We start from the raw sequence: 88,212 nt of genomic DNA, 5'->3' as shown, positions 1-88,212 counted from the left end.
GTGGGGTGGTGGGGGTGGGGGGCGGGTGCGTTGGGGCTGGTCGCGCAGTTCCCCGCGCCCCTATGGGGCGCTACAGGCCCCGGGGATCAGAAATCCCCGGGGCCTGTAGCGCCGTACAGAACACTTACGGCTGCGGCAAGCCGTCCAGCTGGGTCTGGATGCGGGTGATGTCCTCGTCCGCCTTGGTGAGGCGGGCCTTGATCTTGTCCACGACGTTGTCCGGGGCCTTCGCCAGGAACGCCTCGTTGCCGAGCTTGGCCTCGGCCTGCTGGCGTTCCTTCTGCGCCGCCGCCAGGTCCTTCGCGAGGCGCTTGCGCTCCGCGACGACGTCGATCGTGCCGGAGAGGTCGAGGGCGACGGTCGCGCCGGCGACCGGGAGGGTCGCGGTGGCGCTGAAGCCGTCCTCCTCCGGCTGGAGGCGGAGGAGTTGCCGGATGGCCGCCTCGTGGGCGCCCAGCGCGGTGCCGTCGAGGGTGAGGCGGGCGGGGACCTTCTGGCCGTCCTGCAGGCCCTGCTCCTTGCGGAAGCGGCGGACCTCGGTGACGACGGCCTGGACGGTGGCGATCTCGGCCTCGGCCGCCTCGTCGCGGAAGCCGCTGTCCTTGGGCCAGTCGGCGACGACGAGGGACTCGCGGCCGGTCAGCGTGGTCCACAGCGTCTCGGTGACGAAGGGGACGACCGGGTGGAGCAGCCGCAGCATGACGTCGATGACCTCGCCGAGGACCCGGCCGGAGACCTTGGCCTGCTCGCCGCCCGCGAAGAAGGTCGTCTTGGACAGCTCCACGTACCAGTCGAAGACCTCGTCCCACGCGAAGTGGTAGAGCGCGTCGCTGAGCTTCGCGAACTGGAAGTCGTCGTAGTACGCGTCGACCTGCGCGACCGTCTTGTTCAGACGGGAGAGGATCCAGCGGTCGGTCGCGGTCAGTCGCTCCGCGGCCGGGAGCTCGCCCTCGATGGTGGCGCCGTTCATCAGCGCGAATCGCGTGGCGTTCCAGATCTTGTTGGCGAATTTACTGGACGCCTGGACCCAGTCCTCGCCGATCGGGACGTCGGTGCCGGGGTTGGCGCCCTTGGCCAGGGTGAAGCGGACGGCGTCGGAGCCGTACTTGTCCATCCAGTCGAGCGGGTCGACGACGTTGCCGAAGGACTTCGACATCTTCTTGCCGCGCTCGTCGCGGACCAGGCCGGTCAGCGCGATGGTCTTGAACGGCGCCTGGCCGTCCATGGCGTACAGGCCGAACATCATCATCCGGGCGACCCAGAAGAAGATGATGTCGTGGCCGGTGAGCAGGACGTCGGTCGAGTAGAACTTCTCCAGGTCCGGGGTCTGTTCGGGCCAGCCGAGGGTGGAGAACGGCCACAGGCCGGAGGAGAACCACGTGTCGAGGACGTCGGTGTCCTGGGTCCAGCCCTCGCCGGTCGGCGCCTCCTCGTCGGGTCCGACGCAGACGACCTCGCCGTCCGGCCCGTACCAGACCGGAATGCGGTGGCCCCACCACAACTGGCGTGAGATGCACCAGTCGTTGAGGTTGTCGACCCAGTCGAAGTAGCGCTTGGACATCTCCTCGGGGTGGATCGAGACCCGGCCGTCGCGGACCGCGTCACCGGCGGCCTTGGCGAGCGTCTCGACCTTGACCCACCACTGGAGGGACAGGCGCGGCTCGACGGTGGTGGAGCAGCGCGAGCAGTGCCCGACGGAGTGGGTGTACGGGCGCTTCTCGGCGACGATCCGGCCCTGTTCGCGCAGCGCGCCGACGACGGCGGAGCGGGCCTCGAAGCGGTCCAGGCCGAGGAAGGGGCCGTGGACGGTGATGACACCGTGCTCGTCCATGATCGTCATGTTGGGCAGGTTGTGGCGCTGCCCGATGGCGAAGTCGTTCGGGTCGTGGGCCGGGGTCACCTTGACTGCGCCGGTGCCGAACTCCGGGTCGACGTGCGTGTCGGCGACGACGGGGATGGAACGGTCCGTCAGCGGCAGTTTGACCTGCTTGCCGACGAGGTGCTTGTAGCGCTCGTCGTCGGGGTGGACGGCGACGGCCGTGTCACCGAGCATCGTCTCGGCGCGGGTGGTGGCGACGACCAGACTGTCCTCGCCCTCGCCGTACCGGATCGAGACGAGCTCGCCCGCGTCGTCCTGGTATTCCACCTCGATGTCGGAGATGGCCGTCAGACAGCGGGGACACCAGTTGATGATGCGCTCGGCGCGGTAGATGAGGCCGTCGTCGTAGAGCTTCTTGAAGATCGTCGCGACGGCCTTGGACAGCCCCTCGTCCATGGTGAACCGCTCGCGGCTCCAGTCGACGCCGTCGCCGAGGCGCCGCATCTGGCCGAGGATCTTGCCGCCGTACTCCTCCTTCCACTGCCACACGCGCTCGACGAACTCCTCGCGCCCCAGGTCGTGCCGCGACTTGCCCTCCTCGGCAAGCTGCTGCTCGACCTTGTTCTGGGTGGCGATTCCGGCGTGGTCCATCCCGGGCAGCCACAGCGACTCGTAGCCCTGCATGCGCTTGCGGCGGGTGAGGGCGTCCATCAGCGTGTGCTGGAAGGCGTGGCCCAGGTGGAGGGAGCCCGTGACGTTCGGCGGCGGGATGACGATGGTGTACGGCGGCTTCTCGCTCTTCGCGTCGGCGGCGAAGTAACCCCGTTCCACCCAGCGCTCGTACAGCTTCCCCTCTACCTCGGCCGGCGCGTACTGGGTCGGCAGTTCGGTGATGGGCGCTGTGGGCTGCTGCTGAGCGTTCTCGGTCACCCGGTCAGTTTAGAGGCGTCACCGCCCTGTCCCGAAACGCGATTCTTTCGTAACGGTGGGACACCCGGCGCAACTCGGACCTCTGGCCTGCGCGAGGATGTCAGGAACACATAAGCATCTGGAGGGGAACCCAGAGATGAGCCACAACCAGCCGGGCCCGTACGGCGGACCGCCGCAGCAGCCCGGACCGTACGGCCAGCCCGCCCAGCCGGGTCCGTACGGGCAGCCGGGTCCGTACGGACAGCCGCCCCAGCCACCGCAGGCGGCTCCCCAGCCCGGCTACGGCTACCCCCAGCAGGCTCCCCCGGCCCAGCCGGGTTACGGCTACCCGCAGCAGGCCCCACCGGCCCAGCCCGGCTACGCCTATCCGCAGCAGGCCCCGCAGGGTGCCCCCAACCCGTACGGCCAGCAGCCGCCGTACGGCCAGACCCCGTACCCGGTTCCGCAGCCGCCGTCGCCGGCCGGGGGCGGGAAGAAGACGGGGATCGTCCTCGGGGCGGTGGCTGTCGTGGCCGCCGTCGCGGTGGGGGCGTGGTTCGTGCTGGGTCCCGGCTCGGACGGTGCCATCGGGGACGACGGCCCGCACAAGCTGACGACGCCGGCGACCGTGCTCGACGGTGCCTACAAGAAGAGCGGCAGCGGGGCCGAGAAGATGGCCAAGGACGAGATCGCGGAAGCCGAGGCATGGGGGGTACAGAACCCCCAGAACGTCAGCGCGAGTTACGTCGCGGGGTCGGGGTTCACCACGAAGAACATCACGTTCTCCGGCGTGTACGGCACGATCGACGACCCGGAGAAGGTCGTCGACGCCATGTTCACCAAGATGAAGGCGGCGTCCGAGAAGGACAGCTCCGCCGACGGCAAACTCATCGGCAGCCCTGAGGAGTTCACGCCCTCGGGTTTCGACAACGGCATCATGAAGTGTCAGCTCGTCGAGAGCACCCAGTCCGGGAAGACGACGCGGATGCCGTTCTGCGTCTGGGGTGACCACAGCACCCTCAGCTACGTCATCTCGTACGACCTCGCCGCCCTGGCCACGGGCGCGGGCAGTTCACTGGAGGCCGCGTCCGAGATCGCGGCCAAGCTGCGCACCGACGTGCGCGTCGCGGCCTGACACGCCCCGGCGTCGGACCTCAACTGCGAAGGGGCCCCGGTCTGTTGACCGGGGCCCCTTCGCAGTTGCCCAATTCCCTTGTCCTGCCCTGCCGTTACGCCGTCTTCTGCTCGCCCGGGCCGCGACCGCGGGCGTCCCTCGGGATCAGGGTCGGGTTCACGTTCTTCAGGACGACATCCACCGTGATGACGACGCGGGCCACGTCCTTGCGGGACGGGACCTCGTACATCACCGCCTGGAGGACCTCCTCCATGATGGCCCGCAGGCCACGAGCGCCGGTCTGGCGCAGGATCGCCTGGTCGGCGATGGCCTCCAGGGCCTCGCGCTCGAAGTCCAGCTCCACACCGTCGAGTTCGAAGAGGCGCTGGTACTGCTTGACGAGGGCGTTGCGCGGCTCCACCAGGATCTGGAGGAGTGCCTCACGGTCGAGGTTGTGGACCGACGTGATGACGGGGAGGCGGCCGATGAACTCGGGGATCATGCCGAACTTCACCAGGTCCTCGGGCATGACGTCCTCGAAGCGGTCCTTCGCCTCCAGCTCCTTCTTGGAGCGGATCGTGGCGCCGAAACCGATGCCCTTGGCACCCGCGCGGGACTCGACGAGCTTCTCCAGGCCCGCGAAGGCACCGCCCACGATGAACAGGACGTTCGTCGTGTCGATCTGGATGAACTCCTGGTGCGGGTGCTTGCGTCCGCCCTGCGGCGGCACGGAGGCCGTCGTGCCTTCGAGGATCTTCAGCAGGGCCTGCTGGACACCCTCACCGGACACGTCCCGTGTGATCGACGGGTTTTCACTCTTCCGCGCGACCTTGTCGATCTCGTCGATGTAGATGATCCCGGTTTCGGCCTTCTTGACGTCGTAGTCCGCCGCCTGGATCAGCTTCAACAGGATGTTCTCGACGTCCTCGCCGACATACCCCGCCTCCGTGAGCGCCGTCGCGTCGGCGATGGCGAACGGGACGTTCAGCATGCGCGCCAGGGTCTGCGCGAGGAGGGTCTTGCCGGAGCCCGTGGGGCCCAGCAGGAGAATGTTCGACTTCGCCAACTCGATGGCGTCGTCACGGTTCTGACCGCTGCTGTTCTCGCCCGCCTGGACCCGCTTGTAGTGGTTGTACACCGCCACGGACAGGGCCTTCTTGGCCGACTCCTGACCGACGACGTACCCCTCGAGGAACTCGTAGATCTCGCGAGGCTTGGGGAGTTCCTCCCACCTGACCTCGCTCGTCTCCGCGAGCTCTTCCTCGATGATCTCGTTGCAGAGATCGATGCACTCGTCGCAGATGTATACACCGGGGCCTGCGATGAGCTTCTTGACCTGCTTCTGGCTCTTGCCACAGAACGAGCACTTGAGCAGATCGCCGCCGTCACCGATGCGTGCCACGGTGTGCTTCCCCTTCGCCTGGGAGACGCCTAGGTCCAGCGGCTCCTGGTGCTGCCTTATGTCCGACGGTACCTTGCCGGGCCCCTCGTTCGGGCCCCCCTTGGCGCGGTTCACTTTGACGTGCTCCGAGTCAAACCGTGCCAAGGGGCGGCAGACGATACAGCTTCTGCGTCCACCAGTACGTCAGCGGACGCTGGCGTTGTTCATCTTCCGGGTGGAAATGATCTGGTCGATCAGGCCGTACGACAGCGCGTCCTCGGCCGTGAGGATCTTGTCGCGCTCGATGTCCTCGCGGATCTTCTCGATCGGCGTGGTGGAGTGCCTGGCCAGCATGTCCTCCAGCTGGGCACGCATCCGGAGGATCTCGTTGGCCGCGATCTCCAGGTCGGAGACCTGCCCGCGGCCGGTCTCGCTGTACGGCTGGTGGATCAGCACGCGCGCGTTGGGCAGCGCCATGCGCTTGCCCGGCGTACCGGCCGCGAGGAGGATCGCCGCGGCGGAGGCCGCCTGGCCCATGCAGACCGTCTGGACGTCCGGCTTCACGAACTGCATGGTGTCGTAAATCGCAGTGAGCGCCGTGAAAGAGCCACCGGGGCTGTTGATGTAGACCGAGATGTCCCGGTCAGGGTCCATCGACTCCAGGCACAGCAGCTGCGCCATGACGTCGTTGGCGGAGGCGTCGTCGATCTGCACGCCGAGGAAGATCACGCGCTCCTCGAAGAGCTTCGCGTACGGGTCGTACTCACGCACGCCCTGCGAGGTGCGCTCGACGAAGCGCGGGATGACGTAGCGGGACTCGGCACGGGGGCCGGTGTACTCCGCCTGGGCGGCGGCCTGGGCGGCCATCGTGCGGTCGTAGAGGCCGCTGCCGGGGAAGTCGTTCACGGTGTCTCCTGAAAGGGGCTGAGGCGGGGGCTGGCGGGCGCTGGGGGGCTTCCTACGAGCCCGCCCCGGTGCCTCCGCCGCCCGGCATGCCGGCAGCTGTGGCGATGACGTCGTCGATGAGGCCGTAGTCCTTGGCCTCGTGGGCGTCGAACCAGCGGTCACGGTCCGAGTCACGGGTGACCTGCTCCACCGACTGACCGGTGTGCTGGGACGTGAGCTCGGCCATACGCCTCTTGGTGTGCAGCAGCCGCTCGGCGTGGATCTTGATGTCCGAGGCCGAACCGGCGAGACCGGCGGACGGCTGGTGGATCAGGATCTCGGCGTTCGGCAGCGCGAAGCGCTTGCCCGGGGTACCCGCGCTGAGCAGGAACTGGCCCATCGAGGCGGCGAGGCCCATGGCGATCGTCACCACGTCGTTCTTGATGAACTGCATGGTGTCGTAGATCGCCATGCCGGCCGTGATCGAGCCGCCCGGGCTGTTGATGTAGAGGTTGATGTCCTTGTCGGGGTCAGCGGCGGCAAGGAGCAGCAGCTGCGCGGTGATCTTGTTCGCGATGTCGTCGTCGACCGGCTGGCCGAGGAAGATGATCCGCTCGTTGAGCAGCCGGTTGTAGACCTGGTCGCCGAGGCCACCGCCGATGGAAGGCTCGCCGGCGGCGGAAGGCATCAGATTCGTCACGTCGTATCCACCTGCTCGTATTACGACGGCGCCGGGCCGTCTCACGTGTTCTACCGGGGCGTGGGGCCGTCCGGCGGTTTCGGGGACTCCCCTGCCCTCGTATTCATGGACCCTAACGCGCGGGTCCCTCCGGGGAATCCCGGGAAGTGAACTGTTCGCTGTGAGCGCATGCGCTCCGCTGGGGTGAGCTGGGTTTCCGGTGAGGGCTGCTGCGCGGCGGGCGGGGTGGGGGTGGGCGTCGCGGGGCTGTGCCCCAGGCCCCCTGCCGGGGCTCGCCGTGGGTCCGCCGGAGGAGGGTTCGGTGCGGGTGCGTGGGGGTGTTCGCGCAGTTCCCCGCGCCCCTATAGGGCGCGACAGGCCCCCGGGAACATGTGGTTCCCGGGGGCCTGTCTACGTGCTTTCAGCGGTGCCGTGGCTGTCAGGCCTCCGGCTTCTCCTCAGCGGCCTCGGCCTCGGCGGCCGGGGTCTCCTCGGAGGGGGTCTCCGTGGTCTCGTCCTCTTCCTCGTCGTCGAGGTCGATGATCTCGCCGTTGGTGTCCTTGACCGTGGCGGCCTCGACGACGACCGCGAGGGCCTTGCCGCGGGCGACCTCGCCGACCAGCATCGGGACCTGGTTGCCCTCGACGACCGCCTGGGCGAACTGGTCGGGGGACATGCCGGAGGAGGCGGCGCGCCGCATGAGGTGCTCGGTGAGCTCCTCCTGGTTGACGTTCAGCTTCTCCTTGTTGACCAGCTCGTCGAGGACGAACTGGGTCTTGATGCCCTTGACCGCGGCTTCCTTGGTCTCGGTGTCGAACTCCTCGGCCGTCTTGCCCTGGATCTCGAGGTACTTCTCGAGGTCGAGGCCCATCTGGCCGAGCTGGTGGTGCTCCAGGTTGTGCTTACGGGTGTTGATCTCTTCCTCGAGAAGCTTCTCGGGGACGGGCACCTCGACGAGCTCCAGCAGCTTCTCCAGGACGCGCTCCTGGGCCTGCGTGGCCTGGTCGTACTGCTTCATGTTCTCGAGGCGCTTGCGGCTGTCCGCGCGCAGCTCCTCCAGGGTGTCGAACTCGGAGGCGAGCTGGGCGAACTCGTCGTCCAGGGCCGGGAGTTCACGGGCGGCGACCTGGGTGACCTTGACGGTGACCTCGGCCTCCTGGCCGGCCGCCGAACCACCCTTGAGCTCGGAGGTGAAGGTGGCCTCGCCACCGGCCTCCACGCCCTTCACGGCGTCGTCGACGCCGTCCAGCAGCTCACCGGAGCCGATGGTGTAGGACAGGCCGGTCGCGACGCCGTCCTCCAGCACCTCGCCGTCGACCTTGGCCTCCAGGTCCAGCGTCACGACGTCGCCGTCCTCGGCGGCCCGCTCGACCGGGGAGGTGGAGGCGAAGCGCTCACGGAGCTGCTCGACCGACTTGTCGATGTCCTCCTCGGTGACCTCGATCGCGTCGACCTCGACCTCGATGCCGGAGTAGTCCGGGATCTCGATGGTCGGGCGGACGTCGACCTCGGCGGTGAAGTTCAGCGTCTCGCCGTCCTTCAGCTCCGTGATGTCGACCTCGGGCTGGCCCAGGACGTTGAGCTCGGCCTCGTTGACCGCCTCGGTGTAGAACTTCGGGAGGGCGTCGTTGACCGCCTCCTCCAGGACCGCACCGCGGCCGAACCGCTGGTCGATGACGCGCGCCGGGATCTTGCCCTTCCGGAAGCCCTTCACCGTGACCTGCTGGTTGATCTTCTTGTACGCCGCGTCGAGGCTGTCCTTGAGCTCCTCGAAGGGCACCTCGATGCTGAGCCGAACCCGGGTCGGGTTCAGGGTCTCCACGGCGCTCTTCACGGTTCGGTCTCCTTGGGGGCTGACTTCTCTGGGTTCTGCTGAGGATTCTGCCGATTGCCCTCTGCCGGACACGGCGGGAGCCTCAGCGGATTCGCGGCCCTTGAGGGACGTAACAACGCAGACACACGGGCGCGCAGCTTGCATAGTAGCCGCAGGCGGTACGCGTCCCAAAAGGCGATCTCGCCGGTGGATCGAAACGCCATCGGCAGGTGGTCGGGGTGGCGGGATTTGAACCCACGGCCTTCCGCTCCCAAAGCGGACGCGCTACCAAGCTGCGCCACACCCCGTCTGGTGCGACACGAAGGGTACATGGCCGCAGGCCGTGGAGGTGTCGCTTTTCAGGAGTGGACGTGCCGCGCGGCCGCGTCCCGGAACGGAGTGTGCGCCGAGGGGCCTCGAACCGCTACGATGCCTTCTGTGCCGCGGTCACCTGACCTGCGGCGCACGTGTGCGGGCGTAGCTCAATGGTAGAGCACTAGTCTTCCAAACTAGCTACGCGGGTTCGATTCCCGTCGCCCGCTCTCTTCCGCCTCCGGCCCGGTTCCTCGAACCGGGCCGGTCGCGTTTGCCGCGGTTCCGACCGGTGCCCGACGGCGGTCAGAACTGGATCTCGTTGATCGTGTCGGCTATCGAGTTCAGGAAGCGTTGTATGTCGTCCGCCATGCCGGTCGACGCCAGGAAGAAGCCGAAGAGGATGGCGACGACTGCCGGGCCCGCCTTGATGGTGCCCCCGCGGATCAGCACCACCAGGATGATTCCCAACATCAGCACCACTGACAACGATATGGCCACACTGATCACACCCTATGGTCGGTCCGCTACCGGCCTAGGGATGCGTTCCCTCGCACCCCCGCCAGATCCATCGTGCCACCAACGAGGCCGCCATATGCGACCAGTGACGCATCATCGGCCCCACCGGACCGATTTATCCGCACAGAGAACCCCAGGGCAGCCGAGAACGTATGACTATGTTCTTTAGTGGTAATTAGGTTGATATTTACGCTTCTTGCAGGCCCAGGAGTGTGCGCATTCCGGCGTACTTCTCGGTCAGGCGGGCGCGGGTGGGGGCATCAAGTACCGCCAGACGGGCGGGGTCCGCGTTGTGCGCCAGGTCCGCCTCCTTGACCAGGAGGGCGCCCGGGGTCTCGAGGATGCGCCGGGCGTACGCCTCCGGGGCCTCCCCCGCACGCTTGGTGACGGCCAGCACGATGTCCTTCGTACGGGGAGACAGCGGGGCCTCGGCCAGCCAGCGCGCGGACAGCGCGTCGTCCTCCACGGCGTCGTGCAGCCAGGCCGCCGCGATCTGGTCGGCGTCGCCGCCACGCGCGCGTACGCCCTCTGCGACGGCCTGGAGGTGCTCCGCGTAGGGGCGGCCCGCCTTGTCCGTCTGCGTCGCGTGCGCGGCCCGGGCTGCGGCTTCTACTTCGGCGAGGGTCATTTGGTCAGTGTGGGGCTGGGGGTGACTTCGGTCGGTCGCCGGAGTCGTTCGGTAAAGCGGGAATTGACTGTTTCCTGACGTTGTCTTGACCGTGGGGCGTCAGATCGTGGCCTGGGCCGTGGGGCCCTCTCGGCAGATCAGGAGGAGTGCCCTGTCGTCGTTCACGTCCTTGGCCACCGCCTCGATGAGGTGCCAGGCCGCGCCGTGGAAGCCGCCGGCCACATAGCGGTCGGCCTCGCCGGTCAGGCGGTCGATGCCCTCGACGATGTCCCGCTCCGACGTTTCGACCAGACCGTCCGTGAACAGCATCAGGACGTCTCCGGAGCGCAGCGATCCCTTCACGGGGTCGAACTGGGCGCCGTCGTACACCCCCAACAGAGGCCCCTCCGCCGCCTTTTCCTCCCAGCGGCCCGTGCCCGCGCTGAGCTGGAGGCCCGGTGGGTGGCCGGCTGAGAAGAGTTCGTAGTCGCCGGAGTCGAGGTCCAGGACCAGGTGGATCGATGTCGCGAAGCCCTCGTCCCAGTCCTGGCGGAGGAGATAGCCGTTCGCCGCCGGGAGGAAGGCGTGGGGTGGCAGGGAGCCGAGGAGGCCGCCGAAGGCGCCTGAGAGGAGCAGGGCTCGGGAGCCCGCGTCCATGCCCTTGCCCGACACGTCCGTGAGGACGACCTCCATCGTGCGGCCCCCGTTCGTACGGGCCGCCACCACGAAGTCGCCCGAGAACGACTGGCCGCCCGCCGGGCGCAGCGCCATCTCCCGGTGCCAGCCCTGCGGCAGCTGCGGCAACTTGCTCTGGACGCGGATGCGTTCACGCAGGTCGAACAGCATCGTGCCGCCGCGCCGCCAGGGGACGCCGACCCTGCTGCGGAACTGTGCGATCAACAGGCCGAAGAAACCGCAGGCCGCCACGACCAGGACCACTCCGGGCGTGACCCTGGAGGGTCCCTCCGTGTACGGGCCCAGCTTCACCGACTCCACGATCAGTGCCGTGGCCGCCGCCCCGTACAGGCCCAGCAGGCTGGCCGGGCGCAGGAGGAGGCCGCCCGCGACGATCGGGAGGACGAGCAGGGCCGGGGAGCACCACACCGAGTTGCCGAGGGTCATGGCCGCGATGATCGGGATCGTGAGGAGCAGACCGGCGAGCGCGATCCAGTCCGAACCGTCGCCCCGGAAGTAGTCCACGGCGGATCGGCGCAGGCCGGTGCGGACCCGGTGTGCCTGCTTCTTCAACCGGGCCGTGAACGTCTCGGCTTCCGCGCGCCGCTCTCGTCCTGCTGCCATTAGTTCGGGACCCTATCCATCGGACCAGCTGCTTGGCACGGGAGGTCCCACTTGTCCCCCGTCCGAGCTTCAACTTCACAGTGAAACCCACCGAGGCCCGATCCGAGGCCCCGAGGGGAAAATTCCCTCGCTCGTCCCGCAGGGCCCTGGTAGGCATGGCCCATGACGACCTCCAGGACCCCCGCCACGACCGACTTGCGGGTGCTCCGGCCCGATGACTGGGATCAGTGGTACGACAACCTGCTCCGGGCCTTCGGCGGAATGCCGGAGTCAGCCGAGGAACGGGAGTTGTACCAATCACTCACCGAGTACGACCGTTTCGTGGGCGCCTGGGACGGTGACACGTGCGTGGGCAGCGCGGGCGCCTTCACTTTCCGGGTAACCGTACCGGGTGGTGCCTCCGTTTCGGCAGCGGGCGTGACGATGGTCGGTGTGGCCGGCACGCATCGCAGGCGCGGGGTACTGACGTCGATGATGCGGCGCCAGCTGGACGACGTACGCAGCTGGGGCGAGCCGTTGGCCGTGCTCACGGCGTCCGAGCCCGCCATCTACGGACGGTTCGGGTACGGGCTCGCCACCCACTCGCTGCACTTCGAGATCGACACGACGCGGGTACGGCTGGAGGCGCCGGCCGGGGCCGATGACGTACGGCTGCGGTATGCCGTACCGGCCGAAGTCCTTGACGTCTGCGAGGCGGTGTACGCGCGGCGGGTGCCCGAGCGGCCCGGGATGCTGGCCCGGATGCCCGGCTGGGACCGGGTCATGGTGCTCGATCCGGAGAGTGGGCGGGGCGGGGCGTCGCCGTTGCAGTGCGTCGTCGCCGAGCGGGGCACGGAGGTGGTGGGGTTCGCCCGGTTCCGGGTCAAGCCCGACTTCGATGTCACCGGGGCCAACAGCGCGGTCGTCGTCGAGGACGTGGAGGCGCTCGACGCCGCTTCCCACGGGGCGTTGTGGCGGTTCCTGTTCGACATCGACCTGACGTCGAAGCTCGTCGGGCGGGCGCGGCCGGTCGACGAGCCCTGGCATCACATGGTGTCCGACATCCGGCGGTGCGGGCTGCGCAGGCGGGACGCGCTGTACGTACGGCTGGTGGGCGTGGGGGCCGCGCTGGAGGCGCGGACGTACCAGGCGCCGGTGGATGTCGTGTTCGACGTCGAGGACGCGTTCTGTCCGTGGAACTCCGGGCGTTGGCGGCTGACCGGCGACGCCAAGGGGGCGGTGTGCCGGCGTACGGACGATGCGGCTGATCTCGCTTTGTCGGTACGGGAGTTGGGGGCCGCCTACCTGGGAGGCGTGCCGTTGGCCGCGCTCGCGGCCGCCGGGCGGGTACGCGAGGTCCGGCAGGGGGCGCTGGCCGAGGCCTCGGTGGCGTTCGGGTCGATGGTGGAGCCCTGGCTGCCCCACGGGTTCTGATGCCCGGTTCGGCGGCCTGTCAGGTGCGTTGGCAGGTGGGGCACCAGAAGAGGTTGCGGGCGGCGAGATCGGCGGTGCGGATCTCGCCGCCACAGAGGTGGCAGGGCAGGTTGGCCCTGCGGTAGACGTGGACCTCGCCGCCGTGGTCGTCGACGCGCGGCGGGCGGCCCATCGCCTCCGGGGTGTGTTCCGGGCGGACGGTGTCGATGCGGTTGTTGCGTACGCCCTCGCGCATGAGGGCGGCCAGGTCGCTCCAGAGCGCGTCCCACTCGGTGAGAGTGATGTCCCTGCCGGGGCGGTACGGGTCGATGCCGTGCCGGAAGAGGACCTCGGCACGGTAGACGTTTCCTACGCCCGCGATGACCTTCTGGTCCATGAGGAGGGCGGCGATCGTCGTACGGCTGCGGCTGACGCGGGCGTAGGCGGTGTGGTGCGCGGCGTCCGGGCGGAGGGGGTCCGGGCCCAGGCGGTCGTGTATCGCCCGCTTCTCGGGGTCCGTGATGAGGGCGCAGGTGGTGGGGCCGCGGAGGTCCACGTACGCGGTGCTGTTCGCGAGTCGGAGTCGGACCGTGTCCGTGGGGGGTGGGGCGGGGGCGTCGCCGAAGGTCACCTTGCCGAAGAGGCCCAGGTGGATGTGGATCCAGTCGGCTTCGCGGAAGCCCAGGAAGAGGTGTTTGCCGTGGGCTTCGGTGTGGGTGAGTTCCGCGCGGTCCAGGAGAGCGGCCGCGTCGGAGAACTTGCCCTGGGGGCTGCTGAGGTGGGGGGTGGTGCCCAGGAACGCGGCGGCGTAGTCCTGGGCCAGGCGGTGAATCGTGTGCCCCTCAGGCACGGTGCTCCTTCTTTTGTCCGCGGGTGGGTCGGGGGGCGCGGGGGTGTTTTCGCCCCCACCGCCCCTTCCCGTCCCGTCCTCGGGGGCGCTGCCCCCGAACCCCCGGCTCCTCAAACGCCGGAGGGGCTGGATGAACGCGGCACCCGCAGCCGTATCCGCACCCGCCCCTTACTGCTCCGGGTGGTGTGCCGGGATCGGCGGGAGGGCGCCGGTTGTTTTGTAGGCCGACAGCATGTCGATCCTGCGCTCGTGGCGTTCGTCGCCCGAGAACGGGGTCGCGAGGAACGTCTCCACGAACTTCGTCGCCTCGTCCTGCGTGTGCATCCGCGCGCCCACCGCGACCACGTTCGCGTTGTTGTGCTGGCGGCCCAGCGACGCGGTCTCCTCGCTCCAGGCCAGCGCCGCGCGCACGCCCTTCACCTTGTTCGCCGTGATCTGCTCGCCGTTGCCGGAGCCGCCGATCACGATGCCGAGGGCGTCCGGGTCGGCCGCCGTGCGCTCTGCGGCGCGAAGGCAGAAGGGCGGGTAGTCGTCGAGGGCGTCGTAGATGTGGGGGCCGCAGTCCACGGGGTCGTGGCCGGCCTCCTTGAGCCACTCGACGAGGTGGTTCTTGAGTTCGAAGCCCGCATGGTCGGAGCCGAGATACACGCGCATGGTCCGAGTGTGACATGTGTGTTTCCGGGCAGCAGCCCGGGGGGCTGATCACGAAAAGCAATAGCAACACCCAGAATCCTCAAGCAAACCTCAAGTAACGATCTGGATTCAAAGGTTCAAGAATCTCTTTACCTCCGATTCACTGGACCAACTGTTTACGCCGCCCCCACCGGCGCGCTAACCCGTTCACCCGGCGCAAAGGAATTCCCCCATGACCTCGCAGCCGACCACCGGTCTTCAGGCCGGTCTCAAGAACCGGCATCTCTCGATGATCGCCATCGGGGGTGTCATCGGGGCCGGACTCTTCGTCGGGTCAAGCTCCGGTATCCGTACCGCCGGACCCGGCATCCTGCTCTCGTACGCCCTCGTCGGCACGCTCGTCGTGCTGGTGATGCGGATGCTCGGCGAGATGTCCGCCGCCAACCCGACCTCCGGATCGTTCTCCGCGCACGCCGACCGGGCGCTCGGGCGCTGGGCAGGGTTCTCCATCGGCTGGCTGTACTGGTTCTTCTGGGTCGTCGTACTCGCCGTCGAGGCGACCGCCGGGGCCACCATCCTCGAGGGGTGGGTTCCCGCCGTACCGCAGTGGGCCTGGGCGCTCATCGTGATGGTGGTGCTCACCGCCACCAACCTCGGCTCCGTCAGCTCCTACGGCGAGTTCGAGTTCTGGTTCGCCGGTATCAAGGTCGTGGCCATCAGCGCCTTCGTCATCATCGGCGGGCTCGCCGTGTTCGGCGTGCTGCCCGGTGTCGACAGCGACAAGGCCGGGCTGGGCAATCTGACCGACCACGGCGGCTTCCTGCCCAACGGGCCCGGCGCCATCCTCACCGGCGTGCTGCTCGTCGTCTTCTCCTTCATGGGCAGCGAGATCGCCACGCTGGCCGCCGGCGAGTCCGAGGACCCGCAGCGAGCCGTCACCAAGTCCACCAACAGCATCATCTGGCGTGTCGGCGTCTTCTACCTCGGTTCGATCTTCGTCGTCGTGGCGCTGCTGCCGTGGAACGACCCCTCGATCAAGAAGGACGGCTCGTACGTCGCCGCCCTCAACTCGCTCGGTATCGCGCACGCCGGCCAGATCATGAACTTCATCGTGCTGACCTCGGTGCTGTCCTGCCTCAACTCCGGGCTCTACACGGCCTCCCGGATGGCCTTCTCCCTCGGACAGCGCGGTGACGCGCCGAAGGCCTTCGCGCGGACCACGTCCCGTGGCGTACCGCTCGCGGCGATCATCGCCTCGGTCGTCTTCGGCTTCGTCGCGGTCTTCTTCAACTACAAGTTCCCCGACTCGGTCTTCCTCTTCCTCGTCAACTCCTCAGGCGCCGTCGCCCTGTTCGTCTGGCTGGTCATCTGCTTCTCGCAGCTGCGCATGCGGAAGATCATCGAGCGCGAGACCCCGGAGAAGCTCGTCGTACGGATGTGGCTGTACCCCTATCTGACCTGGGCGACCGCCGCTGTCATCGTGTTCGTCCTCGGCTACATGCTCACCGACACCGAGCACGACGGGCGCGAGACCGTGTTGCTCTCGCTGCTGGTCGCGGCCGTGGTGGTCGCCATCTCCCTCGTCCGGCAGAAGCGCGGACACGGATCGGTGGTCGTCGGCGGCGACAGCCGGGGCGCGGGTGCCGTCGATGACGGCGACGACGTCCAGGACGTCGTCAAGGTCGGCTAGTTGAGCGGTTGCCCGCGGCGGGTGAAGGAGTCGTTCACAGCACGGTGAACGACTCCTTCACCTGTTCGTAGGTCCGCACCGCCTGGTCCTCGATCTCCTGGTGGTACCAGGTGCTGATCTGGTACGACTTCCCCTCCACGTCGAAGCCGAGCAGCCTGGCGTGCCAGTGGGTGCCGTCCAGGGTGAAGGTGTACTCCCAGACGACCGCGGGGTGGTCCTGGTACGTCGTCTCCGCCAAGGTGATCTTCGTGTAGTCCTTGCCCTGCCGGGCGTTGCGCTCCGACTCCTCCCAGGTCCCCAGCAACTCGCCCCGGGCCAGGGAGGACTTGGCGAGGAGTTCCTGCCCGCCGCCGGGAGACGTGTAGTGCACCTCGGCGCCCGTCTTCACGTCCCGGCGCCAGCCCCTGGGCGTCGCCCACGCGTATCCGCCCGACTCCTCGTGCGCGCCGGGCGGCAGGCTGCGCGGGCGCGAGGTGCCTTCGACAGTGGGTTCGGGGGTGGGGTCGGAGGTGGGTTCGAGGGTGGTCGGGTCTGCCGATCGGGGGGTCGCGGGCTCGTACGGCGCCGAGGTCGACGTCTCGGGCGAGGATCCCGGATTCGCCCTGTTCCGGTCGCCGGGTGAGCCTGCCGTCGCCGCCAGGACCAGGCCCACCACCGCCCCCGCCGTGAGCACACCGGCGAGCACCATGCCCACCCGGCGGCGGCCGTGGCGTGGGTCTCGGCCTCCCTGGGGGTCGGGCGGCGGTTGTGGTGGCGGTGTCCGCGTGGCCGTCGGCAGGCCGGACGCCTGCTGCGGGTCCGGTCCCAACGCCCGCTGCCGCAGGTGCTGTTCCGCCGGCCGCCTCTCCGTCACCGCCTGCGCCTGCGCTCGCACACGTGCCTGCGTGTCCGGGTGCGGCTGTTCGCGGATCAGTGAGATTCCGGCGCTACGGGTGGTGGGGATCGCCGAACCGACCTCGGACCGCATCTCGGACGGGACTTCGGTGGACGCGTTGGATGCCTCGGGGGCAGGCGTTCCCAGGAACGGGGTGACGGACGTACGCCCGGCGGGGACCGCGTCCGTCGGTGGCGGTGGCGGTAGTCGCGGGGGCTCGGGCGCCTCCTGCTCCCTCTGCGGTTCCGCCGGTTCCGCCTGTTCCTCCGGTTCCGCCGGGGGCTGTTCCCGTGGCTGTCGTGCGGCCGTGACGAGGGACGCGTCCAGGTACACGGGCGTGGGTGCGTCCTCGTGCGGGTGTACGTGGGTCGAGGGCGCCGTTTCCGGCCGTCCGTCCGGTATCTCCGGTGCCTCGGCGGTCTGCGGCTCCGGCTCCTCTCCCGTGCCCTCCCCTTGCTCCGGCTCCGGGAACGCCACCGGCCGCAGTGCCCGCTCCACGTCCTCCAGTGCGGGCCTGGCCGAGGGTTCCTTCGCCAGGAGCGCGGCCAGGAGATCGCGCAACGGACCTGCCTCGACCGGGAGTTCGGGGTCCTCGTACAGGACCGCGTGCAGCGTCGCCAGGGTCGTTTCACGGGCGAACGGGGAGCGGCGGCCCAGTGCCGCGCAGAGGGTCGCGCCGAGGGACCACACGTCGGACGGCGGGCCCTGGTGCCGGCCGGACACGCGCTCCGGGGCCATGTAGTCGGGGGAGCCCACAAGCATGCCGACCATCGTGAGGGCCTTCGCGTCCTGGATGGCCGCGATGCCGAAGTCGGTGAGGACGACCCGCCCGTCGCGTCGTTCCAGCAGGACGTTGCCCGGTTTGATGTCGCGGTGCAGCACTCCCCCGGCGTGCACCTGGCGGAGTGCCGACACCAGGCCGAGGCCGACACGGGCCGCGTCGCCCGGGCTCAACGGGCCGTCCTGGGCGAGGAGTTGTTCGAGGGAGCGGCCCGCGACCAGCTCCATGACGATCCACAGGCGTTCACCCTCGTCCACGACGTCGTACACGCGCACGACGTTCGGGTGGTCGATTCGGGCCGTCGCCCTGGCCTCGCGGAGAGTGCGTTCGCGGCGGGTTCGGGTGTCCTCCACATCGAGTCCGTCGATCCGCATTTCCTTGACCGCCACCGGCCGGTCAAGGATTTCGTCGACCGCCCGCCACACCCGCCCCATTCCCCCCTGACCGATACTTTCGACCAGCCGATATCGGCCCGTCACCATCAGACCTGGAGCACCGCCGCTCATATTCCCCCGCAATACCCTGCACCCCCTCAACGCGCGCCCCACCAGAACCACAATGGTCACACTTCGTGCCGTACCAGCATAGTGGCGGGAAATCTTGTGGTACCTCTTCATGGACCGCGAATTCAGGCGCGGTCCAGGGGGATCCAAGGGGGACGAACATGAGTTCTGGTCGCACGACGGTCATCGCGGGATCGCTGCTCACGGCATCTTTCTCGGCCGTGATGATCCTTTCCTTCACCGCCAGCGCGGATGACCAGGGGCCCGGAAGCAGCAAGGGGGGAAAGGCCGTTGACGCGGCGCCGACAGGCGTCAAGTTGACCACACAGTTGCCCGAGAGCATCTCGGTCGACAACAGTTCGAAAGAAACGGAACTTACCGCCACGGTAAAGAACGAAGGGAGCAAGGAGAGCGGCGCTGTCCGGTTTTTGGTCGTCGGATTCGACGGCCTGACGGTCAAGAACGTTCAGGGCTGCTCGGAGATTGCCGCAGGAGATCTTCCGAAGGGTTCGAACAGCGGTTTCAGCTGCGCTGTCGGTAATCTCGCGGCCGGTAAGTCGAAATCGTACGACGTCGACGCGACGTTCGATCTGGGCAAGACCGGCAAGATCTGTCTGCCCGTCCAGACCGCCGACGGCGCGAAGACGTACTGGCAGCAGGGCCCGGTCCCATTCGGTACGAACAACCCGTCACCGAACGCCCCGGCCACCCCGCTGCTGCTCGGCACCGACAACAAGCCGGTGGCACCGGGGGCGGACAAACTGCCGAGGACCGGCCCCGGGCGCGAACTGCTCCCGCTCGGCGCGGTCGGCGCCGCGCTGCTGTCGGCCGGGGCGGCGGGCATGTGGTGGTCGCGGCGGCGGCCCGGACAGCAGCCGCAGGTCTGAGCCGGGTGGGAACGCGGAAGATCCGGGATGCCGTGTGGGCATCCCGGATCTCCTCTCCTCGACATCCGTACGGAACCGCGGAGCTACGTAACTGCGGAAACCGCGGGGGTCAGCGGTTGAGGAACTTCCAGGCCGTCGGCAGCACGCCCATCGCGAGGGCCGCCTTCAGGGCGTCGCCGAGCAGGAACGGTGTGAGGCCGGCGGCGATCGCCGCGCTCGCGCTCATGTCCGCGGCCAGGGCGAGGTACGGGACGCCGATGGCGTAGATGATCGCCTCGCCGAGCAGCATCGTGCCCGCCATGCGCAGCACGGAGCGGTCGGCACCGCGCCGTGCCAGCGCGCCCACGGCGGCGGACGCGAGCAGCATGCCGAGGATGTAGCCGAAGGACCCCGACGTGCCCGAGCCGCCCTCCGCGAACCACGGCACGCCCGCCAGACCGGCCAGGGCGTAGACGACGAGGGCGGCGAGGCCGCGGCCGGCGCCGAGCGCGGTACCGACGAGGAGCGCGGCGAAGGTCTGCCCGGTCACCGGCACCGGCGAGCCGGGCACGGGGACGGCGATCTGGGCGGCGATCCCGACGAGCCCGGCGCCGCCGAGCACGAGCGCGGCGTCCCGGACGCGGGAGGCGGGGAGCAGGTCGGCGAGGACCTGGCCGGGGCGGGCTGTGGCGACGGCGGTTGCCATGGGAACTCCGCGGGGATGTGGGCGGCAGGGACATCGTGACGCTATCCCAGCGTTTCGGGCCGATCACCGTCAGCGCTCGACAAAGGGGGCGACGGCGGTTTGGTGGGCTCCGAACAAACGGTGGCGGTTACACCCGGTTCGGGGTGATGCCGGTCACTGAGGTGAGGTGGTTCGGGCTACGGAGCGGCGCGGGGCGGGCTCTGTAGGGTTCCGCCAATCCGGCCATTGTCCTGTCGGTGGCCCACATGGCCTGTAAAGCCCCCGGCACCGGACGTGGCCCGGGCTGCGTCATGGCGGTGTCCGGCTCCGGTATGGACATGTGCCGTCTCGCCCGTCGGTCGTCGTCTGTGCAGGGTCCGCCCGTTTTGCTAGCTTCGAGCGCATGGTCGCCCAGTCCCGGTACTTCTCGTCGCGTCGCCATGTCGACCTGCGACGCGTGGGCACGGCCACCTGTCGCCGCCCTGGGTGAGGCGGCTCCGGCGCGCCTCGCTCCACAGGACTCCCTGAGCCTGCCTTCGCGGCTCCCCGAGTCCTCCTGAGACGGCGCAGTGTCGGACCTGTTCCCCGAGGATGATCGCGATGCCCCGTGCCACGGCACCTACCCTTACCTCTCCTTCCCCCTCCTCGTTCCGCGTGCCTCGCGCCGCCGATTCCGACCGGCGCAGGACGAGCGCGAGTGTCGTCCTGCGGTCCGTGCTGGCGCACGGGCCGGTGGCGCGCAGCACCATCGCCCGGCTGACCGGGCTGTCGCCGGCGTCGGTGACGGACTACTGCGCTCGATTCACCGAACTCGGTCTGATCCGGGAGGAGTCCGTGCCCCGGCGTTCCAACGGGGTGGGGCGTCCGCATGTCCCCGTCGATCTGGACGCCTCGCGGCTCGTGGTCGCCGGGGTGCACGTGGCCGTGCCGTACACGACGGTGGCGCTACTCGATCTGCGCGGCCGGGTCGTGGCCCGGCGCGAGCTGAAGCACGAGCGTACGGAGCCGGGATGGGTCCTGGAGCGGGCCGCGGCGGGGCTGCGGGCGCTGCTGGACGGCGTACCCCGCTGCCGGGCCCTCGGTGTCGGCGTGGCCGTGGGTGGCTGGGTGGACCGGGAGTCAGGGACCGTCGTCGAGCACCCGCTGCTGGGCTGGCGGGACGTGGCGGTCCGGGAGGCGCTCGCCGGCCGCACCGGGCTGCCGGTCCATGTGGACGGGCACGCGCGGGCGTTGGTCAACGCGGAACGGCTGTTCGGGGCGGCGCCGGGCGGTGGGAGCGTGTTGCATCTGTTCGTCGGCAATGTGGTCGACGCGGCGTTCGCGACCAACGACGAGGTGCACCACGGGCCGCGCTCCCAGGCGGGCGCCATCGCCCATCTGCCGGTGCCGGGCGGGACGGAGGTGTGCGACTGCGGGCGTACGGGGTGCCTGCAGGCCGAGTTGAGCGAGCGGACGCTGTGCCGGCGGGCGCGGGAGGCGGGTGTTGTCGCGGGCACGAACCCCATGCGGGTGGTCGCGGCGGCGGCCGGGGGCGACCCGGCTGCCGTAGGCCTGCTGGTGCGGCGGGCGGGTGCCGTGGGGCGGGCGACACGGCTGCTGCTCGATGTGCTGAATCCGGAGAGGGTGGTGGTGACCGAGGTCGGGGTCATCCACCGCGAGGACTGCCTCGCCGCGCTGCGCGAAGAGGTCGGCGCCGAACGCGCGGGCTCCGTCGTGCCGACGAGTTTCCCGGATTCGGTGCTCGCGGTGGCGGGCGGTTCGGTGGCGCTCGATGTGCTGTACCGGGATCCACTGGCCGTCTCACCTGACGCTATTTAATTCAGAAACTCCGAATGTTGACAGGGACCACGCATGACCTGGAACATCGTTCTCATGAGCCCTTTCGTGAGCTGTCGCACCCTCTGTTGCTGACACGTCGCCACTGTTGCTGACACGTTGCCACGTGTGAAGCGCTCATCTCTTTCTGACCTTTCTGGTCTTTCTGCGTGAATTCCGTTTTCCGGGCCTTGTCGCGCCCGAATTCCGCATGCATTCGTGCCTTTCGACCTCACGGAGTACTCCCATGTCAGTCGACCGACGGCTCTTCCTCACCTCCCTGCTCGGCGCCGCGGCCGGTGTCGCCGGGTTGAGCGGCTGCGCCGACAGCAGCGCCGCCGCCGACACCTTGGGCATCTCGACCGCCCCGCTCGCCGACAGGATTCCGGCCGGTACGAGCCTGAAGATCTCCTCGTATGCGGGCACGCAGCAACTCCAGTTCAAGCTGGCCGAGTTGGGCGATCTGCCGTTCAAGGTGTCGAGCTGGGAGAACATCTCCGCCGGTCCCGATGTCATCAACGCCTTCCGCGCCGGTTCCCTCGACCTTGCCAACAACGCGGGCATTCCGCCGATCCAGGCGCACTTCCAGGGATACGACGCGAAAATCGTCGCGATCAATGTCACCCGTAAGCCGAACTATCTGTTCGCCACCAAGCCCGGCAGCGACATCCGGTCGGTCGCGGATTTCAAGGGCAAGAAGCTGGCCTTCTCCCAGGGCCAGGCCCAAGGCGTCGTACTTCTGCGGGCGTTGCAGAAGGCAGGACTGGCGTACGACGGGGTCGAGCTCGTCCCGCTGACCAGCAACCAGTTCCTCACCGCTCTGCAGTCGGGCCAGGTGGACATCGCGCCGCTGGCCATCAGCCAGGCGCCCGCGTACTTCCAGCAGTACGGCGCAAAGGGCGCCCGCAGTATCCAGACGGACGTGGTCGATCTGCTCAACCTGCTGTGGGCGCCGGTCTCCGTGCTGAACGACTCCGCGAAGGCCGCCGCGGTCGCCGCGTACATCCCGTACTGGGCCAAGGGCCAGGTGTGGACGTACGAGCACCCGGGTCTCTGGAACGAGGAGTTCTACGTGAAGACGCAGAACCTGACCCTCCCCCAGGCGCAGGGGATCACCAAACTCGCCAACAAGCCGCTTTTTCCGCCTAGTTGGACCGAGGCGGTCGCCTGGGAGCAGGAGACCGCCGATCTGCTCGCGGAGGGCGGCTTCGTGAAGAAGTTCGACGTGAGCTCGCTCTTCGACCACCGCTTCGAGGGCATCGCGGCGAAGTCCGTGGCTGCCGAGTACCGGCGGTGACCGCCGTGACCGCCGGCGCCTCCGCCGGCGCCGAGGCCACCGCACCTGTCGAGCCCGACAGGCCCGTCTCGGCCGGCCAGGGGAGCGGCTCGCAGGTTCGCAGGCGGCGCCGGCTCTCGCCGGGCAAGCGGCTGCCCGCCGCTCCGCTCATCGGGCCGGCCCTCGTCATCGCGCTGTGGGCCGCCGCGTCCGCCGCCGGACGGCTCGACCCGGCCGCGATTCCGGCGCCCTGGACCGTGCTGAAGACCGGCGTCCGGCTGTGGACCGAGGGGACCCTGCCGGCCGACATCCTGACCTCGGTGCGGCGGGCCGCCTCCGGCTTCGCGATCGGGCTGGCCGGCGGCATCCTGCTCGCGCTGGCCGCCGGGCTCAGCCGGGTCGGCGAGGCGCTGATCGACGGGACGGTCCAGCTCAACCGGGCGATCCCGGCCCTCGGCCTGATCCCGCTGTTCATTCTCTGGCTGGGCATCGGCGAGACGTTCAAGATCGCGATCATCGCCATCGTCGTCTACATCCCGATCTATCTCAACACGCATGCCGCGCTGTCCGGCATCGACAGCCGCTTCGTCGAACTCGCCGAGGTGCAGGGCCTGTCGCGGTTCGAGTTCGTCCGGCAGATCGTCGTGCCCGGCGCGCTGCCCGGATTCTTCGTGGGACTCCGGCTCGGCGTGACCGGGTCCTGGCTCGGCCTGGTCGTCCTGGAGCAGATCAACGCCACCAGCGGACTCGGCTACCTGATGTTCCAGGCCCAGAACTACGGCCAGAGCGACGTCATCCTCGTCGGCCTGGTCATCTACGGCATATTCGGCCTGGTGTCCGACAGCGCGGTCCGTCTCATCGAACGGAGGGTGCTGTCATGGCGACGCACACTGAGCAACTGACGAACCGGTCCGCCGTCCGACTCCGGGGCCTGACCCGGTCGTTCGGCGGGCGCAAGGTCCTCGACGGCATCGACCTCGACATCCCGGCCGGACAGTTCACGGCTCTGCTCGGGCACAGCGGTTCCGGCAAGAGCACGTTGCTGCGGGCGGTCGCGGGCCTCGATCACGAGGTCGAGGGCAGTGGGCGACTCACCGCCCCCGAGCGGGTGTCGGTGGTCTTCCAGGACTCGCGGCTGCTGCCCTGGCGCCGGGTGCTGGACAACGTACTGCTGGGGACGGAAGGCAAGGAGGCTGCCGCGAAGGGCCGCGAAGCTCTCGCGGAGGTGGGCCTGAAGGGGCGGGAACGCGCCTGGCCCAGCGAGTTGTCCGGCGGCGAGGCGCAGCGGGCCGCGTTGGCCCGATCGTTGGTCCGGGAACCCGAACTGCTCCTCGCCGACGAGCCGTTCGGGGCGTTGGACGCGCTGACGCGCATCAAGATGCATGCGCTGCTTCGGGAGTTGTGGCGGAGGCATCAGCCGTCGGTGCTGCTGGTCACGCATGACGTCGATGAGGCGATCGTGCTGGCGGATCGGGTGCTGGTGCTGGAAGAGGGGCGGATCCGGGTCGACCTGGTCGTCGATCACGAACGGCCGCGGGAAGAGTACCGACAGGTGTTGCTGGGCGCTCTGGGGGTGACGTCGGACGTCCGGTGAGCGCCCTTGTCTCGCCCCCGCCGCCCCTACCCGTCCCATCCCTGGGGGCTGCACGCCCCCAGACCCCCACTGTCGGCCTGAACGGCCTCGTCCTCAATCGCCGGACGGGCTGAAAGTGCACGGCGTTCGCAGACCCTCCCCCACATCTCCAGCCCTCCCCGCACCTGTCCAGAGCAAAGGACGCAGCACCCATGACCCGCCAGCTCCACCTCAACGCCTTCCTCATGACCACCGGCCACCACGAAGCCTCGTGGCGGCTGCCCGAGAGCGACCCGTACGCCCATGTCGAGCTGGATCACTATGTACGGCTCGCCCGGATCGCGGAGCGTGGCACCTTCGACTCGTTGTTCCTGGCCGACAGTCCCCAGCTGTGGGGAAGCGTCGCGCAGCGTCCGGCAGGCGCGCTGGAGCCACTCACCCTGCTGACGGCCCTGGTGACGGCGACCACGCACATCGGTCTGATCGCCACCGCCTCCTCGTCCTACAACTCCCCCTACAACCTGGCCCGCAAGTTCGCCTCGCTCGACCTCATCAGCGGTGGCCGGGCGGGCTGGAACATCGTCACCACGGCCGGTGCCGAGGCCGCCCGGAACTTCGGGCTCGACGCGGAGCCCGCCCACGCCCAGCGGTACGCCCGGGCCGCCGAGTTCCTCGACGTCGCCCTCAAGCTCTGGGACAGCTGGGAGGACGACGCGATCATCGGCGACAAGGCCACCGGCGTCTGGGGCGACGACACGAAGGTCCATCCGCCCCGGCACAAGGGGACGTACTTCAGCGTCGAGGGCGCGCTCAACGTGCCGCGTACGCCCCAGGGTTACCCGCTGCTCGTGCAGGCGGGGTCGAGCGAGGACGGCAAGGCGTTCGCGGCCCGGTACGCGGAGGCCGTGTTCACCGCCCAGCAGACCGTCGAGGACGCGCAGGCCTTCTACGCCGACCTCAAGTCCCGTACGGCGGCGGGCGGTCGCGACCCCGACCACATCAAGGTGCTGCCCGGCATCGTCCCGGTGCTCGGCTCGACGGAGGCCGAGGCGCTGGCCAACGAGCAGATCCTGGAGGACCACATCGTGTACACGCACGGTGTGGCCAACCTGGAGGGTCTGCTGAAACTCCCCGCCGGGACACTGGAGCTGGACGCCCGGCTGCCGGCCGACCTGCCGCCCGAGAGCGCGATCGAGGGGGCCAAGAGCCGGTACACCCTGGTCGTCGAACTGGCCCGGCGCGAGCGTCTCACCGTACGGCAGCTCATCGGGCGACTCGGCGGCGGGCGCGGGCACCTCACCTTCGCCGGGACGCCCGAGCAGGTCGCCGACGAGATCGAGACCTGGTTCACCCGGGGTGCCGCCGACGGCTTCAACATCATGCCCGCGGTGCTGCCCTCCGGGCTCGAGGCCTTCGTCGACCACGTCGTCCCGATCCTGCGCGCCCGCGGTCTGCTCCGCAGCGAGTACGGGCCGCGCCAGACCCTGCGCGAGAGGTACGGCCTCCCGCGACCCGCGAACCAGTACGTCAGCCCCACCTCCGTCTCCGCGTCCGCCCCCGCCCTCGTCTGAAAGGACCAGCACATGACCGGCATCGACATCCAGAAGATCACCGCCAACATCGGCGCCCGCGTCTTCGGCGTCGACATCTCCAAGCCCCTCGACGAGGAGCAGGTCGCCACTCTCCGCGAGGCCCTCAACGTCCACAAGGCCCTGGTCTTCGACGACGTGAACCTCGTCGACGAGGGCCAGCAGGCCTTCGTACGCCACTTCGGCGAGCTCACCACCGCCCATCCGACCGTGCCGTCCGTCGACGGCGCGCCGAACATCCTGCCCGTCGACAGCGAGCGGGGCCGCGCCGCCAACCACTGGCACACGGATGTCACCTTCGTCCTCAACCCGCCGCAGGCCAGCACACTGCGCAGCATCACGATCCCGCCGTACGGCGGCGAGACCCTGATCGCCAGCTCGGCCGCCGCCTACCGCGATCTGCCGGAACCCCTGCGGCGGTTGGCCGACAACCTGTGGGCCGAGCACACCAACGACTACGACTACGCGGTGCCGGACGAGGCGCTCGACGAGCAACAGGCCGCCCAGCGCGCCCAGTTCACGTCCATCGGGTTCCGCACGGCCCACCCCGTCGTCCGTGTCCACCCGCTGACCGGTGAACGCGGGCTGTTCATCGGCGGGTTCGCGCAGCGGATCGTCGGCCTGTCGGTCACCGAGTCCCGCAAGATCCTGGACCTGCTCCAGGCGTACGTCACCCGCCCGGAGAACATCCTGCGCCACCGCTGGTCGCCGAACCAGCTCGTCCTCTTCGACAACCGCATCACCCAGCACTACGCCATCGACAACTACAACGGCCTCCCGCGCCGCCTGCACCGGGTGACCATCGCGGGTGACATCCCGGTCGGCATCGAGGGCAAGGAGAGCTACTCGATCACGGGGGACGCCTCGCACTACACGTCCGTCGCCGCGTAGACCGATCCCCAGACGGTCCGTAAGCCGGTTCCTCGTCGGCGACGAAAAGCCCCTCGTGCGCGTCACACGAGGGGCTTTTTATTGTTAGCACGCAGTTGCAAGCTATGTGCAATAAACTTCGGCTATGAAGCGTCCTGCCTCGTGATCGTCTTCTCACCGGACACGAGGGCAGGCGGAACGACGGGCGGCCCCCGCGAGGACATGACTCGCGGGGGCCGCCCCGTACCCGGCTTCGCCTACAGGTTGCTGAAGTCCGGTCCCGCCGTCCGCGAGCGCTTGATCTCGTAGAAGCCGGGGACCGAGGCGACCAGGAGGGTGCCGTCCCACAGCTTGGCGGCCTCCTCGCCCTTCGGGGCCGGGGTGACGACCGGGCCGAAGAAGGCGATCTGCTCGCCGTCGGCACCGGGGACCGCGATCACCGGGGTGCCGACGTCCTGGCCGACCTTGGTGATGCCCTCCTTGTGGGAGGCGCGCAGCTCGGCGTCGAACTCGAAGTTCTCCTGCTCGGCGTAGTCGATCAGGTCGGCGGGCAGGCCGACGTCCGCGAGGGCGCCGGCTATCGCCTCGAGGGTCGCGCCCTCGCCGTTGTTGTGGATGCGCGTGCCCAGGGCCGTGTAGAGGGGGCCGAGGACGTCGGCGCCGTGCTTCTGCCAGGCCGCCGTCGCGACCTTCACCGGCTGCCAGGCCTTCACCGCGAGCATCTCGCGGTACTCCTCGGGCAGCTCGTCGAGCTTGTCCTCGTTGAGCACCGCCAGACTCATGATGTGCCAGCGGACCTCGATGTCGCGGACCTTCTCCACCTCCAGGACCCACCGGGAGGTCATCCAGGCCCAGGGGCAGAGCGGGTCGAACCAGAAGTCGACGGGCGTCTTGGTCGAGGTCGTCTCGGACATGGATCTCCTAAGGAAGGGCGCTCTTTCCAGGGGGAACGTATCCGCGCCACCGTCGCATTCCCGGGTGCCCGGTGTCAGTGGTGCGTGGCAGGATCGGTGCTGGTCGGCCGTACTGATGACAATCGAGGGAGTGTTCCGTGCCCGGTGAGAATCTGTCCCGCGACGAGGCCCGGGAGCGGGCCGCGCTGCTGTCCGTCGACGGGTACGAGGTGTTTCTCGACGTGCGGTCCGCCGTGGGTGACAGGGAAACGGGAAGCGGTGAGGGCGGGGGCGGGGTTCGGACCTTCCGGTCCGTGACCACCGTCCGCTTCCGGTGCGCCGAGCCCGGTGCCACCAGTTTCGCGGATCTCATCGCGCCGAGTGTGACCGCCGTCTCCCTCAACGGCCGGGATCTCGACCCGGGGGCCGTCTTCGACGGCACGCGCATCCTCCTGGAGGATCTCGCCGCGGACAACGAGCTGGTGGTCGACGCCCAGTGCGCCTACTCCCGCACCGGCGAGGGCCTGCACCGCTTCGTCGACCCCGAGGACGGCGAGGTGTACCTGTACACGCAGTACGAGCCCGCCGACTCCCGGCGCGTTTTCGCCAACTTCGAGCAGCCCGACCTGAAGGCGCCCTTCCGGTTCGAGGTGCGGGCGCCCCAGGAGTGGGTCGCGTGGAGCAACGGGCTCGGGGAACTCACGGACGGGGTGTGGCGGTTCGCCGAGACCAAGCCCATCTCCACCTACATCACCGCCATCCTCGCGGGGCCCTACCACTACGTCACCGATGCGTACTCCCGTACGTTCGCCGACGGTACGACCCTCGACATCCCCCTCGGCGCCATGTGCCGCAAGGGTCTCGCCCCCTACTTCGACTCCGACGACGTCTTCCTCGTCACCAAGCAGGGGCTGGACTTCTTCCACGACCACTTCGACTACCCGTATCCCTTCGGGAAGTACGACCAGGCCTTCGTGCCCGAGTACAACCTCGGCGCGATGGAGAACCCGGGGCTGGTCACGTTCCGCGAGGAGTTCATCTTCCGCGGGAAGGTGACGCAGGCGGCGTACGAGCGGCGGGCGAACGTCGTCCTGCACGAGATGGCCCACATGTGGTTCGGCGACCTCGTCACCATGGAGTGGTGGGACGACCTGTGGCTCAAGGAGTCCTTCGCCGACTTCATGGGGGCCTTCTCCCTCGTCGAGGCGACCCGCTTCACCAACGGCTGGGTCACCTTCGCCAACAACCGCAAGGCCTGGGCCTACCGCGCCGACCAGCTCCCCTCCACCCACCCCGTCACGGCCGACATCCGCGACCTGGAGGACGCCAAGCTCAACTTCGACGGCATCACGTACGCCAAGGGTGCCTCCGTCCTCAAGCAACTCGTCGCCTACGTGGGCCCGGAGGCGTTCCTCGAAGGCGCGCGGCGGTACTTCAAGCGGCACGCGTACGGCAACACGCGCCTCGGCGATCTGCTGTCCGTGCTGGAGGAGACCAGTGGGCGGGACATGGCGTCCTGGTCGCAGGCGTGGCTCCAGACGGCCGGGGTCAACTCCCTCACCCCGGCGGTGCTGTTGAGCGCGGACGGGCTGATCACCGAGCTCGCCGTGATCCAGGAGGCGGCCGAGTCGCACCCCGAACTGCGCCCGCACCGGGTGGCGGTCGGTCTCTACCGGCGTTCGCCGGACGGCGTGCTGGAGCGGTACGCGCGTGCCGAGGCCGATGTGGACGGGCCCCGCACCGTGGTCGGTGAGCTGGTCGGGAGCGAGGCCCCGGACCTCGTCCTGGTCAACGACGACGACCTGACGTACTGCAAGATCCGGTTCGACGAGGGCTCGTTGGCGACGCTGCGGGCGCACCTCGGCGACATCACCGACCCGCTCGCCCGCGCCCTGTGCTGGTCCGCGCTGTGGAACCTGACGCGGGACGCGCTGATGCCGGCCCGGGACTTCGTCGACCTGGTGCTGCGGTTCGCGGGGCGCGAGTCGGACATCGGCGTCCTGCAGATGCTGCACGCCTGGGCGGGCTCCGCGCTCACCCACTACGTGGCCCCCGACTGGCGGGCGACCGGTGAACGTCTGCTCGCCGAGGGCGCGTTGAAGGAACTGCGGCTGGCCGAACCGGGCAGCCAGCACCAGCTGACATGGGCCCGCTTCTTCGCGGCCGTGGCGTCCAGTGAGGCCGATCTCCAGCTGCTCCAGGGGCTGCTGGAGGGCACGGCAAAGATCGACGGCCTCGACGTCGACCAGGAACTGCGGTGGTCGTTCCTGGAACCGCTCACCTCGCACGGCGTCGCCGACGAGAAGGCGCTCGCCGCCGAACTCGCCCGCGACGACACGGCGTCCGGCAAGCGCCACCAGGTCCGCTGCCTCGCCGCCCGTCCCTCGGCCGCCGTCAAGGCACAGGCGTGGGCCCAGGTCGTGGAGTCGGACGCGCTGTCCAACGCCCTCGTCGAGGCCACCATCTCGGGGTTCACGCAGGGCTCGCAGCGGGAGCTTCTCGCGTCGTACACGGACAAGTACTTCGCGGTGATCGAACGGACGTGGGCCGACCGCTCGATCCAGATCGGCATGGACGTCGTACGGGGCCTGTTCCCGTCCCTCCAGGACTCGCCGGAGACGTTGGCGGCGACGGACGCCTGGCTGACGGACCACGCGGACGCGGCGCCGGCCCTGCGGCGCCTGGTCCTGGAGTCCCGGGACGACCTGGCCCGTGCCCTGCGGGCACAGGCCTGCGACGGGGCGGCGGCGAGGTAAGGGGTCGGGTGCGGCCCGGTGGGGGCTAAGCACGGGCCCTGCGGGCCGAAAAGCATGGGGCGCAGCCCCTGCTTTTCAGGGGCGCGGGGAACTGCGCGACCAGCCCCCACGCACCCGCACCCGCACCCGCACCCGCACCCGCACCCGCACCCGACAACGAACCACCGTTACCGAACCCGGGCACCCCATCCCGTAACCCCCGGAGGGACCAGCATCTTTCGGCACTCGAACGCTTGCACTTTAGGGCGAGCTTGTCCGGAATTGTCAACGGGCGTGTAACAGCGGTTAGCGGACGGATCGGACACGGGAAAGTCGGAGTCATGACCCACAACACCCCGCTCTCCCCGAGCACCCGCCCCCTCCGCCACCTGTCGCACGTACAGCGCCGGGTACTGACCACCGCGCAACTGCGGGCCCACGGCATCGCCGCCGCCGAGGCCAACGAACAGTGCCGGCCCGGTGGACCCTGGCAGCAGATCCTGCCGGGCGTGTTCCTGCTGCACCCGGGCCCGCCCACCAGCGAGGAGCGGCTGCACGCGGCCCTGCTGTACACGGCGAAGGAGCGGACGTCGACGGGAGTTCCGGCCCAGCCCGACGCCGAGCAGCCGTACCGGGAGCGAGGCCGTCCGGTCTACGCCGAGGCCATGATCACCGGCCTCGCCGCACTCGCCCTGCACGGTTTCTCGTCCGCGCCGCCGCTGCTGTCCCTCGGCACCCTCGACGTGCTGGTCCCCCGGCTGCGCCGACTGCGCTCCACGGGCTGCGTCCGTATCGTCCGCTCCTCGTCGCTGCCCACGCCCGAGCTGGTCGACGGGATCCCGGTCGCCCCGGTCCCGCGCGCCCTCGCCGACGCGGTGGCCGGTCTCACGGACGCCGACGCCGTACGCCGGCTGCTGACCGACGCGGTGCGCGGCGGACACAGTGAACCGGCGGCGGTGGTACGGGAGTTGAACCAGGGGCGGCTGCTCGGCCGCCCGCATGTCGTGGACGCCGTCGACTCCCTGCTCGCCGAGGGCCGGGCGATCGCGGAGGACCGGCTGTTCCGGATGGTGCGCGAGTACGGCCTCCCGGACCCCGTATGGAACGTCGACCTGCGCCTGCCGGGCGGTCCGCACCTCGGTGGCCTCGACGCCTACTGGCCCGACCACGCGGTGGCGGTGGAGCTGGACACCCGCGCCCCGCGCCCGGGTCACCAGGAGGAGGACGACGCGCTGTGGTCGGAGTACGCCCGTAAGCGCGAGCACCTGGAGCGACTCGGCATCACGGTCGTCCACATCACGCCGCGCAAGCTGCGCGAGGCGATCGACCAGCAGGCGACTGTCGTACGTACGGCTCTGATGGCGTCGGGGGACCGCGAGCCGGCGGCGTACGTCGTGGTGCTGCCCCGGTAGTGACGGACCGGGCAGAACCAGGAGGGGAGAGGAGGGGCCGCCGGGCGACCGGGGGCCCGTCCTCGTGTGTCGAGTCGGGGATCAGCTTCCGCAGTACTCCGCCTGGACGACCTCCAGCGGGCCGCCGCTCCAGTCGCCGTTGAAGTTGACGGCGAGGGAGTGTTCGCCGTCGGCCGTGGTGACCGCCATGGAGCTGGAACCGTGGATGCCGCCGCTGTGCCCCCAGATGGTGACCCCGCAGCTCAGGTCGTATGCGAAGACCCCGAGCCCGTCGCGTCCGTCGGCCCCGGCGGCGACGGTCGTCTTCATCTCGGTGAGCTGCTCGGCGGGCAGGATCTTGCCGCGCATCAGCGCCGAGTAGAAGCGGTTCAGGTCACCGGGGTTGGAGATGATCTCGCCGGCGGAGTTCGCCATCGAGGGGTTGAGTTCGGTGACGTCGTAGATCTTGCCGGTGGGGTTCTCGGCGAGCGTCGAGTAGGCGCGGCTGCTGGGCCGGGGGACGGTGGGGCTCGTCCCGGGCATGTACGTGCCGTGCAGCCCGAGCGGCTTGATGACGCGCCGGCGGACCTCGTCGCCGTACGAGTTGCCGGTCACCTTCTTGATGACCATGCCGGCGATCACGTAGTTGGTGTTGGAGTAACTCCAGTCGGCGCCCGGGGCGAACTCGGGCTTGTGACCCATGGCGATCCTGACGATCTCGTTCGGGGTCCAGGTTCGGTACCGGTTCTTGAAGAAGCCCTCCGCGAGGAAGACGTCGTGGACGAAGTTCTCGTCCTCGGTGTAGTTGAAGATGCCGCTGGTGTGGTTGAGGAGCTGGCGGAGGGTGATCTGGCGGCCGTCGTGTCCGTTACCGCTGACCACTCCGGGCAGCCACTTGTCGACGGTGTCGTCGAGCGACACCCGCCCCTCGGCCTCCAGTTGGAGCAGGACCGTCGCGATGAAGGTCTTCGTGATGCTGCCCGCCCGGAAGTTGTCCTGGGCGCTGCGCGGCTGCTTGGTCTTGAGGTTGCCGACACCGGCGGTCGCTTTCCACACGCCGTGCCGGTCCTTGGCCTGGAGGGCCACACCGGGTACGCCGTCCTGGACGGCGGCGTTCATGGCCTCGCGGGTGGCCTCGTGACCGCCGCCCCTTTCAGCCGGCGCCGCCGCCATCGCGGGCGCCGCGAACGCGCCTGCCGCTACGGCGATCGCCGCGGCCATCCCGACGAGCCTCTTGCCCTGCTTCCTGCTGCCCTGCCCCTTGACGCTCTGCCTCTTGATGACTGGCATGCCGTTCCCCCTTGTTCATGACCGTCGGCGCGTCCTCGCCGAGTGTCGGTCCAGGGGAGGGACCCGAGGGGCGGGAGTGAGGTTGCCCGGGGTGGTCCGGTTGAGCGACTTTCAGCCTTCGCGCCGTGCCGAACTCCCGGGCCGTCAGCCCTTCTTCAGGACCAGCTCCACGTTCCGGTCCCCCGCACTCCCCGACAGATCCCTCCCCGACCCCGGCGCGTTGAACGACAACTCCCTGTACAGGGCCGCCAGTCCCGTCTGTGACAGGTCCGAGTAGTCCGTGCGGTGCGGGGCCGCCGACTCCACCAGCGTCGTGAACAGCGAGAGCGTGCCGTCGTTGTTGTCCACCAGCTCGATGATGCCGGCCAGTTGGGGGAAGTCGATGTGTGACGCGGTCGAGATCTCCCAGAACGAGCGGTTGTCCGGAGCCGAGTGCGCGGTGATGACGTTGCGGTGGATGTGGCCGTTCACCCAGGCGAGGACGTTGCGGTGGCTGGCGAGGAGGGACACGAGAGCCCCGCCGTCGTAGCGCCGCTCGGTCGGGTGGGCCGGGTCGAGGTGGGTGTTCGTCATCGACTCGCTGGTGTGGTGGCTGAACACGATGGCGTACGAGCCGGCCTTCTCTTGTTCCTTCAACGTCCTTTCCAGCCAGCGCACTTGGGCCGCGCCGATCGAGCCCTGGTAGTGGCCGCCCGGGTCGGTGGTGTCGATGCTGATGCCGATGACGTCGTCCGAGATCCGGAAGGTGTAGTACTGGGTGCCGGCGTCGAGGTTGTCCTTCGAGTAGCCGTGGCCGACCGGGCCCACGCCCGCGTACGCCGGGTCCAGGTGCGCCTTCAGATAGTCCGCCCGGGTGAACGGGGCCCTCTTCTCGTCCGGGGTGACCGAGCGCAGGTCCCGGGTGTGGGCCTGGATCAGCTCGCGGAACGCGATGCCCCTCGGGTCCTGGGAGCTCCTGATCTGGTCCTGGAGCGCCTTGCTGCGCGCCGCCGGCAGATCCATCAGCTTCTTGCCGCCCACCGCGAAGTCGGTGAGGAAGGGGTCGCTGTGGGAGGCGTAGCAGCCGAGGGGCAGGGAGTCGTGGTTGCCGACCGTCGAGTACCAGGGCATGTTCAGGCCCGGGCTGCGGACTTCTCGTATCGCCGCCGCGAGGAAGCCCTCGATGTGCGGGAAGCCGTGCCGCTTGTCGAAGTCGCGGGTGACGGAGTCCGGCTGCCAGTAGAGCGGGAGGCCGCTGTTCTGGACGCCCTCGTAGTGGCGCGGGTCACCGGTGTTCGGCGTCATACGGCCGCCGCTCATCACCTTCATGAACCACTCCAGCTCGGAGTGCGCGTTGTTGTCCGTGTTGTCGCCGGTGGTCATCACGAAGTGGAGCGGGGAGCCGGTGACGGGCGCTCCGCGCAACGCGTTGATCCGCTCGACCAGCGAGGTCGCCCCCTGCACGGTCAGCGCCTCCTGCGGGCGCCAGGCGTCCTGGTCGGCCGAACGCATGTACTCCAGGCGCAGCGGGTGCTGTACGTCGGTCAGGTGAAGGTCCGTGAACTGGACGAAGGCCGCCATCGTGGTCCGGCGGGCGGCACGGCCGGAGCGGGGCTCGGCCAGTTCCGACCGTACGACCCGCTGCCAGGCCGGGCCCTCGCCGAGGCGCCGGTAGCCGCCCGCGCCGAGGGGCGCGGAGACGTTGTTGAGCGTGGTGCCCCGGGTGAACGGGCCGAGCCCGGCCGGCACCGCCTGCCGGGGCACGGTCACCGGACCCTCGGCGGCGGCTTCGGCCACCGTGGCGGCCTGGCTGTCACTGGGCCGCAGCGCGTAGCCGACGCCCGCCGAGACGGACACCGCCCCGGCCGCGGCGAGTACCGTACGTCGGTTGGGTCCCAGCGTGGAGCCGGCGACAGAGCGTGTGCGCGACATGGCGCGGTCTCCCCGAGTGCGAACGCGTCGGAAGTGGTCACGGGTGATCGCAGTCGCGAACGTCCCGCTCTCCTTGGATGCTTGGCAACAGGGATGACCTGTGCGTGAACGAGGCAGCAACGCGCGACACCGATCTCCGTACGTGGATCTTGGGCCACCTCGCCCGTTCACGACCGCACGGCAGACGGCCCGAAGCCGGTCACTCCGCGTTCATCTGCCGGGGTACTGAACCCCTCCCGGGGACCGCTCGGTCCGCTCGGACCGCTCGGGCTGGTTGGACCGCTCGGGCTACTCGGGCTGCTCCCCGGCCTTCGCGGCCCTCCCCGTGACCGGCCGCTCCCGCCACAGCTCCAGCCCGACGTCGACCATCCGCACCGTCCGCAGTCCCGCCACCGCGTCCAGGTCGTGCCAGGCGGCCAGGTCCGTGGAACCGTTCACCTCCGGGCGGAGTTCGCCGCCGGTGATCAGGCCCTCGTACACCAGCCGTACGCCGTGGTGGTCCCTCGGACGCCGCCAGCGGTGCGTGAACGTGTGGCGGACGGAGTCGATGCCCAGCAGGCCCGTCACATCGATGCGGTAGCCCGTCTCCTCCATGAGCTCGCGGCGGACGGTGTGGTAGGGATCCTCGCCGTGTTCCATGCCGCCGCCCGGCAGGACCCATTCGTGGCCGCCTCCGTCGGCGGGGCTGCGGGCGAGCAGGATCTGGCCGTTTCGGACACAGACGGCGTAGGCCGCCACCCTCAAGGTCGTACGCACACAAGGAAGTTAACCCGCCCGGCGGGAACCGGCTGGGGAATTGTCCGACCAGGGCCCCTTTCGGGCCTCGGGGCGGCGGACCGGTCTGCACCGCACCCGATCCTGTCCCCCCCAACCGGGTTACACAAAGGTGTGAAAGCTCATGTTTCTGGCCATATCTCCTCAAGGCAGATCGCGGGTTTTCCCCATCCATCCATCTCGTTTCGGTCAACCTTCCCCAAACATCTGTCCCTTGAGTAAAGCTGGGCGATCATCCGGGGTCGCAGCCGGATGATCGCGGCCGGGGTCGATCGACCTGGCCGCTCGACGCACGTTCCTTTACCTACAAGGGATGCCGATGACCTTCACGCCCGAGCGCGAACAGATAACGAGCGCGAGACGACTGGCGCGCATAGCCGTGGCCGCCGGACTGGTGGCCGCGCTCTCCGGGGCAGGGCCGATACCGATGGCCTTCTCCGCGGACACGGCGACGGGGGCGGCCCCCGCCGACGGCGCCGTCAAGTCGGCGCACGACAAGCTCGGCTCCGACGACGCCGCGCTCCTCTCCGAGGCCAAGGCCGACGGCGACAAGACCGTCACGATGATGATCGCCACCGCTCCGGGCCAGACCGAGCAGGTGGCCGCGCAGCTGGACGCGGTCCAGGGCGGCCTCGTGGGCCGGACCTTCGACAAGGTCGGCTACGTCCGGGCCACCGTCCCGACCGCGAAGGCCGACGCGGCCATCAAGGCCGCCGCCAAGCTCTCCTCCGTGCACGGGATCGACCTGCGCCAGGACATCCCGCTGGACGACCCGACGCCGAGTGCCGACACCGCCTCCGCCCCCCAGGCGAGTGCGGGCACCAAGACCTACGCGGCGCCGGACAAGAAGACTCCCGCCAAGAACCCGTACAACCCGTCGTTCGAGACGGGCGCCGTCGACTTCGTGAAGAAGAACCCGAAGGCGGACGGCCGCGGTATCACCATCGGCATCCTCGACTCCGGTGTGGACCTGGCGCACCCCGCGCTCCAGAAGACCACCACCGGCGAGCGCAAGATCGTCGACTGGGTGACGTCCACCGACCCGGTCAACGACGGCGACGGCAGCTGGCTGCGGATGACGAAGGCGGTCTCCGGTCCGGCCTTCGCCATCACCACGCCCACCCAGGGCACCGAGAACTTCACGGCGCCGGTCGGCGACTACAAGTTCAGCTACTTCGCCGAGTCCGTCACCGCCGACGGCGACGAAAAGGGTGACGTCAACCGCGACGGCGACACGACCGACGTCTGGGGCGTGCTGTACAACGCCGCCGCCGGCACGGTCACCGTCGACGTGAACGACAACCACGACTTCACCGACGACAAGCCGATGAAGGCGTACAAGGACGGCTACCAGATCGGCTACTTCGGGACGGACAACCCGGCGACCGATGTCGCCGAGCGCATCCCGTTCGTCGTCGAGGTCCGCAAGGACGTCGTCTACAACGCGGCCGGCGCCAAGGCCGACTACGCGAACATCGGCATCATCTCGTCCGAGCACGGCACCCACGTCGCCGGTATCACCGCGGCGAACAGCCTGTTCGACGGCAAGATGAACGGTGCCGCGCCCGGCGCGAAGATCGTCTCGTCGCGTGCCTGCGTCTTCGGCCCCGGCTGCACCAACGTCGCGCTCGCCGAGGGCATGATCGATCTCGTCGTCAACCGTGGCGTCGACATCGTCAACATGTCGATCGGCGGCCTCCCGGCGCTGAACGACGGCAACAACGCGCGGGCCGAGCTGTACACGCGTCTCATCGACACTTACGGCGTCCAGCTCGTGATCTCGGCCGGCAACTCCGGCCCCGGTGCCAACACGATCGGTGACCCCGGTCTGGCCGACAAGGTCATCTCGGTCGGCGCGTCCATCTCCAAGGAGACCTGGGCGTCCAACTACAACTCCATCGTGTCGAAGAAGTACGCGATGATGCCGTTCTCCTCGCGCGGCCCGCGTGAGGACGGCGGCTTCACGCCGACGATCACCGCGCCCGGCGCCGCGATCAACACCACGCAGACCTGGCTGCCCGGCACCCCGGTCGCCCAGGCGGGCTACACCCTCCCGGCCGGCTACTCGATGCTGCAGGGCACCTCGATGGCGTCCCCGCAGGCCGCCGGCGCCTCCGCGCTGCTGCTGTCGGCCGCCAAGGAGAAGGGCATCGCCCTCTCCCCGGCCGCTCTCCGCACGGCCCTGGTCTCGAACGCCGACCACATCAAGGGTGTGCAGGCGTACGAGGAGGGCGCGGGCCTCATCAACATCGTGGACGCGTGGAAGTCCATCAGGTCCGCCAAGTCCGACGCCCCGGCCCACGACTACACGGTCAAGGCCCCGGTCGACACCGCGCTCGACCAGGCGCTGAAGACGCCGGGCTTCGGCACCGGCCTGTACGACCGCGAGGGCGGCCTCAAGGCCGGCCAGAAGAAGACGTACGACATCGTCGTGACGCGTACGTCCGGTCCCGCGAAGGCGATCCGGCACGAGCTGCACTTCGAGAACAACGCCGGTCACACCTTCAAGATCGTCGGCTCCGACGAGGTCGGGCTGGAGCTGAACAAGCCGGTCACCGTCAAGGTCGCCGCGAAGTCGGCCACGGCCGGCATCAAGAGCGCGATCCTCGAGGTCGACGACCCGACGACCGAGGGCATCGACAAGCAGATCATGACCACGGTCGTGGTCTCGACGCCGGTCAACTACACGTTCTCCGCGTCGGGTTCGGTGCAGCGCAACAGCACCCAGTCCTACTTCCTGACCGTGCCCGAGGGCGCCAAGACCCTCGAGGTCGCGATCAGCGGACTGGCCGCCACCAGCCAGACCCGGTTCATCTCGATCCACCCGTACGGTGTCGCCGTCGAGGACACGGGCACGCCGTACTGCTACAGCAACTTCCCGAACACCAACGGCTGCGTGCCGGACGTGCGTTCGTACCCGAACCCGCAGGCAGGTGTCTGGGAGGTCGAGGTCGAGTCGCGTCGTACGTCGCCGCTGCTCGACAACCCGTACAAGCTGGACGCCACCGTCCTGGGCGCGTCCTTCGACCCGGATGTCGTGACCGTTCCCGAGGCCAAGGTCGGCACGCCGATCGCCGCCTCCTGGAAGGTGACGAACAACCTCGCACCGGTCGACGGCAAGCTGGTCGGCGGTCCGCTCGGCTCGTCCCTGACCGCCCGTCCGACCATCGCCACCAACGAGACGCAGCGGACCACGGTCGAGGTGCCCGCGGGCGCCTCCACGCTGAACGTCTCCATCGGCAAGGTCTCCGACGCGGCCGCCGACCTGGACCTGGTCGTGTACAACGCGGCCGGCACCGTGGTCGGCACCTCCGCCGACGGTGACTCGGAGGAGGCGGTCTCCATCGCCTCGCCCGCCGCCGGTACGTACACCGTCGAGGTCATCGGCTACGCGGTCCCGTCCGGCTCGACCGCGTACGACTACCAGGACGTCTTCTACTCGGCCGCCCTGGGCTCCATCCAGGTCGCCGACACCCCGGTGAAGCTCGGCACGGGCGCCTCGGCGACCGTCACCGGCAACATCGTCGCCTCGGCCCCGGCGCCGGCCGGCCGTGAGTTCTTCGGCCAGGTGTCCCTGGTGAACGCGCACGGCACGGCTGCCGGTATCGGCAACGTGAAGATCGAGAAGGTCACGCCGTAGCGGTAGGCACGACCAGTACGACCAGTACGACTATGGGGGGCGGGCGTTCGGTACCTGGTACCGGGCGCCCGCCCCTTTGCGTTCAGTGGCACGGAAGGGTGCGTGATCGCGGCAGTGCGGCCGTGATCAGGGACCGTTCGGCGGCGATCTGTTTCTCGCCGATGGTCCAGGTGGCGGAGGACCCGGCACCCTTCGGGATACCGATCAGTGTGTGGTCGCCCACGGTCACCCAGGGGTCGGTCTCCCGGTCGCTCACGAACGTCACCTCGGCCGGGCCCTTGTCCGGCTTGTAGTAGCGGGTCACGCGCAGGGTGATCCGGTACTGGCCGGCGCCGGGCCCGGGGTCTGCGGCGGTGACCGTGCCCTCGACGACCAGACGGGCGCAGGCGAGGTATCCCGGGTGGCTCAGCGAGTCCGAGCCGCCCCCGTCCTTGGCACCCGTGCCGGCGCCGCTCTGCGGGGCGCGTGAGGCGGACGTCGCGGAGTCGGCCGACGACGCCCCCGAGTCCTCGGCCCCCGCGCCGGCCTGCGAGAGGAGCCACCCCGCCCCCGTGACCAGGGCTCCCGCCGCGGACACCGCGGCGACGCCGAGGGCGAGGGTGCGCAGCGGACGCCAGTACTGCCATTCCCGTACCTGGACGCGGGCCTGAACCCGGACCGGAACCCGGGCCGGCTGTCGCACCGGCACCCGTGTGGGCTCCGTATGTTCCTGGTGTTCCTGTGACGCCAGCGCGTCCCCGATGAGCCCCAACTGTTCGCGCAGCAGCGCCACATCGGCCGCCGCCGACCAGTGCTCAGCCATGAAGTCGGCGTCCGCGAGGGCCTCTTCGGGCAGCGGATCGTCCGTCAGCGCGGCCATCAACGCGTCCACGCCGTCGTATTCGGCGGCCATGTCACACCACCTCGTCCTCGTGCAGGCGGGCACGCAGGGCCCGTACCGCCGTGTGCAGCCTGCTCTTGACGGTGCCCTCCGGGATGCCCAGTTCCTTGGCGATCCCGCGCACCGGCAGGTCGGCGTAGAAGCGCAGGATCAGCACCTGGCGCTGGGGGTCGGGCAGCTCGTCGAGCCCCCGGGTGACGGCCAGGGAGAGCAGGCTCGTCTCCTCGCCGGAGGGGTGGGCCGCCGGCTGGCGCAGGGAGGCCAGCCGCTCCCCCAGGCGCTCCTGGCGGCGCTTGGCCCGGTGCCAGTCCATGGCGAGGTTGGAGGCGACGACCGCCGCCCACGCCGAGACGTCACGCGGCGCCTCGTAGCCGTTCGCGGTGCGTTCCAGCAGCCGCAGGCGGACCTGCTGTACCCCGTCCAGCAGGTCCGCCTGCGGCACGCCGCCGAGCGCGAGCACCGCCCGGACCCTGCGCTCCTGCACCGCGTCCAGCGGGTCGCCGTGTGCGTCGTCCTCCTGGACGCGCCGGACCTTTCTGCGCAGCACAAGCACCCTCCCCCTCGCCGCGTTTCCTCTACGACGCCGAGGGCGCCCAAAACGTTCGGCCGCGGCGGAGACGTACGTCACACCGTTACCGAAGCGAGATTCCCGCCGCGCCCGTCCCTCGACTGCCGGGCCCGCACAGCTTCCGTCCGAGTGTCCCCCTCGGGCGGGTTTCTCCAGCTCAGGAGAGGTGCGGCCGGACGATCGTGACCGGGTGCGGCGCGCGTCCCGTTCCATTCCTCGGGCATGCCGAGCAAAGAATTGGACATGTTGCCCTGGGTCGGACGCATGATGGAAACGCGCCGGTCACGCAATCGGTCGCGGCATACAGCGTTGTACAGCGCCATACAGAAGGAGTCGCCGTGAGGGTCGGAATCGTCGGAGCCACCGGGCAGGTCGGCACGGTCATGCGCAGGATCCTTGTCGAGCGCAAGTTCGTGATCGACGAGCTGCGGCTGTTCGCTTCGGCCCGGTCGGCGGGCTCGGTTCTCGACGGTGTGACGGTGGAGGACGCGGCGACCGCCGACTACTCCGGCCTCGACATCGTGCTGTTCTCGGCGGGCGGCGCGACGTCCAAGGCGCTGGCGGAGAAGGTCGCCGCGCAGGGTGCCGTCGTGATCGACAACTCGTCGGCGTGGCGCCGGGACCCGGACGTACCCCTGGTCGTCTCCGAGGTGAACCCGCACGCGATCGTCGACCGGCCCAAGGGGATCATCGCCAACCCGAACTGCACGACGATGGCCGCGATGCCGGTCCTGCGGCCGCTGCACACGGAGGCGGGCCTCGAGGCGCTGGTCGTCGCGACGTACCAGGCGGTGTCCGGGTCGGGTGTGGCGGGTGTGGCGGAGCTGCACGGGCAGGCGCAGAAGGTGGTCGCCGACGCGGACAAGCTGACGCATGACGGTTCGGCGGTCGACTTCCCCGAGCCGCAGGTCTACAAGCGGCCGATCGCCTTCAATGTGGTGCCGCTGGCGGGCAATGTGGTGGACGATGGTTCGTTCGAGACGGACGAGGAGCAGAAGCTGCGCAACGAGTCCCGCAAGATCCTGGAGATCCCGGGGCTGAAGGTGTCCGGTACGTGTGTGCGCGTTCCGGTGTTCTCGGGGCACTCGTTGCAGGTGAACGCGCGGTTCGCGCGACCGTTGTCGGTGGAGCGGGCGACGGAGCTGTTGGCGGGGGCGCCGGGGGTGGTCCTGTCGGACATCCCGACTCCGCTCGAGGCGGCCGGTCAGGACGCGTCGTTCGTGGGCCGGATCCGGGTGGACGAGACGTCGGAGAACGGGCTGGCGTTCTTCGTCTCCAACGACAATCTGCGCAAGGGGGCCGCGTTGAACGCGGTGCAGATCGCGGAGCTGGTGGCGGTGGAGTTGCGGGGGAAGTAGCCGCCCACTCGGGTAGGAATGGCGACGCTACCGCCAGTGCGACTGATGGGGTGCCCACCGGTGACCGGTGGGCACCCCCTTTCGCGCAGGCACTCAGAGCGCCAGGTGTCGCCGCAACGCCACATCGATCTCGGCCATCCGCTGCCGGGGGACCGAGCCGATCGCTCGCAACAGCCGCTCCGGCGCGAGGGCCCTAATCTGCTCGCACTGGACCTTGGAGTCCTTCGGCAGGCCGCACTCCTCCGCGGGCAGCAGCACCTGGAAGGGGTACACGCGCGACGTGTTCGACGTGAGCGGCACGAGCGTCACCACGCCCAGCCTCGTCCGAGCCACTGCGGCGTTGGCTCCGTCGTTCGAGACGATCACGGCCGGACGCGCCTTGTTGGCCTCACTGCCGCGCGCCGGCTCGTAGTCGACCAGGTAGATGTCACCGCGCTTCATCGGTGAGTCCGTCCGCCGAGAACTGATCCCAGAACGCCGCGTCCTCGCTGCCGTCCCATTCGGCGAAGGCCTCCGCGTACTCCTCCTCCAACCGGGCGGCGCGCAGTAGTTCGATGGCGTCGTGTATCACTGCGGATCGCGACGCCGCCTCTGTTCTCTGCGCGTACTCGTCGACGAAGGAAACGTCCTCCTGAGGCAGACTCACACTGATCTTCATACCCCCATGGTAACTAAGTAAGAAGATGAAGGCTACTTGTAGTATTACCATCCATCCTCCACGTCACCCGGGAACCAACTTCCGTCCCGCATCGTCAGCACAACGCGGCCTCTTGGGGATCACCGGGCCCAGGGGCCGTCCACCCCGCTCAGCGGTGGGTTGTGGACATCGCCTCCGCCGGTGATCCCATGGAAGGATGGCGCAACCCACACATACGAGGAGATGACCGCGTGCCTGGCACAAACCTGACCCGCGAAGAGGCGCAAGCGCGGGCGAAGCTGCTCACCGTTGACTCGTACGAGATCGAGCTCGATCTCTCCGGCGCACAGGAGGGCGGCACCTACAGGTCCGTGACCACGGTGCGCTTCGACTCCGCCGACACCGGCGCGGAGTCCTTCATCGACCTGGTGGCCCCGGCCGTACTCGAGGTCACGCTCAACGGAGACGCTCTCGACCCCGACGAGGTCTTCAAGGACTCCCGGATCGCCCTGCCGGGCCTGCTCGCCGGGCGCAACGTACTGCGGGTCGTCGCCGACTGCGCGTACACCAACACCGGTGAGGGCCTGCACCGCTTCGTCGACCCGGTCGACCAGCAGGCGTACCTCTACACGCAGTTCGAGGTGCCGGACGCCCGCCGCGTGTTCGCGTCGTTCGAGCAGCCGGATCTCAAGGCGACCTTCCAGTTCACGGTGACCGCGCCGTCCGGCTGGACCGTCATCTCCAACTCGCCGACGCCGGAGCCCAAGGACGACGTCTGGCGTTTCGAGCCGACGCCGCGCATCTCCTCGTACATCACCGCGCTCATCGTCGGGCCGTACCACAGCGTCCACAGCGTGTACGAGGCGGACGGGCAGACCGTGCCGCTCGGTATCTACTGCCGGCCCTCGCTCGCCGAGTTCCTCGACTCCGACGCCATCTTCGCGGTGACCCGGCAGGGCTTCGAGTGGTTCCAGGAGAAGTTCGACTACGCGTACCCGTTCAAGAAGTACGACCAGTTGTTCGTGCCCGAGTTCAACGCCGGTGCCATGGAGAACGCGGGCGCTGTCACGATCCGCGACCAGTACGTGTTCCGGTCGAAGGTGACCGACGCCGCGTACGAGACGCGCGCCGAGACGATCCTGCACGAGCTCGCGCACATGTGGTTCGGCGACCTCGTCACCATGGAGTGGTGGAACGACCTGTGGCTGAACGAGTCGTTCGCCACCTACACCTCCATCGCGTGCCAGGCGGACGCCCCCGGCTCGCGCTGGCCGCACAGCTGGACCACCTTCGCCAACTCCATGAAGACGTGGGCGTACCGCCAGGACCAGCTGCCGTCCACGCACCCGATCATGGCCGAGATCCGCGACCTCGACGACGTCCTCGTCAACTTCGACGGCATCACGTACGCCAAGGGCGCCTCCGTACTGAAGCAGCTCGTCGCCTACGTCGGCATGGACGCGTTCTTCGCGGGCGTGCAGGCGTACTTCAAGCAGCACGCGTACGGCAACACGCGCCTCAGCGACCTGCTGGGCGCCCTGGAGGAGACCTCCGGGCGTGATCTGAAGGCGTGGTCGAAGTCGTGGCTGGAAACGGCCGGTATCAACATCCTGCGTCCCGTGATCGAGACGGACGCGGACGGTGTCATCACGTCGTTCGCGATCCGTCAGGAGGCCCCGGCCCTGCCCGCCGGCGCGAAGGGTGAGCCGACGCTGCGGCCGCACCGTATCGCCGTCGGCCTGTACGACCTCGACGAGGACAGCGGCAAGCTGCTGCGCGACGAGGAGAACGGGCGTATCGAGCTGGACGTCGACGGCGAGCTGACGGCCGTACCGCAGCTGGTCGGCAGGCGTCGTCCGGCCGTGATCCTGCTCAACGACGACGACCTGTCGTACTCCAAGGTCCGTCTCGACGACGCGTCCCTCGCGTTCGTCACCGAACACCTGGGCGACTTCGACGCGTCGCTCCCGCGCGCGCTGTGCTGGGCCTCCGCCTGGGACATGACCCGCGACGCGGAACTGGCCACCCACGACTACCTCTCCCTCGTCCTGTCGGGCATCGGCAAGGAGTCGGACATCGGCGTCGTGCAGTCGCTCCAGCGGCAGGTGAAGCTGGCGATCGACCTGTACGCCGACCCGGCCGCCCGCGAGGCGCTGCTGACCCGCTGGACGGACGCCACGCTCGCCCACCTCCGGTCCGCCGAGGCGGGTTCCGACCACCAGCTGGCCTGGGCCCGCGCCTTCGCGGCCACGGCCCGTACGCCGGAGCAGTTGGACCTGCTGGACGCCCTGCTCGAGGGCACGCAGACCATCGAGGGACTCGCCGTCGACACCGAGCTGCGCTGGTCGTTCGTCCAGCGACTGGCGGCCGTCGGACGCTTCGACGAGGACGAGATCGCGGGCGAGTACGAGCGGGACAAAACGGCCGCCGGCGAGCGGCACGCCGTCGCCGCCCGGGCCGCGCGTCCGACGCCGGAGGCCAAGGCGGAGGCGTGGGCGTCGGTCATCGAGTCCGACAAGCTGCCGAACGCCCTCCAGGAGGCGGTGATCGGGGGCTTCGTCCAGACCGACCAGCGCGAACTGCTCGAGCCGTACACCGACAAGTACTTCGCGGTGGTCAAGGAGGCCTGGGACTCGCGTTCGCACGAGATCGCCCAGCAGATCGCCATCGGCTTCTACCCGGCCGTCCAGGTGTCCCAGGAGACCCTGGCGAAGACGGACGCCTGGCTGGCCTCCGCCGAGCCGAACGCCGCCCTGAAGAGGCTCGTCTCGGAGTCCCGCTCCGGTGTCGAGCGCGCCCTGAAGGCCCAGGCGGCGGACGCGGCGGCCTCGTAGGTCACCGACCGACCCTCATAGGTCACCGACTCGCACTGAGCGCCTTGTCGAACGGCGCGCCCCGATCTACCGGGGCGCGCCGTTCGGCGTATCGGGGGGCGCTCAGCGACGCGACATCAGGACGGGAAGCCGTCCCTCCCCCGCCCCGGATTCCGAGGCCGCCACCGCCGACGCCCTCACCGGGGCGTCGGTCCGGCGCACCCCTGTCTGCCCCGCCACGGTCGCCCCGAACGCCAGTCCCATTCCCGCCAGTTGGACCGGTGTCAGTGCCTGGCCGAGGGCCGCCCAGCCGACGAACGCGGCGGTCAGCGGGGACAGTGGGCCGAGGAAGGTGACCTGGGTCGCGGTGAGGCGGCCGATGCCACGGAACCAGAGCCAGTACGCCACCGCCGTGTTCGCCAGCGCGAGGTAGAGGTACCCGGCGGCGGCCCGGCCGTCCAGCGCGGGCGGGGCGCCCTCGACGAGCGCGGCGAGGGGCGCGATGAGCAGCCCGCCGGCGGTCAGTTGCCAGCCGGTGAGGGCGAGCGGGCCCACGCCGTCCGGGCGGCCCCAGCGCTTCGTCAGGACGGTGCCCGTCGACATCGACGCGGTGGAGGCGAGGGCGGCCAGTACGCCCACGGCGTCCAGCGCCCCGGCCGCCTTCAGCACGACGAGACTGACGCCGAGCGCCGCCGCGACCCCGGTGAGCAGGGTGCGTACGGACGGACGTTCGCCCAGGAGCAGCGTCGCGAGCCCGGCGACGAAGAGCGGGCCGACCGACCCGACGACCGCCGCCATACCGCCCGGCAGCCGGTACGCGGACAGGAACAGCAGCGGGAAGAAGGCGCCGATGTTGAGCGCGCCCAGGACGGTCGCCTTCCACCACCAGGCGCCGCGCGGCAGTACCCGGGTCAGCGCGAGCAGCACGAGACCGGCGGGCAGGGCGCGCAGCAGGGCGGTGAAGAGGGGGCGGTCGGGCGGGAGGAACTCGGTGGTGACCGCGTAGGTGGTGCCCCAGGAGATGGGTGCCAGGGCGGTGAGGGCTATGACGGGGACGAGGGCGGAGCGGTTCGCGGACATGCGGCGCATCCTTCGAAGCTGCAGAGTAGGTCGGCAGTAAGTAGCTTAGCGCTAAGCTAATTTCCGTCAAGCTACCTGAGAGCTACCTGAGCCACTACTGAGTTACTGCCGAGCTACTTTCTCGCGAGTGACTGTTCGCCCCCTGCTCGGCGATACTCGGCGCATGAGTGCACAGCCGCCGCAGCGCAGGGACTCCGTCGACGCGATCATCGACCAGTGGGCGGTGGTGCGGCCCGATCTCGACACCGCCGCGATGGAGGTGTTCGGCCGTATCTACCGGCTCGCGCGCACCATGGGCGACCGTACGGAGAAGGCGTACGCGCCCTTCGGGATCGCGCGCGGCGAGTTCGACGTGCTCGCGACCCTGCGCCGGGCGGGCGAGCCGTACACGCTCTCGCCGCGTCAGCTGTCGTCGACGCTGATGCTCACCACCGGCGGGATGACGGGCCGTCTCGACAAGCTGGAGCGGGCCGGGCTTGTCCGCCGCTCCCCCGATCCCCATGACCGGCGCGGCCTCCAGGTCACCCTCACGGAGGACGGGCTGAGCCGCGTCGACGAAGCGGTGGGTGCCGGTGTCGCCGCCCAGACCCGGGCCCTGGCCGCCCTCGACGCCGGGAAGGCCGGCCAACTGGCCGACCTGCTGCGGGAGTTGCTGGCGGCGACGGACGGCTGAGAACACGCCGAGGGCGGCGTTGTCACCCCATGACGGACGGGATGAGAACGGCGCCCTCGGTACGAGAGGTCAGACCGTGGCCCGGAAGGTCAGGCCGTAGCCCGGAAGGTCAGGCCTTCGCCTTGGCGGGCTTGGCGACCTTGGGAGCGCGGTCCGAGGACCTGTCCAGGACCATCACCAGACCCGCGATGATCGCGAACAGACCGATCGGGGCGACAACGTAGAGGCCCAGCGTCTCGATGACGCTCAGGCCGGGGCCGGGGTCGTCACCGTCGTCGCGGGCGACCGCGAGCGCGGGAGACGTCATGAGCAGCATCATCAGCGTCGTGCCGGCCACCAGGGCGCCGGCGCGCAGGGCGTTCTTGTTGTCCACGGTGCAAAAGTAGCGAACGCCCGGCGGGGCCGCGCGCCCGGGGTGCCGTATGAGGGGACCGGGCGCCCCACGACGGGCTCCCGGCACGGTCACCCGCCCTCCCGCAGCACCTCCATCAGCGCCCACAGCCGCGACGACCCCGCGAGCTCCTCCAGCGTCATGGGCCGGCCCTCCGCGTCGGCGATGGGCAGCCGCCAGTTCGGGTACTGGTCCCACGTACCCGGCAGGTTCTGCGGGCGGCGGTCGCCGACGCCGTCCGGGAGCCAGACGCCGATCATGCGGGCGGGGGTGCGCAGCAGATAGCGGTGGACGGCCTGGATCTCGGCCTCCTCCGCCGCCCCCTTCAGCAGGTCAAGGCGGGAGAGCAGGGTCAGCCACTCGTTCGTGTCGGCGGCGGCGTCGGCCCGCTCCTCGGCCAGAGGGTTGGTCAACAGGCCCAGCCGGTCGCGCAGTTCGACGTGCTCGCCGGTGAGGCGGGCTGCGGTGGGCGGCAGGTCGTGGGTGGTGACGGTGGCGAGGCAGTCGGCGCGCCAGTGGTCGGGGGGCAGGGGGCGCCCGTCGCCGTCCCAGTCCCGTTCGAACCACAGCACGGACGTGCCGAGCACCCCGCGTTCGTGCAGCGTCTCCCGCACCCCCGGTTCGACGGTTCCCAGGTCCTCGCCGATGACGACCGCCCCGGCCCGCGAGGCCTCCAGCGCGAGGACGGCGAGCATCACCTCGGCGTCGTACCGGACGTACGCCCCCTCCGTCGGCGCCAGGCCCTGGGGCACCCACCAGAGCCGGAACAGGCCCATGACGTGGTCGATGCGCAGGGCGCCCGCGTAGCCGAAGAGGGACCGCAGCAGTTGGCGGTACGGGGCGTAGCCGGACTCGGCCAGGCGGTCCGGCCGCCAGGGTGGCAGGCCCCAGTCCTGGCCGCGCGCGTTGAACGCGTCCGGGGGCGCGCCGACCGACATGCCGGCCGCGAAGTACTCCTGCTGCGCCCAGGCGTCGGCGCCCCCGGGATGCACGCCGACCGCGAGGTCGTGCACGATCCCGACCGGCATGCCCGCGTCGCGTGCCGTGCGCTGGGCGTCGGCGAGTTGGGTGTCGGTGAGCCAGGCGAGGCGGGAGTGGAAGTCGACGCGGTCCATCAACTCGCCCCGTGCGCGGGCGGTTTCGGCCGACCGGGGGTCCTGGAGACCGGCCGGCCAGCGCGACCAGTCCGAGCCGTGCCTCTCGGCCAGCGCGCACCAGGTGGCGTGGTCCTCCAGCGCCTCACCGGCCCGCGCGAGGAAGTCGGCGTACGCGGCCCGCCGTCCGGGCCCGAGCGGTACGGCGCACACCAACTCCAGTGCCTCGCGCTTGAGTTCCCATACGGCGTCCCGGTCGATCAGCGCGCCCTTGTCGAGCACCGACTCCCGCAGCCGCCCGGCCCGCTCCAGCAGCCCGCGCACCCGCTCACGGTCCTCGGGCGCCTGGATGTACGCGAACTCCGGGACGGCCTCGACCCGCAGATGTACGGGATCAGGGAAGCGTCGGGAGGACGGGCGGTAGGGGGACGGGTCGGTCGGCGCCCCGGGAACGGCCGCGTGCAACGGGTTGACCTGCACGAATCCAACGCCGAGTGCCCGCCCGGCCCAGTCACTCAGCTCCCCGAGATCACCCAGGTCGCCCATGCCCCAGGAGCGCCGGGACAGCAGGGAGTAGAGCTGGACGAGGAGGCCGTACGAGCGTCCGGTGGGCGTGGGCAGTCGGGCCGGGGCGACGACGAGGTGGGCGCGGGCGGTGCGGCCGTCGGGTGCGAGGGCGTCCAACTCGTGGATTCCGGGCGGGAGTAGGTCGACGGAGTCGCAGATCTCGCCCTGTTCGGTGCGGATGCGCAGCCGGGTGCCCTCGGGAAGATGTGCCAGCGCGGTCGCCGTACCGTCGGCGCCGCACACGACGGTCGGCGGCAGCAGTCGCGCCGCCAGTTCCCGTTCCCGGGTGGCGAGGGCGGCCCGGACGGCGTCCGGGGTGGTCGCGTCGACGCCGAGCGCGGCCAGCACGGCGACGAGCGCGGAGTCGGAGGCGTCGACCGTACGGTCCGGGGAGGGGTTGAAGGAGGGGGCGACGCCGTGCAGTTCGGCGAGGCGGGCGAGCGCGCGCCGTTCCTCGGACCGGCCCTCCTGGCCGCTCTGGTGACTCCCGGCGGGCTCGGCCGGCGTGTGTACGGACATCTACAGCCCCGCGAGGTCCGACAGCGCCGCGACCGGGCCCTCGTACAGTCCCGTGGGGTCCGCTTCGGCGTCGGCGTGCTCGCTCGTCATCGCCTCCGCGTCGGCGAGCGGGGGCTCACTGGTGAGGGGCTCGGCGGCGGGCAGCGGCGGCTCACTGGTGAGCGGCGCCTCGGCGGACGCGCTCTCGGCGGTGAAGATGTAGGCCGGTACGGCCACGGAGGCCTCCTTGTCGCGTACGACGGCTGACGGCGATTGGCGGGTTTCTTTCGCAGGCCTACCCAGTGGGCGCGGCCGCAGACGTGGATGAACGGACGAACCACGGTACCGCCGGTCACATTCCGCGGTTCTTCCGTCGGCCTGTGGTCGAAGCCCGCCGGATTCCCGCCACGCACGCCCCTCACCCACCATCCGCCCGCCCCCTCTCCCTTCGACTATTCACTCAGTACATGTACTCGATGCATAATGATCCGCATGAGCACCCGTCACATCCTGCTGGGGCTGCTCGCCGGAGGGCCGAGCCATGGCTACGACCTCAAGCGACGGCACGACGAACGCTTCCCGCAGGCCCGCCCGTTGGCCTACGGGCAGGTCTACACGACCTTGCAGCGCCTGGTACGCGACGGGCTCGCGGAGGTCGACGGCACCGACGCGGACGGCGGTCCGGAGCGGACGAAGTACCGGGCGACCGGCGACGGGGAGCGTGAACTCGCCGACTGGGTACGGCAGATCAGCGCACCCGCGCCGCACGTCGTCAACGAGATCTTCGCCAAGGTCGTCGTCTCGATCCTGGCCGACGGGGACCCGGCCGCGTATCTGCTGGACCAGCGGGCCGCGCACATGGCCCGGATGCGGGAGCTTACGGCGGTCAAGACCTCGCCGGCCTCGGATCTGTCGACCGTGCTCTCGGCGGACTACGCCCTCAACCACCTTGACGCCGACCTCCGTTGGATGACCACCACGGCGGCCCGGCTCACCACACTGACCGCGGAGGTAGAAACGGCATGACCATCACAAACGGGGGCCCGTCCGAAAACGCCGCCCCTCCACCACTGCTGGCGGCCCGCCATCTGTCCAAGTCCCACGGCAGGACACACGCCCTGCGCGGCGCCTCGGTCGAGCTGCGGGCCGGCGAGATCCTTGCCGTCACGGGAGCCAGCGGCAGCGGAAAATCGACGCTGCTGCACTGCCTGGCGGGGATCGTCCGGCCGGACGCGGGCACCGTCGAGTACGGCGGGGAGCGGCTCGACACGCTGCCCGAGCGGCGGCTGAGCGAGCTGCGGCGCACGGAGTTCGGGGTCGTCTTCCAGTTCGGGCAGCTGATTCCGGAGCTGACCGTGCTCGACAACGTGGCGTTGCCGCTGCTGCTCGCGGGGACGGCGCGCGCGGCGGCGCACGAGCGGGCGGGCGAGTGGCTGGAGCGGTTCGGGGTGCTCGGGCAACAGGTGCTGCGGCCCGGCGAGCTGAGCGGCGGCCAGGCGCAGCGCGTCTCGCTGGCCCGGGCCCTGGTCACCGGCCCGAAGGTGGTCTTCGCCGACGAGCCGACCGGCGCGCTGGACTCCCTCGCGGGCGAGCAGGTGATGACGGCGCTCACCCACACGGCCCGCGAGTCCGGCGCAGCGGTCCTGCTGATCACGCACGACGCCCAGGTGGCGGCGTACGCGGACCGCGAGCTGAGGCTGAGCGACGGCACGGTGGCGGCCACCGGTGCCGCGACCTCGGCGGAGGTTGCCCAGTGACGTCCACGACGATGATCTCGAGGATCCCGGGAGCGGGTGCCCGCCCGGCCCGTGCGCTCCGGGCCGATCTGCGGCTTGCCTGGCTGCTCACCCGGGGGTCCGACCGGCGGGAGTGGTGGCGGGTCGCGCTCACGGCGGTGGGGGCCGCTCTCGCGACCGGGTTCGCGCTGGCCGCCCTGGCCATCGCCTCGGTACGCGGGTACCGCGACGTGCCCCTCGGCAACGGGCTGCTGGACCAGCCCGGCGAACGCTCCGGCGTGGTCCTCGTCCTCGTACTGCTGCTCGTGCCCGTGCTCGGGTTTCTCGGCCAGTGTGCGCGGGTCGGGGCCGTGCACCGGGACCGGCGGCTGGCCGCGTTGCGGCTGGCGGGGGCCGGCGCGGCGCAGGTGCGGCGGATCGCGGCGCTGGAGACGGGGCTCGCCTGTCTGCTCGGCGCGGCGCTCGCCACCGTATGGTCCGTGCTGTTCCTGCTGCGCGAGTGGCGGCAGCCGCCGGCCCTCCTCTGGCCCGGGTTCGCCCTGGTCGCGGTGGCCGTGCCGGTGGTGGGCGCGCTGGTGAGCGTCACGGCGCTGCGCCGCGTGGTCGCCTCGCCGCTGGGCCGGGTACGGCGGGTGCCTCCGGGCGAGGGGCGTGGTCCGGGGATGCCGGTCCCGATGGCGGCCCTGGGTCTGCTGTTCGTGGGGCTGCTGATGGCGCCGGCCACGTTCGGCGGGTACGAGACCGCGCCGGGGCTGGTGTTCGCCGTGGTGATCGGCACCGGGGTGGGCGCCCTGTGGCTGACCGGCGCCACCGCCCGGTTCACGGGGCGGATCCTCGCGGCGCGTACCGCCGATCCGGCGACGCTGATCGCGGCGGAGCGGCTGCGCGACGACCCGTGGGCCGCCGCGCGCACCCATGCGGCGGTGCTGCTGGTGACCACCGTGGGCACGGGGTTCGTCGGTGTCCGTGAGGTGCTGCTGACCTCGCTCCGTGCGCGCGGCGACGACATGCTGGCCTCGCCCATGTCGTTCTACACGACCGGCGTCGACCTGACCGGGGCCGCCGTCCTGGTCGCACTGCTGATCACGCTGTGCGGGCTCGGCGTCGGCACCGCCGAGTCGGTGGCGACCCGCCGCCGGGGCCTGGCGGCGCAGGTCGCCGCCGGAGTGCCGCGTGCGGTGCTCGGCCGGGCGCTGCTCCTGGAGACGGCCCTGCCGCTGGCGCCGGCGCTGCTGCTGGCGGGCGGCGGGGGCCTGCTGATCGGCGGCTGGTTCGCGTTGATCGCCCACGACGGCAGCCGCTCGGTCCCGTTCACGGCGTTGCTGGTCCCACCGGCGGTGTACCTGTTCTGTCTGCTCGCCGCGGCGACCTCGCTGCCGTTGCTGCGCAGGTCGCTGCGTCCGGCGGAGCTGCGGTACGTGTGAGCGGGCGGGCATGACTGATCCGGCCCTGGGGAACGGGGGTTCCCGGGGCCGGATCGCATCCGTGCCGTACGAACAACTCGCACAACTGTGCTGGCACTCCGTATTCAGATATGGGAAAGCCCGAACGTCAGGCTGAGATGCCGTCGATCCGGGCCATCGCGTCGTCCGCGCCGTACGGCTGCAGGTAGGGCAGCCAGCGCGGGTCCCTGTGCCCGGTGCCGATGATGCGCCAGGCGAGACCGGTGGGCGGGGCGGGTTTGTGGCGCAGCCGCCAGCCGATCTCGAAGAGATGGCGGTCCGCCTTGGTGTGGTTGCAGCGGCGGCACGACGCCACCACGTTGTCCCAGCGGTGCTGACCGCCGCGGGAACGCGGGATGACGTGGTCGACACTGGTCGCGGCGGCGCCGCAGTACATGCACCGGCCACCGTCGCGGGCGAACAGAGCCCTACGGGTCAGTGGAACGGGCCCCCGGTAGGGAACCCGGACGAACCTCTTCAGCCGGACCACGCTGGGTGCGGGGACAGTAACAGTCGCGCTGTGCATGAAGGCGCCTGATTCCTCGAGGGAGACTGCCTTGTTCTCCAGGACGAGGACGAGCGCGCGGTGGAGCGGTACGACGCCGAGTGGCTCGTACGACGCGTTGAGTACCAGGACATGCGGCACGGATGCCTCCTTGGGCGTCGGCGGCGCGTGGCTCGCGCCGGGACGATCTGTAGTCAGTCTCCCCTCTCGCCCGGCGGCAGCGCCACCACGTCCCGGTAACGGGCTGGGAGTGTTTTCGACCACACCTTGTGTTCATGCCCCGGGACCACACCCTCTTCATCCCCAGGTGGGCACGTTCTCTCCCTCGAACATGGCGCGGATCCACACACGCTCCCCCGTTAGTGTGGTGGGTCTGCCCTTCCGGTGACCTTTCCGTGACCTGAACGACGCGCTCACCGTCGAGCCGCCCGCCGTAACCATCCGTACCGGAGGCAGACAGCTTTGGAGGTCCCCCGTGTCCCTGCTCGCCGCCGGTCCGCCGCCGTCACCGATTCCCTCGGAGTCACCGGCCGTGGTGGTCCCGTCGTTCCAGGACGCTCAGGAGAGCGCGACGAACGCCGCCAGCTGGGTCCAGCAGAACTGGTCCACCTGGCTGGCCATCGGACTCAAGGTCCTGCTGATCCTGGTGATCTCGGTCGTGCTGAGAGCGGTGGTACGGCGGGCCATCACCAAGCTGATCGACCGCATGAACCGCACGGTCCAGCCGGCCGACGGCCCGGCCGGCGGCATGGCCCTCGGCAGCCTGCTGGTCAATGTCGAACGCCGTCGCCAGCGCTCCCAGGCGATCGGGTCCGTGCTGCGCTCGGTGGCGAGCTTCATCATCCTGGGCACCGCGGCCCTGATGGTCCTCGCCGCGTTCCAGATCAACCTGGCCCCGCTGCTCGCCTCCGCCGGTGTCGCGGGCGTGGCGATCGGTTTCGGCGCCCGCAACTTGGTGACGGACTTCCTCTCGGGCGTGTTCATGATCCTGGAGGACCAGTACGGCGTCGGGGACACGATCGACGCGGGGGTGGCGTCAGGCGAGGTGATCGAGGTGGGCCTGCGGGTGACGAAGCTGCGCGGCGACCAGGGCGAGATCTGGTACGTGCGAAACGGCGAGGTCAAGCGCATCGGCAACCTCTCCCAGGGCTGGGCGACAGCCGGCGTCGACGTGACCGTGAGCGCGCATGTGGACCTGGACCGAATGAAGGCGACGCTCGACGAGGTCAGCGAGAAGATGAGCCGCGAGGAGCCCTGGAACGAGCTGCTGTGGGGCCCGATCGAGAGCCTGGGCCTGGACAGCGTGCTCCTGGACTCGATGGTCGTCCGGCTCACGGCGAAGACGATGCCGGGCAAGTCCCTGACGGTGGAGCGCGAACTGCGCTGGCGCGTCAAGCGGGCCCTGGACGCGGCGGGCATCCGCATCGTGGGCGGCACCACGGTCATCCCGGAGGAGGACCCCGACGCGGACCCGACGGCAGCGGTCGCACCCCCCTCGGTGTACTCGAACAGCGGCTCCCCCCAGGTGGAGGCGGCGTCCCCGATCGCACCGGCGCGGCCCGGCAGGTAGCCGGTACCCGACAGTCAGCAGCCTGCACGAAAGCCTGTACGACAGAGGCGGCGTCCCCGATCCGGGGGCGCCGCCTCTCTCATTCCTCGCTCATTGCCCCTTGACGTCCCCCTTGGTCCGGTCCTATCTTCACGCCATCCAATAGGAAACTTTCCTAACAGTCATTGGGAACAACCACTCCCGATGACCGTGAAAAACTGGGCCACGGAAAGGCAGGTGCAGACGCCCATGGCAGGAACCGCAGGCACGCCAGGCACCCCCCGCGTCCTGCGCGCCATGAACGACCGGGCCGCCCTGGACCTCCTCCTGGAGCACGGCCCCCTGTCCCGCACCCGGATCGGGAAGCTCACCGGCCTCTCCAAGCCGACCGCCTCACAGCTCCTCGCCCGCCTGGAAGCGGCCGGACTCGTCCTGGCGACCGGCACCAGCGAGGGCCGCCCCGGCCCCAACGCCCAGCTGTACGAGGTCAACCCGACCGCCGCGTACGCCGCCGGGCTCGACGTCACCCCCGAGCGCGTCCTCGCCGCCGTCGCCGACATCACCGGCAAGACGGTAGGCGAGTACGAACTGCCCACCCCCGGCAAACGCCCCGCCCGGCCCGTCGTCCAGCAGGTCACCGAGGCCCTGGACGGTGCCGTGAAGGCGGCGGGGCTGGCCCGCGGCGATCTGCGGCGGCTCGTCATCGGGACGCCGGGCGCCTTCGACCCGGGCACCGGCCGGCTGCGCTACGCCTCCCACCTCCCGGGCTGGCACTCCCCAGCCCTCCTCGACGAACTCGCCGCCGCGCTGCCGATGCCGGTGGAGTACGAGAACGACGTGAACCTCGTCGCCATCGCCGAACAACGGCTCGGCGCGGCCAGAGGGCACGACGACTTCGTGCTCCTGTGGAACGAGGGCGGACTCGGCGCCGCGCTCGTCCTCGGCGGCCGGCTGCACCGCGGCTGGACCGGCGGCGCCGGCGAGGTCGGTTTCCTGCCCGTGCCGGGCACACCCCTCGTCCGGCAGGTCAGCAGGGCCGGCAGCGGCGGCTACCAGGAACTCGCCGGTTCGCAGGTCATCCCCCGGCTCGCCCGCGAACTGGGCATCAGCCCCGTCCCCGAGGGCCCGTACGCCGAGGTCGCCGCCGCCCTCGTCGCCCAGGCCGCCGACATCGACGCGGGCCCCCACCGGCGGCTCCTCGAAACGTACGCGACGGGCCTGGCCACCGGTCTGGCCTCGCTCGTCTCCGTCCTCGACCCCGAACTCGTCGTCCTCAGCGGCGCCTCCCTCACCGCGGGCGGCGAACCCCTGCGCGGTCTGGTCCAGGCCGAGCTGGAGGAACTGGCCGCGGCCCGCCCCCGGCTGGTCGTGGGCGACGTACGCGAACATCCCGTGCTGCGGGGCGCGCTGGAGAGCGCCCTCGCGACCACCCGCGACGAGGTCTTCGACACCTCCCGCTGAGCCGCCCCGCACCCCACTTCCTCACCGCCCCCGCACCCCCTTCCTCACCCCTCACCAGTCCTGCCCTGCCACGCCCTTCCCTGGGAGACCTCGCCATGCCCGGAATATCCAGAAAAGTCGCCTCCGCCCTCGCCGTGACCGCCTCGACAGCCCTCCTGGCCACGGCCTGTACGGGCCAGACGTCGTCCGGAGCCTCCGACGACCCGTCCAAGGACACGACCATCACCTTCTGGCACGCCTGGAGCGCGCCCAACGAGGTGGCGGGCGTGAAGGCGCTGATCGCCGGTTTCGAGAAGGTCCACCCGAACATCCATGTGGATGTCGTCGGCAACATGACCGACGACAAGATGAACCAGGCGCTGCGCGCGGGCGGCAGCAAGGCGCCGGACGTGATCTCGTCGTTCACCACCAACGGCGTCGGCAAGTTCTGCTCGTCGGGCGCGCTGGTCGACCTGAACCCGCTGTTCAAGAAGGCGGGCATCGACCCGGCGACCACCTTCCCGAAGGCGATGAGCGAGTACACCCAGTACGAAGGCGACCGCTGCGCCGTCCCGCTGCTCGGCGACGCCTACGGCCTGTACTACAACAAGACCGCCTTCCAGAAGGCCGGGATCGCCGGCCCGCCGAAGACCTGGTCGGAGTTCGAGGCCGACGCCAAGAAGCTGACGGTTCCCCAGGGCGACACGTACAAGCAGCTCGGATTCATGCCGGACTACCACGGCTGGGAGACGACCACCGAGCACTACATGGGCCAGTTCGGGCCGACGTACTTCGACACGTCCGGCAAGTCGACGGTCGCCACCGACCCGGCCGTCGCCGACGCCATGGCCCTCCAGAAGAAGCTCGTGGACGAGCTGGGCGGCTTCCAGAAGCTGGAGAAGTTCCGCTCCGGGCTCGGTGACGAGTGGGGCCCCAAGCACCCCTTCCAGACCGGCCAGGTGGCCATGCAGCTCGACGGCGAGTGGCGCCTCGGGATGGCGCTGGACGCGAAGCCCGGCTTCGAGATCGGCGTCGCCCCGCTGCCCGTGCCCGACGACAAGGCCGACCAGTACGGCAAGGGCTACATCACCGGCACCATCGCCGGTATCGCGGCCACCAGCAAGAAGCAGAACGCGGCCTGGGAACTGGTCAAGTACATCACCACGGACACGGACGCGGTCGTCGGCTTCTCCAACGCGATCCACAACGTGCCCTCCACGCTCGAGGCCCTGAAGTCCCCGAAGCTGAAGTACGACCCGCGCTTCAAGACCTTCCTCGACATCGCCGCGAACCCCCACTCCACCACGTCGCCGGCCTCGATCAACGGCGGCGTCTACCTCACCACCATCCAGCAGCTCGGCTACGACTACGAGAGCGGCAAGGCCACCGACCTGAAGGCGGGCCTGAAGAAGGCGGCGGCGCAGATCGACACGGACATCGCGCAGGCGAAGTAGCCATGGCCGCCACCTACACCCTGCGGGCGAAGCACCGGCGTTCGAGGCTGCGCACCCTCGCCTTCCTCTCGCCCTGGCTGATCGGTTTCACGGTCTTCTTCGCGTACCCGATGATCTCCACGGTCTACTTCTCGTTCATGCACTACGACGGCTTCAAGCCGCCGACCTGGAGCGGAACGAAGAACTGGGCGTACGTCTTCGAGTCCTACCCCTACTTCTGGCCCGCCCTGCGCAACACCCTGTGGCTGGTCGTGATCATGGTGATCCTCCGTGTCCTGTTCGGACTCGGGATCGGCATGCTCATCACGAAGATCAAGACGGGTACGGGGATCTTCCGCACCCTCTTCTATCTGCCCTACCTGGCCCCGCCGGTCGCCGCGACCATGGCGTTCGCGTTCCTCCTCAACCCCGGTACGGGACCGGTCAACTCCCTCCTGGAGAGGATCGGCATCCCGGCGCCGGGCTGGTTCAACGACCCCAGCTGGTCCAAGCCGGCGCTCACCATGCTGGCCCTGTGGGGCGTCGGCGACCTGATGGTGATCTTCATGGCCGCCCTGCTCGACGTACCGAGGGAGCAGTACGAGGCGGCCGAGCTGGACGGCGCGACGCCCTGGCAGCGGTTCCGGTTCGTCACGCTGCCGAACATCTCGCCGATCATCATGTTCGCCGTCGTCACCGGCGTCATCGGGGCGACGCAGTACTACACGCAGCCACTGGTGGCCGGAAAGGTCGCCTCGGGTGTGATCCAGGGCGCGGGCACCACGTTCGAGCCCGGCTACCCCGAGCACTCCACGCTCACCCTCCCCCAACTCGTCTACAACCTCGGCTTCCAGCGCTTCGACTACGGCTCCGCCTGTGTCGTCGCCCTGGTCCTGTTCGCCCTGTCGATGGCGTTCACCGCGCTGTTGATGCGGCGCCGGGGCGGCCTCATCCAGGCAGGTGACTGACATGACTGACATGACCCAGGACACCACTCATCTACTCGAACGGCCGGTGGAGTTGAAGGCCCCCGCCACGCCCGCCGAGCGCACGGCCCGCCGTAAGGCACTGCTGGAATGGATCGCGGTCCACTCCCTCGGCGTCGCGGCGGCCCTCTTCTTCACCCTGCCCTTCGTGTTCGTGTTCCTGACCTCGCTGATGAGCGACTCGCAGGCCCTCAGCCGGGACCTGATCCCGCACACCTGGGAGTGGTCCAACTACCGCAAGGTCTTCGACACCCCGGGCTTTCTCACCTGGTGGAAGAACACCCTGATCTACGCCGGACTGGGCACCGCCTTGACCGTCGTCTCGTCCGTCCCCGTGGCGTACGCGCTGGCCAAGTTCCGCTTCCGGGGCCGCAATCTGACGCTCATGCTGGTCATCTCGATGATGATGCTGCCGCCCCAGGTGGTCGTCATCCCGATGTACCTGTTCTGGGCGAAGCAGCTGGACCTGTCCGGCACACTGTGGCCGTTGATCACCCCGCTGGCGTTCGGCGACGCGTTCTCGATCTTCCTGCTGCGCCAGTTCCTGATGACCATCCCGAACGAGTATCTGGACGCGGCGAAGGTGGACGGCTGCGGGGACCTGCGCACGTTGCTCAGGGTCGTCCTGCCGATGGCGAAGCCCGGAATCGCCGCCATCGCCCTCTTCCAGTTCTTCAACGCCTGGAACGACTACTTCGGCCCGCAGATCTACGCCTCCGAGAACCCGGGCGCGTGGACGCTGAGTTACGGCCTGGAGTCCTTCAAGGGCGCCCACCACACCGACTGGAACCTCACCATGGCCGCGACCGTGCTGGTCCTGGCCCCCGTACTCGTCGTGTTCTTCTTCGCCCAGAAGGCGTTCGTCGAAGGCGTCACTCTCACCGGCGTAAAGGGTTGATGCATTCATGAAACTCACCGTGGTCGGCGGCGGTTCGACCTACACCCCCGAACTCATCGACGGTTTCGCCCGGTTGCGGGACACCCTGCCCATAGAGGAGCTGGTGCTCGTCGACCCGGCCGCCGAACGCCTGGAGCTGGTCGGCGGGCTCGCCCGGCGCATCTTCGCCAAGCAGGGTCACAACGGCAAGATCACCACAACCGACGACCTGGACAAGGGTGTCGAGGGCGCCGACGCCGTCCTGCTCCAACTCCGCGTCGGTGGCCAGGCGGCCAGGCAGCAGGACGAGACATGGCCGCTGGAGTGCGGCTGCGTCGGCCAGGAGACGACCGGCGCGGGCGGCCTCGCCAAGGCGCTGCGCACGGTGCCGGTCGTCCTGGACATCGCCGAGCGCGTCCGGCGGACCAACCCGGACGCCTGGATCATCGACTTCACCAACCCGGTGGGCATCGTCACCCGCGCCCTGCTCCAGGCCGGCCACAAGGCGGTCGGCCTGTGCAACGTGGCGATCGGCTTCCAGCGGAAGTTCGCCGCCCTGCTGGGGGTGACCCCGGCCGACGTCCACCTGGACCACGTGGGCCTCAACCACCTCACCTGGGAGACGGGCGTCCGCCTCGGCGGCCCCGAGGGCGAGGACGTCCTGCCCCGGCTGCTCAGCGAGTACGGCGACCGGATCGCCGACGACCTCCGCCTTCCGCGTACGGTCCTGGACCGGCTGGAGACGGTGCCGTCCTACTACCTGCGGTACTACTACGCCCACGACAGCGTCGTACGCGAGCTGCGCACCAAGCCCTCCCGGGCGGCCGAGGTGGCGGCGATGGAGGAGGAACTGCTGCGGATGTACGGCGATCCGGCCCTGGACGAGAAACCGGAGCTGCTGGCCAAGCGCGGCGGCGCCTTCTACTCGGAGGCGGCGGTGGATCTGGCCGCGTCGCTGCTGGGCGGGGGCGGCAGTCCCTACCAGGTGGTGAACACGTACAACAAGGGCACGTTGCCCTTCCTCCCGGACGACGCGGTCATCGAGACGCAGGCCGCGGTGGGCCGGGCGGGGGCCGCTCCCCTGGCCGTCCCGGCTGTCGACCCGCTGTACGCGGGGCTGATCGCCAACGTCACCGCCTACGAGGAACTGGCGCTGGAGGCCGCGCTGCACGGCGGGCGCAACCGGGTCTTCCGGGCGCTGCTCGCACATCCGCTCGTCGGCCAGTACGACTACGCGGACACCCTGACCGACACCCTGATCGCGCACAACCGGGAGCATCTCGCGTGGGCATGACCGCACACGTCCTCGCCGTCGACGCCGGCAACAGCAAGACCGACGTGGCGGTGGTCGCGGCCGACGGGGAGGTGCTGGCCACGGCGCGCGGCGGGGGGTTCCGGCCGCCGACCGACGGACTGGACGTCGCGGTCTCCGGGCTCGCCGACGCCGTCGCCGAGGCCTTCGGCGCCGCCGGGGTCTCGTCCGTCGACCGGGTCTCGGCCTGTCTGGCGAACGCCGACTTCCCCGTGGAGGAACAGCAGTTCGCCGCCGCGCTGCACGCACGCGCGTGGGGCGCGAGTGTCGACGTACGCAACGACACCTTCGCGATCCTGCGGGCCGGGATCACCGAGCCGCGCGGAGTCGCCGTCGTCTGTGGCGCCGGCATCAACTGCGTCGGCATGACTCCGGACGGCCGCACGGCTCGCTTCCCCGCGCTGGGGCGGATCTCCGGCGACTGGGGCGGTGGCTGGGGTCTGGCCGAGGAGGCCATGTGGCACGCGGCGCGGGCGGAGGACGGTCGGGGCGGTCCGACGGCCCTGATGTCCGCCCTGCCCGCCCACTTCGGGCTCACCTCCATGTACGCGCTGATCGAGGCCCTGCATCTGGGGGACGTCGACAACGCGCGGCGCCATGAGCTGACGCCGGTGCTGTTCGCCACGGCGGCGGACGGTGACCCGGTGGCGGGCGCGCTGGTGGACCGGCTGGCGGACGAGGTGGTGGCCATGGCCTCGGTCGCGCTCGGCCGCCTCGGCCTCCTCGACGAGGAGACCCCGGTCCTGCTCGGCGGGGGTGTACTGGCGGCCCGGCACGCCCGCTTGACGGACCGCATCACCGAACTGCTGGCCGCCCGGGCCCCCAAGGCGTTCGCCCGGGTGGTGACGGCACGACCGGTCCTGGGGGCGGCGCTGCTGGGCCTGGACCACACGAACGCCCCGGCGGAGGCGCACGCGCGCGTACGGCGCTTCTACGAGGTCTGACCTGCTTCGTACGGGAACCGAACAGATTCCTCCGGCGTATTCATGGGCAGAGGGGTGGTGCGGGGAGCGCGTATGTGGCCGAATGCGGGGCAGCGCACCCCGGCACACACCGCTCACCGCGACACGCCCCGGCCTCGCTGCGATCCGATCAAGATCAAGTCAAGGTCGGTGCGGATTGTCAGTGCCGGGGGCGATACTGGCGGTGACGGATGACCATGGGGGAGGTCACAGTGACATCTACGAGCAGTGCGGCACCACCGACGCCCGGCTCGCCGGGCGGTTCCGGCACCTCGGGCGCGTCCGGTGCGTCCACCGCCTCGGGCCTGCCCGCGATTCCCTCGCAGGGGGGCAGGGGCCCTGTTCCCGGTGTCCCCCAGCCCCCGCGCCGCACCGCCTTCGCCGAGGGCGTCGACCAGTTGCGGGCCGCGGCGACCACCGAGCCCGGCCGGCTGCGGATCATCGGCGCCCTGCTCGCGGTGCTCGTCGTCGCGTTCGGCGCCGTCACCGCCTGGCAGATGACCGACCGTTCGTCGGCGGCGGACGACGTGCTGCACAACAGCCAGCCCCTCAGCTCCGCCGCCGCGGACATCTACAGCTCCCTCGCGGACGCCAACACCGCCGCCTCCAGCGGTTTCCTGGCCGGCGGTGACGAGACGGCGACCACCCGCGACCGCTACCAGCGGGACATCCGCAACGCCGCGGACAAGCTCTCCGCCGCCGCGACCAACTCCGCGCCGGGCTCCGAGTCCGCGACGACCATCGCCCGTCTCAACAAGCTGCTGTCGGAGTACACGGGCTACATCGAGCGGGCCCGCGCCAACAACCGGCTGGGCTTCCCGGTCGGCGGCTCGTACCTGCGGCTGGCGAACGACACAATGCAGACGCAGATGCTCCCGCAGGCGGAGAAGCTCTACGCCAAGGAGAACCAGCGGCTGCGCTCCGACTACGCGGACGCGACCTCGTACCCATGGGCGGCGATCGGTCTCGGCGTCGCCGTGCTCGGCGCCCTGGTCTGGGCCCAGCGGCGCAACTACCGGCGTACGAACCGGGTGCTGAACCACGGTCTGGTCGCGGCGACAGCCACCGCGACGGTCGTCCTGCTGTGGCTGGTCGCCGGGCAGAGTTTCGCCCGCTCGGGGCTCAATGACTCCTACGACCACGGCATCCGCTCGCTGAACGTGCTGCACGACGCCCGGATCGCCTCCCTGAAGGCGCGCGGCAACGAGAACCTGACGCTGGTGGCGCGCGGCGCGGAGACGGTCAAACTGGCCGACGGCGACGTCGTCGACACGTACGACAACAACTTCCGTACGGAGATGAAAGCCCTCGGCAAGGGACTGACCGAGGCCGAGCGCCTCGCCGACGACCGGCCGGGCAAGGCACCGGTCGCGACGGCCGTCGGGGGCATGGAGGAGTGGGAGAAGCGCCACAAGAAGGCGCGGGACGAGTACGAGTCCGGTGACTTCCAGCAGGCGCTGGCCCGCGTCATCGGCGACAAGGGCGACAAGCCGACGGGCGAGTGCTTCGACAGTGTCGACACGGCGCTGAAGACAGCCATCGGGCATGAGCAGACGGAGTTCGCCCAGGCGGCCGCGAACGGCAGGGACGCGATGACCGGCCTCCCCCTGGGAGCCGCGGGCCTTGCCGTGCTGGGTGCGGCGGGAGCGGTGCTCGGCATCGGGCGCAGGCTGTCGGAGTACCGCTGATGCGGCACGAGGCGGTACAAGGGAGTTCGGCGGCAAGGGAGTTCGGGCGATGAGAGGGGGCGTGACGATGAACGCACAACGGCTTGAGCGGAGTCTGCGCACCGGCCTGAGGGTCCTGCGGGCCGGGCTGCGGGGGTGGGGCGGTGTGGGGGCGATGGCGGCCGTCTGCGCCCTCGCGGTGGCCTTCGCGCTGCTGCTCCCGCTGACCCAGTCGCGCGGCGGCGGCAGTGCGGGCACCGGTGGCCAGAGGGTCGCCGTGGCCACCCAGGCGAGCGCCGCGGCGGCGTGCCGCAACCCGCAGGACCAGAGCCCTCAGCCGTCGTCGCTGGACGGGAGGACGATCGAGGAGATCAAGAGCCGCGCGGACCGGCGGCTCGTGGTCGGCGTCGACCAGAACAGCTACCGCTGGGGCTACCGCGATCCGAACGGCGGCAGGTCGGCGGAGCTGGAGGGCTTCGACATCGACCTGGTCCACCGGATCGCGCAGGACATCCTCGGCGACAAGGACGCTGTCAAGTTCAAGGCCATCCCGACCAACCAGCGCATCCCGGCGCTCAAGGACGGCCGCGTCGACATGATCGTCCGCACGATGACGATCACCTGTGACCGGCTGAAGGACGTGTCGTTCTCCGCCCCGTACTTCCTCACCGGCCAGCAGGTCCTGGCGCCCAAGAGTTCCACCATCAAGGGGTACGACAAGACGCTCGACGGCAAGCGGATCTGCTCGGCGAAGGGCTCCACGGCGCTCGAGCAGCTGAAGGCGGACAAGGCGGCGAAGAAGCCCGCGGTGGCCACCGCCGACATAGACAAGACCGTCCCCAGCCAGCTCGACTGCCTCGTCCGCCTCCAACTCGGCCAGGTGGACGCCGTGGTGACCGACGGCGCGCTCGCCGCGAGCCAGGCGGCACAGGACCCGACGGTCGAACTGAAGGGCAACACGTTCACCACCGACTACTACGGCGTGGCGGTGAAGAAGGGCGCGAACGACCTCGCTGCCCGGGTCAATCGCATACTGGAGCAGTACCGCCAGGACGGCGACTGGCAGAAGTCGTACGACAAGTGGCTGTCACCGACACTCGGCAGCGAATCGGAGTCGGCGAAGCCGCCGGTGCCCCGCTACAAGTGACGTTCACCGACCGACCCACGAGCCAACCGAACGAGTCAACCCCACGAGTAGTCGAGGTGATCGATGGGCGTCACGGGAGCCACCGGGCCGGTGATGGACCGGGACGAGGTGGACCGTGCGCTGGCGCGGCTCGGCGCGGAGCACGAGGCGATCGAGACCTCCCTCCTCGCCCTCCAGGACCACGCGGGCCGCAGACTCCTCGAAGGCGCCGAGCTCACCGGCACGACCAAGGAGCGCTGGACGGCCGCGGACGCGTCGATCACGCTGCTGTGGGCGTACTTCGACGCGTACTCGGACACGTTCCGCTCCGCCCGTGACATCCGTTCGCGCCGCCGCTGGTCCAGCCGCGAGGACCTGGTGGAGCTGACGGAACTGCTGCGCGGCGAGTGCGTCACGCTCGCGGGCTCCGCGACGGCGACGGCCAACGCGCCCACCCTGCACGGCACCGGGAAGCTCAGCCGGCAGTACTCGCTGGCCGCCCTGGTGGAGCTGATGAACGAGCTGTACGCGACCTCGCTGGACATGGTCGTCACCGCCGACGCGGTCTGGTCGGCGCTGCCCGCGCGGATAGATTTACTGGCCGCCGAGCTGCAGCGCACCCGCCAGCTGGCGCACTCCGTGGGCGTACGCCCCGGCGAGCACCCGGCGGGCGACGACCTGGAGCGCATCACCCGCACCCTGACCGCCCTGCGCGAGCGGGTGATCTCCGACCCGCTGGCGTTCTGGCTGCCCGCACAGGGCAGTTCGGCGCCCGGCGGCGGCCGTCCGGATACCACGGTGTACGACCGTGAGGCGCGCGCCCTGGAGGACGTACGCCGGGAGATCGACGCCGTGCTGACGGTCCGCCAGGACGCCGAGGCGCGGCTCATGAGGCTGCGCGACGTGCTGTCCCGCGCGGACCGCACCCTCGCCGAGGCGCGCAGCGCGCGCGGCGAGGTGCTGGCGAAGATCGCCGCGTCGGAGGTGCCCGCCGTCAGTGGCCCGCCCACGGCGTTGCAGGAGCAGCTGTCGATGGCCTCCGAGTACCGCAGACACGCCCAGTGGCACCGTCTCTCGCCGCTCCTGGAGTCCCTGGAGGAGAAGGCGGAGGACGAACTGATGCGCGCCCGCGAGTCGTTGACGGCGGTGACCCAGCCGCTGGCGGTCCGCGCGGAGCTGCGCGGCCGGCTCGACGCGTACCGGGCGAAGGTCGCCCGGCACGGCCTCGCGGAGGATCCGCTGCTGATCGAGCGGTACGACGCCGCGCGCCGCATGCTGTGGAGCGCGCCCTGCGACCTGCGGGTCGCGGAGCAGGCCGTGCTGCGTTACCAGCAGGCCGCGGCCGAGTTCTTCGGCGGCCCGCGGGTGACCGGCCAGGCCGGACCCAGTGACCGGAAGGGGGAGTACTGATGACCGGAACCGAGCAGCCGAAGTGCCAGCGGCCCGACTGTGACGGCAGTTACGAGGACATGGGCGGCGGCGAACTGTACTGCGACACCTGCGGGCTCGCGCCGGTCGTGGCGGCCGGCGGGATGGTCGGTTCGGCGTCCACCGGTGTCACCGCGGGCGGCAACCGGCGCTCGGGGAGCGGTAGTTCGCCCTCGGCGGGTTCCCGTGGGTCCGCCCCTTCCGCGCGCACCTCTCGCACCTCCCGTTCCTCGCAGTCCCGCCGGTCGGTCTCCGGCCGGCTGTCGCGGTCCCTGTCGGGGAAGGCCACGGGCCGTTCGGTGTCGGTGCGCAGCTCGGGTTCGACCGCCGGGTCGAGCGGGCGCGGCCGGCTCGGCGCGGGCCTGGTCGAGGTGCCGGGTGTGCCGCGGCCGGACCCGCGCGCGATGGTGCTGGAGAACCCGGAGGTGCCCGAGCGCAAGCGGTTCTGCTCGCGCTCGGACTGCGGGGCGCCCGTGGGGCGGGCGCGCGGCGAGGGCCGGCCGGGGCGTACGGAGGGGTTCTGCACGAAGTGCGGGCACCCGTACTCGTTCGTGCCGAAGCTGCGCACCGGTGACATCGTGCGCGGCCAGTACGAGGTGGCGGGCTGTCTGGCGCACGGCGGCCTCGGCTGGGTCTACCTCGCCGTGGACCGCGCGGTGTCGGACCAGTGGGTGGTCCTGAAGGGTCTGCTGGACACCGGCGACCAGGACGCGATGGCGGCGGCGATCTCCGAGCGGCGGTTCCTCGCGGAGACCGTGCACGCCAACATCGTGCGCATCTACAACTTCGTGGAGCACCTGGACCAGCGCACGGGCTCGCTCGACGGCTACATCGTCATGGAGTACGTCGGCGGCAAGTCGCTGAAGGAGATCGCCAACGACCGCCGTACACCGGACGGGAAGCGGGATCCGCTGCCGGTGGAGCAGGCGTGCGCGTACGGCATCGAGGCGCTCGAGGCGCTCGGCCATCTGCACAGCCGCAACCTGCTGTACTGCGACTTCAAGGTCGACAACGCGATCCAGACCGAGGACCAGCTGAAGCTGATCGACATGGGCGCGGTCCGCAGGATGGACGACGACGAGTCGGCCATCTACGGCACGATCGGCTACCAGGCGCCGGAGGTCGCGGAGGTCGGCCCGTCGGTGGCGTCCGACCTGTACACGGTGGCGCGCACGCTCGCCGTCATGACGTTCGACTTCCAGGGCTACACGAACGTGTTCGTCGACTCCCTGCCCGACCCCGACCACATCGAGGTCTTCCGCCAGTACGAGTCGTTCTACCGGCTCCTGGTGCGCGCCACCGACCCCGACCCGGCCCGCCGGTTCGCGTCCGCGCAGGAGATGTCCGAGCAGCTGACAGGCGTACTGCGCGAGGTCGTGTCGCTCCAGACGGGGCGGGCCAGACCCGCGCTGTCGACCCTGTTCGGCCCGGAAGTGAAGGTCACCGACGCGGAGTTGTTCGCGGCGCTGGACGGCGAGGTGTCCCGGCTCGGGGCGCGCGCGGCGACGCCCACCAAGAAGTCGTCGCCGGCTGCCGGGGGCAGCACCCGGGCGCTCACCGGCGCCCCGCGGCTCGTCAAGGCCATCGACGCGGGTGCCGCCGCGCTCGCGCTGCCCGTGCCCCGCGTCGACCCGACCGACCCCAACGCGGGCTTCCTGGCGGGGCTGATGGCCTCGGCGGCCGGGGAGCTGATCGCCGCCCTCGCGGTGGTGCCGACGCAGTCGACCGAGACCCGGCTGCGGGAGGTGCGGGCCCGGCTGGAGAACGGGGACGCCGCGACCGCCCGGGAGGCGCTGGTCAGGCTGGAGGAGGAACGGCCCGACGACTGGCGGGTGGTCTGGTACCAGGGTGTGGCGGCGCTGGTGACGGGCGATCACGAGAGCGCCGCGCTGTCGTTCGACGCGATCTACGACGCCTTCCCGGGCGAGAGCCCGCCCAAGCTGGCCCTCGGGCTGTGCGCGGAGGTGCTCGGGCAGCTCGACAACGCCGCCGAGTACTACCGGCTGGTGTGGACGACCGACCCGAGCTATGTGAGCGCCGCGTTCGGCCTGGCCCGCGTCCAGTTGGCGGCGGGCGACCGCCGTGGCGCCGTGAAGACGCTGGAGTCGGTCCCGGAGGCGTCGATCCACTACACGGCGGCCCGCGTGGCCGCCGTACGGGCGCGACTGCGGCACCGGACGCCCGTCGGCGCCGACGCGCCGTTCCTGGACGATCTGATCGCTTCCGCCGCCCAGGTGGAGGCACTCGGCGGATACGGTCTGGACGCGGTCCGGCGGGAGCGGCTGTCGACGGAAGTACTCGGCTGCGCGCTGGACTGGATACTCTCCCAGAGCCAGAGTTCCGCTCCATCGGCCGTCGGGGGGCGGGTGCTGCTCGGCAGTGATCTGGACGAGCGTGGTCTGCGCTTCGGGCTGGAGCGCTCGTACCGCACGCTGGCCCGGCTCGCGCAGGGCGGCGAGGAGAGGATCGACCTGGTGGAACGCGCCAACCGTTACCGCCCCCGGACGTGGGTGTAGTTGATGTCCCAGATGCCCCAGTCACCCCAGCCGACCGCCCTGTCCAGGTGCCCGAGCTGCGAGGAGCCGCTGGAATCGGGCGACCGGTTCTGCGGCGCGTGCGGGTACGACCTGTCGGCCGTGCCCCCACGCCCCGGTGACTCCCCCACGCTCACCCTGAGCGGCGCCCTCGCCGCCGCGCCCCCCACGCCTCCGGAGGCCGCTTCCGTGGACTGGCCCCTGGCACCCGAGACCAGCAGCACCGGCACCCCGGCGCCGGTGCACCTGGCGACCGATCTCCAGGGCACCGACTCGGGCGAGCTCCCGCTCCCGCCGGTGCCCGGCCGGCCGCCCGCACCCGAGGCGCCGACCACGGGCTCGCCGGTCTCCGCGGCCACAGGGGTGCGGTTCGACCGGTCCGCGGGCGGTGAGCCCGACGAGTACCCGCTCCAGGCGCCCGCCCCGCGGCCCGCCGCGGCCTCGACGCCCCCGGGCGGCACCAAGGTGTGCGTGGCCTGCCGGGCGGGCCGGGTCGATCACGACGGCTACTGCGAGAACTGCGGGCACGCCCAGCCGCGCGAGCGCGACCACATGGAGGACGAGGTCGGCCCGCTCGCCGCGGTCACCGACCGGGGCCTGCGTCACCACCGCAACGAGGACGCGTACGCGATCTCCCACACCACGCTGCCGAACCACACACCCGCGCTGGTCGCGATCGTCTGCGACGGCGTCTCCTCGGCGACCCGCCCCGACGAGGCCTCCCTCGCCGCGTCCCGGGCCGCCGGCGACTCGCTGATGGCGGCCCTGCCCCAGGGCACCCACCCCCAGCAGGCGATGCACGAGGCGATCCTCGCCGCCTCGCACGCCGTGAACGCGCTGGCCGACGAGCCCGCCGGGGCCCGCGAGCACGCCCCGCACCAGAACTCCCCGGCCTGCACCCTGGTCGGCTCCGTCGTCACCCCGACCCTGCTGGTCGTCGGCTGGGTCGGCGACAGCCGCGCCTACTGGGTCCCGCTCGACCGCTCCACCGCCCCCGCCCGCCTCACCGAGGACGACTCGTGGGCCGCGCAGATGGTCGCCGCGGGCCTGATGAACGAGGCGGAGGCGTACGCCGACGAGCGCGCCCACGCCATCACGGGCTGGCTCGGCGCGGACGCGTACGAACTGGAGCCGCACACCGCTTCCTTCAAGCCGGACCGGCCAGGTGTGGTGGTGGTGTGCACGGACGGGCTGTGGAACTACGCCGAGGCGGCGGACGAGATGGCCGAGGTTCTCCCGCCGGACGCCGCCGCGCGCCCGCTGCACGCCGCCCGGGTTCTGGTGGGCCACGCCCTGGACGGCGGGGGCCACGACAACGTAACAGTGGCCGTCGTGCCGTTCCCCGCGCCGTCGCAGGGGGCAGGATCCGCCTGAGGGCACTGACACGGGGATGTTCTCAGAAGGACCGGAGGGGACTGGTCCGCCAACAGTCACTGCTCCACGCATGTGGGGTTTTCGAGGGGGAGCGAAGCACCCATGGCCAATTTCTCGAAGTCGAACGTGCCGCAGTTCTCGGTGGACGTCTACCAGAACGAGTACCTGCCGGACGGCGGCCGTGAGGTCAGCGCGATCGTGACGGTCACCGCGACGGGCGGCGGCACGGTCGGCGCCGGCGTCTCGGCGCCCCACCTCTACACACCCGGCCAGAGCCCGGACGCGGCCGTGGCGATCATGGTCGACTGCTCCGGCTCGATGGACTATCCGCCGACCAAGATGCGGGGCGCCCGGGAGGCGACGGCCGCCGCGATCGACGCCGTACGCGACGGTGTGCACTTCACGGTGATCGGCGGCACGCACGTCGCCAAGGAGATCTACCCGGGCGGCGGGCGGCTCGCGGTCGCCGACGCGACCACCCGCGAACAGGCCAGGCAGGCGCTGCGCCGGCTGAGCGCGGGCGGCGGCACGGCCATCGGCACCTGGCTGCGTCTCGCCGACCGGCTGCTGTCCTCGTCCGAGGTCACCATCCGGCACGGCATCCTGCTCACCGACGGCCGCAACGAACATGAGTCACCGGAGGACCTGAAGGCCGCCCTGGACTCCTGCGCGGGCCGTTTCACCTGCGACGCGCGGGGCGTGGGCACCGACTGGGAGGTCAAGGAGGTCACCGCGATCGCCTCCGGGCTGCTCGGCACCGCCGACATCGTCGCCGACCCGGCCGGCCTCTCCGCCGACTTCACGCAGATGATGGAGGCGGCCATGGGCAAGGAGGTCGCGGACGTCGCCCTCAGGCTGTGGACCCCGGTCGGCACGGAGATCAAGTTCGTCAAGCAGGTCGCGCCCACCGTCGCGGAGCTGACCGACCGCCGCACGGAGGCGGGCCCCCGCGCCGGTGACTACCCCACCGGTTCCTGGGGCGACGAGTCGCGCGACTACCACGTGTGCGTCCAGGTGCCCTCCGCCGGCCTGGGCCGGGAGATGCTGGCCGCCCGCGTCTCCCTGGTGATCCCGCAGCCCGACGGCAGCGCCCACAACCTCGGCGCGCAGGGCCTCGTACGGGCCGTGTGGACCGACGACATGGCGGCCTCGACGTCGATCAACCCCCAGGTCGCGCACTACACGGGTCAGGCCGAGCTGGCACAGGTCATCCAGCAGGGTCTGGACGCCCGCAAAGCGGGTGATGTCGACGGGGCAACGGCCAAGCTGGGACGGGCCGTTCAGCTCGCCAGCGCCTCCGGAAACGCGGATACTGCGAAACTGCTCGCAAAGGTGGTGGACGTGGTCGACGCCGCGGCAGGTACTGTGCGACTGAAGGCGAAGGTCGAAGAGGCCGACGAGATGACGCTCGAGACACGTTCCACAAAGACTGTTCGTGTAAAGAAGTAGAAGAAACAAAAGAAGTAACCGAACAAACGTAGTGAAGAGGAGAGGGGGAAGCGCCGACATGCCGACCTGCCCGAACGGACACCAGTCGGATTCCGACGACTGGTGCGAGGTCTGCGGTCACCGCATGGCCGGTGCCGTGCCTCCGCCCCCGCCGCCACCCCCGGCGCCGGGTTACGGCTATCCGCCGCCGGGTTCCGCCACCGGCGCGCCCGGCAGCCGCTCGCACCTGTCCGCCGTGCCGGACGCCGAGCAGGAGCTGTGCCCACAGTGCCGTACCCCGCGTGAGGGGGGCGCTCCGTTCTGCGAGGAGTGCCGGTGGAACTTCCTGACGAACACGGCGACCTCGTACACCCCGGCCGCCCCGCGCCCACCGGCGCCGGGCGCGGGCCAGGGATTCGGAGCGCCCGGTGGCCCGGGCCCCGGCCAGCGGTACCAGCCTCCGCCGCCCGGCCCGTCCTACGGCGGCGGTGACGGCTACGACTACCAGAGCTCGCGCCCGTCGCAGATCAACCGCCCCGCCGAGCCGCTTCAGCCCTTCGGCGGCGACCCGTCACGCCCAGTCCCCCCGCCGCCGGGTCCCACACCCGGTATGCCCGCCGGTGGACCGCAGGGTTACCCGCCCGGCCCGCCCGGCGGATCCCAGGGCTACCCCCCGCCCGGTCCCCCCGGCGGCTCGCAGCCCCAGGGCGGCTACCCGCCGCCTGGAAACCCAGGAGGCCCTGGAAGGCTCGATGGCGCCCCGCAGGCGTTCCAGCCGTCCGGTCCGCCCCCTCCGCCCGCGTTCCCACAGGAGACGGGCCGCCGCGGTGGTCCGCAGCCGCCCGGCGGCGGCTTCGGCAGCGCCGACGACGACTGGGTGATCTCCCCGCCGACCGGCGGCCCGAGCGGACCGCAGGCCCCGCAGCAGAGCGGCGGCTACGGCTACCCGCAGCCCGGCATGACCCAGGCCCCGCCCGCCCACGGCGGCGGCTACGGCCAGCCTCAGCCGCTGACCTGGTCCGCGACGATCGGCCCGGACCGCGAGTACTTCATGGCGATGATGCAGCGCTCCGGCCCCGAGGCCGCGGGTCTGAACCTGCCCGCGTACTCACCGGAGCAGCGGCGCGCGCTCACCGGCAACCAGATCACGATCGGGCGCCGCCGGCACTCCACGGGCGAGTCCCCGGACATCGACCTGGCGGTGCCGCCGGAGGACCCGGGCGTCTCGCACCAGCACGCGGTACTGGTCCAGCAGCCCGACGGCGGCTGGGCGGTCGTCGACCAGAACTCGACGAACGGTACGACGGTCAACCACTCCGAGGAGCCCATCCAGCCCTTCGTCCCCGTCCCGCTGCAGGACGGCGACCGGGTGCACGTGGGCGCGTGGACGACGATCACGATCCGCCGGGGATAAGAGCTCCCCTCAGGTCGTGGGGAGGGGCCAGGCGTACGGACCTGTGGGTTCGTCGAGCCAGGCCCACTCCCGGTCGCCGCTGACGGTGATCCCGTACCGCTCCCGCACCGGCCGGCCCTCGCGTTCCCAGAGCGCGTACGCCTCCTGCGGGGCCAGGCTGCCCTGGGTGAGCGCCAGCAGGAACCGGAACAGCTCGTGCTCGCGCGTCCGGGCCGGGACCGCGCCCAGGTGCGGGATCTCCGGCTCCGGCGTGCTCGCCCCCCGCAGCGGCACGAAGTAGGCGGACGTGTGCAGGAAGCGGCCCTCGGCGTGCTCGGCGTCGCGGACCGTGAGGGCGACCAGGCCGGTGGCGAACGGCGTCAGGATGCGGGCGCCCGGCCGGCACTGGGCGAGCCAGGCGCGCGGGACCGAGGTGAGTGTGCAGGTCGCGATGATCCGGTCGAAGGGGCCGCGTTCGGGCACCCCGCGCGCGCCGTCGCCGGTGACGACGACCGGATGGTGTCCGGCGGCGGCCAGGTGTCGGCGGGCCGACTCGGTGATCTCCGGGTCCAGATCCACCGTCGTGACGTGCTCGTCGCCGAGGCGGTGCGCGAGCAGCGCCGCGTTGTACCCCGTACCGGCGCCGATCTCCAGGACGTTGTGCCCGTCCTCGACCTTCAGCTCGGCGAGCATCGCGGCCATGAGTGAGGGCTGGCTGCTGGAGGAGACCAGCTCACCGTCGCGCACCCTGGTCGCGAGCGGCGCGTCCGCGTAGGCGCCGCGCAACCAGCGCTCACGCGTGACCCGGTCAGGACTTTCACCCCACAGCCGCTGCCGCCCGGTCACGGCACCGGCGTAGTAGTACGGCACGAACAGATGCCGTGGCACCGCCTCGAACGCCTCCCGCCAGACCGGGTCACTGTCCCAGGCCCCGCTGGCCTCGATCACCCGCACGAGCTCGGCCCGCGCCGCGGCGGCGAGGTCGCTGTCCCTGTCCTCGTGGAGCTCGTGCGCGCCCATACGTCCACTGTCCTGCGCCCGGCGCCTGGACGCGAACGGCGATGTCGGGGCGGTCCTAGGCCGTGTCCGCGAAGTCCCGTCGTCCGCCCGGAGGGCGGGCCGCGGGGCAGGCGGGACTTTGCGGACCCGGCCTAGGCCTTGAGTCCTCGGTCTCCGCGTCTGAGACCATGGTGAGGTGAATGAGATTCCGCGCGGCACGCTTCAGGAGCAGACCTTCTACGAGCAGGTCGGCGGCGAGGAGACCTTCCGGCGCCTCGTGCACCGGTTCTACGAGGGTGTCGCCGCGGACCCGCTGCTGCGGCCCATGTATCCGGAGGAGGACCTGGGCCCGGCCGAGGAGCGGTTCACGCTGTTCCTGATCCAGTACTGGGGCGGCCCCACCACCTACAGCGAGAACCGCGGCCACCCCCGGCTGCGGATGCGCCATGCCCCCTTCGCCGTCGACCGGGCCGCGCACGACGCGTGGCTGAAGCACATGCACGTCGCCGTCGAGGAGCTCGGCCTCTCCGAGGAGCACGAGCGGACGCTGTGGAACTACCTGACGTACGCGGCGGCCTCGATGGTGAACACAGAGGGCTGAGCGCCTGGCGTCAAGGGTGCTGAGGGCTGAGCCGGGGTTCAGCGGACGCTGACGTCCAGCGCTCCGAGTCCCGCCCCGCCGCGTACGGCGATCGATCCGTACGGCGTGCGCAGCCGCAGCCAGGACCCCGAGGAGACCAGCGCGAGCGGTGCCTCGCCGGACTCCTGCGGGCCTTGCGTCGGCCGCAGGAAGCCCAGGGACTGCGCCGCGTGCACGGCCCGTACCGGCAGGCGGGTTTCCCCGACCGTCCGGGTCCAGATCTCCCGTCCGATCCGGTCGAGTTCGGCGCGGGTACGCAGTTCGGGCGCCAATTCCTGCGTACGGGACCGGAATTCGGCGACCGCCGCGGCGACCATCGTGCGCAGCGCGTCCGGTGCGGGCAGGCCGGGCTCCGGGCGCCAGCCGCCGCGCGGGGGCAGTACCCCGGCCCAGGGCGGCCCGGTGACGGCCCCGGGGACGGTGAGGGTGGCGGCGGACTCGTCCACCGTCTCCAGGAGTTCACCGGCGGACACGGTGACGTCGAGGGCGACGTCCAGCCCGTTCTCGTAGGGCTTGGCGAGCCGGGCCGCGCGGATCGCGAGGACCTCGAAGGACGGGGGCCGCCCGAACACGGCGAGCGCGGTGCCGGCCGCCTGGAGACGTACCGCCGCCCCACGGTCGTAGTGGAGCAGCCGGGCGAGGAAGGCGGCGAGGTCGGCCGCCTCCCCCTCGTCGGCGAGGTGCAGGACCGTCATGCGGCGACGGCCCCGTCCTCGTCGTCGGCGTTCTCGTCGGCGTCCGCGTCCCTGTCCGTCTCCATGTACTCCTCCAGGAACTTCCGTTCCTCGGAGGTGATGCGGCGCGGACGCTGCGTCGCGAAGTCGAACGGCACGACGACCGTCGAGGCCTGGACGTACACCTGGTCCGCGTCCTTGACCTCATAGGTGAGCGTGAAGGACGCCGCTCTTATCCGCGTGACCCACAGCTCGATGTCCACGGGCGCGTGCCGGTGGACCAGCTGCCTCTTGTAGTCGATCTCATGGCGTGCCACCACGGACCCCTGCTGGAAATCCTTGTCCGGGCGGAACAGGAAGTCGATACGGGCTTCCTCCAGGTAGCGGAGGAAGACCACGTTGTTGACGTGGCCGTACGCGTCCATGTCCGCCCAGCGCAGCGGGCAGCGGTAGATGTGCCGCAAGATCAGCCCCGGGTCAGCTTCTTGTAGGTGGCGCGGTGCGGACGGGCCGCGTCGGCGCCGAGCCGCTCGACCTTGTTCTTCTCGTACGACTCGAAGTTGCCCTCGAACCAGTACCACTTGGAGTCACCCTCGTACGCGAGGATGTGGGTCGCGACCCGGTCCAGGAACCAGCGGTCGTGGGAGATGACCACAGCCGCGCCCGGGAACTCGAGCAGCGCGTTCTCGAGCGAGGACAGGGTCTCGACGTCGAGGTCGTTGGTGGGCTCGTCGAGGAGCAGCAGGTTGCCGCCCTCCTTGAGCGTGAGCGCCAGGTTCAGGCGGTTGCGCTCACCACCGGACAGGACGCCGGCCGGCTTCTGCTGGTCCGGACCCTTGAAGCCGAAGGCGGAGACGTAGGCTCGCGACGGCATCTCGACCTGGCCCACGTTGATGTAGTCCAGCTCGTCCGACACCACGGCCCAGAGGGTCTTCTTGGGGTCGATGTTGGCGCGGCTCTGGTCGACGTAGCTGATCTTGACCGTGTCGCCGATCTTGACCGAACCCGAGTCCGCCGGCTCAAGACCCTGGATCATCTTGAACAGCGTGGTCTTGCCCGCGCCGTTCGGGCCGATGATGCCGACGATGCCGTTGCGCGGCAGCGTGAACGAGAGGTCGTCGACCAGGACCTTGTCGCCGAACGCCTTCGACAGGTTGTTGACCTCGACGACGATGGAGCCCAGGCGCGGGCCCGGCGGGATCTGGATCTCCTCGAAGTCCAGCTTCCGCATCTTGTCGGCCTCGGCCGCCATTTCCTCGTAACGAGCCAGGCGCGCCTTGGACTTGGTCTGGCGCCCCTTGGCGTTGGAGCGGACCCACTCCAGCTCTTCCTTGAGGCGCTTGGCGCGCTTCTCGTCCTTGCGGCCCTCGACCTTGAGACGAGCGGCCTTCTTCTCCAGGTACGTGGAGTAGTTGCCCTCGTAGGGGATCGCGCGACCGCGGTCGAGCTCGAGGATCCACTCGGCGACGTTGTTCAGGAAGTACCGGTCGTGAGTGACGGCGACGACAGCGCCCGCGTACTTCGAGAGGTGCTGCTCCAGCCAGTTCACCGACTCGGCGTCGAGGTGGTTGGTGGGTTCGTCGAGGAGGAGCAGGTCCGGGGCCTCGATCAGCAGCTTGCAGAGCGCGACGCGGCGCTTCTCGCCACCGGAGAGGTTCGTGACGGGCCAGTCGCCGGGCGGGCAGCCCAGCGCCTCCATGGCCTGCTCCAGCTGCGCGTCCAGGTCCCAGGCGTTGGCGTGGTCCAGGTCCTCCTGGAGCTTGCCCATCTCGTCCAGCAGCGCGTCCGTGTAGTCCGTCGCCATGAGCTCGGCGACCTCGTTGAAGCGCTTGAGCTTGCCCATGATCTCGGCGGCGCCGTCCTGGACGTTCTCCAGGACCGTCTTGGCCTCGTCGAGCTTCGGCTCCTGCATGAGGATGCCGACGCTGAATCCGGGCGACAGGAACGCGTCACCGTTGGACGGCTGCTCCAGACCCGCCATGATCTTGAGAACGGTGGACTTACCGGCACCGTTCGGGCCGACCACACCGATCTTCGCGCCGGGCAGGAAGCTCAGCGTCACGTCGTCAAGGATGACCTTGTCGCCGTGCGCCTTGCGCGTCTTGCGCATGGTGTAAATGTACTCAGCCAAGAGAAACCGTCCGGCAGCTTGAAATCTGGCAGTGGTGGGATACACCCCATCTTGCCTGACCGCCACCCCTCGTAGGAAACCCATATGGCGGAGGGGCCCTGACCAGGGGCGCAGCGGGCGGCGATCATTCGGGGCTCGTTTTAGCCTTCAAGGGGGATGAGCGCTGCAACGAGCGACGGAGCCGGCGACGATGGCGACAGGCGACCGACTTTGCTTACCGAAGGTCGACAGATGTCTCAGAGAACGTTGAGGGGGTCGTCCGCCGTGGACCCACCTCGTGTTCCTCTACGGCTGCCTTTTCGAGATGTCGCTTCCACGCCCGGTCGGCGAGCCCCGCCTCTCGGAGGATGTCTGCGGCGGTGCACGCCAGCGCACGCGCCGAGGCGAGCATGACCCGGCGTGCGCTTTCGCTCGCCGCTGCAGCGCCGAATTCAGGGGTGTGGTCCGCGTGTTCGGGGCTCAGAATGGCCACAAAGGGATGGATGGCCGGAACGATCGCGCTCACATCACCGATGTCGGATGACCCCAGATACACCCCCGGCGTGGGCTCTTCGAGGTCGATACCCGCCTCGCTGAGGTGCAGGGCGAAACGGTCGGACAGCACGGCGTTGTCGCGGAAATGGTGGTACCCCGCAGCGGCGCGCGAGGTCTCGACCCTGGAGCCGGTGGCAGCTGCGATTCCCTGCGCGCACTGGGTGACCTCCGCCACCAGCGCGTCCAAAGCCCTGGTGGTGGCCGCACGGAGGCCGAAAAGCCCCTCCGCACGCTCGGGGACTATGTTCGTGGCCCGGCCACCGTCTGTGATGATGCCTTGAACATGAGAGCCGGGCGGAAGCCGTCGCTGCAGGACGTTGAGCGAGCCGAACAGCTGGATGAGGGAGGCGAGGGCATCGATGCCCTCGCTCGGTCTGCCGGTGGGGTGGGCGGCGCGCCCGTGGAAGACAGTACGTATCTGGACCTGGGCGGTCAGAGGCGCCCAGGCCCAGTCGTTGACGCCGGGATGGAACATGAGGGCGGCATCGACTTCGTCGAAAACGCCGGCTGCCACCTGTGCGACCTTCCCTCCACCGCCTTCCTCGGCCGGAGTCCCCACCGCCATGACCGTGCCGGGGAGTCCCTGGACCGGTTCTTCACCAAGCGCCCTGTGCAGGGCGAGTGCCGCACCGAGACCGGCGGCCGCGATCAGGTTGTGGCCGCAGGCGTGCCCCAGTCCGGGCAGCGCGTCGTATTCCAGCAGCAGTGCCACACGGGGCCGGTTACCGTCGCCCACTTCGGCGACGAACGCCGTGGGCATGTCCGCGATTCCGCGGTTCACGGCGAATCCGGCACGCTCCAGCTCTCCTGTGAGCAACTCGGCCGCAGCGTATTCCTCGAAGGCGAGCTCGGGATCATGGTGCAGGGCCATCGCGATGTCCCAGAGCCGGGGTGCCTGGGCCGTCACTTCCTGCGCGATGCGGTCATGAAGGACGGAGAGGGCCGGCGAACCCCGGCGGGCGGCTGGTTCTCGAGGTGCGGACATCGACGTCAATCCTGCACGGCGACGCGCACGCTCTGCACTTCGCCGTCCACGGCGTCCGGGACGACCATGCCGGCGTCGATGCCGCTGCGCAGGTAGTCCAGGACTTCTTTGGAGAGCCGCTCCCCAGGCAGCGCTGCGGGGACCCCCGGTGGGTAGGGCGTCAGCATCTCGGCGCTGACGCGCCCCACCGCCCGCCGCCACGGCACCTGCTCGGTGCGGCCGAAGAAGGCGTCGCGCGGGAGCATGACCTGCTCCAGCCGCAGCCCAGCCGGATCGGGAACATGGATCTCGGGGGCTGGCCGCAGCTCTTCGGCGTGCCGTGCCAGATCCTCGAACGCGGCGAGCAGCCGGTCCGCCGACTGCTCGTCGTCGCCGTGGGAGAACTGTGCGCTGATCCGGCGGTGGTCGCTGAGGTGCAGGTTGACGCGGTGGTGTTCGCGGATCCAGTCGGCTGCGCTGTATCCCGAGATGCTCAGGCCGGTGATGTCCACGATGACCTGGAGGGGATCCATATCCGCGGCCCGTCCCGGTCCGCAGAAATCCGCGCGGTCGTGCACGTGCATGCCGTCGATCGTGGCGATGCGCGACCGTACATCGGAGACCAGGGACAGAGCGTCGTCGTACAGGGAGCGTCCATGTTCCACCATCTGCCGCCGCCAGCCGTCCAGGGCGGCGTAGATGAGGCTTGAGGGGCTCGTCGTGCCGAGCAGGTCCTCACGGGCGCTGAGCACGTGCGGATCGATCAGGTCGCCCTGCAGGTGGAACACCGAGCTCTGCTCCAGCCCGGATCCCATCTTGTGCACGGATGTGACACACACGTCCGCGCCGGCATCCATGCCCCAGGCGGGCAGATCGGGGTGGAACGGCAGGTGCGCGCCCCACGCCTCGTCGGCGATCAACGGTTTGCCGTGCTCGTGACAGATGGCGGAGACGGCGGCCAGGTCTGAGCAGGTGCCGTACGGGGTGGGGCTGGTGACCAAGGCCCCTTTTGCCTCCGGGTGTTCACGGAATGCGGCATCGAAGGACTCGCTGGCCGGCGGGTGCGCGAGGTGCAGATCAGCATCCCACTGCGGATCGACCCATACGGGGCACACCCCGGAAAGAATGAGTCCGGCGACCACGGCCTTGTGTGCGTCCCGCCCGACGAGCAGGGTCTCGTGAGGGCCCGCGACGGACAGCATGGCGGCCTTGACAGAGAGCGAACTGCCGCAAGTGGAGAAGAAGGTGTGCTCGGCATCGACGGCGTCCGCCATCAGAGCCTGGGCCTCGGCCAGGACACCATGCGAGGACGTCCGGTCGTCGAGGCCATTGACCGCGAGGACGTCGGAAAGGAAGACGGCGTCACCCAGCACGGCACGTACCCGGGGGTCGGCGCCGCGCCCCTGCTTGTGCCCCGGAGGGGTGAAGGATGTCTGGCGCTCGGCATGGTAAGCCTCGAGCGCTTCGAGCACCGGTGCCTTCGAATGGTCCATGCGACCCCAGTGCCCATGGGACTGCGAAGAAAACACGGAGGGTGAACTCTACGTCCGTTCGGACCACTGTTCATCCGGCAGGCGGGTGAGTCCTGGCCGAAACCCGCAGAACTGTCGGAACGACGCGGACGTCATCTGGTCGGCCACCCGGTCACTGCCCGACCCGGACGCACCCGCCCCCGAGTACGCCGGAGGCACAGGGCAAGGTCCCGATCGACTTCGACATGATGTGGTTCAAGGGCCAACACATGGGGGCCCGGGCAGGCGCCGGTGAAGAGGACAACCGGGCGCTGCAGGATCTGGTCGCCGGCGGGAAGGCGAAGCCGAGCTTCGTCGTCTGCCACGAACTCAGCCTGGACGAGGCTCCCACCTCCTACGAGCACTTCGACGCCCGTGACGAGGGCTGGACCAAGGTGGTCCTGCATCCCAACGGACACGGCAACGGCCACAAACAGTAAGAGAACCCGGGGCCGCCGCCCGCCTGCTCCCCCGGACCAGGCCGGCCGACGAGCCGCGTCGGACACCGGCTTCGGCCGGGGCTGGACGGGCCGTCGTCGGCTGCGCTCCCGTCCTACCCGAGCCGTGGCCACCGACCGCCTCCGGACCGGTGGGACGGATGGCGGACCCCGACGCCCAGCTTGACGGACGCGTACTCGACTGGCCGGATCTGCTCCCGCTCCTGAAGCGGGCCACCAGTTTCGGTGATGACGCTTGTCGAGCCCAGGCACGCGTCGCGTCCACGCCGTGACCCGGACGACTGCGCCGCCGGTTCCGTGACGCGAGTTGAGGATTGAACGCGGGCCGTGTGGAAACTCCGGTGTTGTCCGCTATCTACACCTTCTCGCTCAAGTTGCCCGCCTTCCGTTCACCTCACCGCACGTGGGGAGCACTCATGAAGACAGACACCCGTTCCACCTCCCGCCTACGGCACGATCCGCTCGTGCGTGGTCTCGGCTGGGCCAGTGCGCTCATGGCCGTGCCCCAGGTCGTCACTCCGGCGGGTTTCGCCCGGGCCCTGGGCGTGGACGACGCCTCCCGGCACCGCTCGGCCACGACCGCCGTCGGTGTGCGCGAGCTGGCGGCGGCGACCGGGCTGCTGGGGCGGCCGCATCCCGCCTGGCTCTGGGGCCGCGTCGGCGGCGACCTCATGGATCTGACGATGCTGACCCGAGCCCTGAGGAACCACAACGGTCGCGGGCTCGGCCGCACGGTTGCCGCGACCGCCGCCGTCACCGCCATCACGGCCACGGACGTCTACGCGGCCGTGACCCGCACCCGTAGGAGCACCCCCGTGGAACTGACCGCGGCCACCACCGTCACCCAGTCCCCGGACGAGGTCTATGCCCTCTGGAGCGACCTGGAGCGACTGCCGGACTTCATGGCGCACCTGGACGAGGTGCGCGTCACCGGCCCGCGCACCAGTCACTGGCGGGCCAGCGCGCCGTTCGGCAAGGGGGCTGAATGGGACGCCGAGACCGCTCAGGACGTCCCCGGCCGGCTGATCGCCTGGCGGTCGGTGGACGGTGCCGACATCGAAAACTCCGGCGAGGCCCGCTTCGTGCCCGCCCCCGGCGGCCGGGGCACGGAGATCCGGGTGACCCTGCGCTACGACCTGCCCGGGGGGGTGCTGGGCAAGGCCGCGGCGCACTACTTCGGCGAGGAACCGCACCAGCAGTTGGACGACGACCTGCGCCGCTTCAAGCAGATCGCGGAGACCGGCGAGGTCGTCCGCTCCGAGGGCGCACCCGGCGGCAAGCGGGCCCGCGGCGAGTTCCCGCAGCACCCGGCCCGACCGCTGACCGTGGACGAACTGAAGGAGGCCCTGGCATGAAGGCGAACTGCTGGACGGGACGCAACTCGGTCGAGGTGCAGGACGTCCCCGAACCGTCGATCCTGAACAGCCGCGACGCCATCGTGAAGATCACCTCGACGGCGATCTGCGGCTCCGACCTCCATCTGCTCGACGGCTACGTCCCCACCATGGAAAAGGGCGACATCATGGGCCACGAGTTCATGGGAGAGGTCGTCGAGGTCGGCACCGGCGTCAGCGACGACAAACTGCGCGTCGGCGACCGGGTCGTCGTGCCCTTCCCCATTGCCTGCGGCGCCTGCGCGTCGTGCCGCGCGGAGCTGTACTCGTGCTGCGAGAACACCAACCCCAACGCCGGTATCTCGGAGAAGTTCTTCGGCCACCCCACCGCCGGCGTCTACGGCTACTCCCACCTCACCGGCGGCTTCGCCGGCGGTCAGGCCGAGTACGCCCGCGTGGTACTCGCCGACGCCAACGCCCTCAAAATCGAGTCGGACCTCACCGACGAGCAGGTGCTGTTCCTGTCCGACATCCTGCCGACCGGGTACATGGGCGCCGACATGTGCGACATCCAGGAAGGTGACGCCGTCGCCGTCTGGGGCGCCGGTCCGGTCGGCCAGTTCGCCATGGACAGCGCCCGGGTCCTGGGCGCGGAGAAGGTCATCGCGATCGACAAGGAGAACTACCGGCTCGACATGGCCGCCGCCCAGGGCTACACCACCATCAACTTCGAGGACACCGACGTACGGTCGGCACTGCTCGAACTCACCGGCGGCCGCGGCCCCGACAAGTGCATCGACGCGGTCGGCCTGGAGGCCACACACGGCGCCTCCCACATCCACCTCTACGACCGCGCCAAGCAGGCGGTCCGCTCCGAGACCGACCGGCCCCACGCTCTGCGCCAGGCCATCCTCTCCTGCCGCAGCGGCGGCGTGGTATCGGTCATCGGCGTCTACGGCGGGCTGATCGACAAGTTCCCGGCGGGTGCCTGGATGAACAGGTCCCTGACCCTGCGCACCGGGCAGTGCCACGTGCAGAAGTACATGAAACCGCTGCTGGGCCTGATCGAGCAGGGCAAGATCGACCCCACCCGGGTCATCACCCACCGGCTGCCCCTGAGCGAGGCACCAACCGGCTACGACCTGTTCAAGAACAAGAAGGACCGCTGCGAGAAGGTCGTCCTCACGCCGTGAGGACCGCGCCGATGAACTGCGGCAGCACGTTTCGCCCACACCGACGAGCCGACCCTGCGAAGCGTGCGCACACACAACGAGACGTGGACGGCCATGCGAGAGCCTGCCTTCTGTTTCACGCTTCGGTCGCCACCGTGGGCGGCAGCCGGGGTCAAGCCTGGCGAGCGACGAGGGTGCCAGCTCCGGGTACGTCAGCGGCCCGGGGCGGGCGGGAGGCGGGCCGGGCTGGGCCGGGTCGATCGGTGGGTCACCGTGCGGTCACGCACTGTTGAGTTGTCAAAGTGAGCTGTCGTGGTGCGAGATCACTCGCACTCACTTCCGGGCGCCCGCCCCCTGCTGCTCCTTCTTGCCGACGCGGAGCACCACACCGCCGCCGATCACCAGCAGGACGATCGCCATGCCCGCGATCATCGGTGTCGCGCTGGAACTGCCGGTCTCGGCCAGGTTGACGCCTGTCGCGGGGGCGCCGCTCGCCAGGGCCGGGCTCGGGTCGCTCAAGGTCTGGACCGCGGCGCCGGCCGCGCTGTCCTGGGTCTCGCAGTCGAGGACGCCCGCGAACCGCTGCTGGAAGCCGTTCGGCCCCAGGATCGTGAAGTCGTACGGCTGGTCCTCCTGCAAGGGGACCGTCACCGTCCGCGCCCCCCCGGCCGGGATGGTGTGCTCGAAGCCCATCAGCCGGAAGGTGAACGCCTCGTCGCCCTTGTTGGCGGCCGTGATGTCCACACCGTTGTCGGCGCAGTTCCTCCGTGCCGACAGGGCGGGGACGGGACCCGTGACCGCCCAGTTCGCCGTCGCCGTCGCCGACACCGTGGACTCGCTGGAGCCGGCGAGGATCTGGGTCTGGCTTCTGCTGTCGGAGGCGAAGGCCCGGCCGACCGGCACACTGGTCGAGGCCTGGACACTCAGCACGGCCGAACCGTCCAGCGCCTTCCCGGGCACCTCGAAGTACACCTGTCCGCCGTCGGCCACGGACGTGACGGCCTTGCCGTCCTGGTCGACGACCCGTACCCCGCTCGTCGCGGCGTCGGCGGGCGGTATCACCGTGACGCTGTCCGCGCCGGTGTGCACCGTGACCGGCCCGAGCCGCTCCCCGGGGTGGCCGGAGACCGCCGGCGGGTCGAGGGCCAGCGAGGCCTCGGGCTCCGTGAGACTCCGCGCGCTCTTCTCCAGGTAGTCCGCGAGCTTCTCTGCCCTCGGGTCCACCGCGTCCACGTCCGCGCCGTCCGAGTAGCGCCAGATGGCCACCTGGGTGCCAGCCGCCGCGTCCTGCTCGGTGAGGCCGGCCGCACCCGCCCGGCCGGCCAGCGCCGCGAGGTCGTTCACCTGCGGATAGGAGTTCTGCAGGATCCAGCGAATCCTGCCCGCGTCCTTGTTGCCGCCCAGGGAGGTGCCGCTCCAGGCGGTCTCCTGGTACTTGGCGTCCCGCTGTGTCGGGTTGCGCAGGTCGACGCCGTACGTCTGCAGCGTGCCGCCGTTGTCGACGGACATCTCGAACAGGCCCGCGGACACCTGCTGGTCCCCGTCGTCCCCGTGCACGACGGCCGCGCCGTACGTCTTCAGCCCGCCTATGGTGGCGGCCGCCCCGCCCTGCTGCTGCACAGCCTCGTCCGCGACGGCTGTGCCGGCGGCGGCCAGCGCGCCGGTGACGGTGAGACCGGACACCATCGTCGCGGCGGCGAGCCGGGCCGCCGCCGCCCGCCCGCGCCCGGACAGCGCGGAGAACGAAGAAAACACAGAATTCCCCTTCGAGCAGGACCCGTTGACGTGGGGGTGCGGTCCCACCAGCAGCATCAGAAGCCCCGTGAGCTATTCGGGCATCCTAGGGATGTGGCGCACCGCACTTCCCAGTCCTGTCATCCGATAACTGATCCGACTCGGAATTGTTATCGCCAAGATCATCCGTATGCCGGTCAGTTCACCGAAAAGCCCCAGTTCGGGCGACGCCGATGCCCGCCGCGATCTGACGCCCCACCCGATGTCATGTCACCGCCGCCGGCTCCCGCCGTTGTCGAGCCCCCGCGTCGCCCTCGTCGGCCACCGGTGTCTCCCACGCCGGTTCGGGGCGGGCCGGGGCCCCGGTCTCGCCCTTGAGCTGACCCGTGGAGCGCCGGAAGGCAGACGTGCCCCGCGCCAGATCGTGGCCGATCGCCACGGCGTCGATGTCCGCCGATGTCCAGCTCTGCCCGTCGCGCATCTCCGTGCGCACCTTCAACCGGCCCTGCACGATGACCTGTTCGCCCACCGCCAGGGACGCCCCCACATTCGTCGCGAGGGCCCGGTTCGCCCACACCGTGAAGAAGTTGGTGTGCCCGTCCGTCCACGCGCTCTTCTCGCGGTCCCAGTAGCGCGAGGTCACCGCCAGCCGAAACCTCGCCGACGCCCCCGACGCCAGATCGCGGTACACCGGATGCGTCGCCACGTTGCCCACCGCGCACACCATCGTCTCGTTCACGCGAACCACCCCTCCCGGCCCCGGCGCACTCGCGCCGGGCGGATACCCGTACGGGCCCGTCCCGTACGGCTGTTTCCGGCACGGCGACCGCGAACTTCCCCGGTCACCGCTTCGCGTCGATCGCGTCCGTCGTGATCGCCGCGAAGCCAGAATGCATCCGTCGGGCCGAGCCCGCTGAGCCCTGTGGACTACCGGCCGGTTGTGGAAAACTCCGTCACCCGACCGAGGGACCCACGTCTCCCTCTCACCTCACCCGCGCTCACCCCACCACCGCCCGAGCCCCCGTGACCCGCACGTACTGCTCCCGTACCTCGCGATACCGCAGCAGTTCCGCCGCCACCGGATCCAGTACCCGGGCCCGGCCGCAACCGGCCGCCGCTTCCCGCAGCCGCCGTTCCGCCTCAAGCCCGTAGCGGCGGGCCGGTCCCCGAGCCGCCAGTCGGCAGCTCCACTCCACGCCCGGACCACCGACGATGCCCACCGACATCAGCAGCACCGGCACACCCAGGTTCGGCGCCATGACACCGACGATCTGAGCCACCAGCCACAGCCCGCCGACGATCTGAAGGAGCGTCATGGACGCCTGCGCGAGCACGGCGACCGGCCACCAGCCCGGCCGGGGCGGCCGTCCCGAGGGCGTCCCCGCCCGTACCGCCAGTTCGTCGAGCGCCTCCGGCAGGCCCTGTGCCCCCCGTACGGCCGCCTCGCGCACGGCCAGCGCCCAGGGCGCCGGCAGTCCGGCCGACGCCCGTTCCGCGACCGTACGCACCGCCTGTTCGACACGCTGGCGGGCCGTGGCCTCCTCGTCCGGCTGCTCCCGTACGAGGCGGCCGGTGGAGTGTTCGCACCGGTCCTGGCACCAGCGCAGCAGCCGCAGCCACGGTGTGCCGCAAGCACGGTTGGCGTTGCGCAGCCAGACGCGTTCGGCGGCCTGGCCGGCGGCGGTGGCGCCCACCGCGTCGGCGAGCCGGTCGGAGAACTCGTCCCGGGCCCGCTCGCTGAGCCCGACGCGGCGGCCGGTGGCGTAGACGGGCCGCAGCTGCCACGCGGCGGCGTCGAGGTCGGCCGAGATCCGGCGTGCCGCGGCCCCGCGCTCGCCCACGAACTGCCCGAGCACCTCGCGCAGTTCACCGATGCCGTCCCCGGTGAGCGCGGACAGCGCCAGTACGGTGGCGCCCGGTTCGCCGTGCTCCCCCAGGGCGATGCCGTCCTCGTCGAGCAGTCGCCGCAGGTCGTCGAGGACCTGGTGGGCGGCCTCCCCGGGGAGGCGGTCCACCTGGTTGAGGACGACGAACATGACCTCGGCGTGCCCGGCCATGGGCCGCAGATAGCGCTCGTGGAGGATGGCGTCCGCGTACTTCTCCGGGTCGACGACCCAGATGACCGCGTCGACGAGTGCCAGCAGGCGGTCGACCTGTTCGCGGTGCTGGACGGCCGCCGAGTCGTGGTCGGGCAGGTCGACCAGGACCAGGCCGCGCAGTTGCGCCTCCGCCTCCGCGCTCTGCAGCGGGCGTCGGCGCAGCCGTCCCGGGATGCCGAGGCGGTCGAGGAGGGTCGCGGCGCCGTCGCTCCAACTGCACGCGATGGGCGCGGCGGTGGTCGGCCGGCGTACCCCGGTCTCCGAAATGGCGACTCCGGCGAGGGCGTTGAACAACTGGGACTTGCCGCTGCCGGTGGCGCCGGCGATGGCGACGACGGTGTGCTGCCCGGAGAGCCTGCGCCGGGCGGTCGCCTCGTCGAGCACCCGGCCGGCCTCGGCGAGGGTTCTGCTGTCGAGCCGCGTACGGGACAGCCCCACGAGCTCGCGGAGCGCGTCGAGCCGGGAGCGCAGCGCCCCGTCGTATGCCAGGGGCATCACCGGCGGGGGGACGCTGCTGGAGATCCGGGTCTCGACGACCGCCTCGCGCGCGGGGGGAGGGTCCGTCTCGGAGACGCGGCGGGCGATCAGGCCGTCGTCCCACGCGCCGGAGGACTCGGATTCCGGGTGGGGGTCTGGACGGGGGGCTGGGCGAAGGTCTGGGCGGGGGGTGCCCTCGGGGGCGCCCTCGGGGGTGTCCTTGGAGGCGTCTTTGGGGGCGGTCTTGTGGGTGGGAGGGGTGGAGGAGTGGGAATCGTCCGGCACGCGTGCGTGGATGTCTTTGTCGGCGGCTTCGTCGACATCGGCATCGACATTGGCATTGGTAATGACATCGCCGTCGGCGTC

Annotated in this window: 70 protein-coding genes, 2 tRNA genes and 1 pseudogene; 38 read left to right on the top strand and 35 right to left on the bottom strand. The window is 70.2% G+C overall.

Annotated features, from left to right (window positions below):
- Positions 1–124 precede the first annotated feature (124 nt).
- Positions 125–2,749, bottom strand: a complete 2,625-nt coding sequence (locus ADL01_RS11495) for a valine--tRNA ligase (RefSeq protein WP_053741833.1) — start codon at positions 2,747–2,749, stop codon at positions 125–127.
- A 136-nt stretch (positions 2,750–2,885) separates the two neighbouring features.
- Here ADL01_RS11495 and ADL01_RS11490 point away from each other — a divergent pair, with 136 nt between their 5' ends.
- Positions 2,886–3,863: a hypothetical protein gene (locus ADL01_RS11490; RefSeq protein ID WP_053741832.1), complete on the top strand. Its 978-nt coding sequence runs from the start codon at positions 2,886–2,888 to the stop codon at positions 3,861–3,863.
- Positions 3,864–3,957: 94 nt separating this feature from the next.
- Here ADL01_RS11490 and clpX read toward each other — a convergent pair whose 3' ends face one another.
- The 5 genes from clpX to ADL01_RS11465 all read right to left on the bottom strand — a co-directional run bounded on the left by clpX (position 3,958) and on the right by ADL01_RS11465 (position 8,908).
- Complete coding sequence (gene clpX, locus ADL01_RS11485) at positions 3,958–5,244, bottom strand: ATP-dependent Clp protease ATP-binding subunit ClpX (protein ID WP_053741847.1); 1,287 nt, start codon at positions 5,242–5,244, stop codon at positions 3,958–3,960.
- A gap of 183 nt (positions 5,245–5,427) precedes the next feature.
- Complete coding sequence (locus ADL01_RS11480) at positions 5,428–6,129, bottom strand: ATP-dependent Clp protease proteolytic subunit (RefSeq protein WP_053741831.1); 702 nt, start codon at positions 6,127–6,129, stop codon at positions 5,428–5,430.
- A 52-nt stretch (positions 6,130–6,181) separates the two neighbouring features.
- Entirely contained in the window at positions 6,182–6,853 is a 672-nt protein-coding gene (locus ADL01_RS11475; RefSeq protein WP_078960459.1) for an ATP-dependent Clp protease proteolytic subunit, read from the bottom strand.
- Positions 6,854–7,226: 373 nt separating this feature from the next.
- Positions 7,227–8,621 (bottom strand): trigger factor, encoded by a 1,395-nt coding sequence (gene tig / locus ADL01_RS11470; protein ID WP_053741830.1) that lies wholly within the window; start codon positions 8,619–8,621, stop codon positions 7,227–7,229.
- Positions 8,622–8,831: 210 nt separating this feature from the next.
- A tRNA-Pro gene (locus tag ADL01_RS11465) sits at positions 8,832–8,908 on the bottom strand.
- A gap of 163 nt (positions 8,909–9,071) precedes the next feature.
- Here ADL01_RS11465 and ADL01_RS11460 point away from each other — a divergent pair.
- Positions 9,072–9,142, top strand: a tRNA-Gly gene (locus tag ADL01_RS11460).
- 76 nt (positions 9,143–9,218) lie between these two features.
- Here the strand turns inward: ADL01_RS11460 and ADL01_RS11455 are convergent.
- From ADL01_RS11455 to ADL01_RS11445, 3 genes are all read right to left on the bottom strand, one after another.
- Entirely contained in the window at positions 9,219–9,413 is a 195-nt protein-coding gene (locus ADL01_RS11455; RefSeq protein WP_006383514.1) for a hypothetical protein, read from the bottom strand.
- Between the two features lie 205 nt (positions 9,414–9,618).
- On the bottom strand, positions 9,619–10,059 hold the full coding sequence (locus tag ADL01_RS11450) for an HD domain-containing protein (RefSeq protein ID WP_053741829.1): 441 nt from the start codon (positions 10,057–10,059) through the stop codon (positions 9,619–9,621).
- A 99-nt stretch (positions 10,060–10,158) separates the two neighbouring features.
- Positions 10,159–11,337: a PP2C family protein-serine/threonine phosphatase gene (locus ADL01_RS11445; protein ID WP_053741828.1), complete on the bottom strand. Its 1,179-nt coding sequence runs from the start codon at positions 11,335–11,337 to the stop codon at positions 10,159–10,161.
- Between the two features lie 162 nt (positions 11,338–11,499).
- Here ADL01_RS11445 and ADL01_RS11440 point away from each other — a divergent pair, with 162 nt between their 5' ends.
- Positions 11,500–12,750 carry a GNAT family N-acetyltransferase gene (locus ADL01_RS11440; protein WP_078960458.1) on the top strand — a complete coding sequence of 417 codons (1,251 nt, stop codon included), beginning with the start codon at positions 11,500–11,502 and terminating at the stop codon, positions 12,748–12,750.
- A 19-nt stretch (positions 12,751–12,769) separates the two neighbouring features.
- On the opposite strand, the gene ADL01_RS11435 is transcribed toward ADL01_RS11440, so the two are convergent.
- Together ADL01_RS11435 and ADL01_RS11430 are read right to left on the bottom strand one after the other, a co-directional pair.
- Positions 12,770–13,579: an Fpg/Nei family DNA glycosylase gene (locus ADL01_RS11435; protein ID WP_053741827.1), complete on the bottom strand. Its 810-nt coding sequence runs from the start codon at positions 13,577–13,579 to the stop codon at positions 12,770–12,772.
- A gap of 168 nt (positions 13,580–13,747) precedes the next feature.
- Positions 13,748–14,233 (bottom strand): ribose-5-phosphate isomerase, encoded by a 486-nt coding sequence (locus ADL01_RS11430; protein ID WP_053741826.1) that lies wholly within the window; start codon positions 14,231–14,233, stop codon positions 13,748–13,750.
- 211 nt (positions 14,234–14,444) lie between these two features.
- Between ADL01_RS11430 and ADL01_RS11425 the strand changes: the two genes are divergently transcribed.
- On the top strand, positions 14,445–15,902 hold the full coding sequence (locus tag ADL01_RS11425; RefSeq protein WP_053741825.1) for an amino acid permease: 1,458 nt from the start codon (positions 14,445–14,447) through the stop codon (positions 15,900–15,902).
- A 34-nt stretch (positions 15,903–15,936) separates the two neighbouring features.
- On the opposite strand, the gene ADL01_RS11420 is transcribed toward ADL01_RS11425, so the two are convergent.
- Positions 15,937–17,991, bottom strand: a complete 2,055-nt coding sequence (locus ADL01_RS11420) for a protein kinase domain-containing protein (RefSeq protein WP_420719706.1) — start codon at positions 17,989–17,991, stop codon at positions 15,937–15,939.
- Positions 17,992–18,221: 230 nt separating this feature from the next.
- Between ADL01_RS11420 and ADL01_RS11415 the strand changes: the two genes are divergently transcribed.
- Positions 18,222–18,947 carry a hypothetical protein gene (locus ADL01_RS11415; RefSeq protein ID WP_053741823.1) on the top strand — a complete coding sequence of 242 codons (726 nt, stop codon included), beginning with the start codon at positions 18,222–18,224 and terminating at the stop codon, positions 18,945–18,947.
- A 109-nt stretch (positions 18,948–19,056) separates the two neighbouring features.
- Here the strand turns inward: ADL01_RS11415 and ADL01_RS11410 are convergent, their stop codons facing one another.
- Positions 19,057–19,632 carry a biotin transporter BioY gene (locus ADL01_RS11410; protein ID WP_053741822.1) on the bottom strand — a complete coding sequence of 192 codons (576 nt, stop codon included), beginning with the start codon at positions 19,630–19,632 and terminating at the stop codon, positions 19,057–19,059.
- A gap of 579 nt (positions 19,633–20,211) precedes the next feature.
- On the opposite strand from ADL01_RS11410, the gene ADL01_RS11405 reads away from it, so the two are divergent.
- The 6 genes from ADL01_RS11405 to ADL01_RS11380 all read left to right on the top strand — a co-directional run bounded on the left by ADL01_RS11405 (position 20,212) and on the right by ADL01_RS11380 (position 26,755).
- Positions 20,212–21,429, top strand: coding sequence for an ROK family protein (locus ADL01_RS11405; protein WP_053741844.1), 1,218 nt, complete (start codon positions 20,212–20,214; stop codon positions 21,427–21,429).
- A gap of 244 nt (positions 21,430–21,673) precedes the next feature.
- On the top strand, positions 21,674–22,723 hold the full coding sequence (locus ADL01_RS11400; RefSeq protein ID WP_053741821.1) for an ABC transporter substrate-binding protein: 1,050 nt from the start codon (positions 21,674–21,676) through the stop codon (positions 22,721–22,723).
- Complete coding sequence (locus ADL01_RS11395; RefSeq protein ID WP_420719705.1) at positions 22,720–23,604, top strand: ABC transporter permease; 885 nt, start codon at positions 22,720–22,722, stop codon at positions 23,602–23,604. The genes ADL01_RS11400 and ADL01_RS11395 overlap by 4 nt, the downstream gene beginning before the upstream one ends.
- Entirely contained in the window at positions 23,580–24,296 is a 717-nt protein-coding gene (locus tag ADL01_RS11390) for an ABC transporter ATP-binding protein (RefSeq protein WP_053741820.1), read from the top strand. The genes ADL01_RS11395 and ADL01_RS11390 overlap by 25 nt, the downstream gene beginning before the upstream one ends.
- Before the next feature lie 191 nt (positions 24,297–24,487).
- Positions 24,488–25,846 (top strand): LLM class flavin-dependent oxidoreductase, encoded by a 1,359-nt coding sequence (locus tag ADL01_RS11385; protein ID WP_053741819.1) that lies wholly within the window; start codon positions 24,488–24,490, stop codon positions 25,844–25,846.
- Positions 25,847–25,858: 12 nt separating this feature from the next.
- On the top strand, positions 25,859–26,755 hold the full coding sequence (locus ADL01_RS11380; protein WP_053741818.1) for a TauD/TfdA dioxygenase family protein: 897 nt from the start codon (positions 25,859–25,861) through the stop codon (positions 26,753–26,755).
- Between the two features lie 236 nt (positions 26,756–26,991).
- On the opposite strand, the gene ADL01_RS11375 is transcribed toward ADL01_RS11380, so the two are convergent.
- Complete coding sequence (locus tag ADL01_RS11375; protein ID WP_053741817.1) at positions 26,992–27,648, bottom strand: DsbA family protein; 657 nt, start codon at positions 27,646–27,648, stop codon at positions 26,992–26,994.
- A 137-nt stretch (positions 27,649–27,785) separates the two neighbouring features.
- Here ADL01_RS11375 and pepN (ADL01_RS11370) point away from each other — a divergent pair, with 137 nt between their 5' ends.
- Entirely contained in the window at positions 27,786–30,383 is a 2,598-nt protein-coding gene (pepN, locus tag ADL01_RS11370; RefSeq protein ID WP_053741816.1) for an aminopeptidase N, read from the top strand.
- A 320-nt stretch (positions 30,384–30,703) separates the two neighbouring features.
- The gene (locus ADL01_RS11365; RefSeq protein ID WP_053741815.1) at positions 30,704–31,774 is read left to right on the top strand and encodes a hypothetical protein; all 1,071 of its coding nucleotides are present in this window, start codon (positions 30,704–30,706) and stop codon (positions 31,772–31,774) included.
- Between the two features lie 81 nt (positions 31,775–31,855).
- Here ADL01_RS11365 and ADL01_RS11360 read toward each other — a convergent pair whose 3' ends face one another.
- The 3 genes from ADL01_RS11360 to ADL01_RS11350 all read right to left on the bottom strand — a co-directional run bounded on the left by ADL01_RS11360 (position 31,856) and on the right by ADL01_RS11350 (position 35,710).
- Positions 31,856–33,043 (bottom strand): serine hydrolase domain-containing protein, encoded by a 1,188-nt coding sequence (locus ADL01_RS11360; protein WP_420719704.1) that lies wholly within the window; start codon positions 33,041–33,043, stop codon positions 31,856–31,858.
- 144 nt (positions 33,044–33,187) lie between these two features.
- Positions 33,188–34,954, bottom strand: a complete 1,767-nt coding sequence (locus ADL01_RS11355; RefSeq protein WP_053741814.1) for a TIGR03767 family metallophosphoesterase — start codon at positions 34,952–34,954, stop codon at positions 33,188–33,190.
- Positions 34,955–35,242: 288 nt separating this feature from the next.
- Positions 35,243–35,710, bottom strand: coding sequence for an NUDIX hydrolase (locus tag ADL01_RS11350; protein ID WP_199834801.1), 468 nt, complete (start codon positions 35,708–35,710; stop codon positions 35,243–35,245).
- Between the two features lie 337 nt (positions 35,711–36,047).
- Between ADL01_RS11350 and ADL01_RS11345 the strand changes: the two genes are divergently transcribed.
- Complete coding sequence (locus ADL01_RS11345) at positions 36,048–39,368, top strand: S8 family serine peptidase (RefSeq protein ID WP_053741812.1); 3,321 nt, start codon at positions 36,048–36,050, stop codon at positions 39,366–39,368.
- Between the two features lie 82 nt (positions 39,369–39,450).
- Here the strand turns inward: ADL01_RS11345 and ADL01_RS11340 are convergent, their stop codons facing one another.
- On the bottom strand, positions 39,451–40,260 hold the full coding sequence (locus tag ADL01_RS11340) for a hypothetical protein (protein ID WP_053741811.1): 810 nt from the start codon (positions 40,258–40,260) through the stop codon (positions 39,451–39,453).
- Between the two features lies 1 nt (position 40,261).
- Positions 40,262–40,801, bottom strand: a complete 540-nt coding sequence (locus tag ADL01_RS11335; protein WP_199834800.1) for a sigma-70 family RNA polymerase sigma factor — start codon at positions 40,799–40,801, stop codon at positions 40,262–40,264.
- 353 nt (positions 40,802–41,154) lie between these two features.
- Here ADL01_RS11335 and ADL01_RS11330 point away from each other — a divergent pair, with 353 nt between their 5' ends.
- Entirely contained in the window at positions 41,155–42,174 is a 1,020-nt protein-coding gene (locus ADL01_RS11330; protein ID WP_053741809.1) for an aspartate-semialdehyde dehydrogenase, read from the top strand.
- A gap of 93 nt (positions 42,175–42,267) precedes the next feature.
- Here ADL01_RS11330 and ADL01_RS11325 read toward each other — a convergent pair whose 3' ends face one another.
- Both ADL01_RS11325 and ADL01_RS11320 read right to left on the bottom strand, forming a co-directional pair.
- Positions 42,268–42,615, bottom strand: coding sequence for a type II toxin-antitoxin system PemK/MazF family toxin (locus tag ADL01_RS11325; protein ID WP_053741808.1), 348 nt, complete (start codon positions 42,613–42,615; stop codon positions 42,268–42,270).
- Positions 42,602–42,832, bottom strand: a complete 231-nt coding sequence (locus ADL01_RS11320) for a ribbon-helix-helix domain-containing protein (RefSeq protein WP_053741841.1) — start codon at positions 42,830–42,832, stop codon at positions 42,602–42,604. The genes ADL01_RS11325 and ADL01_RS11320 overlap by 14 nt, the downstream gene beginning before the upstream one ends.
- A gap of 230 nt (positions 42,833–43,062) precedes the next feature.
- Here ADL01_RS11320 and pepN (ADL01_RS11315) point away from each other — a divergent pair, with 230 nt between their 5' ends.
- Positions 43,063–45,645, top strand: a complete 2,583-nt coding sequence (pepN, locus tag ADL01_RS11315) for an aminopeptidase N (protein WP_053741807.1) — start codon at positions 43,063–43,065, stop codon at positions 45,643–45,645.
- Between the two features lie 102 nt (positions 45,646–45,747).
- On the opposite strand, the gene ADL01_RS11310 is transcribed toward pepN (ADL01_RS11315), so the two are convergent.
- Positions 45,748–46,704, bottom strand: a complete 957-nt coding sequence (locus tag ADL01_RS11310) for an EamA family transporter (protein ID WP_053741806.1) — start codon at positions 46,702–46,704, stop codon at positions 45,748–45,750.
- Positions 46,705–46,867: 163 nt separating this feature from the next.
- Here ADL01_RS11310 and ADL01_RS11305 point away from each other — a divergent pair, with 163 nt between their 5' ends.
- Positions 46,868–47,377 (top strand): MarR family winged helix-turn-helix transcriptional regulator, encoded by a 510-nt coding sequence (locus ADL01_RS11305; RefSeq protein WP_053741805.1) that lies wholly within the window; start codon positions 46,868–46,870, stop codon positions 47,375–47,377.
- Positions 47,378–47,486: 109 nt separating this feature from the next.
- Here ADL01_RS11305 and ADL01_RS11300 read toward each other — a convergent pair whose 3' ends face one another.
- From ADL01_RS11300 to ADL01_RS11290, 3 genes are all read right to left on the bottom strand, one after another.
- Positions 47,487–47,750: a hypothetical protein gene (locus ADL01_RS11300; protein WP_053741804.1), complete on the bottom strand. Its 264-nt coding sequence runs from the start codon at positions 47,748–47,750 to the stop codon at positions 47,487–47,489.
- Positions 47,751–47,839: 89 nt separating this feature from the next.
- The gene (gene malQ / locus ADL01_RS11295) at positions 47,840–49,948 is read right to left on the bottom strand and encodes a 4-alpha-glucanotransferase (RefSeq protein WP_234354588.1); all 2,109 of its coding nucleotides are present in this window, start codon (positions 49,946–49,948) and stop codon (positions 47,840–47,842) included.
- Positions 49,949–50,164 (bottom strand): hypothetical protein, encoded by a 216-nt coding sequence (locus tag ADL01_RS11290; RefSeq protein ID WP_053741803.1) that lies wholly within the window; start codon positions 50,162–50,164, stop codon positions 49,949–49,951.
- Between the two features lie 255 nt (positions 50,165–50,419).
- On the opposite strand from ADL01_RS11290, the gene ADL01_RS11285 reads away from it, so the two are divergent.
- The 3 genes from ADL01_RS11285 to ADL01_RS11275 are packed head-to-tail and all read left to right on the top strand — an operon-like array spanning position 50,420 to position 53,087.
- The gene (locus tag ADL01_RS11285) at positions 50,420–50,953 is read left to right on the top strand and encodes a PadR family transcriptional regulator (protein WP_053741802.1); all 534 of its coding nucleotides are present in this window, start codon (positions 50,420–50,422) and stop codon (positions 50,951–50,953) included.
- Positions 50,950–51,684, top strand: a complete 735-nt coding sequence (locus tag ADL01_RS11280) for an ABC transporter ATP-binding protein (RefSeq protein ID WP_053741801.1) — start codon at positions 50,950–50,952, stop codon at positions 51,682–51,684. Before ADL01_RS11285 ends, ADL01_RS11280 begins: the two co-directional genes overlap by 4 nt.
- A gap of 11 nt (positions 51,685–51,695) precedes the next feature.
- The gene (locus tag ADL01_RS11275; protein WP_053741839.1) at positions 51,696–53,087 is read left to right on the top strand and encodes an FtsX-like permease family protein; all 1,392 of its coding nucleotides are present in this window, start codon (positions 51,696–51,698) and stop codon (positions 53,085–53,087) included.
- A gap of 127 nt (positions 53,088–53,214) precedes the next feature.
- On the opposite strand, the gene ADL01_RS11270 is transcribed toward ADL01_RS11275, so the two are convergent.
- Complete coding sequence (locus ADL01_RS11270) at positions 53,215–53,751, bottom strand: HNH endonuclease (RefSeq protein ID WP_053741800.1); 537 nt, start codon at positions 53,749–53,751, stop codon at positions 53,215–53,217.
- Between the two features lie 334 nt (positions 53,752–54,085).
- Between ADL01_RS11270 and ADL01_RS11265 the strand changes: the two genes are divergently transcribed.
- The 14 genes from ADL01_RS11265 (at position 54,086) to ADL01_RS41020 (ending at position 73,140) form a co-directional block, all read left to right on the top strand.
- Positions 54,086–55,180 carry a mechanosensitive ion channel family protein gene (locus ADL01_RS11265; RefSeq protein WP_199834799.1) on the top strand — a complete coding sequence of 365 codons (1,095 nt, stop codon included), beginning with the start codon at positions 54,086–54,088 and terminating at the stop codon, positions 55,178–55,180.
- 228 nt (positions 55,181–55,408) lie between these two features.
- On the top strand, positions 55,409–56,620 hold the full coding sequence (locus ADL01_RS11260; RefSeq protein WP_053741838.1) for an ROK family transcriptional regulator: 1,212 nt from the start codon (positions 55,409–55,411) through the stop codon (positions 56,618–56,620).
- A 95-nt stretch (positions 56,621–56,715) separates the two neighbouring features.
- Positions 56,716–58,053, top strand: coding sequence for an ABC transporter substrate-binding protein (locus tag ADL01_RS11255; RefSeq protein ID WP_053741798.1), 1,338 nt, complete (start codon positions 56,716–56,718; stop codon positions 58,051–58,053).
- Between the two features lie 2 nt (positions 58,054–58,055).
- Positions 58,056–59,000, top strand: a complete 945-nt coding sequence (locus tag ADL01_RS11250; protein WP_053741797.1) for a carbohydrate ABC transporter permease — start codon at positions 58,056–58,058, stop codon at positions 58,998–59,000.
- 10 nt (positions 59,001–59,010) lie between these two features.
- Complete coding sequence (locus ADL01_RS11245) at positions 59,011–59,916, top strand: carbohydrate ABC transporter permease (RefSeq protein ID WP_053741837.1); 906 nt, start codon at positions 59,011–59,013, stop codon at positions 59,914–59,916.
- 7 nt (positions 59,917–59,923) lie between these two features.
- Positions 59,924–61,189 carry a 6-phospho-beta-glucosidase gene (locus ADL01_RS11240; protein ID WP_053741796.1) on the top strand — a complete coding sequence of 422 codons (1,266 nt, stop codon included), beginning with the start codon at positions 59,924–59,926 and terminating at the stop codon, positions 61,187–61,189.
- Positions 61,180–62,151 carry an N-acetylglucosamine kinase gene (locus ADL01_RS11235; protein WP_053741795.1) on the top strand — a complete coding sequence of 324 codons (972 nt, stop codon included), beginning with the start codon at positions 61,180–61,182 and terminating at the stop codon, positions 62,149–62,151. Before ADL01_RS11240 ends, ADL01_RS11235 begins: the two co-directional genes overlap by 10 nt.
- Positions 62,152–62,366: 215 nt before the next feature.
- A complete protein-coding gene (locus tag ADL01_RS11230; RefSeq protein ID WP_107090863.1) occupies positions 62,367–63,857 on the top strand; it encodes a hypothetical protein in 1,491 nt (496 codons plus the stop codon).
- 67 nt (positions 63,858–63,924) lie between these two features.
- The gene (locus tag ADL01_RS11225; RefSeq protein ID WP_053741835.1) at positions 63,925–64,983 is read left to right on the top strand and encodes a glutamate ABC transporter substrate-binding protein; all 1,059 of its coding nucleotides are present in this window, start codon (positions 63,925–63,927) and stop codon (positions 64,981–64,983) included.
- Between the two features lie 63 nt (positions 64,984–65,046).
- Positions 65,047–66,372 (top strand): hypothetical protein, encoded by a 1,326-nt coding sequence (locus ADL01_RS11220; RefSeq protein WP_053741794.1) that lies wholly within the window; start codon positions 65,047–65,049, stop codon positions 66,370–66,372.
- Entirely contained in the window at positions 66,372–68,906 is a 2,535-nt protein-coding gene (locus tag ADL01_RS11215) for a serine/threonine-protein kinase (RefSeq protein WP_053741793.1), read from the top strand. The genes ADL01_RS11220 and ADL01_RS11215 overlap by 1 nt, the downstream gene beginning before the upstream one ends.
- Before the next feature lie 12 nt (positions 68,907–68,918).
- Positions 68,919–70,298 carry a PP2C family serine/threonine-protein phosphatase gene (locus ADL01_RS11210; RefSeq protein WP_107090864.1) on the top strand — a complete coding sequence of 460 codons (1,380 nt, stop codon included), beginning with the start codon at positions 68,919–68,921 and terminating at the stop codon, positions 70,296–70,298.
- A 102-nt stretch (positions 70,299–70,400) separates the two neighbouring features.
- Positions 70,401–71,747: a vWA domain-containing protein gene (locus ADL01_RS11205; protein WP_053741791.1), complete on the top strand. Its 1,347-nt coding sequence runs from the start codon at positions 70,401–70,403 to the stop codon at positions 71,745–71,747.
- 58 nt (positions 71,748–71,805) lie between these two features.
- On the top strand, positions 71,806–73,140 hold the full coding sequence (locus ADL01_RS41020) for an FHA domain-containing protein (protein ID WP_063783503.1): 1,335 nt from the start codon (positions 71,806–71,808) through the stop codon (positions 73,138–73,140).
- Between the two features lie 9 nt (positions 73,141–73,149).
- On the opposite strand, the gene ADL01_RS11195 is transcribed toward ADL01_RS41020, so the two are convergent.
- A complete protein-coding gene (locus ADL01_RS11195; protein WP_053741789.1) occupies positions 73,150–74,139 on the bottom strand; it encodes a methyltransferase domain-containing protein in 990 nt (329 codons plus the stop codon).
- A gap of 175 nt (positions 74,140–74,314) precedes the next feature.
- Between ADL01_RS11195 and ADL01_RS11190 the strand changes: the two genes are divergently transcribed.
- Complete coding sequence (locus ADL01_RS11190) at positions 74,315–74,719, top strand: globin (RefSeq protein ID WP_053741788.1); 405 nt, start codon at positions 74,315–74,317, stop codon at positions 74,717–74,719.
- Between the two features lie 38 nt (positions 74,720–74,757).
- Here the strand turns inward: ADL01_RS11190 and ADL01_RS11185 are convergent, their stop codons facing one another.
- From ADL01_RS11185 to ADL01_RS11165, 5 genes are all read right to left on the bottom strand, one after another.
- Entirely contained in the window at positions 74,758–75,453 is a 696-nt protein-coding gene (locus ADL01_RS11185; RefSeq protein WP_053741787.1) for a hypothetical protein, read from the bottom strand.
- On the bottom strand, positions 75,450–75,896 hold the full coding sequence (locus ADL01_RS11180; protein ID WP_053741786.1) for an acyl-CoA thioesterase: 447 nt from the start codon (positions 75,894–75,896) through the stop codon (positions 75,450–75,452). Before ADL01_RS11180 ends, ADL01_RS11185 begins: the two co-directional genes overlap by 4 nt.
- 2 nt (positions 75,897–75,898) lie before the next feature.
- Positions 75,899–77,563: an energy-dependent translational throttle protein EttA gene (gene ettA, locus ADL01_RS11175; protein WP_078960454.1), complete on the bottom strand. Its 1,665-nt coding sequence runs from the start codon at positions 77,561–77,563 to the stop codon at positions 75,899–75,901.
- Positions 77,564–77,777: 214 nt separating this feature from the next.
- Positions 77,778–79,082: an amidohydrolase gene (locus tag ADL01_RS11170; RefSeq protein ID WP_078960453.1), complete on the bottom strand. Its 1,305-nt coding sequence runs from the start codon at positions 79,080–79,082 to the stop codon at positions 77,778–77,780.
- A gap of 5 nt (positions 79,083–79,087) precedes the next feature.
- Entirely contained in the window at positions 79,088–80,554 is a 1,467-nt protein-coding gene (locus tag ADL01_RS11165; protein ID WP_053741784.1) for an aminotransferase class I/II-fold pyridoxal phosphate-dependent enzyme, read from the bottom strand.
- A gap of 191 nt (positions 80,555–80,745) precedes the next feature.
- Between ADL01_RS11165 and ADL01_RS11160 the strand changes: the two are divergent.
- The 3 genes and pseudogenes from ADL01_RS11160 to ADL01_RS11150 all read left to right on the top strand — a co-directional run.
- Positions 80,746–81,012: pseudogene (locus tag ADL01_RS11160) on the top strand (aldehyde dehydrogenase); the annotation flags it as partial.
- 434 nt (positions 81,013–81,446) lie between these two features.
- Positions 81,447–82,385, top strand: a complete 939-nt coding sequence (locus tag ADL01_RS11155) for an SRPBCC family protein (RefSeq protein WP_053741782.1) — start codon at positions 81,447–81,449, stop codon at positions 82,383–82,385.
- Positions 82,382–83,557 (top strand): zinc-dependent alcohol dehydrogenase, encoded by a 1,176-nt coding sequence (locus ADL01_RS11150; protein ID WP_053741781.1) that lies wholly within the window; start codon positions 82,382–82,384, stop codon positions 83,555–83,557. Before ADL01_RS11155 ends, ADL01_RS11150 begins: the two co-directional genes overlap by 4 nt.
- 312 nt (positions 83,558–83,869) lie before the next feature.
- Here ADL01_RS11150 and ADL01_RS11145 read toward each other — a convergent pair whose 3' ends face one another.
- The 3 genes from ADL01_RS11145 to ADL01_RS11135 form a co-directional block, all read right to left on the bottom strand.
- Positions 83,870–85,291 (bottom strand): TQXA domain-containing protein, encoded by a 1,422-nt coding sequence (locus tag ADL01_RS11145; RefSeq protein WP_234354587.1) that lies wholly within the window; start codon positions 85,289–85,291, stop codon positions 83,870–83,872.
- 244 nt (positions 85,292–85,535) lie between these two features.
- The gene (locus tag ADL01_RS11140) at positions 85,536–86,009 is read right to left on the bottom strand and encodes a single-stranded DNA-binding protein (protein WP_053741780.1); all 474 of its coding nucleotides are present in this window, start codon (positions 86,007–86,009) and stop codon (positions 85,536–85,538) included.
- A gap of 259 nt (positions 86,010–86,268) precedes the next feature.
- Positions 86,269–88,194, bottom strand: coding sequence for a YfjP family GTPase (locus ADL01_RS11135; RefSeq protein WP_234354590.1), 1,926 nt, complete (start codon positions 88,192–88,194; stop codon positions 86,269–86,271).
- Positions 88,195–88,212 lie beyond the last annotated feature (18 nt).

Origin of the sequence: Streptomyces sp. NRRL WC-3618 (assembly GCF_001280005.1) — a bacterium.
Lineage (GTDB): Bacteria > Actinomycetota > Actinomycetes > Streptomycetales > Streptomycetaceae > Streptomyces.
This window is presented reverse-complemented; position numbering and strand designations above follow the sequence as displayed.

Coding starts and splice junctions, on each gene's coding strand:
- ADL01_RS11490 (WP_053741832.1), top strand. CDS start 2,886: ATGAGCCACAACCAGCCGGGCCCGTACGGCGGACCGCCGCAGCAGCCC.
- ADL01_RS11450 (WP_053741829.1), bottom strand. CDS start 10,059: ATGACCCTCGCCGAAGTAGAAGCCGCAGCCCGGGCCGCGCACGCGACG.
- ADL01_RS11445 (WP_053741828.1), bottom strand. CDS start 11,337: ATGGCAGCAGGACGAGAGCGGCGCGCGGAAGCCGAGACGTTCACGGCC.
- ADL01_RS11440 (WP_078960458.1), top strand. CDS start 11,500: ATGACGACCTCCAGGACCCCCGCCACGACCGACTTGCGGGTGCTCCGG.
- ADL01_RS11430 (WP_053741826.1), bottom strand. CDS start 14,233: ATGCGCGTGTATCTCGGCTCCGACCATGCGGGCTTCGAACTCAAGAAC.
- ADL01_RS11425 (WP_053741825.1), top strand. CDS start 14,445: ATGACCTCGCAGCCGACCACCGGTCTTCAGGCCGGTCTCAAGAACCGG.
- ADL01_RS11420 (WP_420719706.1), bottom strand. CDS start 17,991: ATGGGGCGGGTGTGGCGGGCGGTCGACGAAATCCTTGACCGGCCGGTG.
- ADL01_RS11415 (WP_053741823.1), top strand. CDS start 18,222: ATGAGTTCTGGTCGCACGACGGTCATCGCGGGATCGCTGCTCACGGCA.
- ADL01_RS11410 (WP_053741822.1), bottom strand. CDS start 19,632: ATGGCAACCGCCGTCGCCACAGCCCGCCCCGGCCAGGTCCTCGCCGAC.
- ADL01_RS11405 (WP_053741844.1), top strand. CDS start 20,212: ATGCCCCGTGCCACGGCACCTACCCTTACCTCTCCTTCCCCCTCCTCG.
- ADL01_RS11400 (WP_053741821.1), top strand. CDS start 21,674: ATGTCAGTCGACCGACGGCTCTTCCTCACCTCCCTGCTCGGCGCCGCG.
- ADL01_RS11390 (WP_053741820.1), top strand. CDS start 23,580: ATGGCGACGCACACTGAGCAACTGACGAACCGGTCCGCCGTCCGACTC.
- ADL01_RS11385 (WP_053741819.1), top strand. CDS start 24,488: ATGACCCGCCAGCTCCACCTCAACGCCTTCCTCATGACCACCGGCCAC.
- ADL01_RS11380 (WP_053741818.1), top strand. CDS start 25,859: ATGACCGGCATCGACATCCAGAAGATCACCGCCAACATCGGCGCCCGC.
- ADL01_RS11375 (WP_053741817.1), bottom strand. CDS start 27,648: ATGTCCGAGACGACCTCGACCAAGACGCCCGTCGACTTCTGGTTCGAC.
- ADL01_RS11365 (WP_053741815.1), top strand. CDS start 30,704: ATGACCCACAACACCCCGCTCTCCCCGAGCACCCGCCCCCTCCGCCAC.
- ADL01_RS11360 (WP_420719704.1), bottom strand. CDS start 33,043: ATGCCAGTCATCAAGAGGCAGAGCGTCAAGGGGCAGGGCAGCAGGAAG.
- ADL01_RS11355 (WP_053741814.1), bottom strand. CDS start 34,954: ATGTCGCGCACACGCTCTGTCGCCGGCTCCACGCTGGGACCCAACCGA.
- ADL01_RS11345 (WP_053741812.1), top strand. CDS start 36,048: ATGACCTTCACGCCCGAGCGCGAACAGATAACGAGCGCGAGACGACTG.
- ADL01_RS11340 (WP_053741811.1), bottom strand. CDS start 40,260: ATGGCCGCCGAATACGACGGCGTGGACGCGTTGATGGCCGCGCTGACG.
- ADL01_RS11325 (WP_053741808.1), bottom strand. CDS start 42,615: ATGAAGCGCGGTGACATCTACCTGGTCGACTACGAGCCGGCGCGCGGC.
- ADL01_RS11320 (WP_053741841.1), bottom strand. CDS start 42,832: ATGAAGATCAGTGTGAGTCTGCCTCAGGAGGACGTTTCCTTCGTCGAC.
- ADL01_RS11310 (WP_053741806.1), bottom strand. CDS start 46,704: ATGTCCGCGAACCGCTCCGCCCTCGTCCCCGTCATAGCCCTCACCGCC.
- ADL01_RS11305 (WP_053741805.1), top strand. CDS start 46,868: ATGAGTGCACAGCCGCCGCAGCGCAGGGACTCCGTCGACGCGATCATC.
- malQ (WP_234354588.1), bottom strand. CDS start 49,948: ATGTCCGTACACACGCCGGCCGAGCCCGCCGGGAGTCACCAGAGCGGC.
- ADL01_RS11285 (WP_053741802.1), top strand. CDS start 50,420: ATGAGCACCCGTCACATCCTGCTGGGGCTGCTCGCCGGAGGGCCGAGC.
- ADL01_RS11280 (WP_053741801.1), top strand. CDS start 50,950: ATGACCATCACAAACGGGGGCCCGTCCGAAAACGCCGCCCCTCCACCA.
- ADL01_RS11275 (WP_053741839.1), top strand. CDS start 51,696: ATGATCTCGAGGATCCCGGGAGCGGGTGCCCGCCCGGCCCGTGCGCTC.
- ADL01_RS11260 (WP_053741838.1), top strand. CDS start 55,409: ATGGCAGGAACCGCAGGCACGCCAGGCACCCCCCGCGTCCTGCGCGCC.
- ADL01_RS11255 (WP_053741798.1), top strand. CDS start 56,716: ATGCCCGGAATATCCAGAAAAGTCGCCTCCGCCCTCGCCGTGACCGCC.
- ADL01_RS11250 (WP_053741797.1), top strand. CDS start 58,056: ATGGCCGCCACCTACACCCTGCGGGCGAAGCACCGGCGTTCGAGGCTG.
- ADL01_RS11245 (WP_053741837.1), top strand. CDS start 59,011: ATGACCCAGGACACCACTCATCTACTCGAACGGCCGGTGGAGTTGAAG.
- ADL01_RS11240 (WP_053741796.1), top strand. CDS start 59,924: ATGAAACTCACCGTGGTCGGCGGCGGTTCGACCTACACCCCCGAACTC.
- ADL01_RS11230 (WP_107090863.1), top strand. CDS start 62,367: ATGGGGGAGGTCACAGTGACATCTACGAGCAGTGCGGCACCACCGACG.
- ADL01_RS11225 (WP_053741835.1), top strand. CDS start 63,925: ATGAACGCACAACGGCTTGAGCGGAGTCTGCGCACCGGCCTGAGGGTC.
- ADL01_RS11220 (WP_053741794.1), top strand. CDS start 65,047: ATGGGCGTCACGGGAGCCACCGGGCCGGTGATGGACCGGGACGAGGTG.
- ADL01_RS11215 (WP_053741793.1), top strand. CDS start 66,372: ATGACCGGAACCGAGCAGCCGAAGTGCCAGCGGCCCGACTGTGACGGC.
- ADL01_RS11210 (WP_107090864.1), top strand. CDS start 68,919: ATGCCCCAGTCACCCCAGCCGACCGCCCTGTCCAGGTGCCCGAGCTGC.
- ADL01_RS11205 (WP_053741791.1), top strand. CDS start 70,401: ATGGCCAATTTCTCGAAGTCGAACGTGCCGCAGTTCTCGGTGGACGTC.
- ADL01_RS41020 (WP_063783503.1), top strand. CDS start 71,806: ATGCCGACCTGCCCGAACGGACACCAGTCGGATTCCGACGACTGGTGC.
- ADL01_RS11195 (WP_053741789.1), bottom strand. CDS start 74,139: ATGGGCGCGCACGAGCTCCACGAGGACAGGGACAGCGACCTCGCCGCC.
- ADL01_RS11185 (WP_053741787.1), bottom strand. CDS start 75,453: ATGACGGTCCTGCACCTCGCCGACGAGGGGGAGGCGGCCGACCTCGCC.
- ADL01_RS11170 (WP_078960453.1), bottom strand. CDS start 79,082: ATGTCCGCACCTCGAGAACCAGCCGCCCGCCGGGGTTCGCCGGCCCTC.
- ADL01_RS11165 (WP_053741784.1), bottom strand. CDS start 80,554: ATGGACCATTCGAAGGCACCGGTGCTCGAAGCGCTCGAGGCTTACCAT.
- ADL01_RS11155 (WP_053741782.1), top strand. CDS start 81,447: ATGAAGACAGACACCCGTTCCACCTCCCGCCTACGGCACGATCCGCTC.
- ADL01_RS11150 (WP_053741781.1), top strand. CDS start 82,382: ATGAAGGCGAACTGCTGGACGGGACGCAACTCGGTCGAGGTGCAGGAC.